Genomic DNA, 115,343 nt, shown 5'->3' on the forward strand with positions numbered 1-115,343 from the left:
TTGGGCCTTAGGTATTGCAGCATTGCTGTCGTTCAATGCTTGGTCTGAAGTCAGTATTTTGGGACTCAGCATTTTTGACTTCCTGGATACGCTGACCAGTAAGTATTTACTGCCGTTGACCGGTCTGCTGGTGGTGATATTCGTTGGCTGGTTCATGAACGGCGAAAAAGTGCGCGAGGAATTGGGTCTCGGCAAAACGGGAAGCACACTCTGGACGCTGACTACCCGCTTCGTGGCTCCGATTGGCGTTATTGTAGTGTTTATCAGCAGTCTTTGAATCTGTTGGAATAAAGTATGGCGGGCCTTCATAGGAAGGCCCGTCTGTTATTTTTAAACGATATATAAATAGCTCAGTATCGCAATGAGTTATCGCCAACCGTCATCGAAGTCGGCAATATCATGCTCGAGACGCTTTGTCTCGTTACGAATCTCGATGCCGCGGCGAGCGCGCAAATAGCGTACGGCAGCATTCTTTTTACGTGCTTCGTGTTCGGTGACTTTCATGGACATAAGAATATCGAGAAGTTCGTGTTTCAAAGGTATTAATTGTTTGGTTTTGCGCATGAGCGACGCTCCTCGTCATTAGAAGTCAATGTCATCGACGCGTCGAATCTGACTATAGCGCAAGTATTATAGCGATGGCGTTGAATACGAATTCTCAAGTAACGTGCATTAAAGACGACTATTCTTCATATAAGATGAATGTAAACGCTGTAGTTTTGAGGAAAACCCAGGAATGAAACTGTGAGCCGTGCTCTGTTCGATGAAATGAGACGCCGTATGGAGCACTTTCGTCGCTCCGAGCAAAAAGTGGCGCGCTTCGTCTTGCGCAATCCTGAAGAGGTCATTCATATGCGCATCGTCGACCTGGCCACCGAAGCCAAGGTCAGCGAACCGACGGTGGTACGCTTTTGCCGGGCGCTAGGTTGCAACGGTTTTCAGGATTTCAAGCTCAAGCTTGCTCAAATGCTGGCTTCAGGCAGTCAATTTGCTCAATTCTCCATGAACGACAGCGACAGCGTGGCTGAGTTTTCTCACAGCATCTTTGACTCTACCGTAGGTACCCTGCTTTCTGTACGTGATCGTCTCGACAATGAAGCGCTGAGCAAGGCTATCAATGCGCTGGCCATGGCCAATCGGGTCGAGTTCTACGGATTCGGCGCTTCTGGCGCGGTGGCTTTCGATGCTCAGCACAAGTTCTTCCGCCTTCAGATATCGACTTCCGCGTATTCGGATCCGCATATGCAGAACATGTCCGCAGCAACCCTCAAAGAAGGCGATGCGGTAGTGGCCATCTCTCAGACTGGACGTACCCGGGCGCTTGTTGCCAGTGTGCGTATGGCTCGGGAAACCGGTGCTACGGTGATTGGTTTATGCCCAAGTGGGTCCCCGCTGGCCGACGAGGTGACGCTGCCTTTACCCATTGATGTGCATGAAGACACCGAGATCTATACGCCGATGAGTTCACGTATTGCTCATTTGGTGCTGATCGATGTACTAGCGGTAGGCGTAGCCAAAACCCGCGGGCCCAAGTTGGCCGAACAACTCAAAGCGGTCAAACGCAGTCTCAATCCGTTGCGTTTTTAATTATTTTGTTTGACAAGACTGCCGCTACTAACCAATTTGACAAAACTGCCCAGCGGATTGGGAGGTCAGGGTTCGATAGAACAAAAAATCGAATATCCGTCAAAAAGGATGAAGTGTCATGTCGTTCAAATCCATTACCAGAAATTCTGAGCAGCATACCCCGGATTTTCAATCGGTGCTGGATGAGTTCAGCGCTGCCCTTGATCAGTTGTCGCTTACCTTCGATCAAGCGTTCGAACGGATAAGAAGCATCATTGAAGAGTATCGGGCCCCGAACAAGGATGATGACGGTAACGGCAATGATCCTCCCGATGATACCAATGGCGGCGACAACGCTTCGGAAGATGATCCCAGGCTCGTTGCCGCCGGTGAATCAGCGGCGTACACCGATGTCGTAACCGCTTCTGCCAGCCTTGCCGATGGCGTCATCGAAGATGGTCTGACCGCGATCTTTTCCGGTGATACCGCCACTGTAGAGTTGAACAATGCCGGCATCTACAGCACAGACGAGCCCGATTTCGCGAACTTCGATCCCGGTTTTGCCCTGACCCTGGATGAGGCCGACGACGCCAGCATCACCACGCTTGATATCGTCAACGAGAGCGATAACGGCCCCAACCGCGTGTTCGGCGTAGCGACCAACCTATTGTTCGATGTGACCAATGGTGATGACCAGGGCCTTCAGTCTCTCGAAACAATTAATATTGATACCGCGCTTTACGCCAATGCCAATATGCTATTCGATGGCGAATCTCTGGCTAATGTGACAACGATCGATGCTTCGGAATCAAAAGGTGAATTGAGCCTGGCATTGCCGCGGGGCGAAAGCGATATAGCCCTCGCAGAGGTGCTGTTGAGTAACGGAGACAGTCAGCTGACGCTTGAAACCGATCGGCTTACCGCTGGCTCGCTGGATATTAGAGATGGCAGGGGTGAAGATGTGATCACCTTGATTCTGGACGAACCGGAAAGTGATGACGCAGTGTCTACAGACATCAACGTGTTCGGAGGTCTGGGTGTTGATACCTATCGTTTTCAAGGGGGCAATATTACCCAGCGCGACGTCGATGGTGGCATGTTCGACAGCACCGACGACATCACTATCGGCTTCGACAATATCTTCGATCAGCTACAGCTTGAAGGCTTCGAAGGTCTGGCAGATCAATCCATGGTCGATGACCTGATCAATGACCGGGATACGTTGTACGACAATGTCGCCACCGTTGCCAACGCGATCGACGAAGGGGCCGTCGCCTGGTTCAGGTTCGATGGCAAGATCTACGTATATCAAGATACGAATGCCGGAGGCGCTGATGGCACCAATTTCAGTGGCGGTGACACGCTGATCGGACTACGAACCCTGGTATTCCCTGATGACCCTTTCAACGACAGCAGCATCATGGGAATTTGACCGGTTTGATAACGAAATCAGGAATTGGGAAGTCGTGAATCAAGCATTCATCGAACAAGGATGAAACGCCATGACAATTCAGACCGAACTCGAAGATTACGCAAAGCAGCATCCAAACCTTCTGGCTGCAATCGATCAACTTACCGCTGCATTCGATCAAGTGGTCGAACAGCTTCGGGTCTCTGTGGACAATTATTGGGAGCAGCTAAAGGACGATGACGGTGATGATCACGACGACACCGACATCAGCGAAAGCACCAACAATATTGAGGTCAGAAATGTCGCCGCTGGTGAAACGGCAGTCTACGAAGACGTGGTGACCGATGCCGACAGCTTCAGCGGCGGCGCCATCAACAATGGCTTGAAAGCTATCTTTGCCGGAGATACCGCCACTCTCGAGCTGAATGATGTGGGTGTCTACAAGGCGGACAATGTGTCGGACTTTTCGGATTTCGATTCCAGTTTCGCTATCACCCTAGATGAGGAAGACGATGCCAGTATCGAAACGCTGAATATCATTAGTCAAAAAGAGAGCGGAATAGTCGACAAGACAGCTAATTATCTGTTCGATGTGACTAACGGCGATACCGAAGGTCTTCAGTCTCTCGAAACCATCAATCTAGAGTTTGATTTTGGCAGCGATACTAACTTACTTCTGGACGGCGAATCCCTCGCTGGAGTGACATCAATCGACGCTTCTCGATCAGATGCTGATTTGAACCTGGCATTGCCGCCCCTGGAAAATACCGACAGCGCGCTCGAGTTCGTGTTGCTAGGTGACAGAAACGATCAGTTTACCCTAAGCACCGATCGACTTACTGCCGATAGTCTGGATATCGGCGTAGGTGGAGGCGAAAACGTAGTTGCTTTAACACTGGGCGAGCCGGTTAGCGATAGTGCAACTGCAACCGCTATTACCTTGAAAAGCAGTGGTGACAGCAATAAGTTCCAGCTTCAAGGGGGAAATATTATTCAAGAGGATATCAACGACGGCGTATTCACCAATACTGTTACCATCCTCGGGTTTACCAGCGGTTTCGATAAGCTGCAACTCGAGGGATATGAGGGGCTGGCTGAGCAGTCCGCGGTCGATGCGGCGCTGGATAGCCAGGACACTCTGTACAACAATGTCGTCAATATCGCTGATGCCCTCGACGAAGGCTCGACCGCCTGGTTTATATTCAGAGACAGCTATTATTACTATCAGGACACAAATCCCGGCGGGGAAGATGGGACCAACTTCAGTGCCGGCGATACGTTGATCGAACTACCAGGCGTAGAATTCGATCAGGGTTTTAGCCCCTCCGGGAGTATTTCGAGCTTCACGGATTTCTGATTGCCATTAGCGTAAGAATAATTCCATCAAGAGCCGATCAGTCTTGCACTGATCGGCTTTTTTGTTGCCGCAATTATTCTGCAAAGCGTCATTTTCCGATGCGGCACGTTTTCTCATTTTTTGCTTTTTTAGCGAAAACGTTTGTAGTGCGGCGTTTGCAGCTTGAACCATGAGCGAACGAGATCAAAACGAGAGCAAATGATGATGATACGCATTTGACAAATATGCCTCTGAGAACCATTTTGAGCAGCACTTCTATCAAGGGTTTAGCGTCACTCCACTGATAGTGCAGGAACTGAACATCCGCAAAACAGGATGGATAGGTGATAGCAGAGCGATGAAATTGCGATCGATGCACAGCGTCGACAAGAAGAAAGGTTTGTGCAGCGTCCGTGATGTACTCGTTCAGACGGCTCTATGAAAGGAGTCGTTGAAATTAAAGGATATTTACTTTTTAAAGGATGACACGCTATGTCACTTAAGTCCGATCTAGAAGATTTCGCTCAGCAGAACCCTGATCTCCAGTCAGCGATTGATCAGGCGTCGGCCTCAGTCGATCAGTTCACAGCCGCATTCGACAAGGTGGTCGCCCAGGTCCGTACCTCGGCGGAAAATTACTGGGAACAGGTCAAGAACGATTACGACAACGACGTCTCCGACGGCGATGACGTTGTAAACGGCGATACCGATGTCGATACTGACGACACCGACACCGATGACAACGTTGTGAACGGTGATACTGACGTCGACAACGGCAACACCGATGTCAGCGACGATGACGTCAAGATCGTGGCGGACGGTGAAACGGCGACCTATGACAATACGGTTACCGATGCCGACAACTTCAGTGGCGGCGCCGTGGAGAACGGACTGAAAGCCGTGTTCTCCGGCGACACCGCCAACGTCGAACTCAACGACGTGGGTCAAGACGACGGTGGCGATCCCGACTTCTCGGACTACGACTCGAGCTTTGCCTTGACCCTGGACGAAGCCGACGATGCGAACGTGGGCACGCTCAATGTCGACGGCACCGCCATTAACGGCGCCAATCTGCTCTTTGATGTGGCCAATGGCGACGACGAAGGCCTGCAGTCTCTCGATACCATCAACCTGGGCATTTCCTCCAACGCCGACTTCAGCGATTTCGAGAACTACCCCAGTGCCAATGTACTGCTCGACGGCGAATCTCTGGGCGGCGTGAGCACTATTGATGCCTCGGACTCGCCGGTGGATCTGACTCTGGCCGCCCCGTCCCTGGAAGACACTAATAGCGCACTTTCTTCTGTGATTCAGGGGGACGGCGATGACACGACAACGCTCTACACCGATCAGCTTACCTCCGATACCCTGGACGTTGAGCTCGGTCAGGGCGACGACACGATCACCCTGAACCAGGGCGAAGCAGACAGCGACGGTGCCAGCCCGACCGCAGTCAGCCTAACCGGGGGCGGTGGCGATAACACCTTCGCGTTCAAGGAAGGTAACATCACCAATGACGAGAACAGCGACACAGGATTCACCAACACCGTCGCTATTACCGACTTCGACGGCGGTGATGACGACATTCTGCAGTTCGAGCAGTTCGACGGCTTTGCCGATCAGTCCACCGTCGATGACGCGCTAAACAGCGATGCAAGCCTGTACGACAATGTCATGGCCGTTGCCAACGCAATCGATGAAGGCGCGACCGCCCAGTTCGGCTTCGACGGCAACACCTATGTCTATCAGGACACGGATACCGACGATGACGATCCCAACTTCGACGACGGCGATACGCTGATCGAGCTGACCGGGGTGGATCAGCCGATCGACACCGGCAGCGTTGTTGGGGCCTGAGAGACTTGACGGTGTCTAGCGCCGTGCTCGCACGCGCTAGAGAAAAGTATGAATTGGTCAGTCAAATCGAGCGTACGCGAAGCCAGTCGGCATGTTACCGACTGGCTTTTTGTTTTCAGGTGCTTTGGCCATCCACCGCTTGGTTATCATCCGGCAAATGGCCGTTGAGCAGGGCGGAATATGCTAGACTTGGCGTCTATTTTCGATCTGCAAGTGCGCTTTCATGGATGACGTTTTGCCGGGCGACGTTTCGCCACTTCTCGACGATCTCAACGCGGCTCAGCGAGAAGCCGTCAGCGCCCCCCAGGGCAATATGCTGGTGCTGGCCGGGGCCGGCTCCGGCAAGACTCGAGTGCTAGTGCATCGTATTGCCTGGCTGATGCAGGTTGAGCATCTCTCGCCCTATGCCATTCTCGCGGTGACCTTCACCAACAAGGCGGCCCGGGAAATGCGCACCCGCTTAGAGGCGTTGCTGGGTATGTCCCTGCGCAACGTCTGGGTCGGCACCTTTCACTCCATTGCCCATCGGCTACTGCGTACCCACTGGCAGGACGCCCGACTGCCTCAGCACTTCCAGATCATCGACTCAGACGATCAACTGCGGCTGGTCAAGCGGCTGCTCAAGGATCACAGCATCGACGACGAGCGCTATCCGCCGCGACAGGTGCAGTACTTCATTTCTGGCTGCAAGGAGGAAGGGCTGCGTCCACAGCAGGTGCAGACCCATGGCGATGCCTACATGGATCAGATGGTGGAGCTCTACGAGCGCTACCAGCTGACCTGTGAACGGGGTGGGCTGGTGGACTTCGGCGAGCTTTTGCTGCGAAGCCTCGAGCTCTTGCGAGACAACCCCCGCCTGCTGGCCCACTACCGGGAGCGCTTCGCCCACCTGTTGGTGGATGAGTTTCAGGATACCAACACGTTGCAGTACGCCTGGCTCAAGCTGCTCGCCGGTGATAAGGCGGGTGTTACCGTGGTCGGCGATGACGACCAGTCGATCTACGGCTGGCGCGGGGCTAAGATCGAGAACATTCGTCGCTTCGAGCAGGAGTTCGTGGATACCCGAACGGTGCGCCTGGAGCAAAACTATCGTTCTACCAGCGCCATTCTGGATGCCGCCAATGCGTTGATTAGCCATAACACGGGTCGCATGGGCAAGGAATTGTGGACCGCCGGCGCTAAAGGTGAACCGATCTCCGTCTATGCCGGCTTCAACGATCTTGACGAGGCTCGCTTCATTGTCGATACCATCAAGGAAAAGGTCGATGAAGGCTTTCATCGCAGCGAAATCGCCATTCTCTATCGCTCCAACGCTCAGTCCCGAGTGCTTGAGGAAGCCTTGATACGCCAAGGCATGCCTTACCGCATCTATGGCGGCCAGCGCTTCTACGAGCGATTGGAAATCAAGAATTCCCTGGCGTATCTGCGCTTGCTGCTCAATCGGGATGACGATGCCTCTCTGGAGCGGGTCATCAACGTGCCCGCCCGGGGTATCGGCACCCGTACCGTGGAAATCCTGCGAGAGCGTGCCCGTCATCAGAATGTATCACTTTGGCAGGCACTGCATGACAGCTTGAGTGATGGCACCTTGAAGGGGCGCGCGGGAAATGCCGTGCAGGGTTTTGCCAACCTGATCGAGCGGCTGGACAACGACACCGCCGGCATGGCCCTGCACGAGATCATCACTCACGTGAACGAGATCTCCGGGCTCATCGAGCATCATCGCAACGAGAAGGGCGAAAAGGGCCAGGCCCGGGTCGAGAATTTGGAAGAACTGGTCAACGCCGCCCGGGCCTTCACCCAGGGCGACGCCCTGCTGCTGCAGGAAGCAGGCGAAGGCGCCGCGGCCATGGAACCCTTCTTGGCGGAAGCCGCGCTCAATGCCGGCGATCACGAGGCGGACGAGTTCGAAGATGGCGTGCAATTGATGACCTTGCACTCCGCCAAGGGGTTGGAGTTTCCAATCGTGTTCGTGGCGGGGGTCGAAGAGGGGCTCTTCCCTCACAAGATGTCCCTGGAGGAGTCCGGGCGCCTCGAGGAAGAGCGCCGCCTCGCCTACGTAGGGCTGACCCGAGCCATGCACAAGCTCTATCTGACCTACGCGGAGCTGCGTCGGCTGCACGGAAAGGAAACTTTTCAGCGAGCATCACGTTTCCTGCGCGAGCTGCCGGAAGAACTACTTGAAGAAGTACGTCTGCGCGGCCAGATATCCCGCCCAGTCACTTCTCGCCCGAGCCCTGGGCTTCGACAGGATTCAGTTTCTGGAGGAGATGATCTGCCTTCTCTTTCCTTGGGTCAGCGGGTCAGTCATCCGCTGTTCGGCGAAGGCATCATTCTCAATGCCGAGGGCCAGGGTGAGCGGGCTCGGGTGCAGGTCAGCTTTGAAGGTGAAGGCGACAAGTGGCTGGTGCTGGGATTCGCCAAACTGACCCCCTTGTAGGATGTCTTATAAAAAGAACAAAAATAAAGCGTGCTCAAAATGAAATCTGTGCCCGCATGGTCAGAATCTCGGGATCATCGGACTCACCTTGCCGCCGGCTGTGCACATCGGTGTAATCGAGCATCAAGCGCAGATCGCTACTGATATACCAGTTCACCCCCAGCGTTAGATTGTGTTCGCTGCCGCCCTCAATATTACGATCGTTCAGATCGACATCGCTGTAGCGCGTCACCAGCTCCCAGGCCCCGCTATCGCGTTTGGGTTCGACGCTTTTGAACATGCCTTTTTCATAAGGGCGGGTCTCTCCAGTGATAAACCAGCTGCCTGAGAGATACCAGCCGTCGACATCTACGTCCGGTTGTCCTGAATCACGGCGCAGCCCGGCGTGAATCCATTCCGCCTGTGCCGATACAGGACCACGTTGCCAAGCCGCCTCGAGCCCTAGTCGATCGATACGATCGACGCCATCGATGCTATCGGTATCAACCAGCTGCGTGCTGCCCGGACGAGACTCCGGCGGGGTGCCAAGACTCGTCGAGCCTTTGGTATATTCCGTTGCCGCTGCCACGCCGATATGCAAAAGCCGCTGGTTCTTTTCAAGCAAAGGAGCAAATGTCGCTCGAACCGCTGCGCCGTAGCCATTGTTTTTGTCAATCTCGGGGCCAAAAGCCATCACGGATGCGCTATAGCGCTTGTCTGCGCGACTGAAGCCAATGCCTGTGCGGCGTGAAAGCACCAGGGCTTCGGTCGCCAGAGAACGCTCGATAAAGCTGATATCATCGGAGCTTATCTGCTGTTCCAGACCAAAAGGCACTTTGAACTGGCCGACGGTGACATTGCCTGCCTGAAAGCCCTCATATCCAAGATAGGCATCCTTGAAATCACCGTCATCGGTGAATTCATAGTCGAGCTTGAAGCGCCAATCGCCATGCCCGCCTTTAACACCAACACGGGCACGGCGTATCTGGAAATCGTCATCAAGGTTCGTTCTGTCTTCTCGCTGGGTGGCATAGTCAAGATGCAGTTTGCCTTGAGGGGAAATTTCAAAACCCTGGGTATGAACGCTGAACAGGAGCAGCGCACTGCTGGCAGATAGTAGCCATCGCTTCAATAGCATCTTGATGTCCTTATCCAGATGGGTCGATCGGCATGTTTAGCGTAAGCGTAATGTTCAGTCAGACTGGCGCAAAAGCAGTGCCCAGGCAACCGCGCCAAGCGTTCATCAGATCAAGTGATCTTCATTTTTTCATGCCCTCTCTTGATATCAATCAAGTTAACGTGTTGTTCGGCTGGTCGAAATTTATATAGACGGCTAACGTTACGATTAGCAAGCAGCTTAAAAATCACAATAATACCTCGGCGAACGACTTTCCTTAGACAATCCCCTCGGATGCAACATTGTATTCGAGCGCTGGTTATTGCATGCGCTATAGCAATTCATTTCTCAATGGCAACCACCGGAGTGCGCCATGGCAAGCAAACGCAAGAAGATTTCCATAACGGTGGCGGTAGTCGCCATTCTCGGCGTTGCCGGCTTTCTCGTACTGACCTCTCCCTGGACCTGGTCGCTGATACACGATGCTCCAGCGACCGCGAGCAACGAAGACCAAGCCGATATCGACAACGGTCGGCTCGTTTTCGTGGCTTCGGACTGCGCCACTTGCCACGCCACGACGGGTCAGGAGAGCGACGAACAGCTGGGCGGTGGCAAGGTGCTCGATACCGCTTTCGGCAAGTTTCACATGCCCAACATCTCGCCGGATTCCGAGCACGGTATCGGCGACTGGTCCCTGGCGGAATTCGATCGGGCGGTACGCGAAGGCGTCGGCCCCAGCGATCTCTGGCCTGATGGCGAAAACCTTTACCCGGCGTTCCCCTATACCTCCTACCAGCGTTTGATGCCAGAAGACGTACGGGATCTCTATGCTTACATGATGACGCTGCCGGAGAGCGACAAAGCCGTGCCGGATCATGAGCTCAAGTTTCCCTACAATATTCGTCGCGGTATCGGCGTCTGGCGCCTGGCCTTTCTCGATGGCAAGAGTACAGCGGAGATTGGTGCCGATACCGAGGATCTTCCAGGAGATATCGACCAGGCCAGATTCGAGCGTGGGCGCTATCTTGTCGAGGGTGCCGGGCACTGCGCCGAGTGTCACTCGCCGCGTACCTTCATGGGTAACATCCCCAACGACAAGCGCTACGCCGGCGGGCCGAATCCGGAAGGTACCGGCCACTTCCCCAACATCACCCCGGATGAGACCGGCATTGGCTTCTGGTCCGCTGCCTCTATCGCCAACTATCTGCATACCGGCATCAGCCCTATCGGACGCAAGGCCGGGGGCGATATGGCGGAAGTCATAGAAAATACCTCACAGTTGCCCTGGCAGGATTTGCAGGCCATGGCGACTTATCTCAATCACATTCCCGCCGTGGATAAGCCCGCTCCGGGCATGCCGGAGCCAAACCGCACGGAAGAAGTGGTGATGCTGGACAACAAAGTCGACAACCATGTTCCGTTACCCACCAGTGACCCACAGCAGATTAGCGAAGGAGACCAGGTTTTCGTGGCGGGCACCAAGTCGTTCTATACGACACCGGATGTGGAAGAAGCCGACAGCGAAGACGGCAAGTTTTTGGGCGGCGCCGCAGCCAAGGTCGTTGCCAAAGATGACGACAAGCTGCAGCTCGAGATCGAAGGTTGGCAGCCGGAAACCTCCAAATCCGTCATCTATCAGGAGAAAGGCAAGCGGGTGATCATGGCGGCATTGGGAGACAACGCTATCGCCGACACCGAGCGTGGCGATGCACAAACCGATCCCAATACGGATCAGGTCTGGCTGCCCGTCACCTTGAAAGTCTGGACCGATGCGAGTGAGCTCAATCTTGATCAGGAAGAGCTCTGGTCCTACAGCCTGAATGCTTATCAGACAACCTGCTCCTCATGTCACACTCTGCCAGGAAAGGAGCATTACACGGCCAACCAGTGGATCGGCACTCTCAAGTCCATGAAACGGTTCACGTCGTTCAATGACGATGAATACCGGCTGATTCTTTCCTATCTGCAGAATCATTCCAAGGATCTTGGGCCCGATACCGGTGCGCCGGTTGTTCAGCATGCCAGTGAGGGAGTGCCGCAATGAATCGCGACGCCATCGCTGAAGACCCCAATGCTAGCCTGAATGTCAGCGCGTTCATTGTCGCCGCCGAATGGTTGAGCGGGATCTTCATCGCGCCAATGTCTCCACAGCAAGTTGCTCAGGCCAGCACAGCCTCCAGTCAGGACACACTGCGCTGGATGGGGGCGCAGCTAGATGCTTCGGCGGAGGCGGAAACGCTCTGCCGTAAGCTCGAACAAGATGACCCGAAAGGCTTGACCGTGCATCTGCAGCGCCGCTATACGGCGCTGTTCGAAGGCATCTTCCGCGATCGTGCGGTGCTGCCCTACGAGAGTGCCTGGAAGGGGAGAGACAGATCGACGCTTGGCGGTGAATCCGTCGCCGAGATGAACGCGGTACTGCGAAATCTTGATCTACACGTCAGTAAGGACTGCTGTGAGCCTTCGGATCATCTTGCCATCGAGTTGTCTGCCCTGGTGGCAGCGCTTCGCGGCGATCGGATCACGATCGCCGCGGGCCTGGCATGTCGACTGCAAGACTGGGTGCCGGCATTCACCGAGGCGCTGACCCGGCAGGATGCCGAGGGCTTTTATGCTGGCGCCGGCAAACTGCTGCTCGCCTTGGTCCGCGAAGCCTCTGCCTTACTGACAGTTAATGAATTCGCAGCGGCTTCCGTGTCTGAATTTGTGCTTGAGCAACGTGAAGGAGAATCTGCATGAGTAACACACCCGACGAGTTGCACGTTGTATCCAAGGCTGACGTTGCTTCCCCCGGGCGGCGCCGCTTCCTGCAAGGTTCCGCCGCAACCGCGGCCCTTAGTGCGATGCCGTTTTCGCTCTCGCTTTTGAGCAAGGGCGCGCTTGCCCAAACCGGTCCGAAAGAAATCATCTCCGGCTGTCACTGGGGCGTCTTCAAAGGTGTTGTCGAGGACGGTCGTGCCGTCGAATTCAAGCCCTGGGCGAATGATCCGCAGCCCACGCCAATGCTCGAGGGAGTGCGGGATTCGATCTACTCTGCTTCGCGCATCCGCTACCCGATGGTGCGTCGCGCCTGGCTCGAGCAAGGCCCGGGCGCGGACCCGGACGGCCGCGGCGACGGCGATTTCGTGCGTGTCTCCTGGGACAAGGCCATTGAACTGGTCGCCAACGAAATCACCCGGGTACGGGAGCAGCACGGGCAGCAGGCGATCTACGGCGGCTCCTATGGCTGGAAGAGCCCGGGCAAGCTGCACAACTGCAAGACACTGCTGCGTCGTATGTTGAACCTGACCGGAGGCTTTACCTCTAGCATCGGCGACTACTCCACCGGTGCGGCCCAGGTCATTCTGCCCTATGTCACGGGCTCCATCGAAGTCTACGAGCAGTGCACGACCTATCCGGTGCTGGCTGAGAATACCGATCTCATGGTGTTCTGGGGTTGCGATCCCCGCAATAATTCCCAGATCTCCTGGCAGGTAGCGGATCACGGCGCCTTCAAGGGGTTCGAAGAGCTCAAGAAAGCCGGCGTGAAGGTCATTTCCATCGATCCGCTCAAGACCCTGTCCTGCGAGTATCTTGACGGTGAGTGGATCGCGCCCAAGCCTCAGACGGATGTGCCGCTGATGCTGGGTATCGCCCACACGCTGCTGAGCGAGGATCTGCACGATCAAAAGTTCCTCGACCGCTATACCACTGGGTTCGACGAGTTCAAACCTTATCTGACCGGCGAATCGGATGGTCAGCCCAAGGATGCGGACTGGGCAGCAGAGATTTGCGGCATCGACGCGGACACCATTCGCGATCTGGCCCGGCGGTTTGCCAACAACCGCACCATGCTCTCCTTGGGCTATTCCATGCAGCGCCAGCATCACGGCGAGCAGTCCACCTGGATGCTGGTGACTCTGGCCTGCATGCTGGGGCAGATCGGCTTGCCCGGGGGCGGTTATGGCCTGAGCTACCACTACTCTTCCGGCGGTGCGCCAACTCACGATAGTCCCATTCTCAAATCGATTGGCGATGCTGCCGGCGGTGGCAGCGGCGGGTCGGTCGACGAAGCCGGCAGTGACGTCATGATTCCAGTCGCACGCTTCGTCGAAACCCTGCTCAATCCCGGAAAAACCATGCAGTTCAACGGCAGCGAGATCGAGCTGCCGCTGGTCAAGCTCGCCTACTGGGCCGGGGGCAATCCGTTTGCCCACCATCAGGATCGCAACGAGATGCTCAAGGCCTGGCGTGAGCTCGACACTTTCATCGTCAACGATTTTCAATGGACGGCCACCGCTCGTCATGCGGATATCGTGCTGCCGTGCACCACCTCCTACGAGCGCAACGATATCGAACAGGTCGGCGACTATGCGCTTTCTCACGTGATAGCAATGAAGAAGATCGTCGAGCCGCAATTCGAAGCCCGAGATGATTTCGCTATCTTTGCCGCCATCGCAGACAAGCTGGGCAAGGGCTATGAGTTCACCGAAGGGCGTACGGAGATGGACTGGATTCGTGGGCTCTATGAGGGCGCCAAGATCGAATCCCGGGCCAAGGGCATGGAAATGCCGATCTTTGACGTGTTCTGGGAATCGAACAAGCCGCTTGCCTTCCCATTGAAGGATGAAGAAAAGAACTTCGTGCGCCATGCGGCCTTCCGCGAGGACCCCATTCTCAATGCGCTGGGTACCGCCACCGGCAAGTTCGAGATCTATTCCCGTGCCATCGCGAAATACGATTATGACGATTGCCCGCCTCATCCAACCTGGCTGGAGCCGATCGAGCGTCTTGATGGACCCACGACCAAGTATCCGCTGAGCATCGCCAGCAACCACCCCCGCGGTCGACTGCACTCGCAGCTGTGTGGAACGTCGTTCCGCGAGACTTACGCGGTGCAAAATCGTGAGCCCTGCTGGATAAACTCCAAGGATGCACAGGATCGTAATATCACCGATGGCGATGTGGTGCGGGTATTCAACGATCGTGGCCAGATTCTCGCGGGTGCGGTAGTGACCGATGACATCATGCCTGGCGTCATTCGCATTTCGGAAGGTGGCTGGTTCGATCCGCTTAAGCCTCGAGAGATTGGCAGTCTGTGCCGCTACGGCGACGTCAACAATCTCACGCCGGGTATCGCGACCTCCAAGCTATCCCAGGCCAACTGTGGACAGACCGGCGTAGCAGATGTCGAGAGGTTCAAGGGGGATCTGCCGAAGGTAACGGTCTTCTCTCAGCCCGAAGGCGCAGAGGATTCAAAGGCCACCAGCTAAGCATTATTCCATCTTTGACAAGAATTCACCGGGTCGCCAGTGCAGCCCGGTTTTTTTGTCGTGTCATCCTCTTATCAATGGGATTGTCAGCTCCCTTGCCCCGTAAATTGCTCATCGCGCATACTGGCGAGCATCCACAACAATGCGCAGGGAGTCATGCCACCATGCAACGTCGCAAGTTCCTCACCGGTCTAGGTGCCGGTGCCGCCGGTATCGCCGCCGCGCCTTTCGTATCAACCGCCCGTGCCGAGGACGAAAAAAAACCCATCAAATGGAAGATGGTGACCTCTTGGCCGAAGAATTTTCCGGCACTGGGCACTGGCGCCACGGATCTGGCGGAGCGCATCAACACGCTCTCCGGGGGCCGATTGCAGGTCGATGTGTACGGTGCCGGCGATTTGGTGCCGGCGCTTGAAGTGTTCGATGCGGTCTCAAGCGGCACGGCGCAAATGGGGCATTCCGCCGCCTATTATTGGCGAGGCAAAGTGCCCGCGGCGCAGTTCTTCACCGCGGTGCCCTTCGGCATGACGGTCAACGAGACCAACGCCTGGCTGTATCGTGGCGACGGCATGGAGCTGTGGGATGCGCTTTACGAAGAGCACAATCTCAAGCCCTTTGCGGTGGGCAATACCGGGACCCAGATGGCGGGCTGGTTCAAGAAGGAAATCGCGTCGTTGGAAGACATGAAAGGGCTCAAGATTCGACTGCCGGGTCTGGCCGGCGAGGTGATGAACCGCATTGGTGCCACGGCGGTGAACATGCCGGGTTCTGAAATCTTTACCTCAATGCAGACCGGTGTTCTGGATGCTGCCGATTGGGTCGGTCCTTACAACGATCTGGCCTTTGGCCTGCATCAGGTCGCCGATTATTACTACACTACCGCCTGGAACGAGCCCAGCGCGGCGCTGGAAGGCACCGTCAATCTGGATGCCTGGAACGATCTTCCTGAAGATCTTCAGGCGGTGGTCGAGGAGGCCGCACGCTCTGCCAATCTGGCTATGATCAACGAGTTTACCCACCGCAACGCGGAATCCTTGAAGGCGCTGGTGGAAAAGCACGACGTAAAACTGCGTTCTCTTCCCGAAGACGTCATCAAGGCATTGGCCAAGGCATCCGAGGAAGTGCTGCAAGAACAGATCGACAAGGACGACAGCTCGAAGAAGATCTACGACTCCTATAAGGAATTTCAGCAGCGCGTGTCGTCCTACACCGATGTAGGTGAGTTTGCCTATCTGAAGAATCGTCAGCTGGTGAACGAAGCGAAGTAATTAGTCACTCGCCAGGTACGGCACGTATCCGGCCGTTGTCGTCCAGAGCGACCATCACGAAGCGAGCCTCGGTGACCTTGTAAAGCTCATCGGGGTTGCGCTCCTGATGTGGGCGTATCCAGACCTGGACGTCGATCTTGATCGAACTGCGCCCGATGTCCTGGGCATTGGTAAAGATGTTCACCACGGAGCCCACTCGCACCGGACACAGAAAATCCATGGCCTCGATGGCCACCGTGGCAGTGCGCCCATGGGCCAGACGGCTGGCGCAGAGCTCTGCGGCCTGATCCATGTGATTGATCAACCAACCGCCGGTGATGTCGCCATAAAAATTGGTGTCCTGCCGGGAGGTAAGCAGCTTGAGGGTCAAATCACCCTGTGGTGTAGGGATATCATCGAGATCGGTCATGTGGGTCTTTTCCAATGGCTTATTGTGATGTTGTGAATGGCCAATTCAAGCAAAGCGACTTCAAACAGGTCATATCAAGCGCGCTATCTTAAACGCCATCTCGGGTAATCGGCCAGTCATGGCGTTGTTCGCCGCTGACGTTTGCGATCTAGAGCGCACCGGCGATCATGCGGACAGTCTGGCGGAGTTTGTGGTGTATCTGCTCAAGGGGCTGGATATTCGCCATATCGATGCCAATACACTTGACGAGGCGGCGCTCAAGGGTAAGGGTTAGGCTTTTTCTGCGGAGTAAAGCCTTTTTATGCTCAATGCCTTTGGTGCCCTGACCCAGGGAACGCGGCTGGTTCTTTCAAAAGGGCTGCGGCGTTATGTTTTTCTGCCGGTGCTGGTCAATCTCGTGCTTTATGTGGGCACTATCGCCTATCTGCTCAACAATTTTGGCGGCTGGCTCGATTACTGGATGCTCAAGGTGCCGAGTTGGCTGATGTGGCTCGAGTGGCTGATTTGGCCGCTACTGGTAATAAGCCTCGGGCTGATCGTTTTTTTCACCTTCTCCCTGGTCTCCAATCTCATCGCCGCGCCGTTCTACGGCTTTCTCGCCGAGAAGGTCGAACTGCGCGTGACCGGCAGCCCGCCCCTGGACGATCGCGGCTTCTGGCGCAGCGCCATTGACTCTTTAGGCCGGGAACTGGTCAAGCTGGCCTACATACTGCCGCGCATGGCGCTTCTGTTTCTGCTGGGGTTCGTGCCGGGGCTCAATTTAGCCATGCCTTTTCTGTGGGCGGCATTCTCCGCCTGGATGATGGCGATTACCTACCTCGACTACCCCATGGACAACAACCGGGTCAGTTTCGATGACATGAAGCGCCGGCTACGCTCGCGCTGGTGGCCGACCCTGACCTTCGGCGGCTGGGTGCTGCTGGCAACCTGGATCCCCGTGGCCAATCTCATTTTGCTGCCCGGCGCGGTGGCCGCCTCGGTACTGATGTGGCGGCAGCACTACCAGGCATTGCCGGCGCGTCTGTGACTGGCGGCGATCAGGCCATCCCGGACGTTCAGCCCCATTAGTGCGATGTTCGTCGCCCCCGCCAGTAATTCGATGCCTTGAATGGCGTAGAACATGGCATCGAGTTCACCCTGGTTTGCTTTCCAAGCCAGGAAGAAAGCCGAAGGCACGAGAACAAGAATACCCAGTGCCGCAATGATCGGCATACGACGTTTCTTCGCCAGGATCGGCGCGTCGATGCGCCGCTTTCCCATCGCCATGCCGGATCCGCCGGTAACCATCAACGCCGGAATAAGCAGAAGCAGTCCCCAGGGGATTGCTGTCTTGACCCAGACGATTGGCTCACGGGTGCCGAAGAGCTCGACCAGCACTGTCGAAAACCAGAATGTCAGAATGATGAATAGTGCGATCATTGCGGCGATTACATGGATACGCGGTTTCATGGGGCACTCCTGAATAACATAGCGTCGTTTTGACAATATGTTGTCAATTTGGTGTACCGTCAATTATTTCTCGCCTGGATAAGGTCAATTTGTCACTATGCTGTCGAGAACCCAATGCAAGGTAACGTAAAGAGCCATGACGCAAGACTATACCGAGAGCGGCGCGCTATTTACCGATATTGCTCTGGAGACCTTTCGCCTGAATGGCATGCTGGTAGCGGAGGGTGATCGTCTGACCGCGGATCTGGGGCTGACCAGCGCTCGCTGGAAAGTACTAGGCGCTATCGATCTCGAGGAGCGACCGCTCACCGTTGCCCAGATCGCGCGCCGCATGGGGCTCGCTCGCCAGTCCGTGCAGCGTATCGTCGGGGAGCTGGAGAAGACAGGCCATGTGACACTGTCTAGCAATCCCGATCACAAACGCTCGCCGTTTGTTGAGCGCACGCATCATGGCGAAAAGGCTTATGCCATCGTCATGGCGCGCTACGCGCAGTGGGCCAATCGAATGGCGGAAACGCTGGACCGAAAGGCGTTGACTCAAGCCGTCGACGTTCTCCAGCAGATGTCTGAACGTCTTGAAGACGTACCCTATGGATCGGAAGAGGTGACGCCGCCGTAAACGAGAGGCTCATCATCGCCGGCTACTGGCGATGGGCTTTGTCGCCTGCAGGAATATCGCTAGTGGCTTGCACCAATCGCGTCTCGGGAAAGACGCAGCGAAACAGCGCGCCCTGGCCCAGGCGAGATTCGATTTCCAGATGGGCGTCGTGGCGCAGCAGCACATGTTTGACGATGGCAAGCCCCAGCCCAGTGCCGCCGGTTGCGCTGCTGCGATCCTTGTCAATGCGGTAAAAGCGTTCCGTGAGACGCGGGATATGCACCGGATCGACTCCCTCGCCGTCGTCGCTCACCTCCAGTGCAGCGCCGCCATGCCAGGAATGCCAGCGCAGCACGATGGTGCTGCCTGCAGGCGTGTAGCGCACGGCGTTAAAGACCAGATTGGAAAGAGCGCTATGGATCTCTTGCTCGTCGCCTAAGAGGTCTTGCGGGTTGTCGATCTCGAGACGCAAGGTATGGCTGCCTTCCGAAAGCGTCTCGGCATCCCGACGAATGGCTTCCATCAGGCCGGGAAGATCGATGCTTGTGGTTTGCTTTGCACGATGATCGGTTTCCAGACGCGACAGCAGCAGCAGATCCGCCACCAGATTCTGCATGCGGTGGGTCTGTTCTTGCATCTGCTGCAGACCGCGCTGCCAGCGCGGGGGCAGCTGATCGGCATGTTCGCCGTAGGTTTCCAGATAGCCGACCAGAACCGTCAGTGGTGTCCTCAGCTCGTGGGAGACATTGGCAACGAAATCCTGGCGCATCTGCTCCAGGCGCCTCAACCGCGTGATGTCTCGCGCCATGATAAGGCGTTCATCGTCGCCGAACAGGGTCAGTTGAAACTGCAGGATCAGACCACTACGCACTGGCGACGGGAGAATCAAGGGCTCGCGATAGTCGCGCTTTTCAAAATAAGCGATGAACTGGGGATCTCGCAGCAGATGGGTGACATGCTGACCCCGGTCTTGAGGAGACTTGAATCCCAACATCCGTTCCGCGGCGCTGTTCCACCAGTCCAGGGTGCCACGGCGATCGAGCATCACCACGCTGTCTCGCATGGCTTCCGCGGACTCCTGAACGCGGTGGATGACAGTGCGCAGACGCGACTGGGCCTTGTGCTGCGCCTTTTGATAGCGATACAGACGATCGAAGAGATCACCCCATACGCCGGTGCCGGCAGGCGGCTCCTGGTGGGGATTCTGATACAGCCAGGCATAGAGCTGACGCAGATGACGGATATGGATGGCGATGAACAGGGCAAGTCCTGCCGCCAGCCCCCAGCCTGGAAAGCCGACGAGCCAGCCAAGACCGCCCATGCCGATGATCAGATAGGCCAGCCGCCAGAGTTCATTGGTCCAGTAGTACATGGATTAGGGTCAGGTCTGAATCGAAAAACGATAGCCGGTGCCACGTACGGTCTGGATCAGATGCTGATGAGACTCCCCCAGCGTCTTGCGCAAGCGACGAATATGTACGTCTACGGTACGCTCTTCGACGTAGACATTGCCCCCCCACACCTGATCCAGCAGTTGACCCCGGGTATAGGCGCGCTCCTGATGGGTCATGAAGAACTGGAGCAGACGATACTCCGTGGGGCCTATTTCCAAGGCTTGGCCCTTCGATGATACCCGATGACTGGCCGGATCAAGCAACAGGCCTTCGACCTCCACCGCCTCTTCGATGCCGCGGGGCGTGGTGCGACGCAAGACCGCCCGCAGGCGAGCCACCAGCTCCCGAGGTGAAAACGGCTTGGTGATGTAATCATCGGCGCCGGCTTCCAGGCCCAATATCTTGTTGTCTTCCTCGCTCTTGGCGGTGAGCAGAATGATTGGCAACTCGCCGGTGGCCTCTTCCCGCTTCAATCGACGAGCGAACTCGATGCCGCTGGTGCCCGGCATCATCCAGTCGAGCAGCAATAGATCGGGTTGTTCATCGATGATCAAGGCATGGGCCGCCTGAGCGTTGCCTGCTTCCAGTACGCGGTAATCCGCCATCTCCAGCGCCACGGCGATCATTTCGCGAATGGCGGCTTCGTCATCGACGATGAGAACGGTCTTGGCAGTCATCCACTGGCCTCGCTTTGCAATGACACAACGATGACGATTACACCGCGTATACATGACAATCTTATGACGGACACTTTTCAGACCGGCCAGAGATCCAGGACCAGCCCCGCACACACCACCAGTCCCGCCCAATGATTGTTGAGAAACGCCTGAAAGCAGCGATCCCGCGAACGATGGCGGATCAGCCAGTGCTGATAGAGGAAGATCAGCGCCATGCTCACAAGCCCCAGCCAGAAGAAATCACCCAGCGTGAGACGGGCCCCGACGATGACCAGAAGCGTCAGGGTGGCCAGCTGCAACAGGCCGATCATCAGCCGATCGTAACGACCGAACAGCACCGCAGTGGACTTGATGCCGACTTTCAAATCGTCATCCCGGTCCACCATGGCGTACTCGGTGTCATAAGCCACGGTCCAGGTCAGATTGGCGCAGAACAAGAGCCAGGCTTCCACCGGCACCGTTTCCAGTACGGCGCCGAAGGCCATGGGGATCGACCAGGAAAACGCCGCCCCGAGAAACAGCTGTGGCCAGTTCGTGTAGCGCTTCATGAAGGGATAGATGAAAGCCAGCACCACGCCGCCGAAGGCGAGCATCACGGTAAAGACATTGGTCAGACACACCAGTAGGAACGCGGCAATCACGAGACCCGCGAACAGTCCCTTGGCCTCGTTCTCGCTGATTCGCCCCGTGGCCAGAGGGCGCGTCTTGGTTCGTTTGACATGGCCATCCCAGTGACGATCCGCATAGTCATTGATCACGCAGCCTGCGGCGCGCATGAGATACACGCCGGCGACGAAGATCAGCAGCGTGTCTCGGGCCGGCATTCCATCCCCAGCAATCCATAAGGCCCATAGAGTCGGCCACATCAAAAGCCAGGTGCCGATCGGTCGGTCGAGCCGGGTCAGCTGCAGGAAGTCGGGGATTCGTTTGAGGCCACGGGGGCGAACGGCCTGGTCCATGAAGGTCTCCGCTAAATGTGTGAACAGTCTAGCGTTTAGGCAGCCCCAGATCATCCGCCATGCGCGCAAGAAAAAACTCTTGTACCAGCACCTTGAAGCGGCCATGACGAAACAGGGAGCGCCGCCCCCAGGGGCCTGGCGCAGCAGAATGAAAGGGCGCCGGTCGAGATGTTACCTCGATCGGACCTCGCTCGAGATCCGGCTGGCGGAACAACCAGCTGCCCAGAGAGCGTTCGCCTAGCTGGCGTAGACGCTGTCCCTGTAGCGCGCTCAGCGGCGCGACGGAGCGGGCCACTACCCAAGGGCGTCCGCCGGCGCATAAGGCCACTTCCCGGCGCCAGACCCACTGAGCGAAAGGAATATTCAATGCCAGCGCCTCGTCGCGTCGGGGCCGGTCCAAACGCTGAACAAGTAGGCGGACATTGAACTCGCCGTTCGCCGCTTCGGTCAAACGCCGGGTCAGCGAATCCGTGGAGGCGATCCAGTGCCACCAGGCGCTACTCATGGCCGGTCGCCAGGCGGCGGCGGGGCGCCAGGATATCAAGGCTTGGCAGGGCTGAAGATCGGCGCTCACGAGGGCTCCGGGTCAAAACAAGGGGCGGTAGTGTACCATGAGGGGTTAATGATGAATCGCTTGGCAGGAGTTTCATGAGCGCACCCTTGACCATTCTCGGCACTGGCATGGCCGGACTCGGACTGGCCCGTCAGCTGCGTGCCAAAGGATCGCAGCGTCCGATTACGCTTATCACCTCAGACAGTGGCGACGACTATTCCAAGCCCTTGCTCTCGACCGGTTTTGCCAAGAAGATATCCCCCGAGAAGCTGGTGGCACGCAGTGCCCTGCAGGTCGCCGATGAGTTGCAGGCAGTGGTGCGTACCCACACTCGGGTCGATGCCATCGATACTCGAACAGCCGAGCTTGTCATCGGGGCCGAGCGTCTTGGCTATGAAGAGCTGGTATTGGCGACCGGCGCCTCGTCTCGGCCACCTTTCGATATTCCCGAGTCTCTCCACGGGCGAGCCTTCACCATCAACGATCTCGATGACTATCGCGGCTTTCATGCGGCGTTGATGGCGCTGAATCGTCCTGGGCGGGTGGCCATCATCGGTGCAGGACTAGTGGGCTGTGAATACGCCAACGATCTACGTGCCGGAGGCCATGAGGTGATCATGATCGCCCCGGAAGACACGCCCTTGATACGGCTTCTTCCCGAGCCGCTGGGTCGCGTGCTGGGAAATACGTTTCTCGAGATCGGCATCGACATGAAACTCGGTCGCATGCTCGAAAGGTTGCGGGATGAAAAGACTCATGCAGCGCTGACGTTTGACGACGGGCAATCCCTGGAAGCCGATCTGGTGCTGATCGCCACCGGCTTGACGCCCCGCCTCGAGCTGGCGTGCCAGGCCGGGCTTGAGGTCAGCGCCCAAGGCATTCATACCGATCGCTATTTGCGTACCACGACACCGGGTATTTATGCCTTGGGAGACGGCGCCTGTGTGGCAGGGCTCAACGCCATGTACGTTCAACCTCTTCAGGCCAGCGCCAAGGCCTTGGCAGCGACCCTAACCGGTACCCTGAGCCCGGTCAGCTATGGCGCCTGGCCGATACTGGTCAAGACACCGGCCTGTCCGGTGGTAGCGCTGCCCCCAAGAAATACTCCCGCGCGTTGGCGTATTGAGGGCGAAGGCAACGATCTAACGGCGTTGGCCGAGGACGTGGAAGGACAGTTGATCGGCTTTGCGTTGACAGGGCAATGTGTGCGGAGGAAAGTCGAGCTGGCGCGAGTAGCACCTGGCTTGCTAGTCTAGGCGCGTAGTAATATTTCGCTGGTATCCATAATACGGCGAAGAAGTAGTTGTGTAATCGTTGGTACAACAACAACGGGTGGAAAATGCTGCCACCTTCGTCATAGCTCATATCAGGAGTGCTACATGCGTAAGCCAGAACTCGCCGCGGCAATTGCCGAGCGTGCCGATCTTTCCAAGGACAAGGCCAGTCAAGTTCTTAACGTCATTCTCGATGAGATTACCGAGACTGTCGCTCAGGGCCAGGATGTCTCATTGATCGGTTTTGGTTCCTTTGTGGTGCGTGAACGCGCTGCTCGTACCGGCAAGAACCCTCAAACCGGTGCGGCTTTGAAGATTCCCGCCAGCAAGACCGTTGCCTTCAAGGCAGGTAAATCCCTCAAGGATGCGGTTTCAAAGTAGACAAGACCCATCTTCATGAGTGTGCGGAACCAGCACCGTTGCGTGCAATGATCTAGCGTGCCGGCTATCCTACAGCCGGCAATTTTTTATGCCGCCAATGGGTAACGCCATGAAACTAAAATTGATGCTGTGGCTGCTAGGATTGATGTTGAAGCGTGCCAGGCGCGGCAATCAGCGCTTTCGTGAAACGCTGGCTGAAATGCATCGTCTGGACTGGGGTATCGCCACGGAAGATTTGAGTATCGCACGCCACTACCGCATGACACCGGATGCCATTGACAGTACTCCCGGTCTGCCGGTGGATCTCGATCTGGAGCTGCGCTTTCGCGACCCCGATGCGGCGGTTGCTCTCCTCAAGAAACCTACCCAGCGCGCCTTTTTGGATGGCATGATGGACGGTCGCGTACGTCTTGTGGGTGATTCGAAGGATTTGACGAAGTTGCAAAAGCTGTTGGGCTATTTGCGTTGACCGAATATAGAGCGTTTTGGCTCATACCTGGCCATAACGCCCCGCTTCCTCCCCCAACCAACGACGTATCAAGATCTCGCTGGCATCCGGGGCTTCTTCCAACAGCGCCTTGGCCAAGGGACTGACCCGATCAAGCAGATCCTTGTCCCGCTCCAGATCCGCGATCTTCATTTGGGCCAGGCCGGTCTGGCGAGTGCCCAACACTTCACCGGGGCCGCGCAGTTCAAGATCCTTCTCGGCAATACGAAAGCCGTCCGTAGTCTCCCGCATGACGCCCAGGCGTTCCCGAGAATGGGCTGACAGTGGCGGATGATAAAGCAGTACGCAGAAGCTTTCGGTACCGCCTCGACCAACCCGTCCGCGTAGCTGGTGCAGCTGGGAGAGGCCCAGGCGCTCCGGGTTCTCGATGATCATCAGGCTGGCGTTGGGCACATCGACCCCTACCTCGATCACCGTGGTGGCCACCAATAGATCCAGTTCCCCGGCCTTAAAGGCATCCATTACCTCGGCCTTCTCGGCGGGTTTCATACGGCCATGAATTAGACCGACGGCCAGTTCCGGTAAGGTTTCGGTCAGGGCATCTCGAGTCGCCTCCGCCGCCTGACACTGCAGCGCCTCGGACTCCTCGATCAGGGTACAGACCCAGTAGGCCTGCCGCCCCTCGCCGCAGGCGTGACGAATACGCGTGACGACTTCCGGGCGGCGTTCGTCTGGCACGGCGACGGTCTGCACCGGAGTGCGCCCCGGTGGCAGTTCGTCGATCACGGATAAATCGAGATCCGCATAGGCGCTCATTGCCAGGGTGCGGGGAATCGGCGTGGCGGTCATGACCAGCTGGTGTGGCGTCAACCCGCCGGCTTCGCCCTTCTGACGCAGGGCCAGGCGCTGATGCACCCCGAAGCGATGCTGTTCGTCGACGATGGCCAGACCCAGACGCTTAAAATGCACGTCATCCTGGAACAGGGCATGGGTACCCACCGCCATCTGGACGCGGCCATCGGCGATGGCCGCCTTGGTATCGAGTCGGGCCTTGCCCTTGAGCTTGCCGGAAAGCCAGCCCACCTCGATGCCCAAGGGAGCGAACCACTCCCGCAAATTGCGAAAATGCTGCTCTGCCAGGAGCTCCGTGGGCGCCATCATCGCTGCCTGACAGTCCCCGGCAATGGCCTGGAGTGCCGCCATGGCTGCTACCACGGTCTTGCCGGAACCCACGTCCCCCTGAACCAGGCGTAGCATGGGAGTCGCGGTTTCCAGATCCCGGGCGATCTCGTCGAGTACTCGGCGCTGGGCGCCGGTCAAGGCAAAGGGTAGCTGGGTGAGAAAACGTGCCTGAAGGCCCCGTCCTGACGTCAACGGCGGTGCGCCATCGGTCTGGATACGCAGACGTACCTGACGCAGGCTGAGCTGATGGGCAAGTAGTTCTTCCAAAGCCAGGCGTCGCTGGGTGGGATGGGTACCACTGGCCAGGCGTTCGAGATCCGCATCCGGCGGTGGTTCGTGAAGATAGCCCAGACAGGCATGCAGCTCCGGCAATCTGAAGCGCTCTCGCAGCGCATCGGGAATGCCGTCCGGCAAGGTGTGCGGTGCTTCCTCCAGAGCTTTGAGCGCCTGGGCGATCAAACCGCGTAAACGTGGCTGGGTGAGGCCTTCCGTGGTGGGATAGATCGGGGTCAGATGATCCTCGACCGGAGCATCTTCCTGGCGCAGCAGACGGTATTCCGGGTGATAGATCTCAAGCCCAGTAGCACCGGCTCTGGCTTCACCAAAACAGCGGACATGAACACCTGGGGCGAACTGCTGCTGTTGGGCCGGGGAGAAGTGAAAAAAACGCAGGCTGAGAATACCGGAACCATCCTTGAGCCTCACCAACAGACTGCGCCGGCGCCCTTTTATCACATCGGCGGCGCAGACTTCGCCATCCACCACCGCCTCCTGGCCGGCCCGCAGAGTAGCGATCGGCGTGATACGCGTGCGATCCTGATAGCGTAGCGGCAGATGAAACAGCAGATCCGCAATTCGCTCGATGCGTAGCCGGCTCAGCTTGGCGGCCATGGCATCACCGACTCCAGCAAGGGAAGTGACCGCCTGCTCGAGATCAGAGCGACTCATGGACCGATTCATGCGGGCACGCTGTCCGGCTGCTCCTGATAGGACTGCTTGACACCGTCGATCAGCGCATCGATGGCTTTGGGTCGCGGGAAGCTGGCGCGCCAGGCGACTGCCACGGTGCGGCTGGGCGCTTCCGGAGTGAAGGGGCGGCTTTCCAGCATGCCCGCCTCGTAGTGCCCGGTGCCGATGGCGGATTGGGGCAGCACCGTGATGCCCAGTTTGGAGGCGACCATGTGACGAATGGTTTCAAGAGAGCCGCCTTCCGCGGTCAATGTATTGGAAGGACTGTTCAGTTGAGCACTGATGGCAGGACAGGCCTCGAGGATCTGATCGCGAAAGCAGTGCCCTTCGCCGAGCAGTAACAAACGCTCCTTCAGCAGATCTTCCTTGTCGATGGTGGATCTGCGCGTCCAGGGATGATCGCTTGGAATCAACACCTCGAAGGGTTCATCGTAAAGCGGACGCGTGACCACATCGACTTCGGTGAAGGGCAGCGCGACGATGATCGCATCGAGTTCACCGCTGCGCAGCTTATGGCGCAGGTTGGCGGTGAAGTTCTCCTCGATGTACAGGGGCATGTGAGGGGCCATGCGCGCCAGCTGCGGGATCAGATGCGGAAACAGATAAGGCCCGATGGTATAGATGGCGCCGATGCGCAAGGGGCTTGATAACTGATCCTTGCCTTCGCTTGCCAGCTCGCGAATGATGCTTGCCTGTTCGAGCACGCGCTGAGCCTGTTCGACGACCTTTGCGCCTAGCGGGGTCACTTGCACGGTAGCCTTGGAGCGTTCAAAAAGCGCTACCTCGAGTTCGTCCTCGAGTTTCTTTACCGCCACGGATAGGGTCGGCTGGGAGACGAAGCAACGCTCCGCAGCGCGTCCGAAATGACGTTCCTGAGCCAAGGTTACGATATAGCGGAGTTCTGTTAGAGTCATGATTGGACCCGCGAGGGCTTCCTGTCGATTCGATGGATTATGTTCGTTTTACCAAGGAGCTAGGTAAAGGTGAAGAATACGTGTTTGATTCTCGGCTGTGGCGACATCGGTAAAACCTTGGGAACCCAGCTGATCGAGGCGGGCCATCGCGTGATCGGTGCGCGCCGCAATCCTGAGCAACTGGCCTTAAGTGGCATCGAGCCCCTGACCATCGATCTCAACGACCCCGACGCGCTCAAGACGCTGCCGGAGGCGGATATCGTCGTCTACGTGGTGAGCGCCGATCGCTTCGATGAACAGGCCTATCAGGCCGCCTATCGAGACGGCTTGAAGGCGGTATTGGCCGAATTCGACGAGCGCTCTCATAAGCCCAAGCGAGTGTTCTTTGTCTCATCGACTAGCGTTTACGCACAGCAAGACGGAGAAACCGTCGATGAGAGCGCTCAAACCCAGCCTACCGGATTCGCAGGTCAGCTGATGCGTGAAGCCGAACAGACGCTCACCGATCATAGTCTGCCCGGTACCGTGGTGCGCTTTTCAGGTATTTATGGCCCCGGACGCGATCGGCTCATTCAGCAGGTACGGGAAGGACGCATCGCCGCTGCCACGCCGCCCATGTATTCCAACCGCATTCATCGGGATGACTGCGCCGGTGTGCTATCTCATCTGATCGCCAAGACCCTGAACGATGAGCCATTGGAGGATCTTTACCTGGCCAGCGACTGCGAACCGGTTCCCCTGCATGAAGTAATGGCTTGGCTTGCCAAGCGGCTCAAGGTCGAGACTCACGAAGTCATACAATCCCCGCTGCGCCGACGCTCGAGCAAATGCTGCGACAATTCGCGCCTGCTCGAAACCGGCTACGAATTCCGCTACCCAAGCTTTCGTGAAGGTTACGCCCAAGTGCTTGAAAGCGCGAACCAGGGCCGTCGCACCCAAAAAGCCTGATACCGCTACGCCGCCCATCTGGCGGCGTAGCTATCTTGATCATTCATTCGAACCATTCAATTGCTCGGCTTAGTCACCCAGTACCATGACGCCATCCGCTTCGAACTGGCTTCTCTTGGGCAGTGCCTTGACGCCAACGGCTGCTCGGGCCGGGTGGGGAGCGGTGAAGAACTCTTCCATGATCTTGTTGACCACGATGAAGTTGTCCAGATCCACCAGATACAGATTGAGTTTGACGATATCCTGCAAGGAGCCACCGGCTTCCTCGCAGACGGCGCCGAGATTAGTGAAGACCTGACGCGCCTGATCCTCGATGTCACCTGAAACCAGCTCCATGGTTTGAGGATCAAGGGGAATCTGGCCGGACAGATAAACCGTATTGCCGGCCTTGATGGCCTGGGAGTAAGGGCCGATGGCCCCAGGTGCCTTTTGGGTCTGAATGATGGCCTTGTTACTCATAAATGACTCCTCGTCATGTTGCACCAAAATAAAAACGATCGCCCTGCCGCCATAGGAGCGGCAGGCGATCATGGATCATCAATTGTGGACGCGGGTGACCTTGTCTACGTTATGCAGGTTGCGAATGCGCTTGATGATGCGCGCCAGATGCACTCGGTCGCGGACCGCCAGGGTCAGATTGACCAGGGACAGGCGGGCATCCCGCTCCTCGATGCCAACTCGTTCGATATTGGCATCCGCGTCGGTCACCAGGCTTGCAAGCTCTGCCACCAGCCCACGGCGCGATTCCATGGCAATACGCAGCGCCACGGGAAAATCGCCGCTGATATCCGGCGACCACTCCAAAGTCAGCAGCTTGTCCGGCTCATTGCGTAACTCGATGATATTGCGACAGACGCTACGATGCACCACGATACCCTTGCCGACGGATAGATGACCAATCACCGAATCCCCGGGCAGCGGATGACAGCAGCGAGCGAAGCTGATGACCATGCCTTCGGTGCCGTTGATGGCTATCGGCCCTTCCTGATTCGTTACAGCGTGCGCTATTTCCTGAAGATCGTTTTCTGCCAGGCGCCGCGCCACGGTATGGGCCATGCGGGTGCCCAGGCCAATGGATTCAAGCAGATCATCCTCGTGGGATATACCGGACTCACACAGCAGTTTCTGCACCGGCTCTTCAGAAAGTTCTTCGAAGCTGGTGGTGTAATCCGCCAGTGCCCGGTTCAGTAGCCGTTGACCAAGCTGAATGGATTCACTGCGCTGCTGATTCTTGAGGGCATGGCGAATGGCCGAGCGCGCCTTGGCGGTAACGACGAAATTCAACCAGGCAAGACTGGGGCGAGCTCCCTTGGCAGTGATGATTTCCACGGTCTGACCGCTTTCCAGACGCGTCGATAGGGGGGCCAGGTGCCGGTCGATGCGACAAGCGATGCAGTGATTGCCGATATCGGTATGCACCGTATAGGCAAAATCCACCACCGTGGCCCCTTGGGGCAATTCCATGATGTCGCCCCGAGGGGTGAAGACGTAGACATCGTCTGGGAAAAGATCGTTCTTGACGTGTTCGATGAATTCCAGGGAATCGCCGGCCTGGCGCTGCATCTCGAGTAGACCGCGGACCCACTCCCGGGCCCTCGCATGGCTGCCCAGGGCAATGGGATGCTCAGTCTGGCCCGCCTTGTAAAGCCAGTGGGCGGCGATGCCATTGTTGGCCATCGCTTCCATCTCGCGAGTACGAATCTGCACTTCGATGGGGATGCCGTTGGTACCGAACAGGGTGGTGTGCAAGCTCTGATAGCCGTTGGCCTTGGGAATGGCGATGTAATCCTTGAAGCGACCAGGAACCGGTTTGTACAGATTGTGTACAGCGCCCAGGATACGATAGCAGCTGTCGACGTTGTCGGTGATGATGCGAAAGCCGAACACATCCATGATCTCGGCAAAGGGTTTGCGCTGATCGCGCATCTTGCGATAGATCGACAGAAGATGTTTCTGACGACCGATCACGGTGCCAGGCAGGTTATCGTCATCGAGACAGTTCTGCAGCGTGGTCTGGACCAGACGAATCATCGTGCGACGATTGCCCCGGGCCTTGGAAACGGCCCGCTTGATGCGCTCGGCACGCATCGGATAAATCGCCTGAAAAGAGAGGTCTTCAAGTTCGATGCGGATGGTGTTGATGCCCAGCCGCCCGGCGATACGAGCATAAATTTCCAGGGTTTCCCGAGCGATACGACGTTTCTTGTCCGGGCGCAACGCACCGAGAGTGCGCATGTTGTGCAACCGATCCGCGAGCTTGACGATGATCACGCGAATGTCCTTGGACATCGCCATGACCATCTTCTGGAAGTTCTCGGCCTGGGCGACCGCCTTGTCCTCGAAGGTGATCTGAGTCAGCTTGGAAACGCCGTCCACCAGTTCCGCTACCGGCTCGCCGAACTGCTGGGCTAGAGCGTCCTTGGAAATACCGGTGTCTTCGATCACGTCATGCAGCATGGCGGCCATCAGGCTTTGATGGTCCATGTGCATGTTGGCGAGAATGTTCGATACCGCTAGAGGGTGAGTGACGTAGGGCTCGCCGGAGCGCCGGCTCTGGCCGTCGTGGGCCTGTTCGGCATAATAGAAGGCGCGCTTAACCTGCTGAATTTCATCCAGAGGAAGATAACCGCCAAGGCGATCGGCCAGATCATCAATGGTGAACATACAGCGCGCCTATTATGAGGAACTTCTTGAGAGCTACGTCAAAAGTCGCGAACCTTGCCCATCCTATCTTGAATTCTTACGGCCCCGGGCCGCTGGATCCACCGGCGTTTGGTAACCGCCGGTGTCGTTGTTTCATTTTCAGTTACATTGACGCTTGGCTATACCGGGACATCGGAATCGTAGCTGATGGGTTCAGGACGCACACGTACCGGTGCTTCGACGGGCTCGTCGAGAACGGTCTCATCGACCTTGCCAGCCGCAATTTCTCGCAGTGCCATCACTGTCGCCTTGTCATTTTCCCAAGGCAGCAAGGCATCTCGGGAGCCCCGGGCAAGTTGACGCGCACGCTGGGTAGAAATCATGACCAGCTTGAAACGGTTTTCGACATTCTCAAGGCAATCTTCAACGGTGACTCGCGCCATGGATAGTATCCTGATGTGTTATGCAAGCATGTAACGGCAACGTAGCATGGGCATGTACGTCACTTGTACACGAAAACGAAGGATGGAACCAGATAGTCTACTCGACCCCATCGATATGTGACAAGAGTGCTTGTAACAGCGGCCCTTGGCGTTCCCGAACACGATCAAGGCGACAGCGTTCTGCCAGTATCACGGCGATCAGTTGGGTCAGGGCGCTATCGAAATCATCGTTGATAATGACATGGTCGTATTCGTCGAAATGGGCCATCTCGCTAACGGCGTCCTGCATGCGCCGCGCAATCGTTGCCTCGTCATCGGTGCCGCGATGGGAAAGTCGCTCGTGTAGTACGGTGTGCGAGGGCGGCAATATGAATATTGAGATGGCGTCTGCCATCTGCTCGCGCACCTGACGCGCTCCCTGCCAGTCGATCTCGAGGATCACGTCCTGACCAGAGGCCAGTAGTGCTTGTACCGCCGGGCGTGAGGTGCCGTAGTAGTTGTCGAATACTCGAGCATGCTCGAAGAAATCACCGCGCTCGATCATCTGTTCGAAGGTGGCGGTATCGGCGAAGTGATAGTTGATACCGTCGTTTTCGCCTGGACGCATGGGGCGCGTGGTATGGGAGATCGATACCTGGATGGCGTCGATGCGCTCGAGAAGCGCATGTACCAAGCTGGTCTTGCCGGCGCCGGAGGGCGCGGAAACGATATAGAGTGTGCCGTGAGACATGAGAGGCGTTCGCTGGGATCTTTACGAAAGAAAACCGCATTATCGCACATTGCCGCTACACTATGCGGCTCAATGCTTGAACAAGGATGCTCATGAACGATAGCCCCAGAACGTCTTCGCATCTGGCGTTTCTTGGCTTGGCCTTTGCCTTCCTCGTCGCCATGCTAGGCACGACCATGCCCACCCCGCTTTATCCCGGCTATCAGCAGCAGTTCGGCTTTTCGGAGCTCATGATTACGGTGATTTTCGCCGCCTATGGCGCTGGGGTAATCGGTGCACTGATCGTGACCGGCCGCTGGTCGGATCAGCTGGGCCGGCGTCCGCTGCTATTCGGGGCGCTGCTGGTCGCTGGTGTGAGCGATATTGTCTTCTTGAGCAGTCAGGGTCTTGTCTGGCTGCTCATCGGGCGTGTGCTGTCGGGTATTTCCGCAGGAATATTCACCGGCACGGCGACGGTTGCAGTGATCGAGCTTGCGCCCAAAAAATTCAAGGGGCTTGCCACCTTCGGCGCCACCGCCGCCAACATGGGCGGGCTGGGCCTGGGGCCCGTCATGGCCGGCTCCCTGGCTCAGTATGCGCCATGGCCGCTGCATCTTGCCTATGGTGTGCATCTAGGTCTGACAGGGTTTGCACTGATAGCGGTATGGTGGGTGCGGGAAACCGTCGAGCGCCCGGCACATCCTAGCTTCGCCTACAGAAACTGTCGGTGCCCCGGGAAGTACGCGGCGTGTTTCTACCCGCCGCCATCGCCGGTTTTGCAGGGTTTTCGGTGCTGGGGTTCTCTACCGCCATGGCGCCGGCGTTCATGACCCAGGTGCTTGGCTATTCGAATCTTTTGTTGATTGGGGCTGTCTCCGGCACCGCATTCTTTGCTTCCATCGTTGGGCAGCGGCTTCAAGATCGCTTGAAGCACGCTTGGCGACTGCCGATAGGGTGCGTGCTGGTGTTAGTGGGTGCGATATTGATCGGCACCGGTATCGGGCTCGTCTCCTTGGGCGTTTTCATTTTGGGGGCCTTTGTCGTAGGCCTGGGTCAAGGGATAGCCATGCGAGCGGGACTAGGCGATATCACCGCCTATTCTCCAGCGAATCAGCGCAGCGCAGTCACCTCAACGTTTTTCGTAGTGACCTATGTAGCGCTTTCGGTGCCGGTACTGGGTATCGGGCTGACTGCCAGGTACATCGGTCTGCCGGCTACCGGCATGGGGTTTGCCGGCTTCGTCGCACTGCTTGCGCTGGTGGCGCTGATACTACTGCTCAAGCGCCAGGCTCAAACGTCTTCGGCGTCTTCCAATCCCTCTTCTTCGGAGTCCTGATATGACCTTGTCGACTGATACCCGCACCCTGCGCATCCGTCGTCCCGACGACTGGCACCTGCATCTGCGTGACGGCGCGACGATGGCGACGGTACTGCCCTATACCAGCGCTCTGTATGGCCGGGCCATCGTCATGCCGAATCTGGCCGCTCCGGTGACCACTGTGGCCGCAGCCCGGGCCTATTGCGAGCGCATACTGGCGGCGTTGCCTAATGATCACGACTTCACGCCGCTGATGACCTGCTATCTGAGCGACAGCGTGACATCTCAGACATTGGAGGAGGGCTTTGCCGAGGGCGTATTCACCGCCGCCAAGCTCTATCCGGCCAATGCCACTACCAACTCCGCTCATGGCGTGAGTGACGTCAAGGCGATCTATCCGCTGTTCGAGACGATGCAGCGTCTGGAAATGCCGCTTTTGATTCATGGTGAGGTGACCCATGCCGAGGTAGATATCTTCGATCGCGAAAAGATCTTCATCGACGAGGTGATGGAGAATATTCGGCGCCAGTTTCCCGAGCTCAAGGTGGTCTTCGAGCACATCACCACCCGTGAGGCCGCTCAATACGTGCTGGAAGGCAACGACACCCTGGGGGCGACGATCACCCCGCAGCACCTAGCCCACAACCGCAACGACATGCTGGTGGGCGGTATTCGCCCGCACCTTTATTGTCTGCCGGTACTCAAGCGTAACGTTCATCAGCAGGCGCTGCGCCAGGCCATCGCTAGCGGCCATCCACGCTTCTTCCTGGGCACGGATTCCGCGCCCCATGTGGCCAGCGCCAAGGAGACGAGCTGTGGCTGCGCTGGTGTGTTCAATGCCCCCACGGCGCTTGAAATTTATGCCACGGTATTCGAACAGGAAGACGCGCTCGAACACTTTGAAGCCTTCTGTTCCCTCAATGGCCCGCGCTTCTATGGTCTGGAACCCAACGAGGATGTCATCGAACTGATTCGTGAGCCTTTCGAGGTGCCGGAAACGATAGGCTGTGGCAACGAACATTTCGTACCTTTCAAGGCCGGGGAGTCGCTTGCCTGGACGGTAAAAGGGGCTGATCGATGAGAGGCGCCTGATGATGAAACCTGAGTGATTGAATCGCTTAAAAAGAAAGCATGCTATTTATACGTTAGTCGTATTTTGCGATAATGAACGGCTTTTTCTGGCCTGGTGTAGGGCTTGGCAGCAGGGTCATCAACCGGCGTTCTCTCGTCATCTATCTTGTCATTTACGCTCATGAAGTTACTCCATGTCTAAGCATACTCACGCGGCGAACTCCCTCCGGGCAGCCCACCCTCGCCTGGTCGAACTCGTCCTGGCTTTGGGCGGTTTCAGCATCGGTACCAGCGAATTCGTCATCATGGGACTGGTGCATCGGGTGGCCCACGATCTGCAGGTACCGATCCCGGATGTGGCTACGCCATCAGCAGCTATGCGCTAGGCGTCGTGGTGGGCGCGCCGCTTATTTCCGCATTGGCGGCTCGGGTACCCCGTCGCGCCTTGCTCATCGCCCTGATGCTGCTTTTCGCGATCGGCAATCTGGCAAGCGCTTTGGCTCCGAGTTTTGGCTCCTTCGTGTTGCTGCGCTTTGTCTCCGGCTTGCCTCATGGCGCTTATTTCGGCGTCGCCGCTCTGGTTGCTGCCGCGGCGGTACCTGTCAATCAGCGCGCCGGTGCGATAGGACGGGTGATGCTGGGACTATCCACCGCCATCTTGATTGGCGCGCCGCTGGCTACTTGGGCCGGTAATCTGTTCGGCTGGCAGGTAGCCTTTACCGGCGTGGGAATCGTGGCCCTGTTCACGGCACTGATGGTGCGCCTTGTGGTACCCGCTCAGGCCGCGGATTCCAATGCGAGCCCCAAGCGCGAGTTCACTGCATTGATCAAACCCCGGGTCCTGTTCACTCTGGCGGTGGGCTGTATTGGGTTTGGCGGCATGTTTGCGGTATTCAGCTATGTCGTACCTACCCTTGTCGAGCAGGCGGGCATGCGCGAAGCGCTAGGGCCCCTGGTACTGGCGATTTTTGGTATCGGCACCATGCTCGGCAACGTGATCGGTGCGCGTCTGGCGGACAAGAACCTGCTGCGGGCCATCCCCACCATCCTGATCTGGTGCTTGGTAGTGCAAGGGCTTTTCTATTTTGCCGCCAACTCTTTATGGCTTGGCATTCTATGTGTCGGGCTCGTGGGAACCAGTGTGGCCATGAGCCCGGCCCTGCAAACGCGGCTGATGGACGTGGCGGAAGACGCTCAGACCATGGCCGCCTCACTCAACCACGCCGCCTTCAACGGTGCCAATGCCTTGGGCGCCTGGCTCGCCGGTGTCACGGTCAAAATGGGCTTCGTCTGGTCCACCACCGGGCTAGTGGGGGCAGGGCTTGCCGCCGGAGGGCTGGTAATCTTCTATATCGGGCTCTGGGTAGAGCGGCGCAGCCAGACGGTGGCTATCGAAAAGGACAATGCACTCCGCAGATAACAGACTGCCATGCAGATGTATCTAGCTGTTCATCAGCTGCGAGCATAAATAGGCGCTTTTAGGCAGCAGGCCGATTTTCAAACCTAGAGGGCGAAAGGTTTGGTCGAGTAGCGCAAGCGTCTGGCTACCTTTACACCCGCCATAGCCGGTTACCGGCGTAGCGTCGATGGCTGGACCGCCTGGCCAAGCAACTGGCGCACGAAGTAGTTGTTGATCGGGACTTCGTCAATAGCCGCTTCGCTTATCACAGCGGCGCTAGACAACTCGATAGAGTGCTAGGCAATCAGCTGGATACTCTGCTGAATGAACACGGCGACGCCATGTGGCTGCCTAGGACTGCCTAATGGTTGCAAAACGGTGAAGAGTGTTTTCGATTGCTACAAAAAGGCGGAAAACTATATGTGTTGTGCCAAACATGTATATTTTTTAGTAAAATCTATGCATATGATACAGGACATGCATAGAAAGCACTAAAATCTATCATTGAGGCTGTTTTACCCATGACTCTTTCGATTCCAGAGCTACCGCCAGCCAACATCGTCGAACTGGAAACTCGCGAAGTACTGAAGAAAACCGCCGTGGCACACCGCTATTTGGCTGAGCTGAAAGGAGTCGCGGCTAGCATCCCCAACGAGGCCATCCTGGTCAACACGCTCAGTTTACAGGAAGCGAAAGACAGCTCGGAAATCGAGAATATCATCACCACACATGATGAGCTCTATAAAGCCAGCCTGTTTGCAGAGGCAATCACCAATCCTGCAGCCAAGGAAGTGCAAGATTACGCCTTTGCGCTCAAAGAAGGATTTCAGACGGTACGCCAGCAAAAACTTATCCGCCTGGGAGACATTCTCAGCGTTCAGGAAAATCTGGAAAAGAATAACGCAGGATTGCGCCGGCTCCCGGGTACAGAACTCAAGAACGCCCGAACCGGTGAAGTGGTTTACACCCCGCCACAACATGCGGACGACATCGAACGTTTGATGAATAACCTGGTGCAATACATCAATGACGATACTCTCTGTGATGCCGATCCACTGGTGAAAATGGCCATTATCCATCACCAGTTTGAAAGCATTCATCCGTTTTACGACGGCAACGGTCGTACCGGACGCATCCTCAATATTCTGTATCTGGTGGCCAAGGAACTGCTCAACCTGCCAGTGCTGTACTTGAGCCGTTTCATCATTCGTCACAAAACGGATTATTATCGCCAATTACAGCAAGTGCGGGAAACCGGTCAATGGGTGCCGTGGTTGCTGTACATGCTCGATGGCGTGATTGATACTGCCCAAAACACTATTAAAATGATCACCGAGATCAAACAGCTGATAGGCCAATATAAGCACCGCATGCGCGATGAATTACCGAAAATATATCGTCAAGAGCTGCTGAATAATCTGTTTAACCATCCCTACACTAAAATTGATTTTGTGATGAATGATCTGGGTGTTTCACGTATTACCGCCACCAAATACTTAGAGCAGCTGGTGGATCATGATTTTTTGCACAAAGAAAAAATTGGTCGAGGCAATTACTACATCAATCACCCCCTGTGTGCGCTATTGATCGAACACGCCTGAGTGGCTATTTCGTATTTTTATCAGGAGCTCTAATAGTTACTGGCGAGACGGGAACTTCATAATGGTTAGCCTGCCGGTCGAGCAAATCCTCTGAATTTATGACATGGCATCGTTATATTATTGGATTCCGCTCACGCCTATCGTCGCTCGCTCGCCGTCAAATGGGCTAAGGCGGGTTTGCGCCTAGAAGCGCTGCCACCCTATGCGCCCGAACTAAACCCAGCCGCGTCGATCAACTCTTCGCCTACGCTGATACCATTGAAAAACGAATCAACAACGCCCTGGGCAGGGTCAACAATCTCACCGAGTCCATCCTAGCCAAGACCTTCCGTGGCGAACTGATCGAGCACGGTAAAGGCGCGATTCACTACCGCAGCGATGAGCTACTAGACACTCCGAACGGGTTGCCATGGCTGAACCGCGAACATCTTCGACGTGCCGGAAAGCACTACCGTCCGAGCATGCCCTATCGTTTCAAACTCTACCTCGGCCTTTTTAAGCGCTCCCGGATTTTCGAGATTGTCCGGGACGCCTACCCAGACCAAGCGGATTCCTGGGTGGAGCGCCAGGAGCGCAGCAACGATCGCGGGCTGACCTGTTCGCTCTCCGTGGAGGTGGATGAGCAGGGCAGAGTCAATCCCGACAGTTTTGCCATCTCTACCGCACCTTGGGTACTTGGCGCGCTCCAGCAGGGAAGATTGGATCAGGTCACTCGCGACGCCTTTAAAGCCGCTAACAAGGTGTTTCGTCAACGATTGACGAAAATTTTAACGGTGGCGGATAACCTCAAGCAGGAGCATGGTTTGCCTCCTGTGCTGACCACCTTCGAGCTGATCGAGATACTCAAGGCGATGGCGGTGTGGACCTCTTTTACGCCGGGAGACGATAACGGCCCGACCTTTTGCAGACCGACGGACGTTCGCTGTTGATGCGTCAGCTTGTACCGGCTCGCATGCCGTTGAGACGCTGGCCGGATGAAGACGAGCACTCGATGAGTCTGATGCAGCAGTTCGCGATCAACAGCATCGATACGGATCTCGACGAGCGTGGACTCTACTCCGTGAATGGCCCGCCGGGGACGGGTAAGACAACCATGCTGCGCGATTTAGTAGCACGCAATGTGGTCAAGCGCGCGGAGGCGTTGTCGGGACTCGAGTCGGTGGGCGAGGCTTTTGACGATGACCTTCAGGTCAACATTGATGGCGAACTGCGCAGGATCAAAACGCTGATTCCAGCGCTGTCCGGTTACGAGATGCTGGTGGTCTCGAGCAACAATGCCGCAGTGGAGAATATCACCCGAGAGCTTCCTGAGCGCAAGGCGCTGGGAGACGCCTACCGCGAGATGGCCTATTTGAAGCCTGCCGCCCAGAAGCTCGCTGCTGAACACGCATTGAAAGAGGACGGTGAGGCAAGTCTCTTCTCGTTAAGCGAGGAAGAGTCATGCTAGGGGCTGATCGCCACTGCGCTAGGGAAAAGCGCCAACCGCAAGCAGTTTGGCGAGCGACTGTTCTTTAAACCCGTGGAAAGTCACCGTCTCTAAGGCGGTGCTGAGCACTACCGCACCTTGATTCCAGCGCTCAGGGAGTTGGCCGGTGGGCGCGATACACAGCTAGGTTTCAAAGACGCTCAGCGTGCCTTCAAGGTGGCGCGCGCCAAGGTTGAACATATCCTGGAAGAATTGGAGCGTTTACAGGAACTAAAGCGTCAAGCCAAGCAGATACAGGCGCAGCGAGATTTGATCGAACGCTACCGACTCGAGGCCGCACGACTGGAACTTTGGAGTGTAAAACGACAAGCACGTCGGGTTGGGGTATGGCCGTTCAAGCACTATTTGGCACATCGGATGCTGCTTAGGCGCTTGCGCCAAAAGCAGCATCGAGCCGAGAAAACAGCGGCTCTAAGCAAGCAGCGCGCCGATGCGCTCGAGCGTCAGCTTGAAAAAGCACGTAAAGAGAATGCGCATCTATGTGAGCGCTATAGCGATGCCTTGCTACCCGATGAGGCGCTGGATCTGGAGGTGCCGGATATACAGCGCACCTCTTTTGGCCATTGCCAGGTACTGAATCAGGCGCGAGCGCAGCTCACTGCTCGGGCCTTCGAGCTGCACCAGGCTTGGCTGGTCGCGGCCTATGACGATAAATCGCAGCGCCTGCATAAAACGCTGTTCTCGCTCATGCCGACCATCAACGGCAGTGTGCTCGATCGCGACGCAGCCAAGGCCTTGTGGCAAATGCTGTTCATGATAGTGCCGGTGATTTCTTCGACCTTTGCCTCCGTCGCCAGTCAGTTCCGAGCATTGAAAGAGGCTGAAATAGGTTGGCTGTTTGTCGACGAGGCGGGACAAGCGACGCCGCAACAGGCAGTGGGCGCCCTTTGGCGTGCCAAGCGTGCGGTGGTGGTAGGCGACCCTTTGCAAATAGAGCCAGTATTTACGGTTCCTCCCGAGCTAGTCGATACCTTAGCGAAAGGCGAGTTTGCAGACGAGTGGTACCAATGGTCGCCGACGGTGACTTCAGTGCAAACCGTGGCGGACCGCGCGAATCCTTATGGGACTTACCAGATTGCCGATGATCTTTGGGTGGGTAGTCCGCTGCGGGTACACCGGCGCTGCGATGAGCCAATGTTCGGTATTGCCAATGCCATCGCCTATAACGGCAAGATGCTACATGGCAATTCCAAGTTATCTGACGGGCCAGGCAACAGCCGCTGGATCAATGTCGCCGGTCAGGTAAGCGGCAAGCACTTTGTACTGAGACAGGCCAAATGCGTGCATAAAATACTGCTCCAATATATTGAACGTGAAAAAGAGCCGCCTCCGGTCTATATCATTTCTCCCTTCAAGGCCGTGGCCAGTGGTATTCGGCATTATCTCGGCCAACATTTGTCTGGTGAGTGGTTTGGCGGGCAAAATAAGTTACACAGCTGGCTCAAAGAGCGTGTGGGTACGGTGCATACCTTTCAGGGTAAGCAAGAAGAGCGGGTCATCCTGGTGTTGGGATTATCAGAAGATAATCCGGGTGCCGTCGAGTGGGCCGCCAGCAAACCCAATCTGCTCAATGTGGCACTCACCCGAGCGAAGAAACGTATTTACGTGGTAGGTAGCGTCGATATCTGGGCGGGTAAAAGGTATTTTTCGGAAGCGTACGAGCAGTTACCTGTTATATCCAATAGCTCTGATGTTTTAGATACCCGGGGCGATTCAGGCAGGCTTGAGTAGCCTGGTAGACGTTGCTATTTCAATTTCATAAGAGCAGTAATCATTCCTGTCATAGGTTGCTTCTGATAAATTTGTCGTCTCATTAGTTGCTCTTACTTCGTATGGCAACTAATGTGTTGCTATAAACGAAAAAGCAACTAATAAGCTGACGACCTATGTCTTTACTCGAACAGATCAAATCGCACCGCTTAACGCTAGGCCTGAAGCAGAGCGACATGTTGATGCGGCTGGGCATGTCCCGGCAGCAGTATCAAAGGCTGGAAGCCAACGGTAATCCGCGTCTGAATACTCTGGAGCTGGTAGCAAAAGGCCTCAACGCTGAGTTGATGCTGATACCACAAGGTAAACGCGAAGCAGTGCTTGCTGTGCTGGCAAGTGGGCATGTGCCCGATCAGGCAAGCCCTGAACATGAAACACAGGAGCAGACCAGCGACCCCTTGGTTGATGATCCTTGGGAGGGATTGCTGGGGGAAAACGAATGAGGCTACGTATTCGGGTTGCAATCCCATGGATCGGTTAAGCATTTTACGACTGACGCTGCATGATCGTCTGGTCGGTCATCTGGTTGGCTACAGAAGTGGCAAGAATCTTCTTCTCTTTGCAGAAGAGTTTGCGTGGGACCCAGTGCGCCCAACGCTCAGCCTGATCACCCATCCACGGTTTCCGAAATCCGCGGAGCTCTTGAAGCGCGATTGGGCCAGGCATCACGGGGTGCATCCCTTGCTGTCCAATTTGCTGCCGGAAGGTGCCTTGCGTGAGCTCCTGGCACAAAGCCTGAAGACTCACATTGACCATGAATTCGAGCTGCTGGCTTGGCTTGGGCGCGACCTGCCCGGTGCTCTAGTCGCGACACCCCTGGCGCCCGAAGACGTGCCCAAGACGTTGCTGCACCGCCTGGCGTTTGAAGACTCAGCGGATATCGAGCAGATACAGCCCATTGATCTTGCAAGTAAGTTCTCGCTCGCCGGCATACAGATGAAGTTCTCCATGAAGGAGCAAGACGGCCGATATAACTTGGCGCAGGGCGGTACCGGTTCTGCGGATGTGGATCTTGGCGACTGGATTATCAAGACGCCTTCGACTCGCCACGCACAGGTTCCCTTGAATGAATATTCGGCAATGACGCTGGCCGCTATTGCAGGCATTGATATTCCAGATATTCGCCTGGTCGAACTCGATCAATTGGAGAATCTCCCACCCATCAACCTACCACTGGAGAAGCAAGCCTTCGCCATAAGGCGCTTCGATCGCAGGCATTACCAAGGTGGAATCGAGCGCGTCCACATGGAAGACTTTGCCCAGGTGCTGGTGAAGTATCCTAGGGAAAAATACGGCGCGGCAAACTATGAGCAGATCGGCCGTATTCTGTACCAATATTCGGGAGATGGTATTGCCGATGTGCAACAGTTTGCTCGGCGCATCCTGGTCAATATCTTGCTGGCCAACGGTGATGCGCATCTCAAGAATTGGAGCCTATTGTATAGCGATCGCGTCACCCCGAGACTGTCTCCGGCGTACGATATCCTGACAACACGAGCCTACATCGACGGTGAACGCAGCTTCGCGCTTAACCTGGCGGACAACAAGGACTGGTATCGGGCGTCGATGGACAGCTTTCGCCGTTGGTCAGATAAGTCCGGCATTCCCTGGCGGCTGATCAAGCCGCACCTTGATGACACCCTGGACATGGCACGTACACGCTGGCCGGAAGCGCTACAGCAGCAGCCCATGCTCGAACGTCATAAAGACGCGTTAAAGGCTCACTGGCAACAGCTGCATCCTGACTTTCGGATTCGCAGGGGCTGACATCACTCAATATTCTGAATCTGCTCGCGCATCTGCTCGATCAACACCTTCAACTCCACCGCGCAGCGGGTACTTTCCGCCACCACGGATTTCGATGATAGCGTGTTGGCTTCCCGGTTGAGTTCTTGCATTAGAAAATCCAGCCGGCGGCCGACCGGGCCTTTTTGCGTGAGCTGGCGCTCGACTTCAACGACGTGGGTTTCGAGGCGGTCGAGCTCTTCGTCGACGTCGGCCTTCTGGGCGAGCAGGGCGATTTCGGCTTCAATACGCTGGGGATCGAGATCGGCCTTGAGAGTGGCGAGACGTTCGCTGAGCTGGGTGCGCTGGCGCTCGAGTATCGAGGGCAGCAGGGCACGCACTTCCGCGACCTGAACACGAACGCCTTGCAGACGAAGATTGATCAGCTGGGCCAGGTGTTCACCTTCCCGGGCACGACCGGCAATCAGATCGGAAAGCGCTTCCTCGAACAGGGCGCTGGCTTGCCGCTTGACCTCGTCCAGATCGGCGCCTTGTATTTCGACCACGCCAGGATGATCCAGCAGCGCCAGGGCATCGGGAATCGGCGCCTCGGGTACCTCGGTGCGAATGTCCTGCAAGGCCCGGGCGAGTTCCGCCAGGCGCGCGCGGTTGACGCTGAGCAATTCCCCACTGGCAGCAGGCTCGAAGCGCAGGGTGCATTCCACCTTGCCCCGAGCCAGGCGATTGCGCAGGGTGTCGCGAAAGGCGGGCTCGAGATCGCGCAAGGAATCCGGCAGGCGGAAATGTGGCTCCAGATAGCGCTGATTCACCGAGCGCAATTCGAGCGCCAGGCTACCCCAGGCGGCTTCTCGAGTCTGACGGGTGAACGCGGTCATGCTGTGAGCCATGAAGATATCCTTGTGCCGGTGTGAATAAAGCACCGAGTGTAACGGATTCGAACCCGGCGGAGGTGTAGAATGGCGCGACGCTTTTTTAGTGAAACTTTCAGATTTTAGTGAAACGCCTAGAGGAATTATGCACCCAGCCAGACGACCCAGCGGACGCCAGCCCGACCAGACCCGCCATATCACCCTGACCCGAGAATACACCCGTCATGCGGAGGGCTCGGTACTGGTCGCCTTCGGCGATACCAAGGTGTTGTGCAATGCCAGCGTCGAGGCCGGCGTACCGCGCTGGCTGCGCGGCAAAGGCCAGGGCTGGATCACCGCGGAATATGGCATGCTGCCCCGGGCCACTCATACCCGAGGTGGACGGGAGGCGAGTAGCGGCAAGCAGGGCGGTCGCACTCTGGAGATTCAGCGTCTGATCGGGCGCAGCCTGCGGGCGGCGGTCAATCTCAAAAAGCTCGGCGAATACACCATCACCGTGGATTGCGACGTGATCCAGGCCGACGGCGGCACCCGCACCGCCTCGATCACCGGCGGCTGCGTGGCACTGATCGATGCCATCCGCTATTTGCAGCGGGAAAAGCTGATCAAGGGCGACCCGTTCAAGGAGCTGGTCAGCTCGGTCTCGGTAGGCATGTTCCGCGGCACGCCGGTGGTGGATCTGGATTATCCGGAGGATAGCGGCGCCGAGACGGACATGAACGTGGTGATGACGGAAAGCGGCGGGCTGATCGAGGTACAAGGTACCGCGGAAACGACGGCGTTTTCGCGTAAGGAGCTCGATGCCATGCTTGATCTAGCGGAGAAGGCCGGTAGTGAGCTGTTCGAGCATCAGCGTGAGGCGCTGGGGCTGCGCAGCTGATTTTTAATGAGCGGGTAACAAGCAAAGAGGGCGCCAGGGAAATCTGGCGCCCTCTTTGTTCATGGGACAGTCAGTAAAATCTATCGCTCACCAATAGCCCAACAGCTTCCACCACAGGCCACCGACTACGGTCCAGACGACGATGTTGACCACGCTCATGACAAAGCCTGCGCGCCACCACTCTGCCAGGGTCACGTAGTTGGAGCCATAGACGACCGGCGAGGTGCCTGTGGCATAGTGAGTCAGAGTCATCATGATGGAAGACGCCGCTGCCAGCAGCAGTACGAAGAACATGGGCGGCGCGCCCAGGCTTAAGCCCACGACGAGAAAGGCCCCCATCATGGCGGTAATGTGGGCGGTGGTGCTGGCAAAGAAGTAGTGACTGTAGAGAAACACCAGTATCAAGAGACCGCTGGCAATAGGCCAGCCCATATTGGCGCTACTCAGCCAAGTTTGAATGGTGCCAGAGAACCAGTCGATGACGCCAAGCTCGTTGAGTTGGGTGGCCATCATTACCAAGGCGCCGAACCATACCAGCGTATCCCAGGCGGTCTTTTCAGCGAGAATGTCCTGCCAGGTCAGCACGCCTGTCACCAGCAGTATCGACAAGCCTATGAAAGCAGTGGTGGTGGAGTTGATGCTCAAGTCCATGTAGCTACCGGCCAGGAGATTGGGAACGTCTGCCCAGAGCAGCAGCAGTATCACAAACACCAGCAACATGATTTTCTCGTCCCGGCCCAGCCGACCGAGCTTTTTCAGGTTTTCCTGAGCAAAGCGCTTTGCGTCCGGCGTGTGTTTTATTTCCGGGGTATGCAGCCAATACAACACCAGGGGCATCAGCAAGATGGCCACGAGGCCAGGCAGCAGCATCGCCAGGGCCCAGGTTGTCCAGCTCAGGGTAATGGCGCTGTCCGTGGCGTCAGCGATCAGTTTGACCGTCAGCGGATTAGGCGCCGTTGCGGTGATGAACATGGCAGAGGTAATGGGGTTGCTATGATAATTTACCAGGCCAGGTACTTGCCGATCTTTTCCGTGGTGTTCTGCTCCGGGGTGGAGTCAAAGCTTTGGGCAATGGACAGCATGATAGGATGCATGATGCCACCGCCCCGGGCGGTATTGCTTGGTGTCACTGGCGCCAGGGTAAGCTCGGATAGGGCGAGGCTGTAGCCGATGCCTATCGAGCGTTTGCCGAAGGCGGCAATGAAGTAATAACTGATGCGCGCCCCGAGCCCGGTCTTGATCAGCCCCCGGGCAATCATGATGGCAATGGCAATCAGCCAGATCAGGGGGCTAGAGAAGCTGCCGAGGGCATCCTTGATGGCGGTGCCAGGGTCGTCGCTGGTCACGCCGGTCACCGCGACCAGGGTGATGGCCAGGATGGAAATCGCCCCTATGGGCATGGCCTTGCCGATGATGGCAGCGATGGTACCGATGAAAATGGCCAGCATGAGCCAGCCTTGATTGGTCACTTCGTCAGGCTGAGGAAGAAACCAGACCACAAGCGCAAGCGCGATGGCCACGAGCATGGGAACAAGACGAAAACCCAGTGAGGTAGAGGGCATATAGGGACTCTTTATGAGATGGCGATATGCGATTGGCGTTTTAAAGCGATAAAAAGGCGATAACTTATTGATACATCTATTTTATGAAATATAGATCAATTTGTTCGCCATCATAGTAATAGTCAGGGTATGTGGCATGATTTGCATCAATAGTCGTTCAATTGCTTTGCAAGCTTATGACGAAAGACGCCGACCCTAAAGTCGGCGTCCTGCTGAAGAGCGACGAAAAATCGCAGTCAAAGTTCGAGATCGTACTCGATGATCAGGGGCGCGAACTCGGAGAAAGTCGCGTCATAATCGATCCAGGCATCCACTACATGCTGGCGAAAATTGGGTCCGACGATCTGGTAATCGATGCGCCAGCCCTCTTGACGCCCTCGCGGCACCTCCTGATCGAGTTTGGGCCACCAGGTGTATTCACCGGCGTCGCGATTGATCTCCCGGAACGTATCGATGAAACCGGTAGGACCAAACACCTGATCCATCCAGGCGCGCTCTTCCGGCTTGAAGCCTGGCGTGGTCTGGTTGTCCGCCCAGTTGGCCAGATCGAGGGTCTTGTGGGCAATATGCCAGGTACCACAGATGATGTACTCGCGACGCTTGCGTGCCATCTTGCCCAGGTAATCCTGATACTGAGCCATGAACGTCTGCTTGGCGGCGTAGTCGCTGCCATCCGGCATCAAAAAGCTTGCGATGCTGAAGCGGTCGTAGTCGGCTTGAAGAAAGCGCGCCTCGACGTCGCACTGCTCGAAGCCCAGACCGTACATGATGGCCTTGGGAATCTTGCGGCAGTATAGGCCGACGCCAGAGAAGCCATCCTGCTCTGCATCCAGGAAGTAGCCTTCGTAGCCGGAGGGGTAGAGAATGCTGTCATCGAGCTCGAAGCTCTTGGCCTTCAGGTTCTGTACACATACGACGTCGGCATCCTGCTCGTCTAGCCAGTCGAGGAAACCTCGCTCGACCGCTTCGCGAATTCCATTGACGTTGATGCTGGCGATTTTCATACGTAGTCCCTTTTCCGTCGCGCGTGTATCATACCCGAGCTTTAGACGTTTGGGTAAATAGCGCTAAATCAATCTTCGTAACAGGAAAGCTCGTGAGCGGTCATATGCAAGCGTATCAACGAGAGTTCATTGCCTTTGCCATCGCCCAGGGCGCACTCAAATTCGGTGAGTTCACCCTCAAGTCCGGTCGTGTCAGTCCTTACTTCTTCAATGCAGGCCTTTTCCGCACCGGCGCAGCCCTGGCGCGGTTAGGGCGCTTTTATGCCCAGGCGATCATGGATAGTGACCTCGAGGCGGATATATTGTTCGGCCCCGCCTACAAGGGTATTTCCCTGGCGTCCACCACCGCCATTGCCTTGGCGGATCAACACGATCGCGATCTGCCCTTCGCCTTCAACCGTAAGGAAGCCAAGGATCACGGCGAAGGCGGCAACATCATCGGCGCCGAGCTCAAGGGGCGTGTTCTGATCATAGACGATGTGATCACTGCCGGAACGGCTATTGGCGAAGTCATGCAGTTGATTGACGCCGCTGGCGCAAAGGCTGCTGGCGTCGTCATTGCGCTGGATCGTCAGGAGCGTGGCCCGGGCAATGAACCGCACAGTGCCATCCAAAATGTTGAGGCACGTTATGATATGCTAGTTAACAGTATCGTCAATCTCGATCAGGTACTGGAATATCTCGAAGAGCATGCCGGTGACGTACTTGCCGGACATGCCGATGCGATTCGCGTTTATCGTCGCGAGTATGGTGTTACGCAAGTTGACTGAAGGATCAGCAACGTCGTTTCCTGCCCCAGATGATCTGGGCACCCTGTTACCCAATCGTGAGAGGAACTTTCCATGTTCAAACCATTTGCTTGTGCAATCGCCTCAAGCGCTGTCCTGCTGGCCAGTCAGTCGGCCTCGGCAGTCAGTCTCTCAGCCAACGTCAACGACAATGCTTTCGGGATTGAAGCAAGTCAGACGATTCTGCCGACGGTTCGCGCCGGGGTCGGCTATTTCACCTCCGACGACAGCGGTCATCATCTTGATGCCTACAGCGCGTCGTTGATGTTCACGCCGTATCTGCCGATGGTGGATCTCTCCGTAGGCGCTCGCTATCAGTACCAGGATTCCTACTACGGCGACGGTGGCGGACTAGGACTGGGCGGATCGGCTTTCGTGCCTACGCCGATCCCGTTGACCTCGGTAGGCGCCTACGGCTTCTATACGCCAAAGGTGTTCAGCCACGGTGACATCGACAAGACCTATGAATATGGCGCCCAGGCCCGAGTCGAACTTTTCGCCCAGACCTATGCCTACGGCGGCTATCGCTACTATCGCACCGACTTTGATGATACCGGTGAAAAGACGCTGGACAGTGGCCCGGTGCTTGGCATTAGCGTTGGCTTCTGATTTGCTTTTGTATCCACATCTTGTTCACTTACCGGCGCTCTGAAGAGCGCCGGTTTCATCTGGCATCCTGATGCTCGATATCGTACTTTTTGAACCTGAAATCCCGCCCAACACCGGAAATTTGATACGCCTGTGCGCCAATACCGGCTTTCGCCTGCATCTGATCGAACCGCTGGGTTTCGCCCTTGATGACAAGCGTCTGCGTCGGGCCGGGCTCGACTATCACGAGTGGACGCGGGTTCGGGTGCACGAAAACTGGTTGGCCTTCCTTGAAGATATCGCCCCGATGCGAGTCTTCGCCGTGTCTACTCGCGGACGCACCGGTTATCATGAGCCAGCCTATCGTCCCGGCGATGCGCTAGTATTCGGTCCCGAGACCCGCGGCCTGCCTCAGGACATGCTCGACGGCCTGCCGCCGGAGCAACGTCTGCGGATTCCCATGCTGCCGGATAGCCGTAGCCTGAATCTGTCCAATGCCTGTGCGGTAATCGTGTTCGAGGCCTGGCGCCAGCTGGGGTTCATCGGCGCGATCGACCCTGAGTAATATCATGTCCATCAAGCAACGCCTTGCCAAGCTCAATCCGCGCCAGCAGGAAGCCGTGCGCTATATCGATGGTCCCTGCCTGGTACTAGCCGGCGCCGGTTCCGGCAAGACCAGCGTGATTACCAGCAAGATCGCCTATCTGGTCCAGGAGTGCGGCATGAGCGCGCGTAAGATCGCCGCAGTGACCTTCACCAACAAGGCCGCCCGGGAAATGAAGGAACGGGTGGGGCAGCTGCTTCAGGGCCGTGAAGGCCATGGTTTGACGGTCTCGACCTTCCACACCTTGGGGCTGAATATCATCCGAGCCGAACTCAAGACCCTGGGCTACAAGCCCGGTTTCTCGTTGTTCGACCCGGAGGACGCCAAGGCGCTGCTGCGCGACTTGATGAACAAGGATGCCCAGGTCGATGCGGACCAGATCAACCGGGTGCAGAGCCAGATTTCGACCTGGAAGAACGATCTGGTGCTGCCGGGTCAGGCGCTGTCTCACGCGGCAGATGAAGATGAGCAGTACGCAGCGCGGCTTTATGAGGCCTACAACCGTCATCTGAAAGCCTATAACGCCGTCGATTTCGACGATCTGATCCTGCTGCCAGTAGCGCTGCTGCAGAGTGACCCGGAAGCATTGGTGCGTTGGCAACGCAAGATTCACTACATGCTGGTAGACGAGTACCAGGACACCAACGTCAGCCAGTATCTACTGGTCAAACTCTTGATGCAGGAGCGGGCCACCTTCACCGTGGTCGGTGACGACGATCAGTCGATCTATGCCTGGCGCGGGGCGCGTCCGGAAAATCTTGTCACTCTGGGCGAAGACTTCCCGCGCCTGCGGGTCATCAAGCTGGAGCAGAACTACCGCTCCACCGGGGTGATCCTGCGTGCCGCCAATACCCTGATTGCCAACAATCCCCACGTCTACGAAAAGACCCTGTGGTCGGACATGGGGCCGGGGGATCCGATTCGCATCGTCGTCAATCGTCACGAAGAGGCGGAAGCTGAACGGGTGGCCAGCGAGATTCTCACGCGACGCATCAAGGAATCCGCCGAATGGCGCGATTTCGCGGTGCTTTATCGGGGCAACTTTCAGGCCCGGCTGCTCGAACTCAAGCTGCAGCACTACCAGATTCCCTACAAGCTTTCCGGGGGCACCTCGTTTTTCTCCCGCAACGAGATCAAGGATGCCATGGCCTATCTGCGCTTGCTGATCAATCCGGGTGATGACAACGCTTTCCTGCGTATCGTCAACGTGCCGCGCCGGGAGATTGGCCCCGGCACCCTGGAGAAGCTCGCTAACTATGCTACCGAGCGAGACGGCTCGCTGTTTGCCGCCTGCCACGAGCTAGGACTGGAGCAGGTTCTATCGACCCGGGCAGTGGAGCGGCTGGGGCGTTTCGTGCATTTCATCGACGGCGTGCGCAAGCGCATGGACCAAGGGGATGCCATCGCCGCGATTCGCGAAATGGTGCGCGACATGGACTACGAGTCCTGGCTGTATCAAAACGCCAGCGCGCCCACCATCGCCGAGCGGCGCATGGCCAACGTCTGGATTCTGATCGACCAGCTCGAGAAGTCCATGGAGCGCGAGGAAGGTGAGGAGACCGACGACGTCGAATCGGCGATCTCGCGGCTGGTACTGCGCGACATTCTCGAGCAGCAGGCGGAAGAGGACGACTCCGATCGGGTGCAGCTACTGACCATGCACGCCTCCAAAGGCCTGGAGTTTCCCCACGTCTATCTCATGGGGCTGGAAGAGGATCTACTGCCGCACCGCAATTCCATCGAGGCCGGTACGGTGGAAGAGGAGCGCCGCTTGGCCTATGTGGGCATTACTCGTGCCCGGCGTACTCTGACACTGACCCTAGCGAGACAGCGCAAGGCCTATGGTGAACTGATGGATTGCACGCCGAGTCGCTTTCTCGATGAGCTACCGGCGGAGGATCTAGAATGGGAAGGGCGTGCGGATAAGGAAAATCCGGACAAGAAGCAGGCTCGGGGTAAGGACGCCATCGCCGGATTGCGTTCCCTGCTGGGATAGCCAGTCGGGTACCACATAAACCTTGGGCGCCATTTTTGCGCCCAAAGCGTGTTGCAAACATCAAGCGCATTGCCGGATTACGGCGTCTGCTGGCTGTAGTACTCGGCGATATCGACGATGTCCTCGTCGGAAAGTCCTGACGCCATCGGCGTCATGACCGAAGACATTCCACCCTCACGCTCGCCGGCACGATAGGCTTTCAAAGCATTTTCCATGTATGTCGCATTTTGCCCGGCAAGGTTGGGGTACATGGGTGTAGTCCCCTTGCCGTCCTGTCCGTGACAGGTCGAGCAGACGGCGATCTTACTGGCGCCGGGTAAATCAGAGCCGCTTGCACCGCCGGCGGCTGCTACCTCGGTGGCACCGCCTTGCTCGCCATCCGCGCTGGCGTCGTCACCGGCGTTATTTTGCGCCATACTTTGTTGAGACGGCTGCTGACCTTCTTCTGCGCCTGTATCGCTATCGGCACTGGCCGCTTGTTCGCCGCCCTCATCGGTGGCAGCTGCACCACCACCCTCCTGGGCGGGAACCTCCATGACCGGCTCGACCATGTAAGCGGTGGCGGAATACATTTCGTCATCGGAAAGATTGGGGTTGCCGCCTCGGGCCGGCATGGCGTTGAAGCCTTCGGTCGAGTGGGTGAGCAAGGTGTCAAAACCCTTGGAAACACGATCTGCCCAATCGGCGTCTTCACCGCGAATCGGCGCGCCAGCGGCGCCGGTATCGTGACAGGCCATGCACACGCTGTTGTATATCTCCTCGCCGGACTTGCCACCGCCGCCGCTATCAGCAACGGCTGCCGCCGGCGCCGCACCAGCGCCGCCGCAGTCATCACCCTGCAAGCATAGCTCACCTACCGGCTTTAGCCGCTCTGCGATGGCTTCCTTGGACATGTTGTCATCCTGGGCTGAAGCCACACCGGCAGCCAAGCCGAGAATGGCCAAAGTCCCCATGATCGTTTTTTTGAATTCCACCCTTACCACCTCTCACGGTCTTGTCAGTAAATCGGCTCGGCACCAAGGCCGTCAGTATAGCGGTAACCGAAGGGGCAGGAAAATTCACCATACCGCGCCGTGGTCAATAGAACGCTACATCATACCCGGTAAGTGCCCGTCTCGGCTGGACAGCAAGCAGGTGGGCGGGTAGGATACTGCGCGTTGGCTGCGCGCTCATGTCGCAGTTTCCGCCCTTAGCTCAGCTGGATAGAGCGTTGCCCTCCGGAGGCAAAGGTCATAGGTTCGAATCCTATAGGGCGGGCCAAAAAGAATAGTAAAAACCGCCGCTTACGGGTCATGCCGCGCGGCGGTTTTTGGTTGGATATTATTCTAGGTGACACTTGGGGTTTCTTCATCTCCGATTGGGGTCGTTATTAGGCCCCTTGTTGCGGTTCTGGTACTTGTTCCAGGTTTGCCTTGCATAATGCTTCGCTTTTTCCCGGTTTGCGGGTTTTCTGAGCCAGTTGGCCACTGCCGCAAAGATATAGCGTCTCATGAGCATTTCTCCGTCGATGTTCGATCGTCACCTCTCACTATGTGGGTAACATCATCCATTGAGTCAAGGGTTCGTTGTCGTTGAAAGTAAAAATAATAGCGAAGGGGTCAACACGGCCTGGTGTGCTGTAGCCATGGCAGCAGTGCTTGAAGGTTCGAAGGACCACCACCAAGGTTTGAACGACACTAGACGACGCTTATGTCGATTGAGACTCTTCAGGCCGATAGTTTGCCGACCCACTCAATATAAGCGTCCATACGCTTTTGTAACCTCTTTTGGGTCGCCTCGTCCGTAAGCTTGCCGGCCTCATCGAACTTATCCTGGGCGGTGGGCACAAGAAAATCCGGGCCGGCAAATACCGGCGCCAATACACCGGCTAGAATATCGCGCAGATGTACCTGAGCCCGAGCGCCGCCAGTGGGGCTCATCGAGGCGCTTAGAATGAGAGTCGGCTTGTCCTTGAGTACCGAGTTGAAGGCGGGTCGGGAGGCCCAGTCGATGGCATTCTTCAGTACGCCGGGCAGGCTGTAGTTGTACTCCGGCGTCGCGATGACGATGCCATCTGCGCTTTCGATGTCATCTTTCAGGTGCTGTACCGCAGTGGGTTTTTCTTCTCCGTCCTGATCGCCGTGATAGTGCGGCACCGTGCCGATATCGAAGGTGCCGAAAAGTGCGCTGTCGCCGATGGCCTCTCGGGCTGCCTCGAGCAGATAGGTGTTGTAGGAGTCTTTTCTCAAGCTGCCGCTAATGCCCAGTATTTTCATTGTCGTCTGCCTTGTGCCAGGTCGTGACCCGCGGAAATGCCCGACGTGTTTCAAGAAATGCGATCTACAGTGTAGATCAGTGCCAGGTCTGCATTAGTAACGGCTCAAGCCTTGACGACCTTCACCGCGGTGCCCGTTGCTACCAGAAACAGCATCGACTTGCCGTCGCCGGAAATCTCGCTGTAATCGAGATCGATGCCGATGACGGCGTTGGCGCCCAGAGACTCCGCCTCCTTTCGCAGCTCATCCAGACAGGTCTTTCTTGCATCACGAAGCGCGTTTTGAGACGACTTGTTGCGCCCGCCGAAGAAGTCCCGAAAGCCCGAGAACATGTCCTTGAAGACATTCATGCCGAACACGCACTCAGCGGATACGATATCGAGGTGCTCGGTGACGCGATAACCCTCGAGGTGTGAAGAGGTAGTGACAATCATGCGCTCAGACATGCGAATATCTCCCTGAAGTAGTCAACCTGCAGCATGGCGGCGTCGGCTGCGATTGGCAAATGGCAGCAGCTTCTCAAGAAAGCGTCATGTCTGCCGATACCTCTCGAAGAAGCGGTGATACCGCAGCCAATGAATCGACGAGGTAACCGGGATGGAGACGGGGAGTCCAGCAATGCTTGCCGAGAGTGTCGGCGCATCCGCAACGGGTGTCGCCATTCTTGATGAGCAGAACCGGGTGGTCTATGCCAACGCCGCCTTCGCGGTCCAGCTTCATCTCACCCATGCGACGGCCCTCATTGATACCTTGGCGCTATCGACCTGGACCCACAGCGCCAGCGCCCAGGAGCGCGACGCGCTCGAACGACAGTTGCGCGACCCGGATGCCTCGGTGCTGGATCTGCAGGTCGCGGGAAGCGAGACCACGACCCTATATCTAGATGATCGACGAGAAGGGCGCCGAATCGTCATGGTCTCCAACGATTGGCCGATGCCCGGCGCGCCTCGCAGTGTCATTGCGCAACTCGATGCGCTGACCGGGCTGGCCAACCGGGCAACCTATGATGAATACGTGCAAAGCCTGAGCAGCTCGAAAGAGGAAAGCCCCGCCAGTGCGGTCATCCTGCTCGACCTGGATCGCTTCAAGCAGGTCAACGACACCCTGGGTCATGCCACCGGGGATACGCTCTTGATCCTGGCGGCCAAGCGCATGCGCTCGGCGATACGCAGCGACGATATCCTGATTCGGCTGGGGGGCGATGAGTTCGTCATCCTGCAGGCACATAACAAGCAGCCTGAAGGCGCGGAGTCGGTGGCCGAGCGCCTGGTGGAGCTTCTGCAGCGCCCCTTTCTGATCAACGGTCATCAGGTCAACAGCGGCGTAAGCATCGGCATCGCGGTACTGGGCCAAGGCACCCGCGACCCCGAGGAACTGCTCAAACATGCGGATCTGGCGCTCTATGAAGCCAAGCGTCTGGGCCGTTCCCGTTACTGCTTTTTTGAATCGAACCTGGAATCTCGTGCCCTCGAGCGTCGTAATCTCGAGCTGGATCTGCGTCGTGCGCTGTGTCTGCGCCAGTTTTCGTTGCTGTATCAACCGCAAAAATCCCTCTCGGACGATAGCATCAGCGGTTTTGAGGCGTTGATTCGCTGGGATCATCCGGTTCGTGGACGGGTATCACCGGTGGACTTCATTGCGCTGGCGGAGGAGCTTGGCGAGATTCATGCCATTGGAGAATGGGTAATGCGCACCGCCTGTCAGCAGGCGGCTACCTGGGAGGGCGAGCAGAGCGTGGCGGTAAACGTGTCACCGCTTCAATTCGATGACGATCATATCGTCGCCATCGTCAGAAAAGCCCTCGATGACAGCGGTCTTGCGCCAGAGCGCCTCGAGATCGAGATCACCGAAAGCACCCTGATGAACAACACCGACGCAGTGATGCAACGCTTGTGGGCCATCAAGAATATGGGCGTGGGTATTGCCATGGACGACTTCGGCACCGGCTACGCCTCTCTGAGCCATCTCAATAGCTTCCCCTTCAGCAAACTCAAGATCGATAAATCCTTCATCCAGGCGGAGCAGTCACCCCGGGCAAAAGCGCTCATGGACGCCATTCTGACCATGGGGGCAAGCTTGGCATGATGACCATCGCGGAAGGGGTGGAAACACCCGATCAGTATGAAGATCTTGTAAAGGGCGGCTGCAATACCGTTCAAGGCTATTACATCGCCAAGCCCATGGCACCTGACACTATCGAGTCCTTCATGCGCTCGATGCAAACCGCTTCTATCACGCCCGTCGAATAATTAGGGAGTCAATATCCGTGGACAAGACGCTTTATCGGCTCGTCTATTTGAGTCGCAACACCATCACCGGTGACGATGACCTTCTGCAGGAAGAAATCCGCGGCATTCTCGACGTTTCCCAGCGCAATAATCGCCAGGCCGGCGTCACCGGGGCCTTGATGTTCAATACCGGCTGCTTCGCTCAGGTACTGGAAGGCCCTCATAACAGGATTCAGGACACCTTCGAGCGCATTCAGTGCGATCCAAGGCATTCTCATGTCAGCGTGCTCGCCTTCGATCGGGTCGAGGCGCGGTATTTTTCGGACTGGGACATGGCCTTCGTCGGCCAGAATGCTCAACGTATCGAACAGTTCGCAGGCTTCAACGAACGCTCAAGCTTCGACGCGAAAGCCCTCGACGGCGACACGGTGTTCGAGCTGCTGCGCACCCATCTGGATGAAGCCGAGCAGGCGTGAGTTGGCAGGAAAGGCGCCGGCGATGCAACATCGCCGGCGCTCTGCGTCAAACAGTCTCTGTTCGCTCCACTAACCACTTTCTGGCCGCCTCGCTCAGCTTGGGCGCAAGGAGCTCGCGCACTTCCTTGTGATAGGCATTGAGCCAGTCGATTTCCGATTGATCCATCAAGTCACGGTCGATGCAGCGGGTGTCGATGGGACATAGCGTCAGAGTTTCGAAGTGCAGGAAGTCGCCGAATTCGCTGTCCGGTGCGCGGCGGTTGACCGCCAGGTTCTCGATGCGCACACCCCATTTGCCCGGGCGATAGACCCCGGGTTCGATGGAGGTGATCATGCCTTCGCGCATGGCGTTGTGTTCCGTTGCCGTGGCGGAGTAGGCGATCACCTGGGGCCCTTCGTGAACGTTGAGAAAATACCCCACGCCGTGGCCGGTGCCGTGGCCGTAGTCGCGACCGCTGGACCACAGCGGCGCCCGGGCGACGGCGTCGAGCTTGGGTGAGGCAATACCATCCGGGAAGTGGAGGTGTGACAGCGCGATGGTGCCCTTGAGTACTCGGGTGAAGTCCTCGCGCTGGGCAGCGCTGATCTCGCCGATAGGAATGACCCGGGTGATGTCCGTGGTGCCGCCATAGTACTGACCGCCGGAATCGATCAGCAGCAAGCCATCGCCCTTGATGGTGGCGTGTGCCTTGTCCGTGGCGTGATAGTGGGGCAGGGCGCCGTTCTCGTTGAAGGCGGCGATGGTGCCGAAGCTTTGGCACACGAATCCTTCGCGCTTGGCCCGTTGGGCGGTCAGCCGCTCGTCCACCTCAAGCTCCGTGGGCGTCTCGCCCCGGTCGAGGGCCGCCTCGAACTCAGCAAAGAACTCGCACAGCGCCGCGCCGTCCTCTTCCATGGTGCGACGCACATGGGCGATGTCGCTTTCGCTCTTGCGGCTCTTGGCAAGGGTGGTGGCTGAACGCCATCAAAAAGCGTCATGCTCTCCGGCAGCGCCTGAGCGCTGGCTAGGGTCACTTTGGCGCCATCGAGCAGTACCCGATCCCGGGCCGGCAGTTTCGCCAGACGCGCCTTCCACTGATCGTAATCGGCAGTGTCGATGCCGTCTTCACGTAGCGTCTCGATCAGGCCATCCTTGAGCTTGCCCGGGGCGATGAATAGCGTGGCGCTGTCGTGACCGATCAGCATGTGGGCGAGAAATACCGGGTTGAAATCTACGTCCGAACCACGCAGCTGGGTCAGCCAGGCGATATCGTCGAGGGTGGAGAGCAGATGCCAGTCGGCACTGGATTCTTTGAGTGCCTTACGCAGCTCGGCCAGGCGTTCGTGGCGGGTCCCCGTTACATACTCGCGGGGATGTTCGTAGACCAATGCCTGGGGTAGTGCCGGGCGGTTTGGCCAGATCGTGTCCAGTAGATCCAGGTCGCTGCGCAGCTTGACGCCTCGGGGCAACAGCATCTCTTCCATGCGTCGGGCATTGGCCAGGGACACCACATCCGCATCGAAGCCCAACGTTGCGCCTTGGGGCAGTTGCGCTGCCAGCCACTCGATGGGGGCTTGGGCCTGGCCTTGCTGCAGCTTCATCAGTTCGATACCGCTGCCTTCGAGCTGCTGTTCTGCCTGGACCCAGTAGCGACTGTCCACCCATAGCCCGGCGGCGTCCTGGGTGATGGTCAGAATGCCCACGGAGCCATCGAAACCGGACAGCCAGGCCCGGCCTTCCCAATGCTCCGGCAGATATTCGGAGCTGTGCGGATCGGAGGAGGGCAGCCACCAGGCATCAATCGAGTGCTTGCGCATGGCCTCGCGCAGGGCGGCCAGACGTTCGGCGGGAGAGAGGGGCGTTGAATGAGACATAGGAAAGCTCCAGGCCGGCGTGAAATCAGCAAATGCGCATTGTAGCAGTCATGTTCTTGCGTAAGCGTCCTGAAAGCCCGACATTACGGAATATGGAATTCAAGCGAAACCGCACGGAGAAGCAAATGACCAAAAAGCGCGTGGTAACGGAGTTCGGCATGGGCACCTCTCTGCGCCGAGAGGACTATACCGAGGCGGCGGCCCGGGCGATTCGCGATGCGCTATGGCACAACTCGCTGAACGTGGCGGAGCTTTTCGACTTTCCCAAAACCGCCATGATCATCGACGTCGAGGTAGGGGTGCAAAAGCCCGAGGCGGTGGATGAAAGCGCCTTGCTGGCGCTTTTTCCCTACGGCCAGCCATCTATCAATGTAGTAATGGGCGGGCTCGATGTGCCACGACCCGATGGAAGCGGCGTCACCGTGATTGCCAATACCGCCCTCAAGGTCTCGTTCGACATGGAGCCGACTCATGCCTGAGCAAATAGATGAGCAAGCAAGCGAAAAGCGCGTCATCCTCGAGATGGGCACCGGCAACGATCTGTACGGCGGCGACTATACCAAGGCCGCCAGCCGAGCGATTCAGGATGCCCTGCATCACTCCTCCATCGTGCTGTTCAAGTCCCTGGGTTACGACCACACACTGATGCGGGTGCAGGTCACCATCGGCGTGCAGGAACCGGACAAGGTCGACACGCAAGCACTGGCCGCGGAGCTGCCCCGGGGCCGGGCCGAGGTCAAAGCGGTACAGGGCGGGCTCAATATCGACGACCCGGAGCAGGGAGCTACTCATATCATCGCCACTGCTGCGGTGGAAGCCTTCCTGCCGGACATGGCAAAGGATTGGCGGTTGGTCGAGTAGGATTGACACTGACCATCGAGCGCCTTAGCTTCTGTTAACCTAGACAAATCATTCAGGTTAACAATGCCCGAGCCCACACTTCGTTACGACTGGCGCCTCGATGAAATCGAGGCGCTGTTCGATCTGCCATTCAACGACCTGCTATTCCACGCTCAACAGGTACATCGGCGCCATTTCGATGCCAACCAGGTGCAGGTTTCGACCCTCTTGTCGATCAAGACCGGCGCCTGCCCAGAGGACTGCAAGTACTGCCCACAGTCCGGGCACTACGCCACTGGACTCGGCAAGGAGAAGTTGCTGGAAATCGACAAGGTGGTGGCCCAGGCCGAGGCGGCTCGGGAGGCCGGCGCCAGCCGATTCTGCATGGGCGCGGCCTGGCGCAGCCCACGGCAGCGCGATCTGCCAGTGGTGCTGGAGATGGTGCGCCGGGTCAAGGCGCTGGGTCTCGAGACCTGCATGACCCTGGGCATGCTCGAGGCCGATCAAGCCGACCAGCTCGCCGAAGCGGGGCTCGATTACTACAACCACAACCTGGATACCTCGCCGGAGTATTATGGCGAGATCATTACCACCCGGACCTACGCCGATCGGCTCGACACACTGGGCAACGTACGCCAGGCGGGCATGAAGGTGTGCAGCGGCGGTATCCTCGGTATGGGCGAGGCGCCGCGGGACCGCGCCGCACTCTTGCAGCAGCTGGCGCGGCTCGATCCACACCCGGAATCGGTGCCGATCAATCGGCTGGTCAAGGTGCCCGGAACGCCGCTGGAGGACGTCGAAGAACTCGACCCCATCGAGTTCGTGCGCGCCATCGCTGTGGCGCGCATTCTTATGCCGCAAAGTCATGTGCGCCTCTCCGCGGGTCGTGAAGAGATGGACGAGTCGACTCAGGCCCTGGCCTTTCTCGCCGGCGCCAACTCGATCTTCTATGGCGACAGGCTGCTGACCACCGCCAATCCTCAGGCCCAGAGTGACCAGGCACTATTTGCCAAACTGGGCATCGTGCCGGAGAGGCGTGAGATAGAAGGCGATGTCGATGCTTTGCACGCCGTGGCCTCCAGGCAGCCAGACGCCGCCACTGGCCAAGCGCTCTATTACGATGCCAGTCTCGTCTGAAATGCCGGACGCTCTATGCGTGTCGGGAAGTTGGCCCCAGCGGTTGGCGGCGCACCAGTCACAGCGCCGCGAACAGGGGCTATGGCGTGAACGCCGGGTGCATGTCCGCGATGCGGTCGACGACTTCGCCGGCAACGACTATCTGGGGCTGGCGCAGGATCCGCGTGTGAGTCAAGCCGCCGCCGAAGGCGCGCAGCGTTATGGTGCGGGAGCCCGTGCATCACAACTGGTCAGCGGCCATCTCGAGGTTCATCGGCGGCTGGAAGCGCGCCTGGCAGCCTTGGTGGGGCGCCCCCGGGCGCTGTTGTTCTCCAGCGGCTACATGGCCAACCTGGGGGTGCTCCAGGCGCTATGCGACGGCACCACCGCTGTCTTTCAAGATCGGCTAAATCATGCCTCGCTGCTCGACGGCGCCAAGCTTGCCGGGGCACGTGCGCGGCGTTTCCATCATGGCGACCTCGACGATCTGGCGTGCCTGCTGCGGCGCTCCACGAGCGAGGCACCGCGCCTGGTGGTCAGCGACGGGGTATTCAGCATGGACGGTGACGTCGCCGATGTTCCCGGGCTCGTCGGCCTGTGCCGGCGTCACGACGCCTGGCTGATGATCGACGATGCCCATGGGCTGGGCGTGCTCGGTGCGCATGGCGACGGCTGCGTGGGTCGGGCTCACGGCAGCGACGAGGTGCCGGTGCTCGTGGGTACGCTGGGCAAGGCGCTGGGCACGGCAGGTGCCTTCGTGGCCGGCAGCGAACTATTGATCGAGCATCTGCTCCAGTTCGCCCGACCGTGTATCTACACTACCGCCGAGCCGCCGGGGGTCAGCGCGGCGACCCTGGCGGCCCTGGACATTCTCGAGCAAGAACCCGAGCGTCGTGAGCAACTGCGGGCCCATATCGCCAGGTTCCGAACCGGCGCCGAGGCCTTGGGACTCAAGCTGCTGCCTTCGACCATGCCCATCCAGCCTCTATTGCTTGGCGACAATGCCCGTACGCTGCGCTGGGCCGAGACGCTGCGCGCGCTCGGCCTGCTGGTGGGTGCGATTCGCGCCCCGACGGTGCCTCGGGGCCAGGCGCGGCTGCGCATTACCCTGAGCGCGACGCATGAAACGGCGCAGATCGAACGCCTGCTCGATGCCCTGGCCGAGTTGACGATCAAGGAGGGCAGGCCGTGACGTCATTGGTGCTGCTGTCCGGTTGGGGTATCGATGCCCGCGTCTGGCAGCCGTTGGCACCCCACTGGCCCGCCGGCGTGGCGGTAACCGCCCCGGAGTGGCCGGGCTACGGCGCCCACCCCCCGTTGGCCGAACCCCAGAATCTTGAGGCGCTGTCCGCCAGTATGGTTGCACACCTGCCGCAGGACGCCGTCTGGGTGGGCTGGTCCCTGGGTGCATTGCAGGCGGTAAGGCTGCTCGATCATCTGCCATCGCCACGTGCCATTGTCATGCTCGGCATGGGGGCGCATTTTTGTACGTCGGATGGGGTTACCCCTTCGTCGCTCAGGGCCTTTCGGAGTGCGTTCAAGCGCGACAGCCTGCCCGCCTGGCAGCACTTCTTGGATTGGCAACTGAAAGGCGAGCCCGAACCGCAACGAGCCAGGGAACGACTGGCGGCGCTGGTTGGCCCACTGCCCAGCGCCGATGACACCACCCTAGCGGCGGGTCTCGACCTGCTGGCGCGGCTGGATGTCTCTGCCCGGCTTATCGTGCCGCCCTGTCCGATTCTGCGCTTTGCCGGCGAGCAGGATCCATTACTGAGCCGTGCTGACGTGGCCGAGGCCGATGTGCGCCTGCCACGTGCAGGACACTGCCCCCAGCTTTCCCAGCCAGGCCGGTTGGCGGAGCATCTGGTAAGCGTCGTCCAGCAGGGTGCGTCGTCATGAGCATGCCTGCGCTCCTACCTATTCAAGAGTATAGAGACTGGCGACGGCGGGTAGCCCGGGCCTTCTCACGTGCCGCACCGCGTTACGCGCAACTGGCGACTGCCCAGGAGGCCATGGGCGAGGGCCTATGGCAGCACTTGCCCATAAAGGCACGAACGATACTCGACCTGGGTTGTGGGCCGGGTGATTGGAGTGCGCATCTAGCGGCGCGTTACCCCGATGCCTGCGTGCTGGGTCTCGATCTGGCGCCGGGCATGCTACGGGAGGCGCGACGCCGTCATGGCCAGGCAGCACAATGGTTATGCGGTGATGCCGGGGCATTACCCCTGGCGGCGAACGAAGCTGATCTGGTGTTCTCCAACCTGGCCATTCAGTGGTGCCCGGACCTGGACGGCGTGATGCGCGAGTTGCATCGGGTGTTGCGACCGGGCGGTCGGGTGCTGATCAATACCCTAGGACCGGGGACACTGTTCGAAGTGGCACAGGCCTGGTCACGCTTCACCCCCGGTAGCGGGCTGCTGGGCTTCAAGGACACCGACTGTCATCGGGTGAGCGCGCGCCTGGCCGGCTTTCACCACGTGCAGGTGACGGCGCAGATCGAGCGCTTCTTCTATCCGGATTTCAATGCGGTGATGGCTTCCATCAAGGGCGTCGGCGCCCAGACGGCCCGTCCCGGTGCACGCTTGAACCGCGAAGATCTGAAACGTGCCGAACAACGTTACGAAAAGCTGCGGGAGTCTGCGGGACTGCCGGTCAGTTATCGGCGTCTTACCTTAGTGCTGGAGCGTTAGCGCATGGCAACGTTCTTCGTCACCGGTACCGGCACGGACGTGGGCAAGACCTTCGTCAGCTGCGCCATGCTGGCGCGGGCGCGTGAGCAGGGCCTCACCACCCTGGGACTCAAGCCGGTGGCCTCCGGCTGCCACGCTACTCCGCAGGGGCTGCGCAACGCCGATGCCCTGGCGCTGCAGGCCCAGTGCCATCCCGGGCTGCCTTATGAGCGAATCAATCCCGTGGCCTTTGCGCCGCCTATCGCCCCACATCTGGCGGCACGTCAGGCCGGCCAGGAAATGACGCTGGACACCCTGACAGGGGCGCTTGCGCCGGCGCTGGCCGAGCCTTGCGACCTGACGCTGATAGAGGGCGCTGGCGGCTGGCGAGTGCCGTTGAACGATAAAGAAGATTTGGCCGGGTTGGCGACACGCCTGGCGTTGCCGGTGATTCTGGTGGTGGGCCTGGAGCTGGGCTGCCTGAACCAGGCGCGGCTCGCGGCGGAGGCGATCCGCGCCGACGGGCTGCCGCTGGCGGGCTGGGTCGGTAATCTGCTGGACGCGGACTTCGCCGTGGACGGGACGATCTACCGTGCCAACCTGGCGACCCTCGACCAGCACCTGCCCGGCCCCTGCCTGGGCGTGGTGCCGCGCCTCGATGCCGCTTCCCCCGCCGCGCTGGCGCAATCAGGGGCCGCCCATCTCGCCTTGCCCTGCACACCTGATGAGGAACGTACATGAACTCCCCTGTCTGGCATCCCTACGCTCACCTCAAGACCCAGCAGCCCGCGCCCAAGGTGATCGGCGGTCAGGGAGCGAATTTTTACCTGGATAGTGGCGAAACCCTGCTGGATGCCACCTGCTCCTGGTGGTGCATGATCCACGGCTACGGCCATCCGCGCCTAGTGGCGGCGATCCGCGAACAAGCCGGTGAACTTTGCCATGTGATGCTGGGTGGACTGACCCATGATCCCGCCGAACGGTTGGCCCGGGAACTGGTCCGAATAACGCCCCCGGGGCTCGATCATGTGTTCTTCTCCGACAGCGGCTCTGTAGGCATGGAAGTCGCCATGAAGATGGCGGTGCAGTACCACTATCTGCAAGACAAGCCGAACAAGCATCGATTGTTGTCACTGATGAAGGCCTATCACGGCGATACCATGGGCTGCATGGCGGTCTGCGATCCAGAAGAGGGCATGCACGCCTTGTTCGCCGGAGTGCTGCCCCGGCAGCATTTCGCCCCCTCGCCCCGGGCCGACTTCGATGCCGGTCCGGAAGAGGTGCAGGCCGATCTCGACGCCTTGCGCCGGATACTTGAGTGCCGTCATCACGAAATCGCGGCGCTCACGATGGAGCCGCTGCTGCAGGCCGCCGGCGGGCTCAACATGACCTCGCCACACTATCTGCATGGCGCGCGCGAGCTGTGCGACGAATTCGATGTGCTGCTGATCTTCGATGAAGTAGCCACTGGCTTCGGTCGCACCGGGCGCATGTTCGCCGCCGAGCATGCCGGCGTGTCGCCGGATATCATGGTGCTTTCCAAAGGACTCACCGGCGGCTATTTGGGACATGCCGCCACGCTCGCCACCGGGCGTGTCCACGATGCCTTCATCGGCGACAGCGCCTTGCATGCCTTCATGCACGGGCCTACTTTCATGGGCAACCCGCTGGCCTGCCGGGTGGCGTTGGAAAGCCTGGCCGTCTTCGAGGATGAGGATTATCTCGGCAGAATCGCTCGGCTCAATCGCGTACTGCACGATGAATTGTTCCTGGATGCCACTTTGCGCGCGCATCCAGCGGTGGCCGACGTGCGGGTGCTGGGTGCCACCGCGGTAATCGAAGTGACGGAAGCCGCTGCGCTGAAGGGCGTGGCGGCCTTTGCTCGCCGGCAAGGCGTGTGGCTGCGCCCCTTCGGTCATTGGCTCTACACCATGCCGGCCTACATCACGAGCGAGGACGAAATGCGCCGGATCACTGAGGCGATGAAGGCCTGGTTTCGCTAGGCCCTTGTCGAAAGTTTCCTTGCGATGGTACGTCAGCGTGGCGAAGTCAATGATGCTACGGTCAAGCGTTTCGAATGGCACAAGCAGGACTGAAAACGCTTCACTGACTCCTGATTGAAACCTCCTCTGTGTTTCAGGCAGCCCCTCGTGGGGCCGCTTTTTTTGTATCCTGGTATGCTCGGCATGGGCTCGACATTATGCTCTGGTCGGCCAATACTCAGTCGTGTTGCTCGGCAAATCCGCACAACAACAAGGAGAGGTCCATGTCTCTTCCACAGAGCTCATTATTATCGACCTTGGCAACAGCCAGCTTGCTGAGTGCGTCACTCCTGGCAGGGGCCGCCGCCCAGGCGGCCACCACCGTGAACCTGAGTTACAACGCGCGCCGGACCCGGAGAAGAACGCGGTGCATGTGTTCGCCACCAATCTCAAGGAACTGGTGGCGGAGAAGACCGACGGCGAGCTCGAACTCAGGCTCTATCCCAACAGCCAGCTCGGCGAGGAACAGGCGCGCATGGAGCAGACCATGAGCTCGCCGAACCTGAACATCGCGTCCTTTGCCGGGATATCGCCAGTGATGCCGGAAATCTTCGTCAGCGCCATTCCCTTCCTGTTCGAGGATTTCGAGGCGGCGCGGACCTTCTTCGATGAAGGTGACTATTGGAAGGCGTTTGACGAGACGCTGCGTGAACGCACCGGTATCGAGATGCTGGCGGTAGTCGAGGAGGGCGGTTTCCTGGCTTTCACCAATGATGAGAAGCCCATCCAAGCCCCGGAGGATTTCAAGGGGCTACGCTTTCGCGCCATGGACCCCAGCCAAGTAGCGCTCTACGAGGCCTTTGGCGCGTCGGGAACGCCGATTCCCTGGACCGAGGTCTACATGGCCCTGCGCACTGGGGTGGCGGATGGCCAGATGAATCCGCCGATGTATATCGTGATGGGGAGTCTCTACGAGGTGCAGAAGTACCTGACCCTGGCCAATATCCAGTACTCGGATCAGTTTCTGGTGGGCAACGGGGCCATGCTCGATGGCTGGGACGAGCAGACCCGCCAGGCCTTCCTGGAGGCGGTGGATGAGGCCAATGCCATGGCCCGGGAGCACAACGAGGCCAAGGTGGACGAACGCATCGCCTATCTCGAAGAGCAGGGCATGCAGGTCATCGAACCTTCCGAGGAGAATCTGAACGCCTTTCGTGAGCAGGGCCAGCCGGCTTATCTGGAGTGGCTGAAGACCCAGGATATCGAGCAGCGCTGGATCGACATGGCCCTCGAGGATGCGGGCATGACGCAGTTGGCGCAGTGATGGCCCAGGTGTGGTCGCATCATGGCTAGTGCTTTGTTCGACCTGCGAAAGCGAGTGCTGTCGATCAGTCGAAGGGTGTCGATCACGATCGCCAGCGCTCTTTTGCTGATCAATCTGGGGGTCATCCTCTACGCGGTCTTTTTACGTTATCTGGCCGGCGGCGCCCCGATCTGGACGGACGAGCTGGCGCGCTTTCTGATCATTGGCGCCGTGCTGCTGGCCGCCGGCGCGGTCTGGGTGGAAGGCGGTCACATGCGAGTCGCCCTGATCGAGCGATTATTACCGGCGCCGCTATGCCGCCTGCTCAATATCTATCAATGGCTGCTGACCTTGGGGCTTGCCATCGGCGGCGCCCCGTTCAGCTATCGCTATGCCCAGTCCGTGGCCATGTTTACCAGCTCGGGACTGGGCATCAGCCGCACCATTCCCATGCTGTCGATGCCCATCGGCTTCGCCCTGCTGGCCTGGCATGCCCTGTGGTACGGGCCGGCGCCGCTGAAGACGATGGCGGAGCAGGACGCATGACCCTCACCATGTTGGCGATCTTCCTGGTGCATGTGCTGCTCGGCCTGCCGCTGTTTCTAGCCCTGCTGGCCACCGCGGTGGTGGGCTTCATGTTCGTCGACCCGGGCATGTTGGCGCGCATGATGCCGCAGCAGTTCTTCGGCGGTATCAACGTCTTTTCGCTGATGGCGATCCCGCTGTTCATTCTGGCGGGCAACCTGATGAACGCAAGCGGCCTGACCGAGCGCCTGATGGGCCTGGCGCGCCTGCTGGTCGGCCACCTGCGCGGCGGCATGGGCCATGTCAACGTGGTGTCGAGCGTGTTCTTCGCCGGGGTCAACGGCTCCGCCGTGGCGGACACCTCGGCGCTGGGCTCGCTGCTGGTGCCGCCCATGCGCAAGGAGGGCTACTCCACCGCCTTCGCCGCCGGCCTGACCGCCGGCAGCTCGCTGATCGGGCCAATCATTCCCCCCAGCATCTTCATGATCCTGTATGCCTCGCTGACCAACACCTCCGTGGGGGATCTGTTCCTGGCCGGGGTGATTCCCGGGCTGTTTCTGGGGATGGCCTTCATGGCGATGAATGCCTTCTACGCCTGGCGCAAAGGGTTGACCAAACGTGGCGGCCGGCCTGGGGTTGCTGAGCTGGGTAAGGCGGCGCTGGCGGCTTTGCCGGCATTGGTCGCGCCGTTCATCATCGTCGCCGGCATCGTATTGGGCTTTTTTACCCCCACGGAATCCGGCGCGCTGACGGCGCTCTACGTGGCGTTGTGCGGTATCGCCTTGGGTAATCTGCGCCTCGCCGATTTCTGGCGGGCGATCGTCGAGACGACCCGGCTCACCTCGGCGATCTTCTTGATCATGGCGGCGTCGGCGACCATCAGCTGGCTGCTCTCCTATGCTCAGGTACCCACTCAATTCGTTTCGTTGATCGCGCCCTATACTGATCAGCCGATTTTGGTGCTGCTGATGTTAAGCGGTATTACCTTCGTGACCGGCATGTTCATGGAGGAGGTTTCGGCGCTGATGCTGCTCACCCCGATCTTCGCCCCGGTGGCGATGATGGCGGGTATCGACCCGGTGCATCTGGGCATCATCATTACCCTGAATATCACCATTGCCCTGATCACGCCGCCCATGGGCGCCTGTGTGTTCGTGGCGGCGGCGGTGAGTCATCTGGAAATCACAGCGCTGTTCAGGACTATCTGGCCTTTCGTGCTGACTGCGGTGCTAGTGCTACTGATATTGATCCTTTTCCCACCCCTGACCCTGTGGTTGCCCAGCGTACTTGGATGATGCAATGAGTAAGACTGTCGTTACCTTCGCAAGCGTGGAGCTACCGCCGATTCCCAGCCGGCCCGAGCCGGACTGGACGGCCTTGAACCGTATTCCCATTCTGGCGGAGGATGCGCTGCTGGTGCCGTTGAGTCTGGCGCCGGAGCCGCTCAAGGCGTTCCCCGTCTATGCCAAGCAGGATATTCCCGGGGCGGTGGGCGATTGCTATGTACGCGAGGAGGTCTATCGGCGCTTGCTCGGCGTGGCGCGCTCACTGCCGGAGGGGCTCGGCCTGGTGGTACTCGATGGCTGGCGGCCCTGGCGGGTGCAGCAGTATCTCTTCGATACGCTTTTCGAGGCGATTCGCACTCGTCATCCTGACGCCGACGATGACGAGCTTCTTGCCCGCACCCGGGAGTTCGTTTCCGTGCCCAGCACCGACTCAAACGCGCCCAGCCCGCACCTGACCGGCGGCGCAGTGGATGTGACCCTGTGCGACGAAGACGGTCTGTTGCTCGATATGGGCACCCTGTTCGACGAAGCCGTGCCGGCCTCTCACAGCGACTATCTCGAACGCCTGGGCGATGATCTCGATGAGCGTCAGCGCCTGGCGCGAGATCGGCGGCGCTTGCTGTATCACGTCATGCACGAACAGGGCTTCACCAACCTGCCCAGCGAGTGGTGGCACTTCGATTTCGGCGACCAGCTATGGGCGTTGTATGGGGGGCATGAGCGGGCGCTTTATGGCCCGGCGGAGCTGGAGACGATTGAGAGTCGCTGGCGGCGGCAGCTTTAGAAAGCCGGCACCAGCGATCGGTTGAAAGAGGACGAGTTCGGACGGTCGCTAGGCGACCCGGTCTAGGACGCGCTTTGCGGTGTCAGGATCGTCGAGATGATGATTTTCTTCCGCGCTCAGTTTCTGTCCGGCCTCACGCGCCTTGAAGCGCTGTTCCCGGCTGACATGCTCTTTGCCCGTACCTTCAACTCGCAATGAAGAAATGGCGTTTCTCAGCGTATTCACCTGACCGGTAAGCAGTGTATTGACCTCCGTGGAGTGCTGTACTCGGGAGGCGTTCTGCTGGGTGGCTTGATCCATCTCGACGACGGCAGCGTTGATCTGCTGCAAGCCTTGGGATTGCTCCCGAGAGGCGATGGAAATTTCCTCGATCAGCTGGTTGATAGTAGCCACGGCCTTGATCACGCCCTGGTTATTGGACTCTAGCTGTTTGAGCTGCTTTTCACCTCTACTGACGTTGTCCAGACTGCCATCGACCAGCTGGCGAATCATCTTGGCGGATACCGAGGCACGCTCCGCCAGGTGACGCACTTCTTGTGCCACTACGGCAAAGCCGCGCCCTTGTTCTCCCGCTCTGGCAGCCTCGACGGAGGCGTTGAGCGCAAGCAGATTGGTCTGGAACGCGATCGAATCGATGACACTGATAGCTTCGTTCATATTGCCGGCGCTTTCGGTGATCTGCTGCATTCGTTCCACGAGCTGGCTCACGTCCTCTTCGCTGCGACTGACCTCTTTACGAGCACTTTGGGCATGCTGTTCCGCCATGTCGGTATTGCTCGAGTTCTGTTGCACCGTGATGGTCAGCTCTTCCATGCTGGCAGCGGTTTCCTGAAGACATACCGCCTGCTGCTCCGTTCGCGAGGCAAGGTCCTCATTGATCTGCAGCAGGCTACGGGTGTCTTGATCCACCTCGTTGAGCATCTTCTGGATATCGAGAGAAATATTACCCAGGCTGTGGTGCATGATCTCCATGGCACCGATGATCTCACCTAGCTCATCCTTGCCTTTTTGCGGCGCCTCCGCCACCAGATTGCCCGCGGCAATCTGCATGGCGAAGCGGCGGGTTCTGTCCACGGAGCTAGCGATTCGGCGATAGCATAATCCCGCGATCGTTAGTACCAGCAGGCTACCGGCCAGTTGCCCGAGCAATCCGAGCCGTTCACCTAGAAATGACAGCAGAACGCCTAACAGGGCGATCATGAGCACATTGCTCTTGATGCTTAAGGGGTTAAGGCGCGACAACTTGCCAAGAACGCCTCGGCGTACGATCCAACCACGGTCGAGAACAATACGATGGCTCTTGCCGTTGCGCAGTCGTTCGTAAGTGTGTTCGGCGTACTCTTTTTCTTTTGCAGTCGGTTTGACCCGCACCGAGGTATAGCCTTGCACTTCGCCGTTTTCCACAATCGGCACCACATGAGCCCGCACCCAGTAGTGATCGCCATTCTTGCGCCGGTTTTTGACCATGCCGATCCAGATATCGCCGTTCTTGATGGTGCCCCATAGATTAGCGAAGGCGGTCTCGGGCATGTCCGGATGACGGATGAGGTTATGCGGAGCGCCGATAAGCTCATCCTGGTTAAAGCCACTGACCTCGACGAAAGTAGGCGAGGCGTAGGTGATACGGCCTTTCAGGTCGGTGCGCGAGATCAGGTTCTGATCGTCACGTATTTCGTATTCTTGATTGGTAATGGGTTGATTATTACGCATGGCAACCTATCTCGTTTTGGATAATGACGTGCAAGTCGTGTTTGATTGAGTGCAAGTCGACTATTCAAAAAGTGCTACGCGTCTTGATTAAGAAAATGAATGAAAACTCATGACGTCGATCTTGGTTTTATTAGTATAGATTTTATTAACGAAAGTTAAGCTTGGATAAGGTATATAACCCTATGCTTATTTAGTCCATTAATTAAACTTAGCAATTAAGGTTTTATAGATAGTATGGTTATTGATAACAAGTTAAATAATATTTAAGAAGTCCGGCACATATTTCAGCATTAATAAAATATATAATAGCTAACTATCACGTCGTTCATGGACCACAACGATATGATGCCGTTAAAAGTTGTCAGAGACCTTCCTGCTCCATGCCTGACGCTTCCAAGGATTGCAGCAGCGCACCAAGGCCTTCCGGTGCCCGCGCCGTGCTGCGTGCACTGGTAAGCACGTAAGAGGCGGCGTTCCAGACGATGCGAAAGCCACCGGCCTGAAGTGCACGCACCAGGTGCACGTCTTCGTGGGAGCGACGCGGTTCAAAGCCCCCCACCGCACGATAGGCATTGGCGCACACACCCAGATTGGCGCCATAGATACGCTTTGGATCGCTGTCTCGCAGATGAGCCAGATAACGCCTACGCTGCTCGACAGGTAGCTGTGACCATTGCGCCAGACGAATATTGCCGCATACCGCATCGCAATCAAGATCGCACTGGCTGCTCAACCAATCCTGGCTGACTTCACTGTCCGCGTCGGTAAAAGCCAACCAGCGCGCCCCGTGTTCGAGCAACCAGTCGGCACCAATATGCCGCGCCATGCCCACATTGGTATGATCGACTTCAATTACCTGAACGGGAAAAGTGGCGGCGATGGCGGACGATTCATCGGTGCAAGTGTCCAGCACTAGAACGATCTCCACCGCTTCGTCTTGAGTGCGGGAAAAGTGTTCGGCGGCGGCAGTCAATGCTTGCAGGCAGCGGCCCAAGCAGTCTTGTTCATTGTGTACGGGGACAACGATACCGATCATGATGAACTCACTTCCTTGTGTGAACGATCTCAAATCAAACCATCGCGCCGGGCCACGGAGCTCGTATCTTTCGACCACAGTTCGATGATGACGTCTTCTTCCGAGTGCCGGCTCAAGCGCGTCAGTCCGCTACCTTCATTGATAAGACGATGCACCGCCTCGCCATCGAGCTCGCCGCCTTCGATGGGGTGGCGCCAGTGGCAGGCCAATATTTCACCATCATCGTCGAGAAGAGCCGGTAGACGCGCAACGACCTCTTTCATTGCGGAGCGATCGAGAAAATAGCCCAGTTCGCTGAATACCAGAAGATCGAAGGTGCCGGCAGGCCAGGCTTCAGGCAGTCGGCGCTGTTCCAGGGTCACGCCCTCGCGCTGAGTCAGACGCTTGTGAGCGGCGTCGAGAGCGATAGAACTCAGATCCCAGCCCAGCAAGGCATCGCAGCGTTCCAGTAAGGCTTCGCTCATCACACCGATGGAACAGCCAGGCTCGAATACGCGCTTGTAATGTGGCCGGGTCAGCATGGCAAGGCACAGGGCGCGCTTACGTGCCTCATACCAATGATGCTCGTAGCCCCAGGGGTCGAGGTCCCGAGCGTAGAGCGTATCGAAATCGTCCGTGGTGAAGCTCATAGAAAAAGCACCTCAAAAGGGCGCAGCATTCGCGCCAGCGCAAAAGGCGCCAGGACCGGGTCTTGTCCGGTGGAATCATCCGCGGTGAGCTGACTGACATGGGCATCGAGGGCGACACGCTTGCGCTCGTACTGATCGAGGCTGAGCTCAACGCGGCGGGCACGCTCCCAGGGAACGCGAGGATCGCCCGGGCTTGCCCAGTGCCAAGTCCAGACCGGCAGTTCGATGAGTGGACACCCTTTGCCAGCGGCGATCTCGGCGCAGGCCTGACCGGTAGCTTCATGGTCCGGATGACCGTCGCCGCGCCAGGTGGTTACCAGGATGTCTTCTGGCTGGAGCCGGTCGTCGAGCTGTCTGATAAGTTCTGCTCGCTCTTGCGTTACTCGGGTATCGGTCAGCCCAAGCCGCAAAATGGGCACATCGGCAAGCCCCAGGCATTCAAGCGCACGCAGGCTTTCTGCAGGGCGGGTCTTGGCCAAGCGCTGAGGCGTCCAGTGACGAGAGCCGGGATGACTGCCGGTGCCGTCGGTCACACCGACGATCAGGAGCTCGTGATCGAGGGCGGCCAGCTGCATCAGCAAGCCGGCACAGCCTACTATTTCATCGTCCGGGTGTGGCGCCACCATGACGATGCGGCGCCCGGGCGATACCAATGAGGCGACTTGAATGCCGGGCATTTCAAGCAGACCTGGCCAGGCCACCCAATCGCTCTCGGGGGTGCCTTCACCGACGATGCGTCGGTCATCTTTCGTACTCACAAAATCAATCTCCACGGCGAGGCGTTCAAAGACGCCAATTCATGGCCCAAGGCTTCAAGATCGCGCTCGGCGTGACTTTGGCGCAGGAACACCGGCAGATCCGCCATGCGCTGGGCGAAAGCCGGGTCACGACAATAGGGCCCCGCCCCCAGGCACGACCAGTATGATGGATCACCTCATTCACGACCTGTTCGATCACGGCCCGGGCGCGCATGGCGACAAGCTGAGCGCTCTGCCGAGGATGCGCATCGATCCAGCCTGCGGCTTCGCACAGGGTAGCCCGACCGCTTTCCAGGGCTACGTCCACTGCGCCCAGATGCGCCAGTAAATGGGGGTTGTCATTGCCTTTGGCCCGAGCGCGCAGCGTTTCACCCAAGGCGCGAGCGCCGCCAAACCAGCAGGTGGCAATGCCGGCGCCCCCTTGCCAGAACCCGGGGCGATCGAGATAGCCCCCGGCAGGGCCGATGAGCTGTGCTCGAGCGTGATCGAATTCCACCTCGACACTGGCGGTGGCGGCCATGCCCACCGCCTCCCAACCTTGGCTGGTGACATTCACACCGGGCTGATCCAGTGCCACCGCCACCAGACGCTGAGCGCCATCCTGCCAGGCGGTCATCAAGCCATGGGTCAGGATCGGCGCGCCGGAACACCAGGCCTTGCGACCGGAAATCGTCACGTCATTGCCGTTTGCATCGCATGATTGCTCTATTTCTACCCGTGCAAAGGGCGGCTCCGCGGCCCACATGCCCCATCGGGCATCCGCGGGCACCAAGGCGCAGGCGTCGTGTTCGGCGATGATGGCCAGGGCGTCGGTATGGCCTTCGAAGAGCTTGACCAGGGAAAGATCAAGACCGGCCACGTCGGCAAGCGTCTGCCAGCGACTCAAGGTGTCGCCCTGGCCGGGCAGTGGCAGACGATCGGCGCCGGCATCGAGCAGATACTCCAGGGACGCGCCAAGCGCTTCGATATCGGTAGCAGGCAGCCTTGATTGCAGAGCCGGATTCGCAACGATACGACTTCGTTGTTCGGCGTCCGTGGGGCTGGATGACAACGTGGGGGCAGCCGATTCCGTGGCCATGAATTTTCCTCTTGAGGTTTTTTTATCCTGTCAGCTTAGCATGGCTATCACGATAACCTTGGTTGGGTTGAGGTTTGCATGCTTTGCTATTTTCAACGTCTTACTGGCTTTTCGGGTCAGCGCTGCGGACTGGTGAAGGCGTCTCAGGTAAATTTCAGAAGTGAATGGTATTATATGTGCGCCGGTCGACTCCTCATGGTCGAAAGTCTTCGATGTTTCGAGAGATGGGAAGGCAGACGACACGGCCCTTCATAAGATCAACAAGTCTTGTTTCGCGTTCTCAATGAAGAATCCAAGCGTTCTTCCGCGCCTTCTGGGTGCATCACTTATTTAGTTCTTTTTTGTACCGGTCGATACAGCGGTCTGTTTTGAAGGAGTGGTTAGATGCTAGGCAGTGGTCTGTCGCCTTTGTTTACGCGGTTTCTATTGCCGTTGATATTGGTCTTGCTAAGTCAGGGTGCACTTGCAGCGGAACAGGACTTCCTGCCGGTCGACAAGGCCTTCAAGCTGCATGCGGACAAGCAGGATGGCGAAGTCGTGCTGCGCTGGGAAATCGCGCGGGGCTATTACCTTTATCGTCATCGTCTAAGCATTGAAGGTGAGCCTTCCGCCATTGCTCCAGTTTCGCTGCGTGATGGTGAGATCGTCACCGATGAGTATTTCGGTGAGTCCGAGGTGTATTACGACGATATCGAGGTGCAGGTCGATCCTCGACAGGCCAAGAACCTGGCGCTTTCCTGGCAGGGTTGCGCCAAGGACGGTCTGTGCTATGCCCCCCAGCGCGATACCCTGGATCTGGCCAACATGAGTCTGGAAAACGGCACCTTGGCAGGGCAGGGCTTTTTCTCGTCTCTGAGTGGCTCTAGTTCAAGTTCTGGTTCTAGTTCGTGGTTTGGCTCCAGCGCCTCTAGCGAGTCTAGCGCCAGTAGCCCGGCAGTGGACGAACCCGCACCGGAAGCCGAGCAGGGCGCTGCGGTAGCAAGTCCCCAAACCGACAACGACGCGTTAGGCGAAGATCAGCGCCTGGCCTCACAGCTGTCCGATGCCCCCATCGGCTGGGCGCTGGCAGCGTTTTTTGGCATGGGCTTGTTGCTGGTGTTCACCCCATGCGTGCTGCCCATGATTCCGATTCTATCGAGTCTGGTAGTGGGTTCCGGCGCGGGTGCCAGGCGCGGACTGATGCTTTCCATCGCCTTCGTGCTGCCCATGGCTTTGACTTACGCCGTGATCGGCGTCATCGCCGCTTTGGCCGGGGCCAATCTTCAGGCCATGCTGCAAACCCCCTGGGTGCTGGGCGTGTTTGCCCTGCTGTTCGTGGTGCTGGCCCTGGCCATGTTCGGACTCTTCGAGCTGCAGCTGCCTCAGGCGCTGCGTCAGCGTCTTGATAATATGCAGCAGCGCCAGCGCGGCGGCACCCTCGGCGGAGCTGCTGCCATGGGGGTGCTGTCGGCAATATTGGTTGGCCCCTGCATGACCGCGCCCCTTGCCGGTGCGCTTTTGTATATCGCCGATAGCGGCGATGCCCTGCTGGGCGGTGGCGCGCTGCTGGCCTTGGGGCTGGGCATGGGGGCGCCGCTGCTGCTGGTCGGGGCGCTGGGGCACGTTTACTGCCCCGGCCCGGCGCCTGGATGACCCGGGTCAAGGTGCTGTTCGGCTTCGTGCTGCTGGGTATGGCCATCTGGTTTGTCGCTCGGGTCATCCCGGATAGCATCGAACTGGGCCTATGGGGCGCCTGGCTGGTGGGTATTGCCGTCGCGCTGTGGCAGGCAAGTCAAGCCGCCGTGCCAAGCCCGGGGCAGCTGATCGCCCGCAGCGCCGGTCTGGTGCTGGGTCTGTGGGGGGCGGTGATGCTGGTGGGCAGCGCCGGTGGCGGTGACGATCCTTACCGACCTTTGGCGTTTCTTCAGTCAGGTCCGACAGGCACCACCGTTCAAGAGAATTTCATGGCCCGCTTCGCGGAGGTAGATGATCTCGACGGCCTGTCACAAAAGCTCGCGGCCGCCGGCGAGCAGGGCCAATGGACCCTAGTGGATTTCTATGCTGACTGGTGCGTGTCTTGTCAGGTGATCGAAGACAAGGTGTTCGGTGATCCTCAAGTTCAGCAACGGCTCGCGGATATGCAGCTGCTACGCCCAGACGTGACCGAAAACGACGCTGCGGATCAGGCTATGCTCAAGGCCTATGGCATTCTGGGGCCGCCCACCATCATGCTGATTGGCCCGGATGGTAAAGAGCGCCGGGATCTTCGCATCGTCGGCGAAATCAGCGCCGAGACATTTCTCGAGCGGCTGGAACAGGCCCGCCAGGCGTCTTGAGCCGAAGAAGCGATATACACATCACGTTTATAAAGGAGCGTTCCTGATGACCCAGCCTCTACGCCACAGCTTATGGCTGTTCGCCTTGCCTGGTCTGCTTTGGCCCTTGATCAGCACCGCAGAAGAAGATGATTCCAAGTGGCCGGCACCTGTTCAGGCCTTGGAAAAGCAGGGTTTGACCGTGCACGAGCGCTTCGAGGCCCCGGCAGGGCTGACCGGCTACGCCGCCAGTGTGCAAGGCCGTGAAGTGGCGGTCTATGTCACCGAGGACGGCCAGCACGCCATTGTCGGTACCTTGCTGGATGCTCAGGGCAATGATCTTTCCGCCAAGCCCCTGGCCAGGCTGGTGGGTGGACCCCAGGATGCGGCGCTATGGCAGCAGCTTGAAAAGAGCACCTGGATTGCGGATGGTGATGATGACGCCAAGCGAGTGCTCTATACCTTCACCGACCCGAACTGCCCTTATTGCCACCGATCTTCGAACAGACCCGGCCCTGGGTAGAGGCCGGCAAGGTACAGCTGCGTCATATCATGGTAGGCGTGCTCAAAAAGGATAGCCCGCAAAAAGCAATTGCCCTGCTGGCTGCGGACGATCCCATTCAGGCGCTACGAAAGCATCAACGCGGTGACGAAATCGCGCCGCTGGACAAACTGCCCAGAGACAAGGAAGACGAGTTGCTTGCCAACAATCAGCTTATGAACTCTCTGGGGCTTGCCGCCACCCCTGTCACCTTCTATCAAACCGGGGAAAATGAGCGGTTGTCGGTCACTCAGGGTGCTCCAGGAGAGGAAGAGCTGGTGAAGATGATGGGCTCGCCCAAGCCTTGACCTGATGCCAGCAGCGTCAGGCTTTCGCCGGCAGCCTGCGTGCCAGAAACCAGCCGCCGATCATGGCCGCCAGCATGGCAACGAGCGGCGGCGTGATGCCGGTAATGGAAGCGAACGCCGGCCCCGGGCAGTAGCCGGAGAGCCCCCAGCCGATACCGAATAGCGCCGCGCCACCGATCAGGCGTCCATTCAGGTCACGCCGGGTCGGCAGTTGAAAGCCTTGTGCCACCAGGGGCTGGTCGCGGCGCAGCACCAGCCGATAACCGATGAAGGTGGTCACCACCGCCCCACCCAGCACGAAGATCAGCGTGGGATCCCAAGCCCCGGCAATATCCAGAAAGCCCAGCACGCGAGCAGGATCGGTCATACCGCCAAACGCCAATCCCAGGCCGAACAGCAATCCCGCGATGTAACCCATAAGCGCTCTCATGCGCCACCCCCGATTGCGTGTCGTGTCACATAGACGGTCAGTATGGCCACCAGCAGGAAGGTAGCGGTCGCAACAATCGAGCGAGGTGACAGGCGCGCCATGCCGCAGACACCGTGGCCACTGGTACAACCCCCGCCAATGCCGGTGCCTACGCCGACCAGCAGGCCGGCAAGCAGCATCAGGCCAATGCCCCCGGCGGGCTCGCCGATTACCTTGGCGGGTGCGTTGACCACGTTGCCTAGCCCTTCACTCAGGCCACTGCTCAACAGCATCAGGATTATTGGGCCACTGATCAGCCCCAGCAGAAAGGTCAACCGCCAGGCGGAATCACCGGAACTACCGCTGGTCAAAAGTCCTGACAGAATGCCGCTGATACCGGCGATGCGCCCCAGGGTCGCCATCAGCCATACGGCGGATAGGCCTATCAGCATGCCGCCGATCAGGCCATGAAGACTTGCCGCTACATCCACGTGAATTCTCCTTTTACTGAACCTGTCAGAACAAATTGATAGGCACTTTGATATAGACCTGGTCGTTGTCCTCGGCCGGCGGGAGTCGTCCGGCGCGCATGTTGATTTGCACCGAAGGAATTATCAGACGCGGCATGTTCAAGGTGGCATCCCGTTCGGTACGCATCTTGACGAAGGCATTTTCATCGACGCCTTCATGCACATGGACGTTGTTCGTACGCTGTTCCGACACGCTGCTCTGATGTTGATACTCCTCGCGGCCGGGTGCCTTGTAGTCATGGCACAGGAAAAGCCGGGTCTCGCCGGGCAGCGCCAATACCTTGTGGATCGAGCGGTACAGGGTGCGGGCGTTGCCACCGGGAAAATCACAACGCGCTGTGCCGTAATCCGGCATGAACAGGGTATCGCCGACGAAGGCAGCATCGCCTATCACGTAGGTCAGGCAGGCTGGTGTGTGCCCGGGCGTATGCAACACACGGGCTTCCAGGCCGCCAATGGCGAAGGTGTCACCCTCCTCGAACAGGCGATCGAACTGGCTGCCGTCTCGAGAAAACTCGCTGCCGGCATTGAAGGCCTTGCCGAAGGTCTCCTGAACCTCGCGGATCTTGGCGCCGATACCGGTCCTGCCTCCCAGCTTCTCGTGCAGATAGGGGGCGGCGGAAAGATGATCCGCATGGACATGGGTTTCGAGCACCCATTCGACGGACAATTTTTCGCGCTGGATATGATCGATGATGGCGTCCGCGGAGCGCGCATTGGTGCGTCCGGCGGCATAATCGAAATCAAGCACTGAATCGATGATTGCGCAGGCGTTGCTATTTGGATCCTGAACGATATAGCTGAAGGTATTGGTCGGTTCGTCGAAGAAGTGGGTCACGATCGGATTACGCATGGCAGGCCTCCAGATTCGTTGGCATCATTGGAAATGTAGACCAGTCGGCGCAAAATAAGTTCTAACGTTAGTTCTTTTTAGCATAAGCAAAGCCAAAACGTTTCATGTAATCGAGCTATTGCGCTGGATTCACCAACATAAAATTAGAGTGAGCATGGCGAGTTATCTATTGATCAAGCAGATTCATATGCTGGCGGCGGGGCTGAGCATCGCGCTGTTCATACTGCGAGCCTGGTGGTCGGTACGCGAGTCGCCACAATTGAAACGGCGCTGGGCGCGCATTCTCCCCCACGTGATCGATACCGTACTGCTGACCGCAGGCGTCACTCTGATGATCCTGCTCCAAGCCTGGCCGACCCAGCAGCCCTGGCTTGCCGCCAAGCTTATAGGGTTGGTGGCCTATATCGGTGTCGGCACCATCGCCATCAAGCGTGGCCGTACGCCGGCCACACGGGGTGTAGCAGCGCTGATTGCCATTGCGATCTTTGCCTATATTGTGGGCGCAGCCATCACCCACGATCCGCTCTCATGGTGGCGTTTGTCATAAATAACGGAAGCCGAAACTATCCAATTACCGACAGACCAGCATGACGATCATGTAAAACACTATTTCGCGTCATGAAAGATGATGCCGGCGGCGTAGCGGTTTCCGGTACGAATTCGACTGACTCCATGACGCAAGTTGACACGGTAATAACCTTTCGAGCCTTTGGCTGGACGGTTGTGAACAGCAAATACAGCCGCGTCTCCCTGGAGAATGGGCACTACTTCAACACGGCTTTGCATCCGGGGTCGTTGTTCGGTGAGCACGAATTCGCCGCCGGTAAAGTCTTCTCCGGGCACCGACAGGAGAATGGCGATCTGCAGCGGGAAAGTGAGATCACCGTAAAGATCTTGATGCAGGCAGTTAAAATCGCCAACGCCATACCGGGCCATACGAATGTGGCTGCGGAAGTGCTCTTCCTGCGGATATAGCGTCGCGATATCACTACACTTTTTAGGCGTCAGGATATTTTTCAGAACTGAGCAGCCATAATGTTCGAGTTCTGTAGCGAACGCATCCCAGTCATATCCAGCCAACTTCGCCTCGACGGCTTCAACCGCCAAGCTCTCGGTGATGAAATCGACTTCAAGACTCATGCCTGGGCCTCCTTTTCCAGCAAAGCCCGCTTGCGATCAACACCCCAGCGATAACCTGAAAGGGCACCATCACTCCTCACTACACGATGACAGGGAATGGCCACAGCGATCTTGTTAGCACCGCATGCCTGTGCCACGGCGCGGACGGATGTGGGCTGTCCAATACGTTGCGCAATGTCGGCATAGGTGGCGGTCTCGCCCACTGGAATTTCTCGCAGCGCCTGCCAGACGCGCTGTTGAAATGCAGTCCCCCGGATGTCGAGCGGCAGGTCAAGACCGACCCGTGGTGCTTCTACAAGTCCGACAATGTGGGCGATGAGCTTCTCGAATTCTGCGTCGCCTCCTAGCAAGTTGGCTTTCGGGAACCGATCCTGAAGTTCGTGGATTAGTCGCTCAGGATCGTCATCCAGGGCGATAGCACAAATGCCCTTGCTACTTCTGGCGACGAGTATCGCGCCGAGGGAGCATTGGCCCACCGCAAAACGAATATCGGCATCCTTGCCGCCTTGTTTGTACACGGTCGGTGTCATGCCCAGCACCTCGTCAGATTGTTCGTAGAAACGGCTGTTGGAATTGAAGCCCGCACCGTAGATCGCGCTGCTGACGCTGGTTTCAGCGTCAGAAAGTTCAGCCCGAACCTTCTTCATCCGATGTGCAGCGCCGTATGCCTTGGGGGTGAGACCGGTGGTTACCTTGAACTGGCGGTGGAAATATGACGCGCTCATGCCTACTGAAGCCGCGAGATCGTCCAATTTAGGCAAGACGTCTGAATTTTCAATAAGTCGACATGCGGCGGCAACGATTGCTACGTTGGCCTCGGTAGAGGAATGACCCTTGGGATTGCAGCGTTGACAAGAACGATACCCCGCCACTTCAGCGTCGGCGGGGGAGGCAAAGAAAATGACATTCTCGGGCTTTGCGTTTCTGGATGGGCAGGAAGGTCTACAGTAGATGCCCGTCGTTTTGACTGCATAGACGAACGCACCATCTGCGACCTTGTCGCGTCCGAGAACGCTTTGCCAGCGTGGGTCGCGCTCTGTAGAAGTTGGCTTGTGATCCATGACGAGGTGATCCTCTCAGGTTCGTGTAATCGACACGCCACCATCTACCAGAATCGCTGCTCCAGTGATAAAGCTTGACGCATCCGAGGCGAGGTGAAGAACAGTTCGCGCAATTTCTTCTGGTTTTGCCAACCGTTTAAGCGCGTGAAGCCCTTCAATGAAATCTCGTGTTCCGGATTCAGCGCCTGGCAGGTTGGCAATATTGGTAGGCGTATCTGTTCCACCAGGCAGAACAGCGTTAGCGCGGATGTCATTCGCACCGAATTCAGAAGCCAGGACCTGGACCATACCAATCATTCCGCCCTTGCTTGCCGCATAAGCCACCATGTCCGGAAAGCCAACCGTATGGCCAACAAAAGATGAAGTGAAGATGAGTGAGCCCGCGCCCCGTTCTATCATCGCTGGTACGTGACACTTGGCACCGAGAAAGGCACTTGTCAGATTGGTATCTAGCGTGTCATGCCAGTTCTGCTCGGATAGTTCTGCAACGGAGCCCATTGCTCCGGTAACGATGGCAACTTTGCCTTCCAACGTTTTCATGACGACCTCCTGCTGTAATTGGAGGTCCATTTGTCAGGAAATTTCGTATCTCCGATATCTGTTTCTTGCTCTGCAATCCAAGAAGTGCCCGGGGCCGTTAAGAGTTTCGTTCTGCCCGCGGTCATTTGAAAGTGAACTTTCGACGCGCTCTAAGTGGACGACCGCTTCCGAGAGGTGCTGCCCGGATTACAGCGATCAAACGATCCGGAATAGACGCTGTCTTGCTTTACGTTTGAAAGGTGCGAATAGCGCGGCGACCGGCCCCAACAGCGCATACCCTGGCGGCAACAGCCTGATTGTATCGGGTGTGAGCATTACCAGGGCGTCTTCTGCGAAGGAGGTCAGCGCCTTCAATTCCGGTGCAAAATAATGACGAAACATGATGTGGTAGCGCTCTTCTATCGCGGCGATATCAACCTCTTGGCCGCATAACAGCCGATGAGTGATCTCCCGTCGCAACAGGTCATCGAAATTCAACTGATAGCCACGCCAAACGGGCAGCCGACCCCGATCGAGATACCTAAAATAGTGAGAGAGGTCCAAGACATTCTGACTGTAACTATCGTCTAGTTGGCCGAAGGCGCCGGCCCCCAGTCCAATCAGATCGCAAACCCCATGAGACGAGTATCCGCGCGAATCGTAGCGCAAGGTGCCGCGATGCCAGGCCAATGCCATTTCATCTTTCGCCAAGACGAAATGACCCAGGCCAAGATGTAGGTAGCCGGCTTGTGTGAAGTGCAGGATGGCTTGCTGCAAGCGCTCCAGGGGAAGCATTGCAGCGCCGTTTGCAGCGTCAAGAAAGTGATGATGGCAAAGACTGACTCGGTCCGGTCGTAGCGTGAGTAGCTTGACCAGGTCTGCTTCGAAGCTCGCAAGGGTCTGCTGAGGATGACCATAAGCCAAGGTGATGCCCACCCCCTGAAGCTGTGCCTGGCGCCCGGCGTCGATCAATGGCGCCAGAGCTTCCACGCTGAATCCGCTGCTACCCCGCCCGGAGAGGGTCGTTCGAGGCGGGTCTATGAGATTCAGGTGAGTGAACCCTAATTCGCCAAGCAACGCTATATAGGCCGGAGAAACACTATCTGGTCTTACGTCGATGGTGGAAGTGGGTTGATCGCTCTGGGTCAGGGAAAAGTGATGCGCGAGTACGTCAAATAACCTTTCCCAGTGTGAGTACTTCATACAGGTCGCTAAATCGCCACTGATATGAACGTGCTCGATCTGGCGATCTTTATCGAAGAGAGCGGCTTGCAGGACGATTTCGCGTTCGAGATGGTCAAGATAATCATCAATGCGAGCTGCATGCCGAGCAGCGTTTGCTTCGTGGCAGGCACTTGTGCCGTCCAGCTCATGACAGTCAGGCAAATGAAGGGAAATCGAGAGAGGTCTCGGGATCGGGTCTTCATTGCTGGTCTGAGCTGCCAGACGATAGTCCTGAGCCGAAAAATCCTCACGCCAAAGCGTCAAAGGAAAGTACGGGGCTTTACAGGGCTCCGTGCAAGCATATTTTTCCAATAAGGCGCGATCGAGCGCCAAGTGAGCAACCATCCTGTGTCCTTAGCCAAGGATCTTTGCACTCACTATAGCCAGCGCCATCAGGGCGTATGTTGACTTGAGTCACGTCTGCTCGATCGTTCCGCTGCTAGGCTTGAATCATGTTAACTACGCCATGCCATGACGGCGACTTCATCCACTGTGTCGGCAAGCGTTCGAACTGCTCTCCGGGGCCGTGCCATAGGCCAGTTCCGTCAGGGCGGGCTTGTCGGCAATGTTGATTTCCTTGCCGGCGATGTCGAGGAGTCCTTGTTCTTCCAGGCGCCGGAAGGTGCGGCTCATGGTCTCGGGCACCAGGCCAAGATAGTTGCCCAGATCCAGGCGCGACATGGGCAAGCGGAAACGATTGCCAGACAGGCCTCGGCTGGCAAAGCGTTCGGAGAAATTCAGCAGGATGGCCGCCAGGCGCTGCTCCGCGGAGCGGCGGGTGAGCAGTTGGGCAGTGCCTTGCTCGGTGACCAGCTCGCGACTCATGATACGCACCAGCTGCTGCTGCAGCTTGGGCGCCTTTTCACCCAGCACTTCAAGCGCATGGAACGGGATCTCGCAGACACTCGAGGTTTCCATGGCAATAGCGGCGCAGGCATGTCGATCGGACGTGATGGCTTCGAGCCCGATTACCTCGCCGGGAAAATGAAAGCCGGTGATATGCTCATCCCCATTGGTCATCAGGCTCGAGGTTTTGACAGAGCCTGTACGCACCGCATAGATGGATGTAAAAGGGTGACCGGCCTGAAAAAGATAGTCCCCCCGGGCAATGGGTTTGCGTCGCTGAACGATCTCCTCGAGCTTGGACACCTCCGCTAAAGACAGGGAGTCCGGCAGACAGAGTTCACGCAGACGGCAGTTACGGCAACTGTCGCGCATCTCGTTGACCGCGGCAACACGGGGCAGGGACATGTTCTCCTCCTCACTATGAGCCTTGCCTGAATTGTATAAAAATGCTGACGCAAGGTTGGCAAGGGCTCGATGATTATAAACACATAGTATAGGTTAAATGGGTGGGTGCCCAAGGATGAAAATGGACAAGTCGACTAGCCTAGCAGGGGCCCGAACTTATTGTCGGCAGAAATAGTATTTACTTTAAAAGGAGTAGGTCTTGATGTCTCAGCAGAACTTGCCTTCCGGCGCCGGCGAAGTCGCCGAGCAGTACCCTGATATCTGGAACGCTTATGCCGCCCTGGGAGAAGCCTGCGCCAAATCCGGGCCACTGGATGAGCGCACCCGACGCCTGGTCAAGCTGGCGTTGGCGGTAGGGGCGCGCTCCGAAGGCGCGGTGCATTCTCATGCCCGGCGTGCCCTGGAAGAGTCCATTGGTGCAGAAGAACTCAAGCAGGTCGCGATGATGTCGATTCCCACCCTGGGCTTTTCCGCGGCAGTGGCGGCGTTGACCTGGATTGAGGACGTCACCGACGCTTGAGTCACACCGCGTCATGATGAACCGCCCACACCGCAGCCTCTACTCGAGAACGCAGATGCAGCTTCTTGAGTAGATGCTTGACGTGCACCTTGACAGTACCTTCGGTGATGGCCAGCTGTCGCGCGATCATCTTATTGCTGTGCCCCTTCGCAAGCGCCCGCAGGATGTCCCGTTCCCGGGAGGTCAACGTGGCCAGGACGTCGTTGGGGCCTGTTCGTCTGCCGCCAATGGCATCCGCAAGAATGGTTGCCAGCTGTGGGCTGACCACTAAAACACCTTTGGCCGCCTGCTGAATCTGCACCAGTAGATCTTCCGGTTCCATGTCCTTGAGCAGGTAGCCATCGGCGCCGGCACGAAGCGCCGCCACCACATCCTCGTGGGCATCCGATACGGTCAGCATGACGATACGCGTATCGATATCGGCGTCGCGTATCTGACGCAGGGCTTCCAAGCCATCCATCCGTGCCATGTGCATGTCCATCAGGATCAGCTCCAGCTCGAGCTCCGTCGCCATGCACACGGCGTCAGCGCCACTGGACGCCTCCCCGACCACCTGCATGTTGTCGTCCATGTCGATCAGCTGGCGAACACCCCGCCGAAACAGAGGATGGTCATCGACGATCAGAATACGGGGGCCGGTCATCGTTCATCTCCCGACAGCGGATTGGCGGCGCTTTTTTCGACGTCACTGGTATCTTTGATGAGCCGAGGCATGAAGCGCAGTGCGACCAGCGTTCCGCCTTCGGGGTGTCGTTGCAGAGCGAGATGCCCGCCGAGCGCAGCGGCTCGCTCGCCCATGATGATGGTGCCGTAATGATTCAAACGCTCCCATCGGTCTGGCAGCCCAATACCATCGTCTCGTAGATTGAGCACGATTTCCTCCTTGGCATCGGTGAATAAACGAATACTGCAACGGCGTGCCTTGGCGTGGTGGATCACGTTGGCCAGCGCTTCCCGCACGAGGTGCAGGACATGGACTTCCTCGTTGGGGGTAAGAGGGCATTGTCCAATGGCATAGTCGAGCTGAATCTCGAGTTCACCGCGCTGTGAAAATTCTCGGGCGGTTTCTCTCAGCGCTGCCTCCAGCCCGGCAACGTTCATTTGCAGGCGGAAGGTGCTGAGCAATTCCCGCAGCTGGCGGTAGGCGGCATTGAGACCTTCGCGCAGTTCGTCGATGACGACTTGTTGCTCCGCCTGAGGTTTTTGCTGGCGAATCTGCATCTGCAGCCGGGCTACCTGAATCTTTAGATAGGACAGGGATTGGGCAAGGGAGTCGTGTAGCTCCCGGGCAATGACCGAGCGTTCATCCATTAGCGCAAGCCTTCGCTGCTGATCGGACTTTTTGGCCAGGGACTGCGCCGCGGCAATTAGATCGGCGACGGTTTCAATCAGCTCCTGTTGCCAGCGTTGCGGCCTCTTACCTTGAGGGTAGCGCAACAGAAGTTGGCCATAATCCTGCCCGGATTTACGAATGGGGACGATCTGGGTGCCGGCGGGCATGACATCGCCATCCAGATGTAAGGTAATGGCGTGTGCCTCTGTGATCCTTTCAAGCCGGTCGAGAATCTCCCGATAGCGCTCATTGCCCGGCGAAAAGCCGCCGAGCTGGCGCGCTGTTTGATAGAGCAGGCTGAGGGCATCGTTGCTGCGCTGAAGCTCCAGGGTTTTTAGCGCCACCCGCTGTTCCAGCTGAGCATACATCTGCGAAAGACTCTCGTTCATCTGATTGATAGTGCGCGAGATCAGACCAAGCTCATTATCATTCTGGTAGTGGGTACGCTGATCGAAGTTCCCTAGGCGTGCCTGATTGACCACGGTGAACAGCTCCCGCAGCGGGGGCGTGATACTGGCGAGCTGATACATCGCAAAAAAAGCCAATACCAGCGTCAAGAAAAGCGCGACTCCCTGTACCAGACGCAATATCTCGATCCGTGATTCCGCCCTTTTCTGTAGCTGACTGACGAACGCATTCATTTCAGCGACAAAACGCGCTACCTGTTCGGATAACGCCTGACGTTCTGCGCTATCCGGCTTCAACAGGGCAGGGCGCAACGTTTCCTCCCATTGGCGAAGCACTTCCTCATAGCGCATCGTCAAGGGGTGTCGCGATCCGCCAGGAACGAGTGACACGATTGAGTCTTCCCGCAGATCCTGGTCAAGGCGGGCAATGCGCCGTTCGATAAGATCATTGGCCGCTGGCGTTTGGCCCAGCGTGCTGTAGAGACGATAGGCCTGCATACGTATCGAACCGGCCTGATTGATCGCGGCGGCGTCTCCGCCGGCGGTCTCGGCAATGACGATGGAGCTGAGCATACTGGTGAGGGCAAGAATAACGATGCCGGCCATGGTCAAACCGGTTCGAAAGAACAGGGACTGGCTATAGGTGTAGGACATTAAAAAGGCTCCTGGGCCACTACCCCTTTTGATTTTTAACGCCATTCTTGAGCATGAAGCTTCAACGATAATTGCGTTTAGTTTATAGGATTCAATCGCTTAAAAGATATTTTTCGTATACCTCTTTAGAGGTAGCAGGCGTCATTCGATTTTTCCCCTGGCGCCCGTTCCTTGATTCAGGTCAACAGCACTTGAAGCACTCTGTAGCAACGTCCTCCCATCGGCTTTTACCGATGTCAGGGGGGAACTTCCATGTCAAACGTATTATCGCTTCTACGCAGCGAGCACCGGGCGCTAGGGTTATCGACCCTGGCGTTCACCTTGTGCTTTGCGGTGTGGACACTCTTTTCCATTCTCGGGATACAAATCAAGCAGGAGTTCGGGCTTTCTGATACCCAGCTGGGCCTGCTGATGGCCACTCCAATTCTCACCGGCTCCATCTCGCGACTGTTTCTGGGCATCTTGACGGATCGCTTCGGCGGGCGCTGGGTGTTCGGGCTATTGATGCTGGTCACTGCCCTGTGTGTTTATCTGCTGACCTTCGCCAATAGCTATGCGATGTTGCTGGTCGGCGCCCTTGGTGTGGGTCTGGCCGGTGGCTCCTTCATCGTCGGAGTCGCCTACGCTTCCGCCTGGTTCCCGAAGGAAAAACAGGGCACCGCCCTGGGCATCTTCGGCGCCGGCAACGTGGGTGCCGCCGTGACCAACTTCGGTGCGCCCTTTTTGCTATTGGCTATGGGCTGGCAGGCGACCGCTCTGGTCTATGCCACGGTGATGGCGGTGATGGGCGTCGTCTTCATCATGTTCGCCAAGACCGACCCGTTGAGTGCCGGTCGCCGCGCCAACCCGGTGCCCTTGAAAGAGCAGCTGGCACCCATGGCAGAGCTGCGGGTCTGGCGTTTCTCGCTTTATTATTTTTTTGTCTTCGGCGCTTTTGTGGCACTGGCTCTGTGGCTTCCGCATTACCTGATCGAGGTTTACGGGCTGGGCATTGCCGCCGCCGGCATCATTGCCGCGCTGTATACCATTCCCGCCTCGCTGTTTCGCATCCTCGGCGGTTGGCTGTCGGATCGTTACGGCGCACGCCGGGTCATGTACTGGACGCTGATCGTCTCGGTCATAACCACCTTCCTATTGAGCTATCCGCCTACCGAGTACGTGGTGCATGGAGTGGCAGGAGAAATTCGCTTCTCATTGACCATGCATCTGGTTGCCTTCGTGGCACTGACCATGGTGCTAGGCTTTTTCATGTCTCTTGGCAAGGCAGCGGTGTTCAAGCATATCCCGGTCTACTACCCGCACCATGTCGGTGCCGTGGGGGGCGTGGTAGGCATGATCGGGGGCCTTGGCGGCTTCTTCCTGCCCCTGACCTTCGGCATGCTCAACGACGTGGTGGGTATCTGGCAAAGCTGCTTCATGCTGCTGTTCGTGATCTCCGCGGCCGCCCTGGCTTGGATGCACTACGCCATCAACAAGGTCGAGCGTACCGAGTGGGAAAGCAAGCGTGAGAGCACCGATCTGCCGGAGCTTTCCACCCCGAGTCGCTTCGTGCTGCAGGACTGGCGCCCGGAAGATCATGGTTTCTGGGAAGACAAAGGCAAGCGCGTCGCGACCCGCAATCTGTGGATCTCGATTCCCAACCTGCTGCTGGCCTTCGTGGTGTGGATGGTGTGGTCCGTGGTGGTGGCCAAGCTGCCGCAAGTGGGCTTCGAGTACAGCTCCAACCAGCTGTTCTGGCTGGCGGCACTGCCGGGGCTTTCTGGTGCGACTCTGCGTATCTTCTACAGCTTCATGGTGCCGATCTTCGGCGGCCGGCGCTTCACGGCGATTTCCACCGCTTCCTTGCTGCTGCCGGCACTATGGATCGGCTTTGCCGTGCAAAACCCCCAAACGCCTTATCTGGTGATGCTGATCCTGGCACTGATGTGCGGCTTCGGCGGCGGTAACTTCGCCTCCAGCATGGCCAACATCTCGTTTTTCTATCCCAAGCAGGAGAAGGGCAATGCCCTGGCGCTCAACGCCGGCCTCGGCAACCTGGGCGTATCCGTCATGCAGTTTCTGGTGCCGCTGGTGATCACTGCCGGGGTATTCGGCTATCTAGGTGGAGATCCGCAGCGTCTGGATAACGGCGATCAGCTATGGCTACAGAACGCAGGCTTCATCTGGGTGCCGTTCATCATCGTTGCCACCCTGGCGGCCTGGTTCGGCATGAACGACATCGCAAGCGCCAAGTCCTCCTTCAAGGATCAGTCGGTCATCTTCAAGCGCAAGCACAACTGGCTGATGTGCGTGCTCTATACCGGCACCTTCGGCAGCTTCATCGGCTATTCCGCGGGCTTCCCGCTGCTGGCGGCCAACCAGTTCCCAGAGGTCGATGTGCTTAAGTTTGCCTTCCTAGGGCCATTGGTCGGCGCACTTTCCCGGGCCGGCACCGGCTGGATCTCCGATCGCTTCGGCGGCGAGCGGGTAACTTTCTGGGTGTTCGTGGCGATGATCGCAAGCGTCTTCGGCGTGCTGTTCTTCCTCGGCATCAAGGATCAGCCCGGCGCCTTTTGGGGCTTCTTCGCCATGTTCCTGCTGCTGTTCTTCTTCACCGGCGTGGGTAACGCCAGCACCTTCCAGATGATTCCGGTGATCTTCCGTCAGGAGATTCCGCGCCTGATGCCACATCTCTCCCCACAGGAGCAGCGTCAACAGGCGGAAAGAGAATCCGCGGCCACCATTGGCTTTACCTCGCGATCGCCGCCTACGGTGCCTTCTTCATTCCCAAGGCCTATGGCAGCTCCATCGCCCTGACTGGCGGTGCAGAAATGGCGCTTTACGGCTTCATCGTCTTCTACGTGATCTGCGTGGCGCTGACCTGGTTCTACTACACCCGGGGCAAGGCCGAAATCAGCTTTGACGAGACCCCTATGGCAGCAACCGCTTCCTGAAAGCGGGGCAAACGAGGAGATTATAAATGAGTCATTTTCTGGATCGACTGAAGTATCTGGTCAATAAGCCCCCGCAGTTCGCCGACGGCCATGGCGAAACCCGGGACGAGACCCGCAAGTGGGAAGACGGCTATCGTCAGCGCTGGCAGCATGACAAGGTTGTGCGCAGCACCCATGGGGTGAACTGCACCGGTTCCTGCAGCTGGAAGATCTATGTCAAGAACGGTCTGGTCACCTGGGAAAACCAGCAGACCGACTATCCGCGCACCCGGGCGGACCTGCCCAATCACGAACCCCGGGGCTGCCCCCGGGGCGCCAGCTACTCCTGGTATCTGTACAGCGCCAACCGCTTGAAGTATCCGCTGGTGCGTCAGACCCTCATCAGCCTGTGGCGCGAGGCGCGCAAGCAGCACGCCGATCCGGTCGACGCCTGGGCGTCCATCGTCGAGGATCCGACCAAGACCCAGCAGTACAAGAAGATTCGTGGACGCGGTGGTTTCCTGCGTGCCGACTGGGACGAGCTCAACGAGCTGATCGCTGCCTCCAACGTCTATACCGCCAAGCAGTATGGTCCGGATCGCATCATCGGCTTCTCGCCGATCCCTGCCATGTCCATGGTTTCCTACGCCTCCGGTGCGCGCTATCTGTCCCTGATCGGCGGTGTCTGCCTGTCGTTTTACGACTGGTATTGCGACCTGCCGCCGGCCAGCCCCCAGACCTGGGGCGAGCAGACCGACGTGCCGGAATCCGCGGACTGGTATAACAGCAACTATTTGATTGCCTGGGGTTCCAACGTGCCCCAGACCCGCTCCCCGGACGCCCACTTCTTCACCGAGGTGCGCTATAAGGGCACCAAGACCGTCGCCATCACCCCGGACTACGCGGAAGTCTCCAAGCTGTGCGACGAATGGCTGAGCCCGAAGCAGGGGACCGACGCGGCGCTGGCCATGGCCATGGGCCATGTCATTCTCAAGGAGTTCCATCTCGACAACCCCAGCGTCTATTTCACCGACTATGTGCGTCGCTACACCGACATGCCGTTTCTGGTCGAGCTGGAACCCCGGGAAGACGGCGTCTACGCACCGGGACGCCAGCTGCGCACCTCGGATTTCGAGGGGGCAATGGGCCAGACCAACAACGCGGAATGGAAGACCGTGGCCTGGGATGAAACCAGCGATCGCATCGTCGTGCCCCGGGGCTCCATCGGCTTTCGCTGGGGGGAAAAGGAGGGAGACACCGGGCGCTGGAACCTGGAGTCCAAGGACGCCGACGGCAAGGAGATCAAACCGACCCTATCCTTCGCCGAACGTCATGACGAAGTTGCTCGAGTCGGCTTCCCTTACTTTGGCGGCATTCAGCACGAACACTTCAATCACGTCGAAGCCAAGGAAATACTGCAGCATAACCTGCCCGCCAAGCGCTTGACCCTGGCGGATGGTCGGGAAGTGCTGGCGGTGACCGTGTTCGATCTGATGTGCGCCAACTACGGCATCGATCGAGGATTCAAGAGCGATGCGGGCGATGACGACGGTGCCACTGGCTTCGATCAGATCAAGCCCTATACCCCGGCCTGGCAGGAGAAGATCACCGGCGTGCCCGCAGCACAGGCCATTCGTCTGGCCCGGGAGTTCGCCAGCAACGCGGACAAGACTCATGGTCGCAGCATGATCATCGTTGGTGCCGGCATGAACCACTGGTACCACATGGACATGAACTACCGTGGCCTGATCAATATGCTGATTCTGTGCGGCTGCGTAGGTCAAACCGGGGGTGGCTGGGCGCACTACGTGGGCCAGGAGAAGCTGCGCCCGCAGACCGGCTGGCTACCGCTGGCTTTCGGTCTCGACTGGAGCCGGCCACCGCGACAGATGAACGGCACCTCCTTCTTCTATAACCATTCCAGCCAGTGGCGCTACGAGAAGCTCGAGATCAAGTCCATCCTCTCGCCCCTGGCCAAGGCCGAGGACTATCCTGGCTCGTTGATCGACTACAACGTGCGCGCCGAGCGCATGGGCTGGCTGCCTTCCGCGCCGCAGCTCGATACCAACCCGCTGCGTCTGGCCAAGACGGCCAAGGACGCGGGCAAGTCAACCGCGGATTACGTGGTCGATCAGCTCAAGAGCGGCAAGCTGCGCTTCGCCGCGGAGCACCCGGACAGCCCGCAGAACTTCCCGCGCAACCTGTTCATCTGGCGCTCCAACCTGCTGGGCAGCTCCGGCAAGGGCCACGACTACATGCTCAGATATCTGCTCGGTGCCAATCACGGCATTCAGGGCAAGGACCTGGGGGAAATGGACGGTATCAAGCCAGAAGAAGTCGATTGGCAGGAAGACGCTGCGGAAGGCAAGGTCGATCTGCTGGTGACCCTGGACTTTCGCATGTCCACCACCTGTCTGTATTCCGACATCGTGCTGCCCACCGCGACCTGGTACGAGAAGGACGATCTCAATACCTCGGACATGCACCCGTTCATCCACCCGCTGACCGCGGCCACGGACCCGGCCTGGGAATCCCGCAGCGACTGGGATATCTACAAGGGCATCGCCAAGGCGTTCTCCAGGGTCTGCGTGGGCCATCTCGGCGAGGAAACCGACTTGGTGACCCTGCCCATGCAGCACGACTCCCCGGGGGAGCTGGCTCAGGCTCACGTTCTCGACTGGAAAAAAGGCGAATGCGCCCCGATTCCCGGCAAGACCATGCCGAGTCTGATCGAGGTCAAGCGCGACTATCCGGCAACCTATGAGCGCTTCACGTCCGTAGGACCGCTTCTGGAAAGCCTCGGCAACGGCGGCAAGGGCATCAGCTGGAAGACCGAAGACGAGGTCGAACTGCTGCGCGGACTCAACCATCGCAAGCTGGACGGCCCGGCCAAGGGGCAGCCGATCATCGACACCGCCATCGATGCCGCAGAGATGATCCTGACCCTGGCGCCGGAGACCAACGGTCAGGTGGCGGTCAAGGCCTGGGAGTCGCTGTCGAAGATCACCGGGCGCGATCATACCCATCTGGCGCTGCCCAAGCATGACGAGAAGATCCGCTTCCGTGACGTGGTGGCCCAGCCGCGCAAGATCATCTCCAGCCCGACCTGGTCCGGCCTCGAGGACGAGCATGTCTCCTACAATGCGGGCTATACCAACGTCCATGAGCTGATTCCCTGGCGCACGGTCACCGGCCGTCAGCAGCTCTATCAGGATCACCCCTGGATGCGGGCCTTCGGCGAGAGCCTGCTGGTGTATCGTCCGCCCATCGACACCAAGGCGGTGGCCAGCGTCCATGAGCCGACGAGTAACGGCAATCCGGAGATCGCGCTGAACTTCCTCACGCCTCACCAGAAGTGGGGTATCCACTCTACCTACAGTGACAATTTGCTGATGCAGACCCTGTCTCGGGGTGGGCCCATCGTGTGGCTGTCCGAGGATGATGCCAAGTCCATCGGCATCGAGGATAACGATTGGATGGAGCTGTACAACGCCAACGGCGCGGTTGCCGCAAGGGCGGTGGTCAGCCAGCGGGTCAAGGTGGGCACGGCGATGATGTATCACGCTCAGGAACGCATCGTGAACATCCCAGGCTCTGAAATTTCCGGCACCCGGGGCGGGATTCACAACTCGGTGACGCGGATCTGTCCCAAGCCGACCCATATGATCGGTGGCTATGCTCAGCTGTCTTACAGCTTCAACTACTACGGCACCGTGGGCTCCAACCGGGATGAATTCGTCATCGTGCGCAAGATGAAGCGCGTCGACTGGCTCGACGGCGAGGGCAATGACTACGAACAGGAGTCCGTGAAATGAAGATTCGCTCACAGGTAGGCATGGTCCTCAACCTGGACAAGTGCATCGGTTGCCACACCTGCTCGGTGACCTGCAAGAACGTCTGGACTAGCCGGGAAGGCGTGGAATACGCCTGGTTCAACAACGTCGAGACCAAACCCGGCATCGGCTATCCCAAGGAGTGGGAGAACCAGAAGAAATGGCGCGGCGGCTGGCTGCGGCGCAAGGACGGCGGTATCGAGCCACGTATCGGCGGCAAGTGGCGGGTATTGGCGAATATCTTTGCCAACCCGGACCTGCCGGAGATCGACGACTATTACGAGCCGTTCACCTTCGACTATCAGCATCTGCATACCGCCAAGATCAGCGATCATCAGCCGACCGCCCGGCCGCGCTCGCTGATCTCCGGACAGCGCATGAAAAAGATCGAGTGGGGGCCAAACTGGGAAGAGATTCTTGGCACCGAGTTCGCCAAGCGGCGCCGCGACGTCAACTTCGAGAAAGTGCAGGCGGACATCTACGGCCAGTTCGAAAACACCTTCATGATGTACCTGCCGCGCCTGTGCGAGCACTGCCTGAACCCGACCTGCGTGGCGTCCTGCCCGAGCGGGGCGATCTACAAGCGCGAGGAAGACGGCATCGTGCTGATCGATCAGGATAAATGCCGCGGCTGGCGCATGTGCATTTCCGGCTGCCCCTACAAAAAGATCTACTACAACTGGAAGACCGGCAAGTCAGAAAAATGCATCTTCTGCTACCCGCGCATCGAGGTGGGCTATCCAACGGTGTGCTCAGAGACCTGCGTGGGCCGTATCCGCTATCTGGGCGTGCTGCTCTACGACGCGGACCGCATCAAGGAAGTGGCTGCTTCGGAAGACGAGCGCGACCTCTATCATCGCCAGTGCGAAATCTTCCTTGACCCCTTCGACCCGGCGGTGATCGCCCAAGCGCGCATAGATGGCGTACAGGACAACGTCATCAAAGCCGCCCAGGAATCTCCCGTCTACAAGATGGCCATCGACTGGCAGCTGGCGCTACCGCTGCACCCGGAATATCGCACCCTGCCCATGGTCTGGTACGTGCCTCCCCTGTCGCCAATCCAGGCCGCGGCGGAAGAAGGCCACGTGGAGTTCGACGGCATCTTGCCGAAGATCGAATCCCTGCGTATCCCGGTACGCTATCTCGCCAATATGCTCACTGCCGGCGACGAAGCGCCGGTAATACGAGCGCTGAAGCGGCTGATGGCGATGCGCCTCTACATGCGCAGCAAGCATGTGGAAGGCGAGGGTAGCACCGCCGTGCTGGACGAGGTTGGCCTGAGCGTGGCTCAGGTAGAGCAGATGTATCGCTATCTCGCCATCGCCAACTACGAGGATCGCTTCGTGATTCCCACCAGCCATCGGGAAATTGCACGAGACGCCTACGCAGAGAGAGGCGGCTGTGGTTTCACCTTTGGTGATGGCTGCCATGGTGGCAATCGCACCAACCTGTTCGGCGGACGCAGCCAGACCACCACCCTGGTCAAACCCGTCGAGACCTATGAGCCGCAGCCAGAGAAGGAAAAGGAGGTGCAGCCATGAGCGTGGAAACAGCCATGAGCCAGACAACAGCCATGAGCCAGGCAACAGCCATGAGCGAATCGGCGGTTCTGCAAGAATCCACAACGTTGAGCCTGCGCGTGCTGGCTCGACTGCTGGACTATCCCAGCGCGGAGCTGCAAGACGCCGCCCCGGAGATGAGCGAGATCATCGCCGAAGAAAAGCGTTTGGCTCCAGAATTGCGTGGTCGACTCATGAGCTGGTGCCAGCGGCTCATCAAGGCGGATCTGCTCGATCAGCAGGCAGAATACGTAGCGCTGTTCGATCGCGGCAAGGCCACGTCGCTGCTGCTGTTCGAGCACGTGCATGGTGAATCCCGGGATCGCGGCCAGGCCATGGTCGATCTGCTCGCCGAGTACGAAGCCGCCGGCTTTGTGCTGAATGCCCGGGAGCTGCCGGATTATCTGCCATTATTCCTTGAATATCTTTCCACCCAGAGCGAAGAGCAAGTCGGCCGCTGGCTGGGCGAAATTCGCCACATTTTGGCGCTATTGGCAGCACGCCTGGAAGAGCGCAGTGCCGATCATGCCTTGGTGCCCACGGCGCTGCTGGGTCTGATCGGCGCGGAAGACGACATCCAAGTCCATCGACCCAAGGTCAAGGACGAAGAGCCGGATCACACCGCCGAAGCCTTGGATGCGGTCTGGGAAGAAGAGGTCGTGCGCTTCTCGGCCCAGTCAGACGAGGACTGTGCCCTGCAGTCCGCGGAAGGTCGGCGACTGGCGGAGCGCAAGCACGAGGTCGCCAGCGACCCCGTACGTATCATGCCCGCCCCGAACGCTACGTCCACAGCGATCGAGCGTTAACCGGAGAATTGCCATGTTTGTAGAATACTTGCAGCACCTCATCTACGGTTACTACCCCTATTTGGCGGGCACGGTGTTCCTGGTCGGCAGCCTGCTGCGTTATGACCAGGGCCAGTTCACCTGGAAAACCGGCTCCAGTCAGATGCTGTCGACGAAGAACATGCGTCTGGCCAGCAACCTCTTTCACATCGGCATCATCGTGATCTTCTTTGGGCATCTGTTCGGTATGCTCACGCCGCACTGGATTTATGCGCCCTTTTTAGGAGCGGGCACCAAGCAGATCCTGGCCATCCTCATTGGCGGCATCGCCGGGGTGCTGGTGCTGATCGGTGGCGGCATGCTGCTCTATCGGCGTTTGAACAACCCGCGGGTCAAAGCATCATCAAGCCCAATGGACACTGCGATCCTTGCCATTCTGGTATTCCAGGCAGGGCTTGGCATCGTTACCGTCTTCTTCTCTTTAGGTCACCTGGATGGCGCAATGATGCTGACCCTGGCGAGCTGGGCGCAGTCCATCGTGTTCTTCAGCGGCGGTGCGGCGGATTACATGGCGGAAGTCTCCTGGATCTACAAGCTGCATATATTCCTGGGGCTGACCATCATCCTGCTGTTTCCGTTCAGCCGTCTGGTGCATGTGTGGAGTCTGCCGCTGGGATACCTCGGTCGCCGGTATCAAATCGTTCGCCGCAGGGGCTAAATAAATGCCTGCGCGGGCCAATCGCTGTGTTGCGCGGTGCTCGGGATCGTCACATATACCCCATATGCTCCGGTCCCTGTGCGCCGCGCGCCTTGCGCTTCACTCCGCTCGGCGATTTATCCAGTAGAATCATCGGAGAAGAATATGCAGATGATTGAAGTCGAAAACCTGCCCGGGGGTAGCGCCGCTCCCCTGGTTCGGGTTGGTGAAGTGGCTATCGCCGAAGAGGCGATCGCCCAGGAAATGCAGTACCACCCTTCGGAAAGCGTGGCGGATGCGCAGCTCAAGGCGGCGCGGGCTTTGGTGGTACGCGAGCTCTTGAGTCAGAGAGCACAGGAATTGGGCCTTCCCCCGGTGGTGGATGAGCAGGGCGTGGAGAACGACGCGGCAATGACCGAGCTGCTGGATCGGGAGCTCAAGGTGCCGGCGCCGGACGAGAGCGCGTGCAAGCGCTTTTTCGAGGCGCATCCGCAGCGTTTTTTCGAGCCGGTACAGCTCCAGGTGCGGCATATCCTGCTATTGGCCGCGCCAGAGGATGCTCAAGCGCGGGACGCTCAATATCATCAAGGCGTGGAACTTCTCGAAGCGCTGACCGATACGCCGGAGCGCTTCACCGAGTTTGCTCAGCGTTACTCGGCCTGCCCTTCCAAGAATGAAGGCGGGGAGCTTGGCTGGTTGACGACCGGCCAGACCGTGCCGGAACTCGACCGTGCCCTGCAGCACCTGCCCGTGGGGCTTCACGATCGTCCATTGGCATCGCGCTACGGTTGGCACCTCGTCAGTATCGACAAGCGAGTAGAGGCCCAGCCGCTGCCCTTTGAGGTGGTTGCGGACAAGGTGCGCCACACCCTGTATGAACAGGCCACGCGCCGAGCGTTGCGCCACTACTTGCTGGCGCTGGAAGAAACCTATGGCGTCGAGGGGTTGGCACTGGACGATAATGCCGACGGCGCCCTGATGCAGTAATTCTGGACAAACGAGCATCCAGATCCATTGGGCCAATGACAAGGAGACATCAGACGTCATGTATCCTGCCCCACCTCATCTTTCGCAGCGACAACCCTCGCTCACGTCTTCACAGTTGCGGGAGCTGGTCCTTCAGGTGCCCTGGTTCAGTCATCTGCCGGCATCGGCAGTGAATGACATGCTGGCATCGTCCGAGGGGCGGGTGATCGAGCATCATGAATGGCTGTTTCGTCAGGGAGAAGCGGCACAAGCGCTGTACGTGGTGATCAGCGGCGGACTGCGCCTGGCGCGTACCGCCGCGGATGGTCGTCTGGCGACCATTCGCTGCATCGAACCGGGCGGGGCTGCCGGTGAGTTGAGCATGCTGTCGAAGACGCCGCGCTATCTGTGTTCCGCCGAGGCTTTGTCGCGAACAGAGGTTCTGGAGCTGGACCTTGCCCAGTGCTGGCGTTACATCGATGGTAACGCCGAATGCCGTGCGATGTTTATGCAGCAACTATCCGATGAGCTGACGGAACGGTTGGAGGACATGGTGCTGCTGACCCAGGGCGATGCCCTGGCACGCCTGGTCAGCTTTATCTTGCGGCAATTACCAACACCGCTCCGGCTACCCGGCGTGGTCCATCTGGACACCCCCAAGTATCTGCTGGCGGCCCAGCTGGCGATGACCCCGGAGACACTTTCGCGACTGTTGACCCGCCTGCGCGGAAGTGGCGCCATCAGCGTCGAACGTCAGCAGGTGATCGTGCATGACGATCAGCGGCTGCGGGAGATGACGGCGATGAAGAAGGCGTAGCGATCACGATATAAAAGATAGCTAGATTGATACGGATAGGCTTCTTCACCGTATCGATGTGTTCAGGAATGCAGGACACATAGGAAAACAAGTGTGGAAAAGAAAGGTAAGAACTCGGACAAGAATGTTGAGAAGCGCTTATCGAAGTCTGCCCGGAGGACCTATTTCTCTTTTACCGAGGCGCAGCTACTTCAAGAACTCGATGCCAATACGAGCCATGCGGATACACTAGCGGATCTAAGACGGGATGAGTGGAGGGGGTGAGTACAATCAATTCGCCAATCTCTCTACAACAAACATCGCCATGGCCGCCGCCGCCGGCGATAGGCTTCGTCGGCTCGACTTGAGTAGGCCGATCTCGCGTTCGATCCTGGGGTTGGCAATGACGATAAAGCGCAGGCGCGGGTGCCCTTGCGGGAAGGCCAGCTGGGGCAGTGTCGTCACGCCAACGCCGGCTTCGAGCATGGCGATCAGCGAGATCATGTTGGAAATAAAAAAGTCGCTCTGAGTAAGCAAATGCGATGCTGGCGTGTTTTCCAACAGTCGCGACGTGCCGTTACCGATCAATACCTGACCTTGCAGTTCCTGCCAGTCAAGCACTTCCCGCTCGACGAGGGGATGATCAATGCGACATACCACCCCCACCCGATCACGCAGCAGTGGCGTAAAGTCCAGCTCATCGTTCATCTGTCCGTCGTTTTTTGACCAGACACTGCCTATTCCCAGATCAGCGTCGCCGCTGGTTACCTGGCGGCGCACGAACTCGGCGTTGCCGTCCTGCAGGCTGACCTTGAGGTCAGGATAGAGAGCAATGAACCCTCCCAGTATGTCCGGCATGAGCCGACTGGCCACCGAAGGCACCGCGGCGATATCAAGACGCCCGGCCTGCTTGTCGATTTGGGCCTTGAGCTCGCGACTTAGCCGATCATGTTGAGCGATGAATTCGCGAAAGCGCGGCAGGCAATAGCTGCCGAAAGGCGTCAGCTCCGCCTTGCCGCTTTTCTCGAACAGCGCCTGGCCCAGACGCTGTTCGAGCTCCTTGATCGCCATGGACAGCGCAGGCTGGCTGCGATGTAAGTGCCGCGCCGCCGCGTTGAACCCCCCTTCCTCGACGATGGCCAGCACATAGCGCAAGGGCTGAATTTTCAATTCTGGAAGCATCGCGTTAACCCCTTCATATGGTGCAATCAGCTAGTAAGCAGAACTTATCATTTAATTTTTATAATTGATTATGTTTATAGAATAATTCCCGCTAGGCTGACAGCAATCTTTCAGGAGGTTTTCATGTCTCAGGCTCACTCCCTCTATATCGATGGCCAATGGATCGCGGGTAGCGATACGCTGACCAACACCAATCCTTCGGATACCGGCGACGTCATTGGTGAATTCGCCCAGGCCAGTACCGATCAGGTACAGGATGCCATCACAGCGGCCCGTCGTGGCTCCCGTGAGTGGGCCAAGAGCGGTCTGGAGGCGCGTTATGGCGTGCTGATGGCGATTGGCAATGAGCTGATCGCACGCAAGGATGAGCTGGGCCGACTGCTTTCCCGAGAAGAGGGCAAGACCCTGGCGGAAGGCGTGGGTGAAGTCTATCGCTCCGGGCAGTTTTTCCATTATTACGCGGCGGAAGTGCTGCGCCAGATCGATGATCGGGCCGATTCCGTTCGTCCGGGTGTCGAAGTGGAAACCCGCCGTGAGCCGGTCGGTGTGGTCGGCATCATAAGCCCCTGGAACTTTCCGCTGGCCACGGCGGTGTGGAAGATCGCCCCGGCATTGGCCTTCGGCAATGCGGTGATCTTCAAGCCCGCCAATCTGGTGCCCGCCAGCGCCTGGGCCTTGGCCGAGATCATCAGCCGTCAGGATCTGCCTGCAGGTACCTTCAATCTGCTGATGGGCTCCGGCAGCCAGGTCGGCGATGCGTTGATCTCGAGCCCCAAGATCAACGCGGTAAGCTTTACCGGGTCCCTGGAAGTCGGCCGTCGCGTGGCCGCTGCCACGGCGGGCAATCTGGTCAAGTGCCAGCTCGAAATGGGCTCCAAGAATGCCCTGATCGTTGCGGACGACGCGAATCTCGATCTGGCGGTTGAAGCCGCCTTCGCCGGCGCCTATTCCGGCACCGGTCAGAAGTGCACCGCCTCGTCACGTCTGATCGTGACAGAAGCCGTGCACGACGCTTTCGTCGAAAAGCTGATCAGTAAGCTCAAGACCATCAAGGTCGGCCATGCCCTGGAAGAAGGCGTGCACCTGGGTCCGGTAGTGGATTCCCGCCAGCTTGAGTCCAATCTGGCCTGGATCGAGCGGGGCAAGAACGATGGCGCCACCCTGGCCTTTGGCGGCGAGCGGCTAGAACGGGACACTGACGGCTTCTTCATGGCGCCGACCCTGTTCACCGATACTCGCAACGACATGGCGATCAATCGCGAGGAAGTCTTCGGCCCCATTGCCTGTGTGATCAAGGTGCGGGATTACGAGGAAGCCATTGCTACCCTTAATGATACGAACTTCGGCCTGACCGCCGGCATCATCACCGATTCCTTGAAACTCGCCAGCGATTTCAAGGCCAGAGCCGAGACCGGCTGCGTGATGGTCAACCTGGCCACCGCCGGTACGGATTATCACGTGCCTTTGGCGGGCGCAAGGATTCGAGCTTCGGCCCCCGGGAGCAGGGAGCTATGCGCGGGAGTTTTATACCCAGGTAAAGACCTGCTACGTGAAGGCATAAGGCTCTCTTCTAAGCTTACAGAGACGGCGACGCCGTGGATAAGACGAAGCGAGGGTCTTTTGCCATGGCCGGAAAAGGCTCCGTGCAATTCCGGCATTCCCGCCATCCATGGCGGTCAGATAGCAAAAGTAGCGCCCATGGATGGGTTTACAGCGCCCTCGCGGAGACTTGTCGACGGCAAGCCATCCAACGAATTTTTAAAAGGCTCTTAAAGCGTGAGGTAGGGTTATGTCTCAGGAAATGCTCATCGTCGATGGCCTGCAGTACTCCAACTGGTCCCGTGAGATCTTCGAGCAGATGCACGAGGGCGGCGTCGATGCGGTGCATGCTACCCTGGTTTATCACGAGACCACCCGAGACACGCTGAGCCGGCTCGGCGAGTGGAATCGACGTTTTGAAGCCAACAGCGATCTGATTCTGCCGGTTTTTGAGCCGGCGGATATCCAGCGCGCTCGTGAAGCGGGGAAGGTGGGCATTTTTCTAGGCGCTCAGAACTGCTCGCCTATCGAGGATGACATCGACATGGTGGCGATCCTGCGCCGCCTGGGGCTTTTGATCATGCAGTTGACCTATAACAACCAGAGCCTGTTGGCCTGCGGTTGTTATGAGAGCGAAGATAGCGGCCTCACCCGCTTCGGTCGTCAGGTGATCAAGGAAATGAACCGGGTCGGCATGGTCATCGATATGTCCCATAGCGCCGAGCGCTCGACCCTGAATGCCATCGAATTCTCCGAGCGGCCGGTGATCATTTCTCATGCCAATCCCAGCGCCTGGCACCCGGCCAAACGCAACAAGTCGAACAAGGTGCTCAAGGCCATTGCCGAGTCTGAGGGAATTCTGGGATTTTCGGCTTATCCATTTCATCTCAAAGACGGTCCAGACTGCACCCTGGAAGCATACTGTGACATGATTGCGACCACGGCTGACCTGATGGGTATCGAGCATATAGGCATCGGTACCGATCTTTGTCAGGCTCAGCCAACCTCGGTGCTGGAGTGGATGCGTAACGGTCGTTGGTCGAAGGAGATGGATTACGGCGAGGGAAGCCAGGCCAATGCCGGCTGGCCGCGCCCGCTGTCCTGGTTCCGAGACAATCGCGACTTTCCCAACCTGATCAACGGACTACGCCAGCGCGGGTTCGATGGCGGGGAGATCGAACGCATCATGGGCCGCAACTGGATCGAGCTGCTCGAACGAGCCGCGACGCCAACGGCTGTCTGATCGTTTTTCAATACGTTATACGCCCAGCACCAACAGTCGACAATAAAGGGCTTTCAATCATGAGCAATGACAGTGCAAAGAGCCACTCGTCATCACAAAGCAAGACCTCACGCTGGGGCGATCCGGTGGTTCTGGGCATCAGCATCGGTTTCATCCTGGCATTCGTGGCGTTGTCGCTTTACGACATCGACATGGTGGCCAGCGGCATCAGTGAAGGGTTTGCCTGGACCGCCAAGATCTTCGGCAGTTATTTTCAATTATTACTGCTGTTGACCTTCGTGATTGCCATCGGCGTTACCATATCGCCAGCGGGTAATGCCCGGGTCGGCAACCTCGACAGCCCGGAGATCTCCACCTTCAAATGGCTGTCCATCATCATGTGTACCCTGCTGGCAGGCGGTGGCGTGTTCTTCGCTGCCGGCGAGCCGGTGTATCACTTTGTGGTCACGCCGCCGGCGTTTGATACTGAAGCGGGTTCCCACGAAGCGGTCTCGGACGCTTTGGCCCAATCCTTCATGCACTGGGGCTTTCTGGCCTGGGCGGTGCTGGGTTCTCTGACCGCTATCGTGCTGGCGCACCTGCATTACGACAAGGGACATTCGCTGCGACCCCGCACCTTGCTCTATCCAGTGCTGGGAGAAAAGATCATGAGCGGCTGGTTTGGCGGTCTGGTGGATGCACTATGCGTCATTGCCGTGGTGGCGGGCACCGTTGGGCCGATCGGCTTTCTGGCCACTCAGGTCAGCTTCGGCCTGCATGAGCTATTTGGCACTCCGGAAGGCTTTGGTACGCAGCTGATCGTGCTTGCGGTGCTCGGCGTGGTTTATGTGACCTCGGCGGTAAGCGGTATCGAACGTGGCATTCAGATACTCAGCCGCTTCAATGTGTTCCTGGCGCTGGCTATTGCCGCGGTGATCTTCGTCTTCGGCCCTACCCTGTTTTTGACCAACGCTTTCTTCCAAGGCTTCGGTGAATATCTGTCGTCGTTTTTCACCATGGCGACGATGACCAGCGAGACCGCGCCGGAATGGTGGATGCAGTGGTGGACGGTGTTCTTCTTCGCCTGGTTCATTGGCTATGGGCCCTTGATGGCGATCTTCGTGGCACGCATCTCGCGCGGCCGTACCGTGCGTCAGATGATCGTGGCCGTGGCAATACTGGCACCCATCGCCACCACCATCTGGTTCACCCTACTGGGGGGCTCAGGTATCTACTATCAGTTGAACGGCGTGTTCGATCTCACCGATGCCCTCAACAACTTCCAGTTCGATGTGGCGACCCTGACCGTGGCCCAGGCCTTGCCAGGCGGTACCTTCATGGCCCTGGCGATTCTGCTCTTGACCACCATCTTCGTGGCCACCACCGGTGACTCCATGAGCTACGCCATTGCCGTGGTCGGAACGGGTCATGACGATCCCAATCCCTTCATTCGCGCTTTCTGGGGCATTGCCATGTCGCTGATGGCGGGCATCCTGTTGTACATGGGTGCGGGTCAGATCAGCGCCCTGCAACAGTTCATCGTGATTACTGCGATTCCCGTATCGCTTGTACTGCTGCCCTCGCTTTGGACGGGGCCTCAGGCGGCTTACGCCATGGCGCGAGAGCAAGGGCTAGTGCCCAAGGAGAAGGAGCATGCACGATCTTGATAGCCAACCCCATGTCAGACCATTTCTACGCCCTGCCGAGCAGGTCATGGGATTGGAACGTCTTGGCAGTCTGCACGCCAGCCGTCTGAGCTTCGTGCGCTCTCTGGTGCGTCAAATGGCGCGCCAGCGCTGGCAGGTGAGCTGTAATCGTTTCGATCTCGACGACAATGGTCATGGCACGGCTATCTATCGTGTTCAGACACCTCATGGGCGCTACCATGAGGTGATTTTCTCCCAACCCTTGAGTGACGAAGCCCGCTCCGATCGGGTCATCGCCGAAGCCTGGGATGTCACCTTCGGCCTGGTCGAAGGTGACGTCGACGATTCCCTGCTCGAGCAGATGGCAGCCAATGTGCCACTGCAAGAAGCCGGTCGGCAGCATCCACGGCTGCTGGTGCTGTCTCGGGCCAATCGCAGTCTGCGCAATTTCAGCCATTTTACCCAGGCGCTGGCCCAAGGCCGCCAGCCGGATCCTGCCTGGCTGACCCGAGTGGGTTACCTGTACCGTACTACCGCCGTTTACGGCAACGGCAAGTTCGGCATCGCGGACTTTGCCCGCCTGCAGGATAGCCCGGACTTCAAGCGCCCGTTCTCGGTGCAGATGCTGGCGGTCTATTTGCTGCGTCATTTCTCCATCGCCCAGGTGGAGCACATCGCTCGCGTTCGAGCGCCGCAAACCGCGGTGGCCATGGACCCTGAACTGGGTCGCTATCTGGGTATCGGCAACTCCACGGGCCTGGGAATGGCACCGTTTCTGATCAACCATCCCAAACTGATCCAACAGTGGGTGCTCTGTCGCGAGCAGGCGCTGGGTCTGGCCATCGATCAGACCCCCAGCGAGGCGGACCGTGCGCGCCTGATTGAATTGACTCGCCGCGCCCTTACTCATCTTGAGCAGACCGTTACCGAGGACGTCGGGCAGGGTGAGCGCAATGCCGCTATCGTGGCGGCACTACCGGAAGTCGTGACTTGGCTGGAGCTGGTGCCGTTGGATTCGGATCTGTGGCAGCAGCTGGTGGCTTGGGGGGAACGAACGTTGTCTCTGGAAGCCCAGGAGCTCATCAATACGCTATTGATCGAGCTTTATCCGTTGCAGGTCGATGCGCTCGAGGATCATATGGGGATTGAGGAGCGCATGGAGCTTGAGCCGGGCATGTCCCTGGTGCGTCTCAAGCAGCTGATCGAGACCCACTACGATTGGGCGCTTGCCGAAAACTACGATACGCCCGAGGCCTGTTACTGGTTCTGGTATCGCTCTGCTGAAAAAGAGGAGCCGCGTCTTGGGGTGCGCCACACGGAGCCAGGACAGGAAAAAGAGATGCCCTTGGCCATGGCGCCTCGAATACGTCGAGCCCATGAAACGCTAAGCCGCTTTCTCGAGGACAACCCCCGGGCGCTGGTGGTGGAATTCTTGATGGCCAATCCGCGTCACAAGGAAATCGTTCGCCGTATCCAGGCAATGACGGAGACGCCCTACGGCGAGATTCGCGCCAATCTCTGGCATCAAAACATGAAGCCCATGCACCTGCTGCGCACCAAACTATCGTTCTTCGGCGCCAGCCGTTTTGATCCCAAATCCGATCGCTGGGTGCGCATCACCCTGTTCCAGGGCGCGCCTCTGGTGGAGGAGTTGAACGCAGAGCCTGCGAATCTGGCTGACTTCGACGATTGGAGCTTTCCCCTGGAACCCAGCGTCAACGGTACGTCGTTGACGAATGGAGTGGTTGTTCAACAGGGCTGATAGCAAGAGGTGCGCAACATGAAAGTATCCTATAACGAACTTCAGGGCGTGTGTCGCAAGGCCTTTTGCGGCATGGAGTTCGAAGAGGGCGAGGCAACGGATGCGGCGGACATGGTGGCCTGGATGCAGTGCCATGGCCTGGAAGGTCTCAATGCCTTGGGTCGCGGCCTGGATCATCTGTTGCGAGAAGACCCCAATCAGCTGACCAGCATCCTTTACAACGATGGCGATCTTGCGGTGCTCGACGGTCACGGCCAGAGTGTGCTGAGAAGTTCGAGTCTGGCGGTGGAGCTGGGCTTTGCCAAGGCCCGGGCTCGGGGACTTGCCATCATCAAGATTCGACGTTGCCACAATCGCCAACTGATCATGGGCTATTTGTCCCGGTTGGCCGGGCGGGGCATGAACGTCACCGCCTTCTGGCGTAACGCCCAGATGCCGTTGAACGAGCAAGTCGTGGGGTTTCGTGCCAACAGTACGGTGCCGGAAATTCGTGTTTATGCGGTTCATGAGGTGCCAGAAGAGAACGAGCCCAACGACGGCATTACCCTGATCCTGGCCAACCACGTCGATCTGTTGCCGGCCATGCGCTCAGACTATCGTTACGAAGTGCTGGCGCGCCAGGAAGAGTCCGAACTGCTGGCCTGCTGTGAGCGGGCCTTTGCCGAAGGCATCGAGGTCGACGATGCGCTCTGGCAGCGGCTCAAGATGTTGGCCTCGCGTATCCTGGTGGAATCCAGCGACGCCTCCCGCAGCGGTGCAGGGGCGAGTTCCAGCGACAATGATTGACCAGGCAGCTTCAAAAACGCGTCACTCGGAGGGCGATAGCCGAATCCCTTCCTTCTCGATAATGATTCGCCGCTGCTTGTAAAGCTTGCCAATGGCCTGCTTGAAGGCGCTCTTGCTGATCCCCAACTGCGATTTGATGGCCGCCGGCGGGCTCTTGTCGCTCAATGGCAGAAAGCCCTGGTGTGCTTGCAGCGCTTGCATTATCCGCTCTGCAGCCAGCTGCTGTTTTTCCGCCCCGGAAGGCATCAGGGAAAGGTCCAGCCGACCGTCTTCGCGGACTAGGCGCACATAGCCTTCCAGACGCTCACCGCGCTTCAGGGGTCGCGTTAGTTCATCATGATACAAAAGCCCCCAGAATCGCTGATCGACCACCGCCTTGATGCCTAGATCGGTGCGCTCACCGATCACCAAGGCCACCTTGTCACCGTTTTTTAGCCCTTCTGCTTGATCGACGATGAAATCCTCTAGCCGCATTGACGCCACTGGGCGGCCCTGGTCGTCCTCGAAAATCATTACCAGTACCCGCTGACCGACCCGAGGACGGCTACGCTGCTCGCTATAGGGCAGTAATAGATCCTTGGAACGCCCCCAATTGAGAAAGGCGCCGGCGTCCTTGATTGCGATCACCTCGAGCAAGGCAACGTCACCAACGGCAGGTTGAAAGGGGCGATCTTGGGACATGAAGGGGATTCCTTTAGGGTCGTTCGAGCAGACTTCTTCAGCCGTAGCGATTCCGTAATGGTGTTTTGCAAGCAATAGCGAATAGTTGTGAAAGAATTTATTCACGTATTTCAGCAATTCTTCCAAAAGATTCCCACGGGCATTCGATATTGAGCTTTACTTAGGAAAACCGCTTATCGAGTGATCAATAACGCGTTAAAGTTTTATTTGATACGACACAATAGTAGTTATTAATAAATTATAATGCCTCATGATGAGCATGTCAGTGCGCAGTGCTGATATAGGGAGTAGGCCATGGGCGGTTTCGAGAACTCGGTTGAGGAAGCTCAGCCTCGAGAATGGGCCTGGCCGTCCCCCGCACCGGGGGATGCGGATTTCGAGCACCTCTCGACCTTGGCCAGCGATATTTTCGATGTGTCCTCGGCGTTGCTTTTCCCGGAGAATACGGACTGCAACTGTATGAATCTCCGGCCGGATTTGGAACTGACAGCCTCTGCCCGCAGGGCACTGTGTTGCTTCGTTGTTGATAGTAACGCGCCACGACTCATTGAGGATACGTTCGAACTATCGGCCTCCGAAGACGCTTTTCCTCTTGACCTGATTCCACAGGTTCGTTTCTTCGTTGCTTACCCGCTCTATCTGCAGGGCCCTCATCCGGTAGGTGCCCTATGTCTTCTGAACGATGCTCCTCGGGAGTTCGATGATCAAGCCTGGCGTTTGTTGCGTGGTTTGGCGCAGCAGGCGGAGGCGCTTTTGCGATTACACGCCCAGTGTCATCAAAAAGCACAGGAACAAGCCCGTAGTCGCAAGCTCTCGATGCTGTATTACAACGTGTTCGACAGCTGCCGTGAACCCATCTACGTGCGCAATCGCAGCGGTGATTTTCTGGCGGCCAATCGCGCAAGCTTTGAGCTGGTGGATGAAAAGGCTGGGGTAGAGGATCTGTCCGGGCAGGTGCGTCTAAGTGATTATTTTCCGCCGGAAGTCGTGAAGCGGCTTGAACAGGGAGAGCGGGAGGTCATTGAGCATCACGAATCGCGCAGCGTGCTGTTACCGCCCATCAAGGATCGTCAGTTCGAGATCACCATATCACCCTTGATCGACGAGCAGGGCGATGTGCGCGGCGTGGTATCCGTGGCCCATGATATCACCGAGGAGCATCGCCAGGCCCTGCTGCTCAAGGTGTTGCATCAGGGCATCACCGATTATCAGGCGCTGATGTCCGGTGAGCGGCTGTGGGATTTTTTACTTCAGGCCCTGCGCAAGCTGACCCTGAGCGACTATGGTCTGATCGGCGAGGTGATCGATCAACAAGGCACCCCGTCCTTGAGGATTCATGCGATCACCGATCTTATCTGGGACGAAGAGTCGCGAGTGCTGATGCAAGGGCTGCGCAGCGGTGATGTGCTGCTGTCCAACTCGAAGAGCCTGCTGGGTCGCGTATTTGCCCAGGGTGAAACGGTCGTGACGGATGATCTTTATAGTCAGCCCAAACAAGGCGGCTTTCCGCCGGACAACCCGCGGCTGCACAACTATCTGGGCGTCCCCATTTATGATGGTGAGGTGCTGATCGGCATGTACGGCATTGCCAATGGTCATCAGGGTTACGATGAGGCGCTGCTGGAGCGCTTGAAGCCTTTCACGGCGACCTGTGCGCTATTGATCAATCTTTACCGCCAGTTCGCCGAACGCGAACAGGTAATGCAAGAACTGGCCCGTGCCCGGGATGAGGCGGAGCGGGCCAGCCAGGCCAAGAGCGAGTTTCTTTCCGGGATGAGTCATGAACTGCGCACGCCCTTGAACGCCATTCTGGGATTCGCCCAGCTACTGTTGAACAGTCGTCGATCTCCTCTGGACGAGCGTCAACGGCGACAGGTGGCCCACATTGAAAAAAGCGGCCTTCATCTGCTGAATCTGATCAACGAAGTGCTCGATCTATCGCAAATCGAAGCAGGACGACTGCAACTGTCTCTTGAGGCCGTTTCGCTGCAGGTCGTCATTCAAGATGTCGTCGAAACCCTCTCCGCAACGGCCAGCCAGAGCGACGTCACCATCGAGTTTGACGAATGCACCGAGGATTTGAGGGTGCGCGCCGATTACACCCGTCTCAAGCAAGTGCTGCTCAATCTGCTTTCCAATGCCATCAAGTACAATTCGCGCCCGGGGCACGTGCATATCCGCTGCCGCCCTCGGCGGGAGATCCTGCGCGTGATCGTCAGCGATACCGGAACGGGCATTCCCCAGGAGCGTCATGACGAACTCTTCCAGCCGTTCAGTCGACTGGGCGCGGAGCACGGCGCCATCGAAGGCACCGGTATCGGTCTTTCTCTGACCAAGAAGCTGGTCGAGCGCATGGCTGGAACCATCGGCGTCGACAGTCGTCACGGTCAAGGCAGCGATTTCTGGTTCGAGTTGCCATTGGCCTTGGAGGATAAAACGGCCTCGGGTGTTTTAGAAGACTCCAATCAGACCACTTTGAGGTCTCATACACAGCGACGTTGGCAAGTGCTGTACGTCGAAGACAATCCCGCCAATCAGCGCCTCATGGAGGACATCTTCATCGATTACCCCATGCTCGAGCTGCACGGTGCTGCGAGCGCCGAGGCAGGCATGAGGCTGTTGCAACGCCAGCCCATTGATCTGATTTTGATGGACATTCATTTGCCGGGAATCGACGGTTACCAAGCCTTGAGCCGGCTGCGTCAGGACTCGCGCTTCACGGATCTGCCGATCATCGGGTTGTCGGCCAACGCCATGCAGCGCGACGCCCATCGCGATACTGCCATCGAGTTCACGGACTTTCTGTCCAAACCCCTCGATATTGCAGCGCTGCTCAATGCGATATCGACGGCGCTGCCAGAGAGCTTGGTACTGTCATGAAGCTGTCCAACTGTGAGAAAGAACTCGTCGGCAAACATGTGCTGATCGTTGACGATCAGCCGGTTAACGTGGAACTGCTGGAAACGCTGCTCGAAGAGCACGGGTTCGAGAACATAGAAGGATTGTGCGATCCACGCCGGGTACTCGAGTACTGTCAGCAGCGGCGTCCCGACTTGATTCTGCTGGATATTCGGATGCCATATCTGGATGGTTTTCAAATACTCGAGCAGCTCGACGCACAATTCGACGAGCAGAGGCCCGCGGTCATCGTACTGACGGCGCAGATCGACGATCAGACCCGCCAACGGGCCTTGAGCATGGGGGTTCGGGACTTCTTGAGCAAACCCCTGAAGCACGATGAGGTCATTCAGCGACTGAACAATGTGCTGTCGGTGCAACATCGTTATCAATTACGTGATCGGGAGGCGGAAGTGCTCGAGTTGATGGTGGCCGAACGTACCCGGCAGCTGGAGTATCAGTCGCACTCCGATCCTGTTACCGGCCTGCCCAATCGACGCGCACTGCTGCAGCATCTCGACGTCCTTGCACGCTCCGGGCGTTCGATCGGGCTGCTGTTCATCGCGTTGGACAGCTTGAATGACATCATTCGCCTGCATGGTTACAGCGTCAGCGAGGCGTTGCTATGGGAGTTGGGGGATACGCTGCAACACCACCTCGAGGAAAAGCACTATCTCGGGTTATGGGCCGGTAGCGAGCTATTGATCGTTTGGGCGGACGCGCCGGATGACCGGGTCTTGAAGCACTTGGCGCAAAAGGTACATGCCCTGGTGCATACGGATCATCGAGTTGGCGAACTGCTGCTGCCGCTCAAGGCGCGCATCGGGCTTCATCACGGCGTTGGCGGAGAGCCGGAACGGCTGGTGCAAATGGCGGTGCTGGCGCTGCCGCGTCCGGGAAAATCGCCAATACAACGCTATACCCGAGAGCTCGAAGCAGCCCAGCAAAAACAGCTCAGTATGCAGCAGGCACTCCATGGGGCGGTATCTCGCGGTGAGTTTTCACTCACTTTTCAGCCCAAGGTATCTCTCGCAAGCGGCTGCATCCAGGGAGTCGAGGTCTTGCTGCGTTGGTTTCATCCTCGCCTGGGATGGATGTCTCCGGAAGAGTTCATTCCTCTCGCCGAGGCTTCCGGCGATATCCTTGGCATAGGGGAATGGGCGCTGGAAGAAGCCATTCTTCAGGCAGCACATTGGTATACCCAAGGATTGCTCGAGGATGCTTTCGATGTGGCCATCAATGTATCCGTGCGACAGCTGGTGCAAGAGGGATTTGCCGACCAACTGCTGGCGTTGCTGACGGATCACGGCTTGCCTCATGAACACCTTTCCCTGGAGATCACCGAATCCGATCTGATGGTGGATGTGGAAACCGCACGGGCGCAGTTACTGAAGCTGTCCCAATCCGGCGTGCGTATCGCCATCGATGATTTCGGTACCGGCTACTCGTCCCTTGCGTATCTGAAGACGCTGCCGGTATCGGTACTCAAGATCGATCGCGCCTTCGTGGAAGGGCTGGTAGAAAACGTCGACGACCAGCGTTTGGTCAGCATGATTCTGAGTCTTGCTCACGGCAGTGGTTGTCTGGTCGTGGCGGAGGGCATCGAGACCCGGGCGCAGGCGAAACTGCTGGCGCAAATGGGCTGCGATCAGGGGCAGGGCTATTTCTACCTGCCGCCGCGAAGCGCCAATGAGCTGATGGCTTGGTGCCGGACTCAAACGCCTGCCTGTAAACATCTAGGAATTCGGGTAAGCAACTGAAAAATATTATTATTTATTAGGTTATTTGCAAGCGCAATGAGTCCATTTACGCTAGTCATTTGCCCTTTGCGCGGCCGCTGTCGATAGTCAAGGTGGACATCAACACAATAACGCAAGGAGCCTGCCATGCAGTTGCCATCATTGATCGAGATTCCCAACGGAGAAAAAGTCACCCCTACGTTCTCCATGGTGAGATGAAAAGCCGTCTCGACAAGCTCAGAAAGTACATGGCCGACCAGCAGATCGATGCGGCGGTTTTCACTTCTTATCACAACATCAACTACTTCAGCGATTTCGTTTACTGTAAGTTCGGTCGCGACTACGGTCTGGTGGTCACCCAGGACTCGTTCACCACGGTCACCGCCAATATCGACGGCGGGCAGCCTTATCGGCGTAATCGGCTAGGCGATAATATCGTTTACACCGACTGGCAAAAGGATAATTTCTTCAAGGCCATCAAGCAGCTTTGCGGTAACAGCAAGCGTGTCGGTGTGGAGTATGATCACCTGACCCTGCAGAACCAGCAGAAAATGAAGGATGCATTGGGTGGCGTCGAGTTCGTCGATATCGGCGTGCCCACCATGAAGATGCGCATGCTCAAGTCTTCTGAAGAGATCGATCTGATCCGCAACGGCGCCCAGGTGGCGGACGTGGGCGGTGAAGCGATACGTGATGCGATCAAGGCTGGCGTGCCGGAGTACGAAGTCGCTTTGGCGGGCACTCAGGCCATGGTACGCGAGATTGCCAAGCGCTTTCCCCACGGCGAGCTGATGGATACCTGGGTATGGTTCCAGTCCGGTATCAATACCGACGGCGCTCACAATCCGGTCACCAGTCGCAAGGTGCAGCCCGGCGACATCCTGAGCTTGAACACCTTCCCCATGATTGCCGGCTATTACACGGCGCTCGAGCGTACGCTGTTCTGTGAGCACGCCTCCGACGAGCATCTGCGTATGTGGGAAGTCAACTGCAAGGTTCACGAGCGTGGTCAAGAACTCATCAAACCTGGCGTGCGCTGCTGCGATATCGCTCACGAGCTCAACGAGATCTTCGCCGAGCACGACCTGCTCAAGTACCGCACCTTCGGTTACGGTCACTCCTTCGGCACCCTGAGCCACTACTATGGCCGCGAAGCGGGTCTAGAGTTGCGCGAAGACATAGAAACGGTTCTCGAGCCCAACATGGTCGTGTCCATGGAGCCGATGATCATGATTCCGGAAGGTCAGCCTGGCGCCGGTGGCTATCGCGAGCATGACATCCTGGTAATCCACGAAAACAAGACTGAGAACATCACCGGCTTCCCTTATGGGCCGGAACACAACATCATCAAATAATCAGTTGTAGAAAGGGGGGGCAATAGCTCCCCTTTTTGTGTGCTCCATTAAAAAAATAACCGGAGCGTTTTCGCAACCAGTGCGAAAACTCGCATGGGAGAGGTAACAATGTCGAACAACAGCACAGAGCAGAAAGCATCTGCCCAGAATACACAGCCTCATGAAAGCGTGGAGGTTCCTCGATTCACGGGCAAGGATCTTCCGCCGGTTGGCCGGTTGATTATTCAGTTCGCGCCGCCAATAGCGATCATCGCCCTCATTGCGACGGTGCTGATCAATCCTGATGGTGTGGCCGCCGTCATTTTCGATATGCGAAGCTTTGTAACAGGCGGATTTACCTGGATGTTCATCCTGTATTCGCTTTTTGCCGTGGCGGTGTGTGCCTGGCTTGTATTCAGCAAAGTTGGTGGAAGGGTTCGATTGGGTGGGCCGGATGCAAAATCCGAGCACAGCAATTTTGCCTGGTACTCGATGCTGTTTGCTTGCGGCCAGGGCATCGGGCTGATTTTCTGGTCGGTGGCAGAGCCGATCATGCTTCGTGATGAAAGTCCTGTCATTCAGTCAACGGCAGGCAATGTCGCCGAAGGTGGTCTCGTCTGGGCGTATTTCCATTGGGGCTTCACCGCCTGGGCCATGTATTGCGTCGTGGCGGTGTGTCTTGCCTATTCTCATCACAACTTGGGCAAGACCCTGACCTTTCGCGAGGCCACGGTGGACATTCTGCCAAAGTGGGCCCAGGGCGGTGCCGGCGTGGTGGTGGAGTTGCTGGCCATCATGGCCACGATACTGGGTTTGGCGACGTCCTTCGGGTTCGCGGCACTGCAGTTCAGCTCCGGAATCACCTCCTTTACTGGGATTGCGTCGACGCCGGCGGTTTGGTTGATTGTTATCCTTGGATTGGCAGTTCTCACCGCGGTCTCGGCCTTTTTCGGTATCAGCAAGGGCATGCGCGTAATCAGCGAAACGAACTCGATCCTCAGCGTCGTTCTGGTCGTTGCTGTTTTTGTGTTTGGCCCTACGCTATTTATCATTTCCAACGTCACTCAAACCTTTGGCTCTTTCTTTACCAATTTTGTGGCCATGAGCTTCTGGACGGACGCCCCGAGTACCGCTGAGCCGCTGGCATCCTGGCAGGATAGCTGGAACGGCTGGTGGACCGTATTCATCTGGTGCTGGGTTATTGCCTTTTCACCTTTCGTTGCGGGATTCATCGCGCGTATTTCCCGTGGTCGTACCATTCGTGAATTCGTGATTGGAGTGACCGTCGTTCCTTCTCTGATCGTCATGGTGTGGATTGGGGTTCTTGGATCGGCTGCCATTTTCTACGACGATAACACCGGTCGTGGGATTTCGGCGGCGGTGGGCGAAAACGTTTCCAGCGGACTGTTCGCAATGCTGGAATCGATACCCATTGTCGGTAGCCTCCTGCTCGTCGTATCGACCGTATTGGTAGCAACGTACTATGTCACATCGCTGGATGCCGGCACCTACGCGCTATCAGATTTCGTATCCTCACCGAAGAAGTCAGGGGCGTGGTTTCGAGTGGTGCTGGTGGCCAGTATTGCCGCCGTCGCGACACTATTGCTGACCGTGGGGGGAAGCGCCGTGGTCGATACGGTGCAGACCGGTACCATTATTGGGGCGTTCCCCTTCTCCATTGTCATCATGCTCATGATCGCCAATATGATCAGGCGGCTCTTGAAGAGGGACCGGTCGACCAAGCAGCTGGAAAGGGCGGTCAACGATCCGGATCCCAACGTCAAGTTGCACGTGGATGACAACGGTGAAGTGCAGGCAGCCCAGAACACGGCAAATCCGAATGGATTGGCGTCTCGATAACAGATTGAAACCAATAGGTATCGAGGTTAGTTGCAATGAAAAATGTCAAGATTGAAAACCTGGACTGGGTGTCCTACAAGGAAAAGACGGAGAAGGGGCAGTGTCGAATCATCCTGCCAATCGGTGCGATCGAGCAGCATGGCCCGCACATGTCCCTAAACCCGGACGTGTTGATACCCAGTCATATTGCCGAGCAGGTGGCACAAAAAAGCGACAACATGCTGGTGGCGCCGGCCATCAGCTATGGCTATAAATCTCAGGTGAAATCCGGTGGCGGCAACTTCTTCCCGGGCACGACCTGCGTCTCGGGAAGTTCTCTAGAACAGTATGTCTATGACGTATTGCTGGCCTATGTGAATCATGGCAATCGTGAGTTTGTCCTGATCAACGGCCACTTCGAGAACTCCATGTTCCTGTGCGAGGCTGCCGACAAGCTGGTCAAGCACTGCGAGCTACGCAACCTGGAAGTGAAGGTCTACCTGCTTTCCTACTGGGATTTCATCAGCGAAAACACCATCGCCAAGGTGTTTCCCGATGGGTTCACCGGCTGGGCCGTGGAGCATGGCGGCATTCTGGAAACCTCCATCATGCTCGAGCTTCATCCAGAGCTTGTGGACATGGACAAGGCGGTACACGTCGAGCCCGCCACGTTCCCGCCTTTTGATGTGTTTCCATCCGATCCGAGCTGGGTGGCAGAGAGTGGAACGCTCTCTTC

Annotated in this window: 104 protein-coding genes, 1 tRNA gene and 6 pseudogenes (1 of these 111 running past the window's edge); 72 read left to right on the forward strand and 39 right to left on the reverse strand. The window is 58.0% G+C overall.

What is annotated here, in order from left to right; all coding sequences use genetic code 11:
• Nucleotides 1-277: pseudogene (locus tag CH74_RS18730) on the forward strand (sodium-dependent transporter); the annotation flags it as partial.
• Nucleotides 278-366: 89 nt separating this feature from the next.
• Here CH74_RS18730 and CH74_RS00010 read toward each other — a convergent pair.
• Nucleotides 367-564: a PA3496 family putative envelope integrity protein gene (locus CH74_RS00010; protein WP_048305452.1), complete on the reverse strand. Its 198-nt coding sequence runs from the start codon at nt 562-564 to the stop codon at nt 367-369.
• 180 nt (nt 565-744) lie between these two features.
• Here CH74_RS00010 and hexR point away from each other — a divergent pair, with 180 nt between their 5' ends.
• The 5 genes from hexR (at nt 745) to uvrD (ending at nt 8,610) form a co-directional block, all read left to right on the forward strand.
• Nucleotides 745-1,587: a transcriptional regulator HexR gene (hexR, locus tag CH74_RS00015; RefSeq protein ID WP_048305453.1), complete on the forward strand. Its 843-nt coding sequence runs from the start codon at nt 745-747 to the stop codon at nt 1,585-1,587.
• 118 nt (nt 1,588-1,705) lie between these two features.
• On the forward strand, nt 1,706-2,998 hold the full coding sequence (locus tag CH74_RS00020; RefSeq protein ID WP_048305454.1) for a hypothetical protein: 1,293 nt from the start codon (nt 1,706-1,708) through the stop codon (nt 2,996-2,998).
• A 70-nt stretch (nt 2,999-3,068) separates the two neighbouring features.
• On the forward strand, nt 3,069-4,334 hold the full coding sequence (locus CH74_RS00025; RefSeq protein ID WP_048305455.1) for a hypothetical protein: 1,266 nt from the start codon (nt 3,069-3,071) through the stop codon (nt 4,332-4,334).
• Between the two features lie 471 nt (nt 4,335-4,805).
• Nucleotides 4,806-6,170, forward strand: a complete 1,365-nt coding sequence (locus CH74_RS00030) for a hypothetical protein (RefSeq protein WP_048305456.1) — start codon at nt 4,806-4,808, stop codon at nt 6,168-6,170.
• A gap of 223 nt (nt 6,171-6,393) precedes the next feature.
• Nucleotides 6,394-8,610, forward strand: a complete 2,217-nt coding sequence (gene uvrD, locus CH74_RS00035) for a DNA helicase II (RefSeq protein ID WP_048305457.1) — start codon at nt 6,394-6,396, stop codon at nt 8,608-8,610.
• Between the two features lie 34 nt (nt 8,611-8,644).
• Here the strand turns inward: uvrD and CH74_RS00040 are convergent, their stop codons facing one another.
• The gene (locus CH74_RS00040) at nt 8,645-9,727 is read right to left on the reverse strand and encodes an OprO/OprP family phosphate-selective porin (protein WP_053070571.1); all 1,083 of its coding nucleotides are present in this window, start codon (nt 9,725-9,727) and stop codon (nt 8,645-8,647) included.
• Nucleotides 9,728-10,079: 352 nt separating this feature from the next.
• On the opposite strand from CH74_RS00040, the gene CH74_RS00045 reads away from it, so the two are divergent.
• The 4 genes from CH74_RS00045 (at nt 10,080) to CH74_RS00060 (ending at nt 16,226) form a co-directional block, all read left to right on the forward strand.
• The gene (locus tag CH74_RS00045) at nt 10,080-11,750 is read left to right on the forward strand and encodes a c-type cytochrome (protein ID WP_048305458.1); all 1,671 of its coding nucleotides are present in this window, start codon (nt 10,080-10,082) and stop codon (nt 11,748-11,750) included.
• Entirely contained in the window at nt 11,747-12,445 is a 699-nt protein-coding gene (locus CH74_RS17660) for a molecular chaperone (RefSeq protein WP_053070572.1), read from the forward strand. Before CH74_RS00045 ends, CH74_RS17660 begins: the two co-directional genes overlap by 4 nt.
• Entirely contained in the window at nt 12,442-14,958 is a 2,517-nt protein-coding gene (gene torA / locus CH74_RS00055; RefSeq protein ID WP_048305459.1) for a trimethylamine-N-oxide reductase TorA, read from the forward strand. Before CH74_RS17660 ends, torA begins: the two co-directional genes overlap by 4 nt.
• Nucleotides 14,959-15,122: 164 nt before the next feature.
• On the forward strand, nt 15,123-16,226 hold the full coding sequence (locus CH74_RS00060) for a TRAP transporter substrate-binding protein (protein WP_048305460.1): 1,104 nt from the start codon (nt 15,123-15,125) through the stop codon (nt 16,224-16,226).
• Nucleotides 16,227-16,230: 4 nt separating this feature from the next.
• Here CH74_RS00060 and CH74_RS00065 read toward each other — a convergent pair whose 3' ends face one another.
• The gene (locus CH74_RS00065) at nt 16,231-16,635 is read right to left on the reverse strand and encodes an acyl-CoA thioesterase (protein WP_048305461.1); all 405 of its coding nucleotides are present in this window, start codon (nt 16,633-16,635) and stop codon (nt 16,231-16,233) included.
• A gap of 148 nt (nt 16,636-16,783) precedes the next feature.
• On the opposite strand from CH74_RS00065, the pseudogene CH74_RS18525 reads away from it, so the two are divergent.
• Nucleotides 16,784-16,909 (forward strand): annotated as a pseudogene (locus tag CH74_RS18525) (phosphate transport system regulator PhoU); the annotation flags it as partial.
• Nucleotides 16,910-16,936: 27 nt separating this feature from the next.
• Nucleotides 16,937-17,662 carry a sulfate transporter CysZ gene (gene cysZ, locus CH74_RS00070; protein WP_048305462.1) on the forward strand — a complete coding sequence of 242 codons (726 nt, stop codon included), beginning with the start codon at nt 16,937-16,939 and terminating at the stop codon, nt 17,660-17,662.
• Here cysZ and CH74_RS00075 read toward each other — a convergent pair.
• Entirely contained in the window at nt 17,635-18,084 is a 450-nt protein-coding gene (locus CH74_RS00075; RefSeq protein ID WP_048305463.1) for a hypothetical protein, read from the reverse strand. The genes cysZ and CH74_RS00075 overlap by 28 nt on opposite strands.
• A 136-nt stretch (nt 18,085-18,220) precedes the next feature.
• Between CH74_RS00075 and CH74_RS00080 the strand changes: the two genes are divergently transcribed.
• Complete coding sequence (locus CH74_RS00080) at nt 18,221-18,703, forward strand: MarR family winged helix-turn-helix transcriptional regulator (RefSeq protein ID WP_048305464.1); 483 nt, start codon at nt 18,221-18,223, stop codon at nt 18,701-18,703.
• Between the two features lie 22 nt (nt 18,704-18,725).
• On the opposite strand, the gene phoR is transcribed toward CH74_RS00080, so the two are convergent.
• The 4 genes from phoR to CH74_RS00100 all read right to left on the reverse strand — a co-directional run bounded on the left by phoR (nt 18,726) and on the right by CH74_RS00100 (nt 22,286).
• Nucleotides 18,726-20,054, reverse strand: a complete 1,329-nt coding sequence (phoR, locus tag CH74_RS00085; RefSeq protein ID WP_048305466.1) for a phosphate regulon sensor histidine kinase PhoR — start codon at nt 20,052-20,054, stop codon at nt 18,726-18,728.
• A gap of 9 nt (nt 20,055-20,063) precedes the next feature.
• A complete protein-coding gene (gene phoB / locus CH74_RS00090) occupies nt 20,064-20,753 on the reverse strand; it encodes a phosphate regulon transcriptional regulator PhoB (protein ID WP_048305467.1) in 690 nt (229 codons plus the stop codon).
• 77 nt (nt 20,754-20,830) lie between these two features.
• Nucleotides 20,831-21,712: a 4-hydroxybenzoate octaprenyltransferase gene (gene ubiA / locus CH74_RS00095; RefSeq protein WP_048305468.1), complete on the reverse strand. Its 882-nt coding sequence runs from the start codon at nt 21,710-21,712 to the stop codon at nt 20,831-20,833.
• Between the two features lie 28 nt (nt 21,713-21,740).
• Entirely contained in the window at nt 21,741-22,286 is a 546-nt protein-coding gene (locus CH74_RS00100) for a chorismate lyase (RefSeq protein ID WP_048305469.1), read from the reverse strand.
• A 74-nt stretch (nt 22,287-22,360) separates the two neighbouring features.
• On the opposite strand from CH74_RS00100, the gene CH74_RS00105 reads away from it, so the two are divergent.
• The 3 genes from CH74_RS00105 to CH74_RS00115 all read left to right on the forward strand — a co-directional run bounded on the left by CH74_RS00105 (nt 22,361) and on the right by CH74_RS00115 (nt 24,389).
• A complete protein-coding gene (locus CH74_RS00105) occupies nt 22,361-23,521 on the forward strand; it encodes an FAD-dependent oxidoreductase (RefSeq protein ID WP_048305470.1) in 1,161 nt (386 codons plus the stop codon).
• Nucleotides 23,522-23,644: 123 nt separating this feature from the next.
• Entirely contained in the window at nt 23,645-23,920 is a 276-nt protein-coding gene (locus tag CH74_RS00110) for an HU family DNA-binding protein (protein WP_048305471.1), read from the forward strand.
• A gap of 109 nt (nt 23,921-24,029) precedes the next feature.
• Complete coding sequence (locus CH74_RS00115; protein WP_048305472.1) at nt 24,030-24,389, forward strand: hypothetical protein; 360 nt, start codon at nt 24,030-24,032, stop codon at nt 24,387-24,389.
• 21 nt (nt 24,390-24,410) lie between these two features.
• Here the strand turns inward: CH74_RS00115 and recG are convergent, their stop codons facing one another.
• Both recG and CH74_RS00125 read right to left on the reverse strand, forming a co-directional pair.
• Nucleotides 24,411-26,498 carry an ATP-dependent DNA helicase RecG gene (gene recG, locus CH74_RS00120; protein ID WP_048305613.1) on the reverse strand — a complete coding sequence of 696 codons (2,088 nt, stop codon included), beginning with the start codon at nt 26,496-26,498 and terminating at the stop codon, nt 24,411-24,413.
• 8 nt (nt 26,499-26,506) lie between these two features.
• Nucleotides 26,507-27,433, reverse strand: coding sequence for a hydrogen peroxide-inducible genes activator (locus CH74_RS00125; RefSeq protein ID WP_048305473.1), 927 nt, complete (start codon nt 27,431-27,433; stop codon nt 26,507-26,509).
• A gap of 69 nt (nt 27,434-27,502) precedes the next feature.
• On the opposite strand from CH74_RS00125, the gene CH74_RS00130 reads away from it, so the two are divergent.
• Nucleotides 27,503-28,381, forward strand: a complete 879-nt coding sequence (locus CH74_RS00130; protein WP_048305474.1) for an NAD(P)H-binding protein — start codon at nt 27,503-27,505, stop codon at nt 28,379-28,381.
• A 69-nt stretch (nt 28,382-28,450) separates the two neighbouring features.
• Here the strand turns inward: CH74_RS00130 and CH74_RS00135 are convergent, their stop codons facing one another.
• The 4 genes from CH74_RS00135 to gmk form a co-directional block, all read right to left on the reverse strand.
• Nucleotides 28,451-28,840: a RidA family protein gene (locus tag CH74_RS00135; protein WP_048305614.1), complete on the reverse strand. Its 390-nt coding sequence runs from the start codon at nt 28,838-28,840 to the stop codon at nt 28,451-28,453.
• 78 nt (nt 28,841-28,918) lie between these two features.
• Entirely contained in the window at nt 28,919-31,045 is a 2,127-nt protein-coding gene (gene spoT, locus CH74_RS00140) for a bifunctional GTP diphosphokinase/guanosine-3',5'-bis pyrophosphate 3'-pyrophosphohydrolase (protein ID WP_048305475.1), read from the reverse strand.
• A gap of 158 nt (nt 31,046-31,203) precedes the next feature.
• Entirely contained in the window at nt 31,204-31,467 is a 264-nt protein-coding gene (gene rpoZ / locus CH74_RS00145; protein ID WP_048305476.1) for a DNA-directed RNA polymerase subunit omega, read from the reverse strand.
• A 97-nt stretch (nt 31,468-31,564) separates the two neighbouring features.
• The gene (gmk, locus tag CH74_RS00150) at nt 31,565-32,197 is read right to left on the reverse strand and encodes a guanylate kinase (RefSeq protein WP_048305477.1); all 633 of its coding nucleotides are present in this window, start codon (nt 32,195-32,197) and stop codon (nt 31,565-31,567) included.
• A gap of 92 nt (nt 32,198-32,289) precedes the next feature.
• Here gmk and CH74_RS19130 point away from each other — a divergent pair, with 92 nt between their 5' ends.
• The 11 genes and pseudogenes from CH74_RS19130 (at nt 32,290) to CH74_RS00195 (ending at nt 42,588) form a co-directional block, all read left to right on the forward strand.
• The gene (locus tag CH74_RS19130) at nt 32,290-33,006 is read left to right on the forward strand and encodes an MFS transporter (protein WP_253272856.1); all 717 of its coding nucleotides are present in this window, start codon (nt 32,290-32,292) and stop codon (nt 33,004-33,006) included.
• Entirely contained in the window at nt 32,925-33,512 is a 588-nt protein-coding gene (locus CH74_RS19135) for an MFS transporter (RefSeq protein ID WP_253272857.1), read from the forward strand. Before CH74_RS19130 ends, CH74_RS19135 begins: the two co-directional genes overlap by 82 nt.
• A gap of 1 nt (nt 33,513) precedes the next feature.
• Nucleotides 33,514-34,575 carry a dihydroorotase gene (pyrC, locus tag CH74_RS00160; RefSeq protein ID WP_216594670.1) on the forward strand — a complete coding sequence of 354 codons (1,062 nt, stop codon included), beginning with the start codon at nt 33,514-33,516 and terminating at the stop codon, nt 34,573-34,575.
• A gap of 184 nt (nt 34,576-34,759) precedes the next feature.
• Nucleotides 34,760-35,985, forward strand: a pseudogene (locus tag CH74_RS00165) (MFS transporter).
• A gap of 170 nt (nt 35,986-36,155) precedes the next feature.
• A complete protein-coding gene (locus CH74_RS19880) occupies nt 36,156-36,329 on the forward strand; it encodes a hypothetical protein (protein ID WP_367379071.1) in 174 nt (57 codons plus the stop codon).
• Between the two features lie 156 nt (nt 36,330-36,485).
• Nucleotides 36,486-37,565 (forward strand): Fic family protein, encoded by a 1,080-nt coding sequence (locus CH74_RS00170; protein WP_048305478.1) that lies wholly within the window; start codon nt 36,486-36,488, stop codon nt 37,563-37,565.
• A gap of 461 nt (nt 37,566-38,026) precedes the next feature.
• Nucleotides 38,027-38,494, forward strand: coding sequence for a hypothetical protein (locus CH74_RS00175; RefSeq protein WP_048305479.1), 468 nt, complete (start codon nt 38,027-38,029; stop codon nt 38,492-38,494).
• On the forward strand, nt 38,494-39,012 hold the full coding sequence (locus CH74_RS00180; RefSeq protein ID WP_048305480.1) for a hypothetical protein: 519 nt from the start codon (nt 38,494-38,496) through the stop codon (nt 39,010-39,012). The genes CH74_RS00175 and CH74_RS00180 overlap by 1 nt, the downstream gene beginning before the upstream one ends.
• Nucleotides 39,013-39,129: 117 nt before the next feature.
• A complete protein-coding gene (locus CH74_RS00185) occupies nt 39,130-40,782 on the forward strand; it encodes a DEAD/DEAH box helicase (RefSeq protein ID WP_156181279.1) in 1,653 nt (550 codons plus the stop codon).
• Between the two features lie 155 nt (nt 40,783-40,937).
• Nucleotides 40,938-41,264, forward strand: coding sequence for a helix-turn-helix domain-containing protein (locus CH74_RS00190; RefSeq protein WP_048305482.1), 327 nt, complete (start codon nt 40,938-40,940; stop codon nt 41,262-41,264).
• Nucleotides 41,265-41,289: 25 nt separating this feature from the next.
• Nucleotides 41,290-42,588, forward strand: a complete 1,299-nt coding sequence (locus CH74_RS00195; RefSeq protein WP_048305483.1) for a type II toxin-antitoxin system HipA family toxin — start codon at nt 41,290-41,292, stop codon at nt 42,586-42,588.
• Nucleotides 42,589-42,590: 2 nt separating this feature from the next.
• On the opposite strand, the gene CH74_RS00200 is transcribed toward CH74_RS00195, so the two are convergent.
• Nucleotides 42,591-43,454 (reverse strand): YicC/YloC family endoribonuclease, encoded by an 864-nt coding sequence (locus tag CH74_RS00200; RefSeq protein WP_048305484.1) that lies wholly within the window; start codon nt 43,452-43,454, stop codon nt 42,591-42,593.
• Nucleotides 43,455-43,581: 127 nt separating this feature from the next.
• Here CH74_RS00200 and rph point away from each other — a divergent pair, with 127 nt between their 5' ends.
• Nucleotides 43,582-44,316, forward strand: a complete 735-nt coding sequence (gene rph / locus CH74_RS00205; RefSeq protein WP_048305485.1) for a ribonuclease PH — start codon at nt 43,582-43,584, stop codon at nt 44,314-44,316.
• Nucleotides 44,317-44,403: 87 nt separating this feature from the next.
• On the opposite strand, the pseudogene CH74_RS00210 reads toward rph, so the two are convergent.
• Nucleotides 44,404-45,878 (reverse strand): annotated as a pseudogene (locus CH74_RS00210) (DASS family sodium-coupled anion symporter).
• 236 nt (nt 45,879-46,114) lie between these two features.
• Nucleotides 46,115-46,882 (reverse strand): exodeoxyribonuclease III, encoded by a 768-nt coding sequence (locus CH74_RS00215; protein ID WP_048305486.1) that lies wholly within the window; start codon nt 46,880-46,882, stop codon nt 46,115-46,117.
• Nucleotides 46,883-46,974: 92 nt separating this feature from the next.
• Between CH74_RS00215 and pyrE the strand changes: the two genes are divergently transcribed.
• The 4 genes from pyrE to rep all read left to right on the forward strand — a co-directional run bounded on the left by pyrE (nt 46,975) and on the right by rep (nt 50,858).
• Complete coding sequence (gene pyrE / locus CH74_RS00220) at nt 46,975-47,652, forward strand: orotate phosphoribosyltransferase (protein ID WP_253272859.1); 678 nt, start codon at nt 46,975-46,977, stop codon at nt 47,650-47,652.
• Between the two features lie 72 nt (nt 47,653-47,724).
• Nucleotides 47,725-48,279 carry a YfaZ family outer membrane protein gene (locus CH74_RS00225; protein ID WP_048305487.1) on the forward strand — a complete coding sequence of 185 codons (555 nt, stop codon included), beginning with the start codon at nt 47,725-47,727 and terminating at the stop codon, nt 48,277-48,279.
• A 70-nt stretch (nt 48,280-48,349) separates the two neighbouring features.
• Nucleotides 48,350-48,823, forward strand: a complete 474-nt coding sequence (gene trmL / locus CH74_RS00230; RefSeq protein ID WP_048305488.1) for a tRNA (uridine(34)/cytosine(34)/5-carboxymethylaminomethyluridine(34)-2'-O)-methyltransferase TrmL — start codon at nt 48,350-48,352, stop codon at nt 48,821-48,823.
• 4 nt (nt 48,824-48,827) lie between these two features.
• Nucleotides 48,828-50,858 carry a DNA helicase Rep gene (rep, locus tag CH74_RS00235; protein WP_048305489.1) on the forward strand — a complete coding sequence of 677 codons (2,031 nt, stop codon included), beginning with the start codon at nt 48,828-48,830 and terminating at the stop codon, nt 50,856-50,858.
• A gap of 77 nt (nt 50,859-50,935) precedes the next feature.
• On the opposite strand, the gene CH74_RS19140 is transcribed toward rep, so the two are convergent.
• A complete protein-coding gene (locus CH74_RS19140) occupies nt 50,936-51,832 on the reverse strand; it encodes a c-type cytochrome (RefSeq protein WP_053070573.1) in 897 nt (298 codons plus the stop codon).
• Between the two features lie 209 nt (nt 51,833-52,041).
• Here CH74_RS19140 and CH74_RS00245 point away from each other — a divergent pair.
• Nucleotides 52,042-52,118: transfer RNA gene (locus tag CH74_RS00245), tRNA-Arg, on the forward strand.
• Nucleotides 52,119-52,564: 446 nt separating this feature from the next.
• Here the strand turns inward: CH74_RS00245 and CH74_RS00250 are convergent.
• Both CH74_RS00250 and CH74_RS00255 read right to left on the reverse strand, forming a co-directional pair.
• Complete coding sequence (locus tag CH74_RS00250) at nt 52,565-53,113, reverse strand: NADPH-dependent FMN reductase (protein WP_048305490.1); 549 nt, start codon at nt 53,111-53,113, stop codon at nt 52,565-52,567.
• 104 nt (nt 53,114-53,217) lie between these two features.
• The gene (locus CH74_RS00255) at nt 53,218-53,559 is read right to left on the reverse strand and encodes a YbjQ family protein (protein ID WP_216594671.1); all 342 of its coding nucleotides are present in this window, start codon (nt 53,557-53,559) and stop codon (nt 53,218-53,220) included.
• 172 nt (nt 53,560-53,731) lie between these two features.
• On the opposite strand from CH74_RS00255, the pseudogene CH74_RS00260 reads away from it, so the two are divergent.
• Both CH74_RS00260 and CH74_RS00265 read left to right on the forward strand, forming a co-directional pair.
• A pseudogene (locus tag CH74_RS00260) lies at nt 53,732-55,362 on the forward strand (putative bifunctional diguanylate cyclase/phosphodiesterase).
• Between the two features lie 17 nt (nt 55,363-55,379).
• Nucleotides 55,380-55,817: a BLUF domain-containing protein gene (locus CH74_RS00265; RefSeq protein WP_048305491.1), complete on the forward strand. Its 438-nt coding sequence runs from the start codon at nt 55,380-55,382 to the stop codon at nt 55,815-55,817.
• A gap of 46 nt (nt 55,818-55,863) precedes the next feature.
• On the opposite strand, the gene CH74_RS19145 is transcribed toward CH74_RS00265, so the two are convergent.
• Both CH74_RS19145 and CH74_RS19150 read right to left on the reverse strand, forming a co-directional pair.
• Nucleotides 55,864-56,712, reverse strand: coding sequence for a M24B family metallopeptidase (locus CH74_RS19145; protein ID WP_253272860.1), 849 nt, complete (start codon nt 56,710-56,712; stop codon nt 55,864-55,866).
• Complete coding sequence (locus CH74_RS19150) at nt 56,610-57,671, reverse strand: aminopeptidase P family N-terminal domain-containing protein (RefSeq protein ID WP_253272861.1); 1,062 nt, start codon at nt 57,669-57,671, stop codon at nt 56,610-56,612. Before CH74_RS19150 ends, CH74_RS19145 begins: the two co-directional genes overlap by 103 nt.
• 125 nt (nt 57,672-57,796) lie before the next feature.
• Here CH74_RS19150 and CH74_RS00275 point away from each other — a divergent pair, with 125 nt between their 5' ends.
• From CH74_RS00275 to CH74_RS00330, 12 genes are all read left to right on the forward strand, one after another.
• Nucleotides 57,797-58,150: a Lin0512 family protein gene (locus tag CH74_RS00275; RefSeq protein WP_048305492.1), complete on the forward strand. Its 354-nt coding sequence runs from the start codon at nt 57,797-57,799 to the stop codon at nt 58,148-58,150.
• Nucleotides 58,143-58,532: a Lin0512 family protein gene (locus CH74_RS00280; RefSeq protein ID WP_048305493.1), complete on the forward strand. Its 390-nt coding sequence runs from the start codon at nt 58,143-58,145 to the stop codon at nt 58,530-58,532. Before CH74_RS00275 ends, CH74_RS00280 begins: the two co-directional genes overlap by 8 nt.
• A 63-nt stretch (nt 58,533-58,595) precedes the next feature.
• Nucleotides 58,596-59,648, forward strand: coding sequence for a biotin synthase BioB (gene bioB / locus CH74_RS00285; RefSeq protein WP_048305494.1), 1,053 nt, complete (start codon nt 58,596-58,598; stop codon nt 59,646-59,648).
• Between the two features lie 19 nt (nt 59,649-59,667).
• A complete protein-coding gene (bioF, locus tag CH74_RS00290; protein WP_253272862.1) occupies nt 59,668-60,819 on the forward strand; it encodes an 8-amino-7-oxononanoate synthase in 1,152 nt (383 codons plus the stop codon).
• Entirely contained in the window at nt 60,816-61,526 is a 711-nt protein-coding gene (locus CH74_RS00295) for an alpha/beta fold hydrolase (RefSeq protein ID WP_048305496.1), read from the forward strand. Before bioF ends, CH74_RS00295 begins: the two co-directional genes overlap by 4 nt.
• On the forward strand, nt 61,523-62,317 hold the full coding sequence (locus tag CH74_RS00300; RefSeq protein WP_048305497.1) for a methyltransferase domain-containing protein: 795 nt from the start codon (nt 61,523-61,525) through the stop codon (nt 62,315-62,317). Before CH74_RS00295 ends, CH74_RS00300 begins: the two co-directional genes overlap by 4 nt.
• A gap of 3 nt (nt 62,318-62,320) precedes the next feature.
• On the forward strand, nt 62,321-63,037 hold the full coding sequence (gene bioD, locus CH74_RS00305) for a dethiobiotin synthase (protein WP_048305498.1): 717 nt from the start codon (nt 62,321-62,323) through the stop codon (nt 63,035-63,037).
• Nucleotides 63,034-64,299, forward strand: a complete 1,266-nt coding sequence (locus CH74_RS00310) for an adenosylmethionine--8-amino-7-oxononanoate transaminase (RefSeq protein WP_048305499.1) — start codon at nt 63,034-63,036, stop codon at nt 64,297-64,299. Before bioD ends, CH74_RS00310 begins: the two co-directional genes overlap by 4 nt.
• A 406-nt stretch (nt 64,300-64,705) precedes the next feature.
• On the forward strand, nt 64,706-65,602 hold the full coding sequence (dctP, locus tag CH74_RS00315; protein WP_367379069.1) for a TRAP transporter substrate-binding protein DctP: 897 nt from the start codon (nt 64,706-64,708) through the stop codon (nt 65,600-65,602).
• Between the two features lie 21 nt (nt 65,603-65,623).
• A complete protein-coding gene (locus tag CH74_RS00320) occupies nt 65,624-66,127 on the forward strand; it encodes a TRAP transporter small permease (RefSeq protein WP_048305500.1) in 504 nt (167 codons plus the stop codon).
• A complete protein-coding gene (locus tag CH74_RS00325) occupies nt 66,124-67,401 on the forward strand; it encodes a TRAP transporter large permease (RefSeq protein ID WP_048305501.1) in 1,278 nt (425 codons plus the stop codon). The genes CH74_RS00320 and CH74_RS00325 overlap by 4 nt, the downstream gene beginning before the upstream one ends.
• 4 nt (nt 67,402-67,405) lie before the next feature.
• Complete coding sequence (locus tag CH74_RS00330; protein ID WP_082140215.1) at nt 67,406-68,176, forward strand: M15 family metallopeptidase; 771 nt, start codon at nt 67,406-67,408, stop codon at nt 68,174-68,176.
• Between the two features lie 48 nt (nt 68,177-68,224).
• Here the strand turns inward: CH74_RS00330 and CH74_RS00335 are convergent, their stop codons facing one another.
• The 5 genes from CH74_RS00335 to CH74_RS00355 form a co-directional block, all read right to left on the reverse strand.
• The gene (locus tag CH74_RS00335; protein WP_053070575.1) at nt 68,225-69,886 is read right to left on the reverse strand and encodes a PAS domain-containing methyl-accepting chemotaxis protein; all 1,662 of its coding nucleotides are present in this window, start codon (nt 69,884-69,886) and stop codon (nt 68,225-68,227) included.
• A 361-nt stretch (nt 69,887-70,247) separates the two neighbouring features.
• A complete protein-coding gene (locus CH74_RS00340; protein ID WP_048305503.1) occupies nt 70,248-70,922 on the reverse strand; it encodes a glycosyltransferase family 2 protein in 675 nt (224 codons plus the stop codon).
• A gap of 29 nt (nt 70,923-70,951) precedes the next feature.
• The gene (locus tag CH74_RS00345; protein WP_048305504.1) at nt 70,952-71,551 is read right to left on the reverse strand and encodes an SAM-dependent methyltransferase; all 600 of its coding nucleotides are present in this window, start codon (nt 71,549-71,551) and stop codon (nt 70,952-70,954) included.
• Entirely contained in the window at nt 71,548-72,309 is a 762-nt protein-coding gene (locus CH74_RS00350) for a PIG-L deacetylase family protein (protein ID WP_048305505.1), read from the reverse strand. The genes CH74_RS00345 and CH74_RS00350 overlap by 4 nt, the downstream gene beginning before the upstream one ends.
• A gap of 25 nt (nt 72,310-72,334) precedes the next feature.
• A complete protein-coding gene (locus CH74_RS00355; RefSeq protein ID WP_216594672.1) occupies nt 72,335-73,387 on the reverse strand; it encodes an acyl-CoA dehydrogenase family protein in 1,053 nt (350 codons plus the stop codon).
• Nucleotides 73,388-73,771: 384 nt separating this feature from the next.
• On the opposite strand from CH74_RS00355, the gene dsbD reads away from it, so the two are divergent.
• Genes dsbD through CH74_RS19170 form a run of 4 tightly spaced genes read left to right on the forward strand, consistent with a single transcriptional unit; the run spans nt 73,772 to nt 76,530 of the window.
• Nucleotides 73,772-75,019, forward strand: a complete 1,248-nt coding sequence (gene dsbD / locus CH74_RS19155) for a protein-disulfide reductase DsbD (protein ID WP_253272863.1) — start codon at nt 73,772-73,774, stop codon at nt 75,017-75,019.
• Nucleotides 75,016-75,702: a thioredoxin family protein gene (locus CH74_RS19160; RefSeq protein WP_253272864.1), complete on the forward strand. Its 687-nt coding sequence runs from the start codon at nt 75,016-75,018 to the stop codon at nt 75,700-75,702. The genes dsbD and CH74_RS19160 overlap by 4 nt, the downstream gene beginning before the upstream one ends.
• A gap of 46 nt (nt 75,703-75,748) precedes the next feature.
• Nucleotides 75,749-76,204, forward strand: a complete 456-nt coding sequence (dsbG, locus tag CH74_RS19165; RefSeq protein WP_253272865.1) for a thiol:disulfide interchange protein DsbG — start codon at nt 75,749-75,751, stop codon at nt 76,202-76,204.
• The gene (locus CH74_RS19170; RefSeq protein WP_253272866.1) at nt 76,168-76,530 is read left to right on the forward strand and encodes a hypothetical protein; all 363 of its coding nucleotides are present in this window, start codon (nt 76,168-76,170) and stop codon (nt 76,528-76,530) included. The genes dsbG and CH74_RS19170 overlap by 37 nt, the downstream gene beginning before the upstream one ends.
• A gap of 16 nt (nt 76,531-76,546) precedes the next feature.
• Here the strand turns inward: CH74_RS19170 and CH74_RS00370 are convergent, their stop codons facing one another.
• Genes CH74_RS00370 through CH74_RS00380 form a run of 3 tightly spaced genes read right to left on the reverse strand, consistent with a single transcriptional unit; the run spans nt 76,547 to nt 78,322 of the window.
• Nucleotides 76,547-76,960, reverse strand: coding sequence for a DUF6691 family protein (locus CH74_RS00370; protein WP_048305506.1), 414 nt, complete (start codon nt 76,958-76,960; stop codon nt 76,547-76,549).
• The gene (locus tag CH74_RS00375; protein ID WP_048305507.1) at nt 76,957-77,430 is read right to left on the reverse strand and encodes a YeeE/YedE family protein; all 474 of its coding nucleotides are present in this window, start codon (nt 77,428-77,430) and stop codon (nt 76,957-76,959) included. Before CH74_RS00375 ends, CH74_RS00370 begins: the two co-directional genes overlap by 4 nt.
• A gap of 25 nt (nt 77,431-77,455) precedes the next feature.
• The gene (locus tag CH74_RS00380; RefSeq protein WP_048305508.1) at nt 77,456-78,322 is read right to left on the reverse strand and encodes an MBL fold metallo-hydrolase; all 867 of its coding nucleotides are present in this window, start codon (nt 78,320-78,322) and stop codon (nt 77,456-77,458) included.
• A 154-nt stretch (nt 78,323-78,476) separates the two neighbouring features.
• On the opposite strand from CH74_RS00380, the gene CH74_RS00385 reads away from it, so the two are divergent.
• Complete coding sequence (locus CH74_RS00385) at nt 78,477-78,869, forward strand: SirB2 family protein (protein ID WP_048305509.1); 393 nt, start codon at nt 78,477-78,479, stop codon at nt 78,867-78,869.
• 59 nt (nt 78,870-78,928) lie between these two features.
• Here the strand turns inward: CH74_RS00385 and CH74_RS00390 are convergent, their stop codons facing one another.
• The 5 genes from CH74_RS00390 to fnr all read right to left on the reverse strand — a co-directional run bounded on the left by CH74_RS00390 (nt 78,929) and on the right by fnr (nt 83,517).
• On the reverse strand, nt 78,929-79,462 hold the full coding sequence (locus tag CH74_RS00390) for a 2OG-Fe(II) oxygenase (protein WP_048305510.1): 534 nt from the start codon (nt 79,460-79,462) through the stop codon (nt 78,929-78,931).
• Nucleotides 79,459-80,523: a bifunctional DNA-binding transcriptional regulator/O6-methylguanine-DNA methyltransferase Ada gene (gene ada, locus CH74_RS00395; protein ID WP_048305511.1), complete on the reverse strand. Its 1,065-nt coding sequence runs from the start codon at nt 80,521-80,523 to the stop codon at nt 79,459-79,461. Before ada ends, CH74_RS00390 begins: the two co-directional genes overlap by 4 nt.
• A gap of 15 nt (nt 80,524-80,538) precedes the next feature.
• The gene (locus CH74_RS00400; protein ID WP_253272867.1) at nt 80,539-81,063 is read right to left on the reverse strand and encodes an SDR family oxidoreductase; all 525 of its coding nucleotides are present in this window, start codon (nt 81,061-81,063) and stop codon (nt 80,539-80,541) included.
• Between the two features lie 195 nt (nt 81,064-81,258).
• Complete coding sequence (locus CH74_RS00405; protein ID WP_048305512.1) at nt 81,259-82,611, reverse strand: hypothetical protein; 1,353 nt, start codon at nt 82,609-82,611, stop codon at nt 81,259-81,261.
• 138 nt (nt 82,612-82,749) lie between these two features.
• A complete protein-coding gene (gene fnr, locus CH74_RS00410; RefSeq protein ID WP_048305513.1) occupies nt 82,750-83,517 on the reverse strand; it encodes a fumarate/nitrate reduction transcriptional regulator Fnr in 768 nt (255 codons plus the stop codon).
• A 202-nt stretch (nt 83,518-83,719) separates the two neighbouring features.
• On the opposite strand from fnr, the gene CH74_RS00415 reads away from it, so the two are divergent.
• Entirely contained in the window at nt 83,720-84,037 is a 318-nt protein-coding gene (locus tag CH74_RS00415; RefSeq protein WP_048305514.1) for a carboxymuconolactone decarboxylase family protein, read from the forward strand.
• A gap of 1 nt (nt 84,038) precedes the next feature.
• Here the strand turns inward: CH74_RS00415 and narL are convergent, their stop codons facing one another.
• Nucleotides 84,039-84,680, reverse strand: coding sequence for a two-component system response regulator NarL (gene narL / locus CH74_RS00420; protein ID WP_048305515.1), 642 nt, complete (start codon nt 84,678-84,680; stop codon nt 84,039-84,041).
• Nucleotides 84,677-86,431 (reverse strand): histidine kinase, encoded by a 1,755-nt coding sequence (locus CH74_RS00425; RefSeq protein ID WP_048305516.1) that lies wholly within the window; start codon nt 86,429-86,431, stop codon nt 84,677-84,679. Before CH74_RS00425 ends, narL begins: the two co-directional genes overlap by 4 nt.
• A 252-nt stretch (nt 86,432-86,683) precedes the next feature.
• Between CH74_RS00425 and CH74_RS18020 the strand changes: the two genes are divergently transcribed.
• The 8 genes from CH74_RS18020 to CH74_RS00460 all read left to right on the forward strand — a co-directional run bounded on the left by CH74_RS18020 (nt 86,684) and on the right by CH74_RS00460 (nt 98,000).
• Nucleotides 86,684-89,227 carry an MFS transporter gene (locus tag CH74_RS18020; RefSeq protein WP_301280839.1) on the forward strand — a complete coding sequence of 848 codons (2,544 nt, stop codon included), beginning with the start codon at nt 86,684-86,686 and terminating at the stop codon, nt 89,225-89,227.
• Between the two features lie 14 nt (nt 89,228-89,241).
• Nucleotides 89,242-89,364, forward strand: a complete 123-nt coding sequence (locus tag CH74_RS19760) for a hypothetical protein (protein ID WP_301280840.1) — start codon at nt 89,242-89,244, stop codon at nt 89,362-89,364.
• Between the two features lie 26 nt (nt 89,365-89,390).
• Nucleotides 89,391-93,158: a nitrate reductase subunit alpha gene (locus tag CH74_RS00435; protein ID WP_048305517.1), complete on the forward strand. Its 3,768-nt coding sequence runs from the start codon at nt 89,391-89,393 to the stop codon at nt 93,156-93,158.
• Nucleotides 93,155-94,717, forward strand: coding sequence for a nitrate reductase subunit beta (narH, locus tag CH74_RS00440; protein WP_048305518.1), 1,563 nt, complete (start codon nt 93,155-93,157; stop codon nt 94,715-94,717). The genes CH74_RS00435 and narH overlap by 4 nt, the downstream gene beginning before the upstream one ends.
• Nucleotides 94,718-94,767: 50 nt before the next feature.
• Nucleotides 94,768-95,541 (forward strand): nitrate reductase molybdenum cofactor assembly chaperone, encoded by a 774-nt coding sequence (gene narJ / locus CH74_RS00445; protein ID WP_048305621.1) that lies wholly within the window; start codon nt 94,768-94,770, stop codon nt 95,539-95,541.
• 13 nt (nt 95,542-95,554) lie between these two features.
• The gene (gene narI, locus CH74_RS00450) at nt 95,555-96,238 is read left to right on the forward strand and encodes a respiratory nitrate reductase subunit gamma (RefSeq protein ID WP_048305519.1); all 684 of its coding nucleotides are present in this window, start codon (nt 95,555-95,557) and stop codon (nt 96,236-96,238) included.
• 144 nt (nt 96,239-96,382) lie between these two features.
• A complete protein-coding gene (locus tag CH74_RS00455; RefSeq protein ID WP_048305520.1) occupies nt 96,383-97,204 on the forward strand; it encodes a peptidylprolyl isomerase in 822 nt (273 codons plus the stop codon).
• A 58-nt stretch (nt 97,205-97,262) separates the two neighbouring features.
• Nucleotides 97,263-98,000, forward strand: coding sequence for a Crp/Fnr family transcriptional regulator (locus tag CH74_RS00460; protein WP_048305521.1), 738 nt, complete (start codon nt 97,263-97,265; stop codon nt 97,998-98,000).
• A 270-nt stretch (nt 98,001-98,270) separates the two neighbouring features.
• On the opposite strand, the gene CH74_RS00465 is transcribed toward CH74_RS00460, so the two are convergent.
• Complete coding sequence (locus tag CH74_RS00465) at nt 98,271-99,161, reverse strand: LysR family transcriptional regulator (RefSeq protein ID WP_048305522.1); 891 nt, start codon at nt 99,159-99,161, stop codon at nt 98,271-98,273.
• 123 nt (nt 99,162-99,284) lie between these two features.
• Here CH74_RS00465 and CH74_RS00470 point away from each other — a divergent pair.
• The 5 genes and pseudogenes from CH74_RS00470 to CH74_RS00490 all read left to right on the forward strand — a co-directional run bounded on the left by CH74_RS00470 (nt 99,285) and on the right by CH74_RS00490 (nt 106,116).
• Nucleotides 99,285-100,722 (forward strand): annotated as a pseudogene (locus tag CH74_RS00470) (aldehyde dehydrogenase family protein).
• Nucleotides 100,723-100,950: 228 nt separating this feature from the next.
• Nucleotides 100,951-101,943 (forward strand): dipeptidase, encoded by a 993-nt coding sequence (locus tag CH74_RS00475; protein ID WP_172656286.1) that lies wholly within the window; start codon nt 100,951-100,953, stop codon nt 101,941-101,943.
• 59 nt (nt 101,944-102,002) lie between these two features.
• Nucleotides 102,003-103,589: a BCCT family transporter gene (locus CH74_RS00480; protein ID WP_048305523.1), complete on the forward strand. Its 1,587-nt coding sequence runs from the start codon at nt 102,003-102,005 to the stop codon at nt 103,587-103,589.
• Nucleotides 103,576-105,330, forward strand: a complete 1,755-nt coding sequence (locus tag CH74_RS00485; RefSeq protein ID WP_048305524.1) for a hypothetical protein — start codon at nt 103,576-103,578, stop codon at nt 105,328-105,330. The genes CH74_RS00480 and CH74_RS00485 overlap by 14 nt, the downstream gene beginning before the upstream one ends.
• A gap of 18 nt (nt 105,331-105,348) precedes the next feature.
• Nucleotides 105,349-106,116: a DUF3726 domain-containing protein gene (locus CH74_RS00490; protein ID WP_048305525.1), complete on the forward strand. Its 768-nt coding sequence runs from the start codon at nt 105,349-105,351 to the stop codon at nt 106,114-106,116.
• Between the two features lie 21 nt (nt 106,117-106,137).
• Here CH74_RS00490 and CH74_RS00495 read toward each other — a convergent pair whose 3' ends face one another.
• Nucleotides 106,138-106,797, reverse strand: coding sequence for a S1 RNA-binding domain-containing protein (locus tag CH74_RS00495; protein ID WP_048305526.1), 660 nt, complete (start codon nt 106,795-106,797; stop codon nt 106,138-106,140).
• 294 nt (nt 106,798-107,091) lie between these two features.
• Between CH74_RS00495 and CH74_RS00500 the strand changes: the two genes are divergently transcribed.
• From CH74_RS00500 to CH74_RS00520, 5 genes are all read left to right on the forward strand, one after another.
• Nucleotides 107,092-109,677: an ATP-binding protein gene (locus CH74_RS00500; protein ID WP_053070576.1), complete on the forward strand. Its 2,586-nt coding sequence runs from the start codon at nt 107,092-107,094 to the stop codon at nt 109,675-109,677.
• Nucleotides 109,674-111,455 carry an EAL domain-containing protein gene (locus tag CH74_RS00505; RefSeq protein WP_048305527.1) on the forward strand — a complete coding sequence of 594 codons (1,782 nt, stop codon included), beginning with the start codon at nt 109,674-109,676 and terminating at the stop codon, nt 111,453-111,455. The genes CH74_RS00500 and CH74_RS00505 overlap by 4 nt, the downstream gene beginning before the upstream one ends.
• Nucleotides 111,456-111,649: 194 nt before the next feature.
• Complete coding sequence (locus CH74_RS00510; RefSeq protein WP_172656287.1) at nt 111,650-112,789, forward strand: M24 family metallopeptidase; 1,140 nt, start codon at nt 111,650-111,652, stop codon at nt 112,787-112,789.
• 108 nt (nt 112,790-112,897) lie between these two features.
• Entirely contained in the window at nt 112,898-114,628 is a 1,731-nt protein-coding gene (locus CH74_RS00515; protein ID WP_048305528.1) for a BCCT family transporter, read from the forward strand.
• A gap of 35 nt (nt 114,629-114,663) precedes the next feature.
• Nucleotides 114,664-115,343: the 5' portion of a creatininase gene (locus CH74_RS00520; protein WP_048305529.1), read on the forward strand. Its footprint extends 79 nt past the window's final position; the window shows 680 of its 759 coding nt (coding positions 1-680); it begins with the start codon at nt 114,664-114,666; the stop codon falls past the right edge of the window.

It is taken from the genome of Halomonas sp. PR-M31, from assembly GCF_001039575.1.
In the GTDB taxonomy this organism is placed as follows: Bacteria; Pseudomonadota; Gammaproteobacteria; order Pseudomonadales; family Halomonadaceae; genus Modicisalibacter.

Coding starts and splice junctions, on each gene's coding strand:
- CH74_RS00390 (WP_048305510.1), bottom strand. CDS start 79,462: ATGAGTCTTGAAGTCGATTTCATCACCGAGAGCTTGGCGGTTGAAGCC.
- CH74_RS00215 (WP_048305486.1), bottom strand. CDS start 46,882: ATGAAAATCGCCAGCATCAACGTCAATGGAATTCGCGAAGCGGTCGAG.
- CH74_RS00200 (WP_048305484.1), bottom strand. CDS start 43,454: ATGGCTCACAGCATGACCGCGTTCACCCGTCAGACTCGAGAAGCCGCC.
- narI (WP_048305519.1), top strand. CDS start 95,555: ATGTTTGTAGAATACTTGCAGCACCTCATCTACGGTTACTACCCCTAT.
- CH74_RS00515 (WP_048305528.1), top strand. CDS start 112,898: ATGTCGAACAACAGCACAGAGCAGAAAGCATCTGCCCAGAATACACAG.
- CH74_RS00370 (WP_048305506.1), bottom strand. CDS start 76,960: ATGAGAGCGCTTATGGGTTACATCGCGGGATTGCTGTTCGGCCTGGGA.
- CH74_RS00460 (WP_048305521.1), top strand. CDS start 97,263: ATGTATCCTGCCCCACCTCATCTTTCGCAGCGACAACCCTCGCTCACG.
- phoB (WP_048305467.1), bottom strand. CDS start 20,753: ATGACTGCCAAGACCGTTCTCATCGTCGATGACGAAGCCGCCATTCGC.
- CH74_RS00180 (WP_048305480.1), top strand. CDS start 38,494: ATGCGTCAGCTTGTACCGGCTCGCATGCCGTTGAGACGCTGGCCGGAT.
- cysZ (WP_048305462.1), top strand. CDS start 16,937: ATGCTCAATGCCTTTGGTGCCCTGACCCAGGGAACGCGGCTGGTTCTT.
- CH74_RS00335 (WP_053070575.1), bottom strand. CDS start 69,886: ATGCGTAATAATCAACCCATTACCAATCAAGAATACGAAATACGTGAC.
- CH74_RS00045 (WP_048305458.1), top strand. CDS start 10,080: ATGGCAAGCAAACGCAAGAAGATTTCCATAACGGTGGCGGTAGTCGCC.
- phoR (WP_048305466.1), bottom strand. CDS start 20,054: ATGTACTACTGGACCAATGAACTCTGGCGGCTGGCCTATCTGATCATC.
- uvrD (WP_048305457.1), top strand. CDS start 6,394: ATGGATGACGTTTTGCCGGGCGACGTTTCGCCACTTCTCGACGATCTC.
- CH74_RS00485 (WP_048305524.1), top strand. CDS start 103,576: ATGCACGATCTTGATAGCCAACCCCATGTCAGACCATTTCTACGCCCT.
- CH74_RS00065 (WP_048305461.1), bottom strand. CDS start 16,635: ATGACCGATCTCGATGATATCCCTACACCACAGGGTGATTTGACCCTC.
- CH74_RS00495 (WP_048305526.1), bottom strand. CDS start 106,797: ATGTCCCAAGATCGCCCCTTTCAACCTGCCGTTGGTGACGTTGCCTTG.
- CH74_RS00275 (WP_048305492.1), top strand. CDS start 57,797: ATGACCAAAAAGCGCGTGGTAACGGAGTTCGGCATGGGCACCTCTCTG.
- CH74_RS00195 (WP_048305483.1), top strand. CDS start 41,290: ATGGATCGGTTAAGCATTTTACGACTGACGCTGCATGATCGTCTGGTC.
- CH74_RS00455 (WP_048305520.1), top strand. CDS start 96,383: ATGCAGATGATTGAAGTCGAAAACCTGCCCGGGGGTAGCGCCGCTCCC.
- CH74_RS00400 (WP_253272867.1), bottom strand. CDS start 81,063: ATGAAAACGTTGGAAGGCAAAGTTGCCATCGTTACCGGAGCAATGGGC.
- CH74_RS00300 (WP_048305497.1), top strand. CDS start 61,523: ATGAGCATGCCTGCGCTCCTACCTATTCAAGAGTATAGAGACTGGCGA.
- CH74_RS00135 (WP_048305614.1), bottom strand. CDS start 28,840: ATGAGTAACAAGGCCATCATTCAGACCCAAAAGGCACCTGGGGCCATC.
- CH74_RS00110 (WP_048305471.1), top strand. CDS start 23,645: ATGCGTAAGCCAGAACTCGCCGCGGCAATTGCCGAGCGTGCCGATCTT.
- CH74_RS00250 (WP_048305490.1), bottom strand. CDS start 53,113: ATGAAAATACTGGGCATTAGCGGCAGCTTGAGAAAAGACTCCTACAAC.
- ada (WP_048305511.1), bottom strand. CDS start 80,523: ATGGATCACAAGCCAACTTCTACAGAGCGCGACCCACGCTGGCAAAGC.
- CH74_RS17660 (WP_053070572.1), top strand. CDS start 11,747: ATGAATCGCGACGCCATCGCTGAAGACCCCAATGCTAGCCTGAATGTC.
- CH74_RS00475 (WP_172656286.1), top strand. CDS start 100,951: ATGTCTCAGGAAATGCTCATCGTCGATGGCCTGCAGTACTCCAACTGG.
- CH74_RS00320 (WP_048305500.1), top strand. CDS start 65,624: ATGGCTAGTGCTTTGTTCGACCTGCGAAAGCGAGTGCTGTCGATCAGT.
- CH74_RS19160 (WP_253272864.1), top strand. CDS start 75,016: ATGACCCGGGTCAAGGTGCTGTTCGGCTTCGTGCTGCTGGGTATGGCC.
- CH74_RS18020 (WP_301280839.1), top strand. CDS start 86,684: ATGTCAAACGTATTATCGCTTCTACGCAGCGAGCACCGGGCGCTAGGG.
- CH74_RS00425 (WP_048305516.1), bottom strand. CDS start 86,431: ATGTCCTACACCTATAGCCAGTCCCTGTTCTTTCGAACCGGTTTGACC.
- CH74_RS00505 (WP_048305527.1), top strand. CDS start 109,674: ATGAAGCTGTCCAACTGTGAGAAAGAACTCGTCGGCAAACATGTGCTG.
- CH74_RS00325 (WP_048305501.1), top strand. CDS start 66,124: ATGACCCTCACCATGTTGGCGATCTTCCTGGTGCATGTGCTGCTCGGC.
- CH74_RS00115 (WP_048305472.1), top strand. CDS start 24,030: ATGAAACTAAAATTGATGCTGTGGCTGCTAGGATTGATGTTGAAGCGT.
- CH74_RS00340 (WP_048305503.1), bottom strand. CDS start 70,922: ATGATCGGTATCGTTGTCCCCGTACACAATGAACAAGACTGCTTGGGC.
- bioB (WP_048305494.1), top strand. CDS start 58,596: ATGCCCGAGCCCACACTTCGTTACGACTGGCGCCTCGATGAAATCGAG.
- CH74_RS00170 (WP_048305478.1), top strand. CDS start 36,486: ATGACTCTTTCGATTCCAGAGCTACCGCCAGCCAACATCGTCGAACTG.
- narL (WP_048305515.1), bottom strand. CDS start 84,680: ATGACCGGCCCCCGTATTCTGATCGTCGATGACCATCCTCTGTTTCGG.
- CH74_RS00010 (WP_048305452.1), bottom strand. CDS start 564: ATGCGCAAAACCAAACAATTAATACCTTTGAAACACGAACTTCTCGAT.
- torA (WP_048305459.1), top strand. CDS start 12,442: ATGAGTAACACACCCGACGAGTTGCACGTTGTATCCAAGGCTGACGTT.
- CH74_RS00105 (WP_048305470.1), top strand. CDS start 22,361: ATGAGCGCACCCTTGACCATTCTCGGCACTGGCATGGCCGGACTCGGA.
- CH74_RS00380 (WP_048305508.1), bottom strand. CDS start 78,322: ATGCGTAATCCGATCGTGACCCACTTCTTCGACGAACCGACCAATACC.
- CH74_RS00435 (WP_048305517.1), top strand. CDS start 89,391: ATGAGTCATTTTCTGGATCGACTGAAGTATCTGGTCAATAAGCCCCCG.
- narH (WP_048305518.1), top strand. CDS start 93,155: ATGAAGATTCGCTCACAGGTAGGCATGGTCCTCAACCTGGACAAGTGC.
- CH74_RS00175 (WP_048305479.1), top strand. CDS start 38,027: ATGCCCTATCGTTTCAAACTCTACCTCGGCCTTTTTAAGCGCTCCCGG.
- CH74_RS00280 (WP_048305493.1), top strand. CDS start 58,143: ATGCCTGAGCAAATAGATGAGCAAGCAAGCGAAAAGCGCGTCATCCTC.
- ubiA (WP_048305468.1), bottom strand. CDS start 21,712: ATGGACCAGGCCGTTCGCCCCCGTGGCCTCAAACGAATCCCCGACTTC.
- fnr (WP_048305513.1), bottom strand. CDS start 83,517: ATGTCCCTGCCCCGTGTTGCCGCGGTCAACGAGATGCGCGACAGTTGC.
- CH74_RS19130 (WP_253272856.1), top strand. CDS start 32,290: ATGAACGATAGCCCCAGAACGTCTTCGCATCTGGCGTTTCTTGGCTTG.
- recG (WP_048305613.1), bottom strand. CDS start 26,498: ATGAGTCGCTCTGATCTCGAGCAGGCGGTCACTTCCCTTGCTGGAGTC.
- CH74_RS00125 (WP_048305473.1), bottom strand. CDS start 27,433: ATGACTCTAACAGAACTCCGCTATATCGTAACCTTGGCTCAGGAACGT.
- CH74_RS00510 (WP_172656287.1), top strand. CDS start 111,650: ATGAAAAGCCGTCTCGACAAGCTCAGAAAGTACATGGCCGACCAGCAG.
- rpoZ (WP_048305476.1), bottom strand. CDS start 31,467: ATGGCGCGAGTCACCGTTGAAGATTGCCTTGAGAATGTCGAAAACCGT.
- CH74_RS00040 (WP_053070571.1), bottom strand. CDS start 9,727: ATGCTATTGAAGCGATGGCTACTATCTGCCAGCAGTGCGCTGCTCCTG.
- CH74_RS00330 (WP_082140215.1), top strand. CDS start 67,406: ATGAGTAAGACTGTCGTTACCTTCGCAAGCGTGGAGCTACCGCCGATT.
- spoT (WP_048305475.1), bottom strand. CDS start 31,045: ATGTTCACCATTGATGATCTGGCCGATCGCCTTGGCGGTTATCTTCCT.
- rep (WP_048305489.1), top strand. CDS start 48,828: ATGTCCATCAAGCAACGCCTTGCCAAGCTCAATCCGCGCCAGCAGGAA.
- CH74_RS00405 (WP_048305512.1), bottom strand. CDS start 82,611: ATGGTTGCTCACTTGGCGCTCGATCGCGCCTTATTGGAAAAATATGCT.
- narJ (WP_048305621.1), top strand. CDS start 94,768: ATGAGCGAATCGGCGGTTCTGCAAGAATCCACAACGTTGAGCCTGCGC.
- CH74_RS00415 (WP_048305514.1), top strand. CDS start 83,720: ATGTCTCAGCAGAACTTGCCTTCCGGCGCCGGCGAAGTCGCCGAGCAG.
- CH74_RS00500 (WP_053070576.1), top strand. CDS start 107,092: ATGGGCGGTTTCGAGAACTCGGTTGAGGAAGCTCAGCCTCGAGAATGG.
- CH74_RS00385 (WP_048305509.1), top strand. CDS start 78,477: ATGGCGAGTTATCTATTGATCAAGCAGATTCATATGCTGGCGGCGGGG.
- CH74_RS19150 (WP_253272861.1), bottom strand. CDS start 57,671: ATGTCTCATTCAACGCCCCTCTCTCCCGCCGAACGTCTGGCCGCCCTG.
- CH74_RS00075 (WP_048305463.1), bottom strand. CDS start 18,084: ATGAAACCGCGTATCCATGTAATCGCCGCAATGATCGCACTATTCATC.
- CH74_RS00480 (WP_048305523.1), top strand. CDS start 102,003: ATGAGCAATGACAGTGCAAAGAGCCACTCGTCATCACAAAGCAAGACC.
- CH74_RS00060 (WP_048305460.1), top strand. CDS start 15,123: ATGCAACGTCGCAAGTTCCTCACCGGTCTAGGTGCCGGTGCCGCCGGT.
- pyrC (WP_216594670.1), top strand. CDS start 33,514: ATGACCTTGTCGACTGATACCCGCACCCTGCGCATCCGTCGTCCCGAC.
- CH74_RS00225 (WP_048305487.1), top strand. CDS start 47,725: ATGTTCAAACCATTTGCTTGTGCAATCGCCTCAAGCGCTGTCCTGCTG.
- dsbD (WP_253272863.1), top strand. CDS start 73,772: ATGCTAGGCAGTGGTCTGTCGCCTTTGTTTACGCGGTTTCTATTGCCG.
- CH74_RS19760 (WP_301280840.1), top strand. CDS start 89,242: ATGGCGCTTTACGGCTTCATCGTCTTCTACGTGATCTGCGTGGCGCTG.
- trmL (WP_048305488.1), top strand. CDS start 48,350: ATGCTCGATATCGTACTTTTTGAACCTGAAATCCCGCCCAACACCGGA.
- CH74_RS00465 (WP_048305522.1), bottom strand. CDS start 99,161: ATGCTTCCAGAATTGAAAATTCAGCCCTTGCGCTATGTGCTGGCCATC.
- CH74_RS00030 (WP_048305456.1), top strand. CDS start 4,806: ATGTCACTTAAGTCCGATCTAGAAGATTTCGCTCAGCAGAACCCTGAT.
- bioD (WP_048305498.1), top strand. CDS start 62,321: ATGGCAACGTTCTTCGTCACCGGTACCGGCACGGACGTGGGCAAGACC.
- dsbG (WP_253272865.1), top strand. CDS start 75,749: ATGACCCAGCCTCTACGCCACAGCTTATGGCTGTTCGCCTTGCCTGGT.
- CH74_RS19145 (WP_253272860.1), bottom strand. CDS start 56,712: ATGGAAGAGGACGGCGCGGCGCTGTGCGAGTTCTTTGCTGAGTTCGAG.
- rph (WP_048305485.1), top strand. CDS start 43,582: ATGCACCCAGCCAGACGACCCAGCGGACGCCAGCCCGACCAGACCCGC.
- CH74_RS00345 (WP_048305504.1), bottom strand. CDS start 71,551: ATGAGCTTCACCACGGACGATTTCGATACGCTCTACGCTCGGGACCTC.
- CH74_RS00355 (WP_216594672.1), bottom strand. CDS start 73,387: ATGGCCACGGAATCGGCTGCCCCCACGTTGTCATCCAGCCCCACGGAC.
- CH74_RS00255 (WP_216594671.1), bottom strand. CDS start 53,559: ATGTCTGAGCGCATGATTGTCACTACCTCTTCACACCTCGAGGGTTAT.
- CH74_RS00020 (WP_048305454.1), top strand. CDS start 1,706: ATGTCGTTCAAATCCATTACCAGAAATTCTGAGCAGCATACCCCGGAT.
- CH74_RS00025 (WP_048305455.1), top strand. CDS start 3,069: ATGACAATTCAGACCGAACTCGAAGATTACGCAAAGCAGCATCCAAAC.
- gmk (WP_048305477.1), bottom strand. CDS start 32,197: ATGTCTCACGGCACACTCTATATCGTTTCCGCGCCCTCCGGCGCCGGC.
- CH74_RS00190 (WP_048305482.1), top strand. CDS start 40,938: ATGTCTTTACTCGAACAGATCAAATCGCACCGCTTAACGCTAGGCCTG.
- CH74_RS00490 (WP_048305525.1), top strand. CDS start 105,349: ATGAAAGTATCCTATAACGAACTTCAGGGCGTGTGTCGCAAGGCCTTT.
- CH74_RS00310 (WP_048305499.1), top strand. CDS start 63,034: ATGAACTCCCCTGTCTGGCATCCCTACGCTCACCTCAAGACCCAGCAG.
- CH74_RS00080 (WP_048305464.1), top strand. CDS start 18,221: ATGACGCAAGACTATACCGAGAGCGGCGCGCTATTTACCGATATTGCT.